General features: G+C 64.4%; 102 protein-coding genes and 1 riboswitch. Of the genes, 59 read left to right on the forward strand and 43 right to left on the reverse strand.

Annotation, left to right across the window (positions count from 1 at the left end; translation table 11 throughout):
• The 7 genes from dnaA to AB3147_RS00035 all read left to right on the forward strand — a co-directional run.
• A partial coding sequence (gene dnaA, locus AB3147_RS00005) for a chromosomal replication initiator protein DnaA (RefSeq protein WP_175136956.1) occupies positions 1-1,461 on the forward strand: 1,461 nt, incomplete at its 5' end.
• A 2-nt stretch (positions 1,462-1,463) separates the two neighbouring features.
• Positions 1,464-2,573 (forward strand): DNA polymerase III subunit beta, encoded by a 1,110-nt coding sequence (gene dnaN, locus AB3147_RS00010; RefSeq protein WP_175124835.1) that lies wholly within the window; start codon positions 1,464-1,466, stop codon positions 2,571-2,573.
• A gap of 96 nt (positions 2,574-2,669) precedes the next feature.
• Positions 2,670-5,117 (forward strand): DNA topoisomerase (ATP-hydrolyzing) subunit B, encoded by a 2,448-nt coding sequence (gene gyrB, locus AB3147_RS00015; protein ID WP_286896578.1) that lies wholly within the window; start codon positions 2,670-2,672, stop codon positions 5,115-5,117.
• A 541-nt stretch (positions 5,118-5,658) separates the two neighbouring features.
• Positions 5,659-6,585, forward strand: coding sequence for a DUF4007 family protein (locus tag AB3147_RS00020; protein ID WP_367351161.1), 927 nt, complete (start codon positions 5,659-5,661; stop codon positions 6,583-6,585).
• Positions 6,578-9,916 carry an ATP-binding protein gene (locus AB3147_RS00025; protein WP_367351162.1) on the forward strand — a complete coding sequence of 1,113 codons (3,339 nt, stop codon included), beginning with the start codon at positions 6,578-6,580 and terminating at the stop codon, positions 9,914-9,916. The genes AB3147_RS00020 and AB3147_RS00025 overlap by 8 nt, the downstream gene beginning before the upstream one ends.
• On the forward strand, positions 9,909-10,751 hold the full coding sequence (locus AB3147_RS00030) for a phosphoadenosine phosphosulfate reductase domain-containing protein (protein WP_367351163.1): 843 nt from the start codon (positions 9,909-9,911) through the stop codon (positions 10,749-10,751). Before AB3147_RS00025 ends, AB3147_RS00030 begins: the two co-directional genes overlap by 8 nt.
• Complete coding sequence (locus AB3147_RS00035) at positions 10,748-11,740, forward strand: hypothetical protein (protein ID WP_367351164.1); 993 nt, start codon at positions 10,748-10,750, stop codon at positions 11,738-11,740. Before AB3147_RS00030 ends, AB3147_RS00035 begins: the two co-directional genes overlap by 4 nt.
• Before the next feature lie 31 nt (positions 11,741-11,771).
• Here the strand turns inward: AB3147_RS00035 and AB3147_RS00040 are convergent, their stop codons facing one another.
• The 5 genes from AB3147_RS00040 to AB3147_RS00060 are packed head-to-tail and all read right to left on the reverse strand — an operon-like array spanning position 11,772 to position 21,654.
• Positions 11,772-12,170, reverse strand: a complete 399-nt coding sequence (locus AB3147_RS00040; RefSeq protein ID WP_367351165.1) for a nucleoside 2-deoxyribosyltransferase domain-containing protein — start codon at positions 12,168-12,170, stop codon at positions 11,772-11,774.
• Positions 12,142-12,849 carry a hypothetical protein gene (locus AB3147_RS00045; RefSeq protein ID WP_367351166.1) on the reverse strand — a complete coding sequence of 236 codons (708 nt, stop codon included), beginning with the start codon at positions 12,847-12,849 and terminating at the stop codon, positions 12,142-12,144. The genes AB3147_RS00040 and AB3147_RS00045 overlap by 29 nt, the downstream gene beginning before the upstream one ends.
• Positions 12,846-18,263 carry an FtsK/SpoIIIE domain-containing protein gene (locus tag AB3147_RS00050; RefSeq protein WP_367351167.1) on the reverse strand — a complete coding sequence of 1,806 codons (5,418 nt, stop codon included), beginning with the start codon at positions 18,261-18,263 and terminating at the stop codon, positions 12,846-12,848. Before AB3147_RS00050 ends, AB3147_RS00045 begins: the two co-directional genes overlap by 4 nt.
• Positions 18,257-19,816 carry a hypothetical protein gene (locus tag AB3147_RS00055; RefSeq protein ID WP_367351168.1) on the reverse strand — a complete coding sequence of 520 codons (1,560 nt, stop codon included), beginning with the start codon at positions 19,814-19,816 and terminating at the stop codon, positions 18,257-18,259. The genes AB3147_RS00050 and AB3147_RS00055 overlap by 7 nt, the downstream gene beginning before the upstream one ends.
• Entirely contained in the window at positions 19,813-21,654 is a 1,842-nt protein-coding gene (locus AB3147_RS00060) for a hypothetical protein (protein ID WP_367351169.1), read from the reverse strand. Before AB3147_RS00060 ends, AB3147_RS00055 begins: the two co-directional genes overlap by 4 nt.
• Positions 21,655-22,261: 607 nt before the next feature.
• Between AB3147_RS00060 and AB3147_RS00065 the strand changes: the two genes are divergently transcribed.
• Both AB3147_RS00065 and AB3147_RS00070 read left to right on the forward strand, forming a co-directional pair.
• Entirely contained in the window at positions 22,262-22,696 is a 435-nt protein-coding gene (locus tag AB3147_RS00065) for a helix-turn-helix domain-containing protein (RefSeq protein WP_367351170.1), read from the forward strand.
• Positions 22,697-22,930: 234 nt separating this feature from the next.
• Entirely contained in the window at positions 22,931-23,557 is a 627-nt protein-coding gene (locus AB3147_RS00070; protein ID WP_367351171.1) for a TnsA endonuclease N-terminal domain-containing protein, read from the forward strand.
• A gap of 5 nt (positions 23,558-23,562) precedes the next feature.
• Here AB3147_RS00070 and AB3147_RS00075 read toward each other — a convergent pair whose 3' ends face one another.
• On the reverse strand, positions 23,563-23,745 hold the full coding sequence (locus AB3147_RS00075) for a hypothetical protein (RefSeq protein WP_367351172.1): 183 nt from the start codon (positions 23,743-23,745) through the stop codon (positions 23,563-23,565).
• A gap of 207 nt (positions 23,746-23,952) precedes the next feature.
• On the opposite strand from AB3147_RS00075, the gene AB3147_RS00080 reads away from it, so the two are divergent.
• On the forward strand, positions 23,953-25,911 hold the full coding sequence (locus AB3147_RS00080; RefSeq protein ID WP_367351173.1) for a WG repeat-containing protein: 1,959 nt from the start codon (positions 23,953-23,955) through the stop codon (positions 25,909-25,911).
• A gap of 178 nt (positions 25,912-26,089) precedes the next feature.
• Here AB3147_RS00080 and AB3147_RS00085 read toward each other — a convergent pair whose 3' ends face one another.
• Positions 26,090-27,022 (reverse strand): LysR substrate-binding domain-containing protein, encoded by a 933-nt coding sequence (locus AB3147_RS00085; RefSeq protein WP_175136960.1) that lies wholly within the window; start codon positions 27,020-27,022, stop codon positions 26,090-26,092.
• Positions 27,023-27,193: 171 nt separating this feature from the next.
• On the opposite strand from AB3147_RS00085, the gene AB3147_RS00090 reads away from it, so the two are divergent.
• The 6 genes from AB3147_RS00090 to AB3147_RS00115 all read left to right on the forward strand — a co-directional run bounded on the left by AB3147_RS00090 (position 27,194) and on the right by AB3147_RS00115 (position 32,460).
• Positions 27,194-28,105: an amino acid ABC transporter substrate-binding protein gene (locus tag AB3147_RS00090; protein ID WP_175124844.1), complete on the forward strand. Its 912-nt coding sequence runs from the start codon at positions 27,194-27,196 to the stop codon at positions 28,103-28,105.
• A gap of 87 nt (positions 28,106-28,192) precedes the next feature.
• Entirely contained in the window at positions 28,193-28,957 is a 765-nt protein-coding gene (locus AB3147_RS00095) for an amino acid ABC transporter permease (RefSeq protein WP_367351174.1), read from the forward strand.
• A 1-nt stretch (position 28,958) separates the two neighbouring features.
• Entirely contained in the window at positions 28,959-29,648 is a 690-nt protein-coding gene (locus AB3147_RS00100) for an amino acid ABC transporter permease (protein ID WP_056565990.1), read from the forward strand.
• A 64-nt stretch (positions 29,649-29,712) separates the two neighbouring features.
• Positions 29,713-30,447, forward strand: a complete 735-nt coding sequence (locus AB3147_RS00105) for an amino acid ABC transporter ATP-binding protein (RefSeq protein ID WP_056565987.1) — start codon at positions 29,713-29,715, stop codon at positions 30,445-30,447.
• A 5-nt stretch (positions 30,448-30,452) separates the two neighbouring features.
• On the forward strand, positions 30,453-31,511 hold the full coding sequence (locus tag AB3147_RS00110; protein ID WP_279971438.1) for a threonine aldolase family protein: 1,059 nt from the start codon (positions 30,453-30,455) through the stop codon (positions 31,509-31,511).
• Between the two features lie 40 nt (positions 31,512-31,551).
• Positions 31,552-32,460, forward strand: a complete 909-nt coding sequence (locus AB3147_RS00115; RefSeq protein ID WP_367351175.1) for an EamA family transporter — start codon at positions 31,552-31,554, stop codon at positions 32,458-32,460.
• A 72-nt stretch (positions 32,461-32,532) separates the two neighbouring features.
• Here AB3147_RS00115 and AB3147_RS00120 read toward each other — a convergent pair whose 3' ends face one another.
• Positions 32,533-32,829: an acylphosphatase gene (locus tag AB3147_RS00120; protein WP_056565981.1), complete on the reverse strand. Its 297-nt coding sequence runs from the start codon at positions 32,827-32,829 to the stop codon at positions 32,533-32,535.
• A gap of 164 nt (positions 32,830-32,993) precedes the next feature.
• On the opposite strand from AB3147_RS00120, the gene AB3147_RS00125 reads away from it, so the two are divergent.
• Together AB3147_RS00125 and AB3147_RS00130 are read left to right on the forward strand one after the other, a co-directional pair.
• Positions 32,994-33,890: a phytanoyl-CoA dioxygenase family protein gene (locus tag AB3147_RS00125; protein WP_175124848.1), complete on the forward strand. Its 897-nt coding sequence runs from the start codon at positions 32,994-32,996 to the stop codon at positions 33,888-33,890.
• A gap of 208 nt (positions 33,891-34,098) precedes the next feature.
• Entirely contained in the window at positions 34,099-35,262 is a 1,164-nt protein-coding gene (locus AB3147_RS00130) for an alpha-hydroxy acid oxidase (RefSeq protein ID WP_056565975.1), read from the forward strand.
• Between the two features lie 78 nt (positions 35,263-35,340).
• On the opposite strand, the gene AB3147_RS00135 is transcribed toward AB3147_RS00130, so the two are convergent.
• Positions 35,341-36,183, reverse strand: coding sequence for an IclR family transcriptional regulator (locus tag AB3147_RS00135; protein ID WP_175136963.1), 843 nt, complete (start codon positions 36,181-36,183; stop codon positions 35,341-35,343).
• Between the two features lie 210 nt (positions 36,184-36,393).
• On the opposite strand from AB3147_RS00135, the gene AB3147_RS00140 reads away from it, so the two are divergent.
• The 8 genes from AB3147_RS00140 (at position 36,394) to AB3147_RS00175 (ending at position 44,304) form a co-directional block, all read left to right on the forward strand.
• Entirely contained in the window at positions 36,394-37,464 is a 1,071-nt protein-coding gene (locus tag AB3147_RS00140) for an ABC transporter ATP-binding protein (RefSeq protein WP_367351176.1), read from the forward strand.
• A gap of 1 nt (position 37,465) precedes the next feature.
• A complete protein-coding gene (locus tag AB3147_RS00145; RefSeq protein ID WP_175136964.1) occupies positions 37,466-38,356 on the forward strand; it encodes an ABC transporter permease in 891 nt (296 codons plus the stop codon).
• A gap of 19 nt (positions 38,357-38,375) precedes the next feature.
• On the forward strand, positions 38,376-39,170 hold the full coding sequence (locus tag AB3147_RS00150) for an ABC transporter permease (protein ID WP_062839314.1): 795 nt from the start codon (positions 38,376-38,378) through the stop codon (positions 39,168-39,170).
• Between the two features lie 37 nt (positions 39,171-39,207).
• Complete coding sequence (locus AB3147_RS00155) at positions 39,208-39,576, forward strand: (2Fe-2S)-binding protein (RefSeq protein ID WP_175124852.1); 369 nt, start codon at positions 39,208-39,210, stop codon at positions 39,574-39,576.
• Positions 39,573-40,958, forward strand: coding sequence for an FAD/NAD(P)-dependent oxidoreductase (locus tag AB3147_RS00160; RefSeq protein ID WP_367351177.1), 1,386 nt, complete (start codon positions 39,573-39,575; stop codon positions 40,956-40,958). Before AB3147_RS00155 ends, AB3147_RS00160 begins: the two co-directional genes overlap by 4 nt.
• On the forward strand, positions 40,955-42,127 hold the full coding sequence (locus tag AB3147_RS00165) for an NAD(P)/FAD-dependent oxidoreductase (RefSeq protein WP_367351178.1): 1,173 nt from the start codon (positions 40,955-40,957) through the stop codon (positions 42,125-42,127). The genes AB3147_RS00160 and AB3147_RS00165 overlap by 4 nt, the downstream gene beginning before the upstream one ends.
• A complete protein-coding gene (locus AB3147_RS00170; RefSeq protein ID WP_175136967.1) occupies positions 42,124-43,194 on the forward strand; it encodes an ABC transporter substrate-binding protein in 1,071 nt (356 codons plus the stop codon). Before AB3147_RS00165 ends, AB3147_RS00170 begins: the two co-directional genes overlap by 4 nt.
• Positions 43,195-43,368: 174 nt before the next feature.
• Positions 43,369-44,304, forward strand: a complete 936-nt coding sequence (locus AB3147_RS00175) for a 2-hydroxyacid dehydrogenase (protein WP_367351179.1) — start codon at positions 43,369-43,371, stop codon at positions 44,302-44,304.
• A gap of 501 nt (positions 44,305-44,805) precedes the next feature.
• Here AB3147_RS00175 and AB3147_RS00180 read toward each other — a convergent pair.
• The gene (locus AB3147_RS00180) at positions 44,806-45,702 is read right to left on the reverse strand and encodes a LysR family transcriptional regulator (protein WP_367351180.1); all 897 of its coding nucleotides are present in this window, start codon (positions 45,700-45,702) and stop codon (positions 44,806-44,808) included.
• A gap of 159 nt (positions 45,703-45,861) precedes the next feature.
• Here AB3147_RS00180 and AB3147_RS00185 point away from each other — a divergent pair, with 159 nt between their 5' ends.
• From AB3147_RS00185 to AB3147_RS00195, 3 genes are read left to right on the forward strand one after another with little or no spacing between them, the layout of a single operon-like run.
• The gene (locus AB3147_RS00185; protein ID WP_367351181.1) at positions 45,862-46,842 is read left to right on the forward strand and encodes a Bug family tripartite tricarboxylate transporter substrate binding protein; all 981 of its coding nucleotides are present in this window, start codon (positions 45,862-45,864) and stop codon (positions 46,840-46,842) included.
• Between the two features lie 23 nt (positions 46,843-46,865).
• Entirely contained in the window at positions 46,866-48,929 is a 2,064-nt protein-coding gene (locus AB3147_RS00190; protein WP_367351182.1) for a hydantoinase/oxoprolinase family protein, read from the forward strand.
• Positions 48,916-50,640 (forward strand): hydantoinase B/oxoprolinase family protein, encoded by a 1,725-nt coding sequence (locus tag AB3147_RS00195; RefSeq protein WP_239216347.1) that lies wholly within the window; start codon positions 48,916-48,918, stop codon positions 50,638-50,640. Before AB3147_RS00190 ends, AB3147_RS00195 begins: the two co-directional genes overlap by 14 nt.
• Positions 50,641-50,653: 13 nt before the next feature.
• Here AB3147_RS00195 and AB3147_RS00200 read toward each other — a convergent pair whose 3' ends face one another.
• The gene (locus AB3147_RS00200; protein WP_367351183.1) at positions 50,654-51,457 is read right to left on the reverse strand and encodes a GntR family transcriptional regulator; all 804 of its coding nucleotides are present in this window, start codon (positions 51,455-51,457) and stop codon (positions 50,654-50,656) included.
• Positions 51,458-51,642: 185 nt separating this feature from the next.
• Here AB3147_RS00200 and AB3147_RS00205 point away from each other — a divergent pair, with 185 nt between their 5' ends.
• The 9 genes from AB3147_RS00205 to AB3147_RS00245 are packed head-to-tail and all read left to right on the forward strand — an operon-like array spanning position 51,643 to position 59,901.
• Positions 51,643-52,674 (forward strand): ABC transporter substrate-binding protein, encoded by a 1,032-nt coding sequence (locus AB3147_RS00205; protein ID WP_056565933.1) that lies wholly within the window; start codon positions 51,643-51,645, stop codon positions 52,672-52,674.
• Between the two features lie 47 nt (positions 52,675-52,721).
• Positions 52,722-53,789, forward strand: coding sequence for an ABC transporter ATP-binding protein (locus tag AB3147_RS00210; protein ID WP_191578371.1), 1,068 nt, complete (start codon positions 52,722-52,724; stop codon positions 53,787-53,789).
• Positions 53,786-54,652, forward strand: a complete 867-nt coding sequence (locus AB3147_RS00215) for an ABC transporter permease (protein ID WP_367351184.1) — start codon at positions 53,786-53,788, stop codon at positions 54,650-54,652. Before AB3147_RS00210 ends, AB3147_RS00215 begins: the two co-directional genes overlap by 4 nt.
• Before the next feature lies 1 nt (position 54,653).
• Positions 54,654-55,454 carry an ABC transporter permease gene (locus tag AB3147_RS00220; protein ID WP_105236818.1) on the forward strand — a complete coding sequence of 267 codons (801 nt, stop codon included), beginning with the start codon at positions 54,654-54,656 and terminating at the stop codon, positions 55,452-55,454.
• On the forward strand, positions 55,454-56,611 hold the full coding sequence (locus tag AB3147_RS00225) for an NAD(P)/FAD-dependent oxidoreductase (protein WP_218342445.1): 1,158 nt from the start codon (positions 55,454-55,456) through the stop codon (positions 56,609-56,611). Before AB3147_RS00220 ends, AB3147_RS00225 begins: the two co-directional genes overlap by 1 nt.
• Positions 56,595-56,903: a (2Fe-2S)-binding protein gene (locus AB3147_RS00230; RefSeq protein ID WP_239216339.1), complete on the forward strand. Its 309-nt coding sequence runs from the start codon at positions 56,595-56,597 to the stop codon at positions 56,901-56,903. Before AB3147_RS00225 ends, AB3147_RS00230 begins: the two co-directional genes overlap by 17 nt.
• The gene (locus tag AB3147_RS00235; RefSeq protein ID WP_239216337.1) at positions 56,900-58,342 is read left to right on the forward strand and encodes an FAD/NAD(P)-dependent oxidoreductase; all 1,443 of its coding nucleotides are present in this window, start codon (positions 56,900-56,902) and stop codon (positions 58,340-58,342) included. The genes AB3147_RS00230 and AB3147_RS00235 overlap by 4 nt, the downstream gene beginning before the upstream one ends.
• 12 nt (positions 58,343-58,354) lie before the next feature.
• Complete coding sequence (locus tag AB3147_RS00240; RefSeq protein WP_367351185.1) at positions 58,355-59,518, forward strand: NAD(P)/FAD-dependent oxidoreductase; 1,164 nt, start codon at positions 58,355-58,357, stop codon at positions 59,516-59,518.
• A complete protein-coding gene (locus AB3147_RS00245) occupies positions 59,515-59,901 on the forward strand; it encodes a RidA family protein (protein WP_175136975.1) in 387 nt (128 codons plus the stop codon). Before AB3147_RS00240 ends, AB3147_RS00245 begins: the two co-directional genes overlap by 4 nt.
• Here the strand turns inward: AB3147_RS00245 and AB3147_RS00250 are convergent.
• The 5 genes from AB3147_RS00250 to AB3147_RS00270 all read right to left on the reverse strand — a co-directional run bounded on the left by AB3147_RS00250 (position 59,876) and on the right by AB3147_RS00270 (position 65,855).
• Positions 59,876-61,156, reverse strand: a complete 1,281-nt coding sequence (locus AB3147_RS00250; RefSeq protein ID WP_367351186.1) for an amidohydrolase family protein — start codon at positions 61,154-61,156, stop codon at positions 59,876-59,878. The genes AB3147_RS00245 and AB3147_RS00250 overlap by 26 nt on opposite strands.
• A gap of 61 nt (positions 61,157-61,217) precedes the next feature.
• Positions 61,218-62,168, reverse strand: coding sequence for an ABC transporter permease (locus tag AB3147_RS00255; protein WP_056565907.1), 951 nt, complete (start codon positions 62,166-62,168; stop codon positions 61,218-61,220).
• 10 nt (positions 62,169-62,178) lie between these two features.
• Entirely contained in the window at positions 62,179-63,252 is a 1,074-nt protein-coding gene (locus AB3147_RS00260) for an ABC transporter permease (RefSeq protein ID WP_063953565.1), read from the reverse strand.
• Between the two features lie 45 nt (positions 63,253-63,297).
• Complete coding sequence (locus AB3147_RS00265) at positions 63,298-64,827, reverse strand: ABC transporter ATP-binding protein (protein ID WP_175185493.1); 1,530 nt, start codon at positions 64,825-64,827, stop codon at positions 63,298-63,300.
• On the reverse strand, positions 64,824-65,855 hold the full coding sequence (locus AB3147_RS00270) for a BMP family protein (RefSeq protein WP_291383030.1): 1,032 nt from the start codon (positions 65,853-65,855) through the stop codon (positions 64,824-64,826). The genes AB3147_RS00265 and AB3147_RS00270 overlap by 4 nt, the downstream gene beginning before the upstream one ends.
• Positions 65,856-66,317: 462 nt before the next feature.
• On the opposite strand from AB3147_RS00270, the gene AB3147_RS00275 reads away from it, so the two are divergent.
• The 6 genes from AB3147_RS00275 (at position 66,318) to AB3147_RS00300 (ending at position 70,805) form a co-directional block, all read left to right on the forward strand.
• Positions 66,318-67,232 carry a DedA family protein/thiosulfate sulfurtransferase GlpE gene (locus AB3147_RS00275; protein ID WP_175136979.1) on the forward strand — a complete coding sequence of 305 codons (915 nt, stop codon included), beginning with the start codon at positions 66,318-66,320 and terminating at the stop codon, positions 67,230-67,232.
• A 174-nt stretch (positions 67,233-67,406) separates the two neighbouring features.
• Complete coding sequence (gene panE, locus AB3147_RS00280) at positions 67,407-68,333, forward strand: 2-dehydropantoate 2-reductase (protein WP_175185496.1); 927 nt, start codon at positions 67,407-67,409, stop codon at positions 68,331-68,333.
• A gap of 259 nt (positions 68,334-68,592) precedes the next feature.
• Complete coding sequence (locus AB3147_RS00285; RefSeq protein WP_175136981.1) at positions 68,593-69,204, forward strand: NAD(P)-dependent oxidoreductase; 612 nt, start codon at positions 68,593-68,595, stop codon at positions 69,202-69,204.
• Between the two features lie 63 nt (positions 69,205-69,267).
• Positions 69,268-69,726, forward strand: a complete 459-nt coding sequence (locus AB3147_RS00290) for a nuclear transport factor 2 family protein (protein WP_175125834.1) — start codon at positions 69,268-69,270, stop codon at positions 69,724-69,726.
• Positions 69,727-70,296 carry a flavin reductase family protein gene (locus tag AB3147_RS00295; RefSeq protein ID WP_239216327.1) on the forward strand — a complete coding sequence of 190 codons (570 nt, stop codon included), beginning with the start codon at positions 69,727-69,729 and terminating at the stop codon, positions 70,294-70,296.
• A 5-nt stretch (positions 70,297-70,301) separates the two neighbouring features.
• Entirely contained in the window at positions 70,302-70,805 is a 504-nt protein-coding gene (locus AB3147_RS00300) for a nucleoside 2-deoxyribosyltransferase (RefSeq protein WP_367351187.1), read from the forward strand.
• Positions 70,806-70,814: 9 nt separating this feature from the next.
• Here the strand turns inward: AB3147_RS00300 and AB3147_RS00305 are convergent, their stop codons facing one another.
• The 3 genes from AB3147_RS00305 to AB3147_RS00315 all read right to left on the reverse strand — a co-directional run bounded on the left by AB3147_RS00305 (position 70,815) and on the right by AB3147_RS00315 (position 73,504).
• The gene (locus AB3147_RS00305) at positions 70,815-71,564 is read right to left on the reverse strand and encodes a TetR/AcrR family transcriptional regulator (protein WP_367351188.1); all 750 of its coding nucleotides are present in this window, start codon (positions 71,562-71,564) and stop codon (positions 70,815-70,817) included.
• A gap of 255 nt (positions 71,565-71,819) precedes the next feature.
• Positions 71,820-72,539, reverse strand: a complete 720-nt coding sequence (gene ribB, locus AB3147_RS00310) for a 3,4-dihydroxy-2-butanone-4-phosphate synthase (RefSeq protein WP_056565879.1) — start codon at positions 72,537-72,539, stop codon at positions 71,820-71,822.
• Positions 72,540-72,652: 113 nt separating this feature from the next.
• Positions 72,653-72,803, reverse strand: a riboswitch (FMN riboswitch).
• A gap of 110 nt (positions 72,804-72,913) precedes the next feature.
• Positions 72,914-73,504 (reverse strand): SET domain-containing protein, encoded by a 591-nt coding sequence (locus AB3147_RS00315; protein WP_239216324.1) that lies wholly within the window; start codon positions 73,502-73,504, stop codon positions 72,914-72,916.
• Between the two features lie 107 nt (positions 73,505-73,611).
• Between AB3147_RS00315 and AB3147_RS00320 the strand changes: the two genes are divergently transcribed.
• Entirely contained in the window at positions 73,612-74,532 is a 921-nt protein-coding gene (locus AB3147_RS00320; protein ID WP_286938053.1) for a bestrophin family protein, read from the forward strand.
• A 75-nt stretch (positions 74,533-74,607) separates the two neighbouring features.
• On the opposite strand, the gene AB3147_RS00325 is transcribed toward AB3147_RS00320, so the two are convergent.
• The gene (locus tag AB3147_RS00325) at positions 74,608-75,090 is read right to left on the reverse strand and encodes an Lrp/AsnC family transcriptional regulator (RefSeq protein ID WP_218342436.1); all 483 of its coding nucleotides are present in this window, start codon (positions 75,088-75,090) and stop codon (positions 74,608-74,610) included.
• A 93-nt stretch (positions 75,091-75,183) separates the two neighbouring features.
• On the opposite strand from AB3147_RS00325, the gene ilvB reads away from it, so the two are divergent.
• A complete protein-coding gene (gene ilvB, locus AB3147_RS00330; protein WP_367351189.1) occupies positions 75,184-77,016 on the forward strand; it encodes a biosynthetic-type acetolactate synthase large subunit in 1,833 nt (610 codons plus the stop codon).
• A gap of 55 nt (positions 77,017-77,071) precedes the next feature.
• Here ilvB and AB3147_RS00335 read toward each other — a convergent pair whose 3' ends face one another.
• The 5 genes from AB3147_RS00335 to AB3147_RS00355 form a co-directional block, all read right to left on the reverse strand.
• Positions 77,072-77,851, reverse strand: coding sequence for an SDR family oxidoreductase (locus tag AB3147_RS00335; protein WP_367351190.1), 780 nt, complete (start codon positions 77,849-77,851; stop codon positions 77,072-77,074).
• A 14-nt stretch (positions 77,852-77,865) separates the two neighbouring features.
• Positions 77,866-78,720 carry an ABC transporter permease gene (locus tag AB3147_RS00340; protein ID WP_175125822.1) on the reverse strand — a complete coding sequence of 285 codons (855 nt, stop codon included), beginning with the start codon at positions 78,718-78,720 and terminating at the stop codon, positions 77,866-77,868.
• A gap of 13 nt (positions 78,721-78,733) precedes the next feature.
• Complete coding sequence (locus AB3147_RS00345) at positions 78,734-79,504, reverse strand: ABC transporter ATP-binding protein (RefSeq protein ID WP_056565862.1); 771 nt, start codon at positions 79,502-79,504, stop codon at positions 78,734-78,736.
• Positions 79,504-80,562, reverse strand: a complete 1,059-nt coding sequence (locus AB3147_RS00350; RefSeq protein WP_367351191.1) for an ABC transporter substrate-binding protein — start codon at positions 80,560-80,562, stop codon at positions 79,504-79,506. Before AB3147_RS00350 ends, AB3147_RS00345 begins: the two co-directional genes overlap by 1 nt.
• Before the next feature lie 118 nt (positions 80,563-80,680).
• The gene (locus tag AB3147_RS00355; protein WP_286938063.1) at positions 80,681-83,320 is read right to left on the reverse strand and encodes a DNA topoisomerase III; all 2,640 of its coding nucleotides are present in this window, start codon (positions 83,318-83,320) and stop codon (positions 80,681-80,683) included.
• A gap of 62 nt (positions 83,321-83,382) precedes the next feature.
• Here AB3147_RS00355 and AB3147_RS00360 point away from each other — a divergent pair, with 62 nt between their 5' ends.
• Positions 83,383-86,007, forward strand: a complete 2,625-nt coding sequence (locus AB3147_RS00360; RefSeq protein ID WP_367351192.1) for a GDYXXLXY domain-containing protein — start codon at positions 83,383-83,385, stop codon at positions 86,005-86,007.
• Positions 86,008-86,099: 92 nt separating this feature from the next.
• Here AB3147_RS00360 and gluQRS read toward each other — a convergent pair whose 3' ends face one another.
• The 4 genes from gluQRS to AB3147_RS00380 all read right to left on the reverse strand — a co-directional run bounded on the left by gluQRS (position 86,100) and on the right by AB3147_RS00380 (position 90,837).
• Positions 86,100-86,978, reverse strand: coding sequence for a tRNA glutamyl-Q(34) synthetase GluQRS (gene gluQRS / locus AB3147_RS00365; RefSeq protein ID WP_367351193.1), 879 nt, complete (start codon positions 86,976-86,978; stop codon positions 86,100-86,102).
• Between the two features lie 76 nt (positions 86,979-87,054).
• Complete coding sequence (locus AB3147_RS00370) at positions 87,055-87,513, reverse strand: DUF494 family protein (protein WP_056565848.1); 459 nt, start codon at positions 87,511-87,513, stop codon at positions 87,055-87,057.
• 238 nt (positions 87,514-87,751) lie between these two features.
• Positions 87,752-89,776, reverse strand: a complete 2,025-nt coding sequence (locus tag AB3147_RS00375) for a TRAP transporter permease (RefSeq protein WP_367351194.1) — start codon at positions 89,774-89,776, stop codon at positions 87,752-87,754.
• Between the two features lie 101 nt (positions 89,777-89,877).
• On the reverse strand, positions 89,878-90,837 hold the full coding sequence (locus AB3147_RS00380; protein ID WP_175185511.1) for a TAXI family TRAP transporter solute-binding subunit: 960 nt from the start codon (positions 90,835-90,837) through the stop codon (positions 89,878-89,880).
• Positions 90,838-91,102: 265 nt separating this feature from the next.
• On the opposite strand from AB3147_RS00380, the gene AB3147_RS00385 reads away from it, so the two are divergent.
• Positions 91,103-92,242, forward strand: a complete 1,140-nt coding sequence (locus AB3147_RS00385; protein ID WP_367351195.1) for a DSD1 family PLP-dependent enzyme — start codon at positions 91,103-91,105, stop codon at positions 92,240-92,242.
• A gap of 150 nt (positions 92,243-92,392) precedes the next feature.
• Here the strand turns inward: AB3147_RS00385 and AB3147_RS00390 are convergent, their stop codons facing one another.
• The 10 genes from AB3147_RS00390 to AB3147_RS00435 form a co-directional block, all read right to left on the reverse strand.
• On the reverse strand, positions 92,393-92,521 hold the full coding sequence (locus AB3147_RS00390) for an entericidin A/B family lipoprotein (RefSeq protein ID WP_056327784.1): 129 nt from the start codon (positions 92,519-92,521) through the stop codon (positions 92,393-92,395).
• Positions 92,522-92,578: 57 nt separating this feature from the next.
• Complete coding sequence (locus AB3147_RS00395) at positions 92,579-92,761, reverse strand: CsbD family protein (protein WP_076518134.1); 183 nt, start codon at positions 92,759-92,761, stop codon at positions 92,579-92,581.
• 145 nt (positions 92,762-92,906) lie between these two features.
• Positions 92,907-93,641, reverse strand: coding sequence for an amino acid ABC transporter ATP-binding protein (locus tag AB3147_RS00400; RefSeq protein ID WP_175136994.1), 735 nt, complete (start codon positions 93,639-93,641; stop codon positions 92,907-92,909).
• The gene (locus AB3147_RS00405) at positions 93,622-94,278 is read right to left on the reverse strand and encodes an amino acid ABC transporter permease (protein WP_175125810.1); all 657 of its coding nucleotides are present in this window, start codon (positions 94,276-94,278) and stop codon (positions 93,622-93,624) included. The genes AB3147_RS00400 and AB3147_RS00405 overlap by 20 nt, the downstream gene beginning before the upstream one ends.
• Positions 94,275-94,943, reverse strand: a complete 669-nt coding sequence (locus AB3147_RS00410) for an amino acid ABC transporter permease (RefSeq protein WP_343738496.1) — start codon at positions 94,941-94,943, stop codon at positions 94,275-94,277. Before AB3147_RS00410 ends, AB3147_RS00405 begins: the two co-directional genes overlap by 4 nt.
• A 17-nt stretch (positions 94,944-94,960) precedes the next feature.
• Positions 94,961-95,743 (reverse strand): transporter substrate-binding domain-containing protein, encoded by a 783-nt coding sequence (locus AB3147_RS00415; protein WP_175185516.1) that lies wholly within the window; start codon positions 95,741-95,743, stop codon positions 94,961-94,963.
• Positions 95,744-96,018: 275 nt separating this feature from the next.
• Positions 96,019-96,927: a LysR family transcriptional regulator gene (locus AB3147_RS00420; RefSeq protein WP_367351196.1), complete on the reverse strand. Its 909-nt coding sequence runs from the start codon at positions 96,925-96,927 to the stop codon at positions 96,019-96,021.
• Positions 96,928-97,126: 199 nt separating this feature from the next.
• Positions 97,127-97,390, reverse strand: a complete 264-nt coding sequence (locus AB3147_RS00425) for a hypothetical protein (RefSeq protein ID WP_105236849.1) — start codon at positions 97,388-97,390, stop codon at positions 97,127-97,129.
• Positions 97,391-97,412: 22 nt separating this feature from the next.
• On the reverse strand, positions 97,413-98,186 hold the full coding sequence (locus AB3147_RS00430) for an SDR family oxidoreductase (RefSeq protein WP_105236850.1): 774 nt from the start codon (positions 98,184-98,186) through the stop codon (positions 97,413-97,415).
• A 199-nt stretch (positions 98,187-98,385) separates the two neighbouring features.
• Positions 98,386-99,351 (reverse strand): Bug family tripartite tricarboxylate transporter substrate binding protein, encoded by a 966-nt coding sequence (locus AB3147_RS00435; RefSeq protein ID WP_367351197.1) that lies wholly within the window; start codon positions 99,349-99,351, stop codon positions 98,386-98,388.
• Positions 99,352-99,579: 228 nt separating this feature from the next.
• Between AB3147_RS00435 and AB3147_RS00440 the strand changes: the two genes are divergently transcribed.
• From AB3147_RS00440 to AB3147_RS00455, 4 genes are all read left to right on the forward strand, one after another.
• On the forward strand, positions 99,580-100,773 hold the full coding sequence (locus tag AB3147_RS00440; protein WP_367351198.1) for an acetylornithine transaminase: 1,194 nt from the start codon (positions 99,580-99,582) through the stop codon (positions 100,771-100,773).
• Positions 100,774-100,898: 125 nt separating this feature from the next.
• Positions 100,899-101,225 (forward strand): hypothetical protein, encoded by a 327-nt coding sequence (locus tag AB3147_RS00445; RefSeq protein WP_367351199.1) that lies wholly within the window; start codon positions 100,899-100,901, stop codon positions 101,223-101,225.
• A gap of 51 nt (positions 101,226-101,276) precedes the next feature.
• Complete coding sequence (locus tag AB3147_RS00450; protein ID WP_367351200.1) at positions 101,277-101,915, forward strand: class I SAM-dependent DNA methyltransferase; 639 nt, start codon at positions 101,277-101,279, stop codon at positions 101,913-101,915.
• Between the two features lie 218 nt (positions 101,916-102,133).
• Complete coding sequence (locus AB3147_RS00455; RefSeq protein ID WP_367351201.1) at positions 102,134-102,346, forward strand: hypothetical protein; 213 nt, start codon at positions 102,134-102,136, stop codon at positions 102,344-102,346.
• 63 nt (positions 102,347-102,409) lie between these two features.
• On the opposite strand, the gene AB3147_RS00460 is transcribed toward AB3147_RS00455, so the two are convergent.
• On the reverse strand, positions 102,410-103,315 hold the full coding sequence (locus AB3147_RS00460) for a hypothetical protein (protein ID WP_367351202.1): 906 nt from the start codon (positions 103,313-103,315) through the stop codon (positions 102,410-102,412).
• A gap of 294 nt (positions 103,316-103,609) precedes the next feature.
• Between AB3147_RS00460 and AB3147_RS00465 the strand changes: the two genes are divergently transcribed.
• The 3 genes from AB3147_RS00465 (at position 103,610) to AB3147_RS00475 (ending at position 107,930) form a co-directional block, all read left to right on the forward strand.
• Positions 103,610-105,817, forward strand: a complete 2,208-nt coding sequence (locus tag AB3147_RS00465; protein ID WP_367351203.1) for an AAA family ATPase — start codon at positions 103,610-103,612, stop codon at positions 105,815-105,817.
• 188 nt (positions 105,818-106,005) lie between these two features.
• Complete coding sequence (locus AB3147_RS00470; RefSeq protein WP_367351204.1) at positions 106,006-107,187, forward strand: MBL fold metallo-hydrolase; 1,182 nt, start codon at positions 106,006-106,008, stop codon at positions 107,185-107,187.
• A 410-nt stretch (positions 107,188-107,597) separates the two neighbouring features.
• Complete coding sequence (locus AB3147_RS00475; RefSeq protein ID WP_367351205.1) at positions 107,598-107,930, forward strand: hypothetical protein; 333 nt, start codon at positions 107,598-107,600, stop codon at positions 107,928-107,930.
• A 99-nt stretch (positions 107,931-108,029) separates the two neighbouring features.
• Here the strand turns inward: AB3147_RS00475 and AB3147_RS00480 are convergent, their stop codons facing one another.
• Positions 108,030-108,767 (reverse strand): anti-sigma factor family protein, encoded by a 738-nt coding sequence (locus AB3147_RS00480; RefSeq protein WP_367351206.1) that lies wholly within the window; start codon positions 108,765-108,767, stop codon positions 108,030-108,032.
• Positions 108,764-109,279: a sigma-70 family RNA polymerase sigma factor gene (locus tag AB3147_RS00485; protein ID WP_367353502.1), complete on the reverse strand. Its 516-nt coding sequence runs from the start codon at positions 109,277-109,279 to the stop codon at positions 108,764-108,766. Before AB3147_RS00485 ends, AB3147_RS00480 begins: the two co-directional genes overlap by 4 nt.
• A 388-nt stretch (positions 109,280-109,667) precedes the next feature.
• On the opposite strand from AB3147_RS00485, the gene AB3147_RS00490 reads away from it, so the two are divergent.
• Together AB3147_RS00490 and AB3147_RS00495 are read left to right on the forward strand one after the other, a co-directional pair.
• Positions 109,668-110,702, forward strand: coding sequence for a catalase family peroxidase (locus AB3147_RS00490; RefSeq protein WP_367353503.1), 1,035 nt, complete (start codon positions 109,668-109,670; stop codon positions 110,700-110,702).
• Entirely contained in the window at positions 110,699-111,268 is a 570-nt protein-coding gene (locus AB3147_RS00495; protein ID WP_367351207.1) for a cytochrome b, read from the forward strand. Before AB3147_RS00490 ends, AB3147_RS00495 begins: the two co-directional genes overlap by 4 nt.
• 71 nt (positions 111,269-111,339) lie before the next feature.
• On the opposite strand, the gene AB3147_RS00500 is transcribed toward AB3147_RS00495, so the two are convergent.
• On the reverse strand, positions 111,340-111,789 hold the full coding sequence (locus tag AB3147_RS00500) for a hypothetical protein (RefSeq protein ID WP_367351208.1): 450 nt from the start codon (positions 111,787-111,789) through the stop codon (positions 111,340-111,342).
• Positions 111,790-111,952: 163 nt separating this feature from the next.
• Between AB3147_RS00500 and AB3147_RS00505 the strand changes: the two genes are divergently transcribed.
• Both AB3147_RS00505 and AB3147_RS00510 read left to right on the forward strand, forming a co-directional pair.
• Positions 111,953-112,480, forward strand: coding sequence for a sigma-70 family RNA polymerase sigma factor (locus tag AB3147_RS00505; protein WP_367351209.1), 528 nt, complete (start codon positions 111,953-111,955; stop codon positions 112,478-112,480).
• Positions 112,470-113,522 (forward strand): FecR domain-containing protein, encoded by a 1,053-nt coding sequence (locus AB3147_RS00510; RefSeq protein WP_367351210.1) that lies wholly within the window; start codon positions 112,470-112,472, stop codon positions 113,520-113,522. The genes AB3147_RS00505 and AB3147_RS00510 overlap by 11 nt, the downstream gene beginning before the upstream one ends.
• Positions 113,523-113,585 lie beyond the last annotated feature (63 nt).

Genomic DNA, 113,585 nt, shown 5'->3' on the forward strand with positions numbered 1-113,585 from the left:
ATGAAAGAATTCTGGCAGACCTGCGTCAGTCGTCTTGAGCAGGAACTCCCCCCCCAACAAATCAGCGCGTGGATACGACCGCTGGTCCCGCTTGCGTACGACGAAACGCAGGCGGTGCTGCGCGTTGCCGCGCCCAACCGCTTCAAGCTGGATTGGGTGCGCAAAAACTTTTCCCACCAGATCGAAGCGTTGGCCGCGGAGTGGTTCAAGCGACCGGTGCAGGTGCTGTTCGAGCTGCCTTCGCAAGGGACCGCGCCGCGTATGCCGGTCGCGCCCGTGCGTGCGCAGCAGCCAGTCCAGCAACCGCACCCGTCCGCTGCGCCCCCTTCCGGCGCCGCGCCGCCCGTGACGGTCACCGTGACGACCGCCCCGCCCCCGCCCGCCACGACTGCCGCTGCGCAGGCCGTGAACGCGGACGCCGCCAACATCGTGTACGAGCGATCGCGCCTGAACACCGACCTCACGTTCGAGAACTTCGTGACCGGTAAGGCCAACCAGCTCGCGCGCGCGGCGGCGTTGCAGGTCGCGGAAAATCCCGGCACCTCGTACAACCCGTTGTTCCTGTATGGCGGCGTCGGCCTGGGCAAGACCCACCTGATCCACGCCATCGGCAACGCCATGGTTGCGGCGGGCACCGGGGTGCGCGTGCGCTATGTGCATGCCGACCAATACGTGTCCGACGTGGTCAAGGCGTACCAGCGCAAGGCGTTCGACGATTTCAAGCGTTACTACCATTCGCTCGATCTTCTGCTGATCGACGACATCCAGTTCTTCTCCGGCAAGAACCGCACGCAGGAAGAATTCTTCTACGCGTTCGAGGCGATGGTCGCGCAGCGCAAGCAGATCATCATCACCAGCGATACGTACCCCAAGGAACTGTCGGGCATCGACAGCCGCCTGATCTCGCGTTTTGACTCGGGCCTCACGGTGGCCATCGAGCCGCCGGAACTTGAAATGCGCGTGGCAATTTTGCTGCGCAAGGCCGAGTCCGAAGGCGTGCCCATGCCCGAGGAAGTGGCCTTCTTCATCGCCAAGCACCTGCGCAGCAACGTGCGCGAACTGGAAGGCGCGCTGCGCAAGGTCCTGGCCTACGCGCGCTTCCACGGCCGCGACGTGCTGACGGTGGATGTCTGCAAGGAAGCGCTCAAGGACCTGCTGTCGGTGTCCAACGGCCAGATCACCGTGGAAAACATCCAGAAGACGGTGGCGGACTTCTACAAGATCAAGGTCGCCGACATGTACTCGAAACGCCGGCCGGCCAATATCGCGTTGCCGCGCCAGGTTGCGATGTACCTGGCCAAGGAGCTGACCCAGAAAAGCCTGCCGGAAATCGGCGATTTATTCGGCGGCCGTGATCACACCACGGTGCTGCACGCCGTTCGCAAGATTTCCGATGCCCGCGCCAAGCAAGCGGAGCTCAACCATACCCTGCACGTGTTGGAACAAACTCTAAAAGGATGAACATGCAACTCGTACAAACCACACGCGATGCATTGCTGAAACCGCTGTCGACTGTGGCGGGCATCGTCGAAAGACGCCATACCCTGCCCATTCTTGCGAACATCCTGATGCGCAAGGAAGGCAACAAGGTTGCCTTCATTGCGACCGACCTGGAAGTGCAGATCACCACGCACGCCGACTTTGGTGTCGGCCAGGACAACGAGTCCACCACGGTGGCCGCGCGCAAGCTGCTGGACATCCTGAAAGCCCTGCCCGATACCGGCGATGTGCGCCTGGCCCTGGCCAGCAACAAGTTGTCGGTGCAATCCGCCAAGAGCCGCTTTGCGCTGCAGACGCTGGCCGCCAGCGAATTCCCCACCGTGGCTCAGCCCGAGCAGTGGGACGTGTCGCTGACCATGCCGCAGCGCACCTTGCGCCACCTGTTCAACATGGTGCATTTCGCCATGGCCCAGCAGGACATCCGCTACTACCTGAACGGCATGCTGCTGGTGTTTGAACCGGGCCGTGTGCGCGCGGTTGCCACCGACGGCCACCGCCTGGCGCACTGCTCGACCGAAGCCGACGGCATCGCCGAGCGCCACGAAGTCATCGTGCCGCGCAAGACCGTGCTGGAAATGCAGCGCCTGCTGGAAGACTCCGACGAGACCGTCTCCATCGACGTGGCGCCGGGCCAGATCCGTTTCCGTTTTGGCGACGTCGAGCTGGTCTCCAAGCTGGTCGAAGGCAAGTTCCCCGATTTCACGCGCGTGATTCCCACGAACTACTCGCGCCACTTCCTGGTCGGCCGCGAAGCGCTTCAGGGCAGTCTGCAGCGCGCCGCCATCCTGACCACGGACAAGTTCAAGGGCGTGCGCCTGCAATTGGCGCAGAACCAGATGAAGATCTCGTCCTCGAACGCCGAGCAGGAAGAGGCCCAGGAAGAAATCGACATCGACTACAGCCATGAAGCGCTGGACGTGGGCTTTAACGTGGGCTATCTGCTCGACGTGCTGTCCAACGTGAAGGTCGACAACATCCAGTGGTCGGTCATGCCCGATGCCAACGCGTCGGCGCTCATCACCCTGCCCGAAGACGACCAGTTCAAGTACGTCGTCATGCCCATGCGGATCTGATCCGCATTCCCCCCGTGGGTTTGTGCCGCTTGCGGACCGATGGTCCGCGGGCGGTCCGGCCGCCAGGCCGTTCTTTAAAGCGTTATCGATACAGACATGTCAGATCAGCAGAACACCACTCCCGAGACCAGCGGCTACGGCGCTGACTCGATCAAGATGCTCAAGGGGCTGGAGGCCGTGCGCAAGCGCCCCGGCATGTACATCGGCGACACGTCCGACGGCACCGGCCTTCACCACATGGTGTTTGAGGTCGTCGATAACGCCATCGACGAAGCCCTGGCCGGCTATTGCGACGACATCGTCGTCACGATCCACACCGACAATTCCATCTCGGTCACGGACAACGGCCGCGGCATCCCGACCGACATCCACAAGGACGACGAATTCCACCGCAGCGCGGCGGAAATCGTCATGACCGAACTGCACGCCGGCGGCAAGTTCGACCAGAACTCGTACAAGGTGTCCGGCGGCCTGCACGGCGTGGGCGTGTCTTGCGTGAACGCGCTGTCCGAATGGCTGCGTCTCACCATCCGCCGCAACGGCCAGGTGCACCAGATGGAATTCCGCCAGGGCGAGCGCGTTGCGCCCCTGGCCGTGACCGGCACGACCGACAAGCGCGGCACCGAAGTGCGCTTCCTGGCCGACCCGATCATCTTCAACAACATCGAATACCACTACGAGATCCTCTCCAAGCGCCTGCGTGAGCTCTCGTTCCTGAACAACGGCGTCAAGATCCGCCTGATCGACCAACGCCAGGGCAAGGAAGAGAACTTCGCGTTCTCGGGCGGCGTGAAGGGCTTTGTTGAATACATCAACCGCGCCAAGACCGTGCTGCATCCGAACGTGTTTTCGGTCACCACGGAATCGTCGGCCGGCGGCGTGCCGGTCGGCGTGGAAGTGGCGATGCAGTGGAACGACAGCTACAGCGAAAGCGTGCTGTGCTTCACCAACAACATCCCGCAGCGCGACGGCGGTTCGCACCTGACCGGCCTGCGCGCCGCGATGACGCGCATCATCAACAAGTACATCACCGACAACGAGCTGGCCAAGAAGGCCAAGGTCGAGACGTCCGGCGACGACATGCGCGAAGGCCTGGCCTGCGTGCTGTCGGTGAAGGTGCCCGAGCCCAAGTTCAGCAGCCAGACCAAGGACAAGCTGGTGTCCAGCGAAGTGCGTCCGGCCGTTGAAGAAGCCGTGGCGCGCACGCTGGAAACCTGGCTGCTCGAACACCCGAACGACGCCAAGGCCCTGTGCAACAAGATCGTCGAAGCCGCCCGTGCACGCGAAGCCGCACGCAAGGCACGCGAAATGACGCGCCGCAAGAGCGTGCTGGAAGGCGCAGGCCTGCCCGGCAAGCTGGCTGACTGCCAGGAAAAGGACCCCGCGCTGTGCGAGCTGTACATCGTCGAGGGTGACTCCGCAGGCGGCTCGGCCAAGCAAGGCCGCGACCGCAAGTTCCAGGCCATCCTGCCGCTGCGCGGCAAGGTGCTGAACGTCGAGAAGGCGCGCTTTGACCGCCTGATCGCCAGCGAACAGATCGCCACGCTGATCACCGCGCTGGGCACCAGCATCGGTCCCGATTTCAACGTGGACAAGCTGCGCTACCACCGCCTCATCATCATGACCGACGCGGACGTCGACGGCGCACACATCCGCACCCTGCTGCTCACGCTGCTGTACCGTCAGATGCCCGAGCTGGTGCAGCGCGGTTACGTGTACATTGCGCAGCCGCCGCTCTACAAGGTCAAGGTTGGCCGCGAAGAGCGCTATCTGAAGGATGACCAGGAAGAAGCGCAGTTCATGCTGACGCTCGCCCTGAAGGACGCCGAGATCATCTCGGGCGGCAACATCATCCGCGGCGAAGAACTGAACGACCTGGCCCGCCAATACGTGGCAGCCGACGGCGTCATCGCCCGCTTGTCGCGCGTGTTCGACGTGGGTGCGCTGTCGGCCATGGCCGAAGGCGTGGAAATCAACCTGGACACGGCCGAGTCCACCGCGGACTCCGCCAAGCGGCTGGCCGATGCCATGCGCGATCCCATCAACGGCAACGGCGTCGAGGTCGTTCCGCAATTCGACGAAGCCACCGAACGCCATCGCCTGTCCGTGCAGCGCATGCACCACGGCAACGTGCGCGTCAGCATCATCGATGCCGACTTCATCAATGGCTCGGATTACGCCATCCTGTCCAAGGCCGCCAAGAGCTTCCTGGGCAAGGTCGGTCCGCGCTCGCTGGCCGCTCGCGGCGAAGGCGACAAGCGCAAGGAGCAGCCGGTGTCCGACTTCCGCGAGGCCATGCAATGGCTGCGCAGCGAAGCCGACCGCAGCATCTCCAAGCAGCGCTACAAGGGTCTGGGTGAAATGAACCCCGAGCAGCTGTGGGAAACCACGATGGACCCGAAGGTGCGCCGCTTGCTGCGCGTGCAGATCGAGGACGCCATCGCGGCCGACGAAGTCTTCACCACGCTGATGGGCGACGACGTCGAACCGCGCCGCAACTTCATCGAAACGCACGCGCTGTCGGCGGGCAATATCGACGCCTGATCGCACGCCGGCTTGTGTCGAATGCCACCATTGTTGAAAACTTTGCCAAGTTGATGAAAAACCTTTGACAAAGTTGATGAAAAAAATAGCCCGGATTGCTCCGGGCTATTTTTTAATCGAAATGAAGTCTATGGCTGCTATGCAGCGACTCGCGACCTTCAATCCCCTCCACCCAGCGTCAGCTCCACACCTCATACCTGCCATTCCCCAAACTTGCAGCATCTGCATACAGGCCCGCGCCATGCTTCCAACTGCCATACACCCCTAAATTACGGGTGCTCAGCGTGTTAAAGCCCACGTATTTGCGCTCCACGCCACTGGGAAACCCTGTGACGCTCATGTCTCCGCTGAGCTGGCCGCAAGTCACCCTGCGGGAAATCCATACAGAGATCACAGCTTAAGTTACAAGCGGGGGGTCACTGCGCACGACAATCTCCCTCCGCAAAACACTGTTATTATTTACAGTATCAATCAACAAGATGAACTGGTGATCTTCACCAGTTGGAGCAGTTAGAGCCGATGGCACGCTAGAATCACCATTATGAAAACCACATCAAACGTCAGCGGAGGAACAGTCGCCCATTTTTCGGGGCACGAAACATTTCCTCTGCGCCAAATGTGGCTCAAGAAGGCCTTTGATCAAGCGATCGATGGTAATTTGATCCGCAAATCCGTCTTCACAGATGCAAATGCAATCGCTGAGTTCGGCGTCGGCAAAAACATGGTCGCATCAATCCGACATTGGGCCTTGGCATGCGGTCTTATGTATGAAGATGAAGCAAGTGGCGAATTCCGTGTCGGTGGTCTTGCCCGTGAAATTTTCGCCGATGGCGGCCTTGACCCCTATGCAGAGAGTCCTTCGACAGCGTGGCTTGCTCATTGGCAGCTTGCGGGCCATTGCTTTCGCTCTACCACGTGGTATTGGCTATTCAATCATGTGACTGCTCCATCATTCACTCGCCAAGAGCTTGAAGAGCCTCTAGCACGCTACGCCCGTGAGATCAACCCGAAACACAGGCTCTCTGCTTCGACAATCTCGCGCGACTTGGAGACTTGCCTTCGGAGCTATGCACCTCGTGCAACGGGAGGTTCACCCGAAGATTTTGCCGAACCTCTGCTTGGTGAGTTAGGTCTCTTGCAGGAGCCCCATAAAGGCCAATACACCTTCCGCCGTGGCCCAAAGACCTCATTACACGATGGTATCTTTGCCTATGCCCTCGTCGACTTCTGGGATCGCAAGGCTGAAGGTCAGAGCTCGCTGGCCTTCGAGACCGTTGCCTACGCAGAGGGCTCCCCAGGCCGGGTCTTCAAACTCGACGAAGAGTCGATCGCCCAACGACTCATCACTCTCTCCGACTTCACCGGGCGCAAGCTCGAATGGACCGACTCCGCGGGCCTTAGGCAAGTGCACCGCAAAGAGCTATCCAAGGAAGAAATCAAGAACATGATCAGGCGCGCCTATGACTGATAATAAGCCGCTGGCACTGTCCGACATCGTGCAAATCTCGCGCCAATACCAGCGCTCCATCCGCGTCGACGCGGATATCGGTCGAGCTGATGCCCTCTCTGGCTACATCTGCCATGCGACGGCCAACTCTGTGATCGATGGCATGTGTAAGCAGCTTGCTAGCACCAATCAACGCTGCTTTACCTGGACCGGCCCTTTTGGAGGCGGCAAGAGCTCGCTGGCTGTTGCCTTGGCAAGCGCGCTGCATTCTGACAAGAACCTGCGGATCAAGGCTCGCGAGACGTTGCGGCTGGACTCAAAACCCGTCTTCGACAAGGTCTTCCCCGTGCGCAAGGGATGGCTGCTTGTACCGGCTGTGGGCCGGCGTGGAAGTGTGGTCTCCGAACTCCATGCGTCGCTGCGCCGTGCGCAGGGCCGCAACATCGACGGCCGCAGCAAATCCACCTCCCAATCTTTGATTGCGGAGCTTCTTGAAGAAGCCAAGGGTCGGCCACAGGATGGCGTATTGGTCATCATCGACGAGATGGGTAAATTTCTGGAGGCCTCCGCCCTAAGCTCTGGCGACGATGTCTACTTTTTCCAAGAGTTGGCCGAGGCAGCCGCACGCTCCGACGGCCGCCTAGTAGTCGTGGGCGTACTGCATCAGTCCTTCGCGCAATATTCTGCTCGCCTGGGCATCGACACCCGCGACGATTGGGCCAAGGTTCAAGGCCGGTATCTTGACCTCCCTTTCGTGGCCGCGAGCGACGAAGTGGTCGAGCTCATCGGCCGCGCAATCCAACTTAAGGAGGGCCCCCCACCCTGGATGCCCAAGGCATCCAAGGAAATCGCCGAAGCGATCCGTTCGCGCCGTCCTGCCGTTGGGAAGGACTTCGCCAAGGCTTTGGAAGCTTGCTGGCCGCTGCACCCGAGCATGGCTGCTCTGCTGGGGCCGATATCCAAGCGGCAATTTGGACAGAACGAACGTAGCACTTTCGGCTTCCTGTCGTCTGTGGAACCATATGGCTTCCGCTCCTATCTGAACTCGACGCTCAAGAGTGAAGCAAGCTGGTATCGACCGAGCGACTACTGGGACTATCTGCGCTCGAACTTGGAGCCTGCGATCCTTGCCTCCCCCGATGGACATCGTTGGTCGCAGGCCGTTGAAGCGGTCGAGCGGGCCGAGGCCAAGACGGGCGACGACTTGCTCGTGGCGATGATCAAGAACATCGCTGTCATTGACCTCTTCCGCAACGGTTCAGGCCTGGCAGCTGATGCTGCGGTAATTGCCTCGCTCTTCTACCAGCGGCCCGCCGCGGAGCTCGATACGGCCCTCAAAAAGCTCTCGGATCTCAAAGTCGCTCTCTTCAAGAGCTACACCGGCGCTTGGTCGGTGTTCGAGGGCAGTGACTTTGACATCGACGCAGCCATTGCCCAAGCCTTGGCCGCTTCTCCTGGTATCGACTACGCCCGACTCGCACAGCTCATGGGCCTGCACCCCGTGGTGGCCAAGCGCCACTATCACGAGACGGGCTCCATGCGCTGGATGGAACTCTCGCTATGCAGCATTGAACAAGCCGAGAAAATTTCTGCTGACTACCGCCCCAAGAGGGGCGAATTCGGTATCTTCATCCTTGCACTGCCGAGCAAAGGCATGAAGCCTAGGGACGCGAGAAAACGCGCTCAGGCCTGCGCCAAGCTTCGTCCTTGGCCGGTGATGATTGGAATCCCTGAAAACCACGCCCGCATTGCCGAGCTCTCCGCGGAGCTAGTCGCATTGGAGCAAGTCAAGGATCGCCACGAGCTCTCTGGCGACGCCGTCGCCCGTCGTGAGGTCTACGCTCGATTGGCGGCAACCCGTGCCAATCTGGAGGATCAACTGCAAGCTGCAGTATCCCTGGCGAAGTGGCACGACGGATCCGATCAAGTCGTCGAGCCGGGCGCGAAGCTATCGCCGGTAGCCTCTGAGTTGGCCGAAGAGCTGTTTCGAGATTCGCCGCAGGTGTGGAGCGAGCTGGTCAACCGCGACAGCGTGTCAAGCAACAGCGTCAAGGCCCGCCGCGACCTGCTGCATGCAATGATCAACGCTGAAGGCCAGGAAGCTTTGGGGTTCGAGGGCTACCCGGCTGAGCGCGGCCTCTACGAAACGTTGCTCAAACGCACAGAGTTGCATCGCCAAGATGCCTCCGGAGCCTGGCGCTGCATGCCTCCGGACGATCGATTCGCCACTGGCTTCAAGGCGATGTGGGACGAGACACGCGCCCTCTTCTTGGACTCCGGCGCCCGTGTGGGTGCGCACGAAATCTACGCATTGTGGAGCGCTGCACCCTTCGGCATGAAGCAGGGGATCCAGCCGGTGGTCCTCACGGCTTTCATCCTCGCCCACAAGGCCAACATCGCCGTCTACAAGGACGGGATGTTCTTGCCACGGCTCACTGACTTCGAGATCGACGAGTGCCTGCAAGACCCCGACCGCTTCTCGCTGCGCTGGGTAGCCATCGATGAGGACAAGAACCGGATCCTCGAAGGCATCTCGAAGCTTCTGGCCGAGATCGGCGAGAATGCCGGCGCGGCCGACCCGCTCGAAGCCGCCCGCGGCCTGGTGGCGATGGTCTTCAACCTGCCCGATTGGGCCCGTCGGACATCGCGGCTGGGGCAGACCGCCAAGGAAATGCGCGACATGCTCTTGAAGGCCAGCGATCCGCACAAGGTCTTGTTCGTCGACCTGGCGTCCCTTCTGGGCGCGGAAGACGGCAAGGCCTACGTGAAGGCGCTGCGCGCACCGCTGCAAGAGCTCGCCGGAGCCTACGGCAAGATGCTCTCGGAAGTCGAAGGCAAGATGCTCTCCGCCCTCGACGCTAGCCGCGACGACCTCGAAGCGCTGCGCGAGCGGGCGAAGTCGGTCTCCGGCATCTCCGGCGATTTCCAAATGGATGGGTTCGCCACGCGCCTGACTAACTACGACGGATCGCGCGCCTCCCTCGAAGGCATCCTAGCCCTAGCGGCCGAGCGGCCTCCTCGCGACTGGGTGGACCGCCATATCGACGCGGCCGTGTTGGAACTGGCCAAGTTCGCCCGGCGCTTCCGCGAGTCAGAGGCTTTCGCGGCCGTGAAGGGCCGCAAGGCGCACAGCGAAGCGATCTCGGTCATCATAGGCGCAGGCTCGGACACAAAAACGCTCTCGCGCTCGTTCGCGATTCCAGACAAGCATCGCAAGACTGTGGAGGCCAAGGCCGACGAGCTCACCTCGATGCTCGAAGGGCAAGGCTTGGGGACCGACGTATTGCTGGCTATCCTCGCCAAGGCCGGGATGAAGCTGGCGTCTATCGACAAGGAGGCGGCCAATGGCTGAGCGGCATGTTCTGGGAATCTCCGGCGGAAAGGACAGCGCAGCGCTCGCAGTCTACATGGCCGCCAACCACCCCGAGCTCGACATCGAATACTTCTACACTGACACCGGCGAAGAGCTCCCAGAGGTCTACGAGTTCCTGGCCAAGCTCGAAGGCAAGCTGCACAAGCCGATCCTGCGGCTTAACCCCAATCGCGACTTCAAGTTCTGGCTGCGCCAATACAACCACTTTCTTCCCAACCCAAATTCGCGCTGGTGCACTCGGAAGTTGAAGCTCGCCCCGTTCGAGGAGTGGGTCAAACCAATGCTCGCGGCCGGCGATAAGGTCACGTCCTATGTGGCCATCCGCGCCGATGAGGACTACCGCGAGGGCTATGCAGCGAAGGCCGAGAACCTCTTTGTGAAGCTGCCGTTCCGCGAGGCCGGCATCGACAAGGCGGGCGTCATCGACATCTTGGAGAACTCCGGCGTCGGCTACCCTAAGTATTACGAATGGCGCTCGCGCAGCGGCTGCACCTTCTGCTTCTTCCAGCAAAAGATCGAGTGGGTGCGGCTGCGCGAGAAGCACCCTGACGCATACGAAGCCGCCAAGGCTTTAGAGAAGGACGCCTTAGAGCACGGCTCGCCCTTCACTTGGTCCAAAGGCGAATCGCTTGTTGATATGGAACAGCCCGAGCGCGTGGCGGAGATCGAGGCGGAATACAAGATCCGCCGCGACCGCATGCGCAAAGCCATCCCCATCAATCCGCTGCGACCTGTGAAGGCCTGCCCGGATGACATTGACGACATCTACGGGGTCGACGAGGGCAACGGCTCTTGCGCCGTCTGCCATAAATGACAGGCTGGCGGCGGCATAGGAATCAGAGCGCCGACGACCCGCCGCTCGGCACGCCGCAGCCTTGCCCGATTTGCGCGGCGGCCCGTGGGCTTTCCGAACATTTGACCGAAGTCGCCTTCGCTGCCCAATACCTTGGGAACACGTCGCCCTATGAAAGCGAACACGGGACGACGAAGATCAGGACAGAAACGATCGGGGACTGGCTCAGGCTTGCCGCCCAGCTAAAAACCGTCGAGATTGATCCCTGGAAGTTTGAGCCGACCGCAGGAGATGCCTTCTACTGCGAACCCGTGGCAGACAGCATCCGCGACTATGGCCAACACTACACGACCCATGCCACGGCGCTGACGCGCTTCGTGTTCGTATGCAATGGCTTGGAGGAGGCCTACCGCTTCCTCGACCATCTCTACGGGCCGATGGCGGTTCGGAAAGGCATAGCAAAAAGGGATCTGAAGCGGACCAGCAGCATGCGAGCCGTTGCGCTTCTTGATGATCTATTCGAAAGAGAGGGGTCGGCAGCGGTCCCGCGTGACTTCGAGCACCATTGCGGCAACTTCATCCAGCTCTTCAGGCTATACGAGACCGAACACGACGCAGCGGTAGGAGGCATCGCAGCCGGCGCCGAAAAGTTGCCGACCTTTGCCCTTCAATTGGTGCGCAACCTCCGAAACCATGTTGCGCATGGCACTTTTCCTCTTGGACCGCCAGCCGACTACGGAGGCAATGAAGACAGCAAAGAGCTTGTATTAATGCTCCGACACGCGTGTCGAGTTGCATCTCTATACATGCAAATCATGCTCAGGTGGTTCAGCCCCGGGTTTGAGTCCTATGACTACAAAGCCATGCAAGGTACAAATGGCAAAGAGTTTGATCGCTTCATCAAAAGATGCAGCCTTGCATACGTTTTAGACCTGCATTTGAAGGGCGACTTTGCCCTCCATGAGGGCTTATCCGACTACGAAGACTATGACGACGAGGGCGCCGACTAACGGTCAGCCGCTCCTTTTTCGAAAAGCTTGGTCAGTCGATCAACGACAAATGATCGAGGGCTTCACCAAGCGTCGGGAAGACGCGCTCGGAGCATTGGCGGACCATCTCGAAGTAGCGCCTGACCGAGGGATCCCGGACTTGGTCGACCATGAAAATCCGCTTGCCCAAGGCCTTCGCGAATCCGACTTCCAACGCCAACGAATAGCCGCCAGGATTCGAGGCCTCCATGTTGGCCAAGACGATGTCGGATTCGCGAACGGCCTCCAGGTCCCATCGTGTGTATTCGGCGGGATCTTGGATGTTGTGCGCGCTGGGATCCAGCAAGACAAATGAGCCAGACAAGCGAGCGATAACCTCAGCCTGCCAATTCGATCGAAAGCCGCCGGCCAGATAAATCTTCTTAAGGGGTTGCGGGGGGTTTGCCAGCATTGGCATCCTTCTTGAATTTCAATTCGGCGACGGCGATCGAAAATGGCGTCGCCATCGCTCGGTTGTAAAAAATCTCACCGTGTTTGAACAAGGCTAACGTCAGGCCGAGCAGCAAGAGCGTCTGCGCTGGCCACGGTGCTGCGTGGTCGTAGGCGAACAGCAGCTCTGGAGAAAACAACGAACAGACTGCGAAGTCGATGGCGATGATCGCCAGCGCGGTTCCCACACCGATGCAGAGCAGCGAGATGAACATGAACCTGCGCCCCGTCGACGCTGCCTCCGCGGAAATGGAGAGGGCCACGCTGCGCAGGTCGTTGTAGCCCCAGTCCTTCGCGCCTGACCCAGTCTGCTGAGCCTTGACCAGCTCGGCGAACCATTCGTAGGACTGCCGCTTCTTCGCGCTGGCCTCATCGAAGGGCTTGGCAAAGCCGATTTTAGCGAGCAGCCTCTTGAAGATCTGCTCGTGAAGGGCAAGCAACGCATGTCCAATGGCGAACAGGATGCCAGCGAACGTCAGAGCCGCCGCACTCGAATCGCCGAGCTTGAAGACCGCTTGTAACTGTGCAGGGCCCAAGTGCATAAGCGCCAAGCCGACCGCTAGGACGGCGCCGGGCACCCAGGCGCCAATCAAGTCGTTGAAGAACTTGGCGATCGTGTCAGTCGCATCGTCGATCTTCATTCAGCGCCTCCTTTGCCCCCGTTGTCCGCTGCGATGGCCGCCACCGCGGCTTCAATCTCTTGGTCCGACAGAAACGGGGCTTGCGCAAAGACCAAGCCTTGCTCGCCGTTGAGTTTGGCGGCCAGGTGTCCTCGGCCCAGCAGTAGCTCGGCTCCCGGACGATCCAGCGCGATCTTCGATGTCGCCTCGCTCGACACCTTCAAGATCAGACGGTTGCCAAGGTTCTCACGAAGCTGCATAGGCATCACATCCTTGTCGGGCCGCTGCGCAGCAAAGATCAAGTGGATGCCGGCCGCGCGCGCCTTCACGCCCAGACGCTGCACCGCTGCCCCCACTGCCGACTTGTAGGCGTCGTCGAGCATCCAATCCGCGAATTCGTCGTGGACCAGGAAAACCATCGGCAGCCGCTCTTCTGGCGCGACCTTGGCGTTATAGGTCGGAAGATCGCGCGCGCGGGCCTTGGCGAACGCCCTATAGCGGTTCTCCATCTCCTCGACCAAGGCCTCCAACACTTCGCCTGCCTTCTCCTTAGTGGTGACGATCTCCTCGCGCATGTGTGGCAAGTCCGCCAATGGAGCGTAGTCCACGCCCATCTTCGGATCGATCAAGATGAGCTGAGCCAAGTCCTTGGAGTTGGTCGCTGCGATGTCCAGGATCAAAGCCTGTATCAACACCGACTTGCCGCTGCCGGTCGAGCCGGCCACCAGCGAATGCGGCTCATGCGACGACAGCCCGCCGAACTCCGAGCCGAGATTCAGATACAGCAGCGCACCGTTGATCTCTTGGAGGCCCAAGAGGAAGGACGTGTTGATGCCGGCGACGTTGCGGTTGAGCTCGCGACGAGACCATAGCTCCCAAAGCGACACGGCCTGCCGCTTGGTGCCCGCGATCGTCACCACGATTTCTCCCGGCTTGGGCTGAACCGTCACCAGGTTGATCGCATGCGTCGTCAGAAGCTGCATGCGTTTGTTCTCGATGTCTTCGACGCGCAGCTTGTCGGAGCCGGCCAGGCGGACCAGGCAGCCATTGGGCGTCAGTCGCGTGCCGAGTATGGTGGCCTGCAGCCCATAGCTATTCAGCGCGGCTTTGAGCTTCTTGCTTAAGTCCTGAGCCCACTCCTCCCGCTCGGCATCGGACTGCGCTCCGCCCGCGAACTTGGCGGCGACCAGTTCCGCGAGGCCAGCGCCAGTGTTCGCGCCCACGAATGCCGGCGCGATTGGGGCCGGCACCAGAGTTTCGGCTGGTTGGACCGAGGTGGGGGTGGGCGCTGGTGCCGCAGGCTCTTGCGTCGGGGCGCTGACGGCCATGGGCGACTCCGCGTCCTCCGGCATTGCCAGCGACGCCTCGCCTGCGCCATCTGAGAGTTGACCCATCGCAGAAAGCCAGGCGACCCGTTTCGCGGGCTTCTTGAAGCTATGGCCCGACCAAGGCTCGAGCGGGCCAAGGCCGGCTCGGGCGGCCAGGCTACCGGCGTTCTTCGCATAGGCCTCGACTAGCTTTCGTAGGTCTTCCCGGTCGAAGACCTCTTGCCAGGCCTTCACGCCACTCTCATCGAGCAAAAGCTCTTGCTCGGAGGCCGAGCCAGAACCTGCATCCGAAGTGTGGATGTAGACCTGCGAGTAGCCGCGAAGCGAGATCTCCACGTCTCCCTCGCGAAGCTTCGAGCGGGCGCGTTCCATCTGGCCGGTCATGCCTGGCGGAATCTCGGCATCGATGAGCATGTCGGCCAGGCGGGCCAGCCAAACGTCTCGGTCAAGCCGACCCGGGTCGCCGAAGAGGGCTTCCCGGAACTTGTCCAGCGTTTGCAGCAGTTGATCCTTGGAGCTGCGGCGCGCCGCGGCCAGTCCATCGGCTCCGACGTATTTCGACTCGACGATCGAGATGACCACGCGGATCCCATCTTCCTTCTCCTCGACATTGATCGCGAGGATGTCGGCAATGCGGCTTTCGGGCTGCGAGAGCCAGCTTGCGTAGTCGTCGAGCAGGAAATAGGCGGTCAACGTCTGGCCGCCGCCCGCCTGCGCCTTGAACTCTTCGGCTAACAGATGGCGACTGAGGACCAGGCCGATCATTTCTCCCGCGGACACGCCGCGCTTGGCCGCGCGAAGCACGATGTCTCCGGAGACGGAAAGCGCATCGCTCTTGGCTTTCTCCGCAGTTTCGCCAAGCTCTTCGGCCGTGAGCCCGAGCTTCAACTCGTCGAGACGGCGACGCACGAGAACTCCCAGCAGCCGCAGCTCGGAAGTCGAGCTCACGATCATGTTGCGGCCGTTGGTCGAGCCACGGCGGTAGCGGACGACAGTGATCTTGTTGTGCTGGAGCTGACGCTTGTCGAGCAGCTCGTCATAAGTAGCGACCCATTCGGCTAGCTCGTGTGCGTCCTTGATCAGAGCCGCCAGGTCCTGGCTTTGCAGCGAGATGCGCCGGGCCGGCAAGAAACGCTTCTCTTGCTCGATGTCCTTCGACATGCAGACTGAGGCCACTGAGGTGACATAGGCCCACCCCGAAGCCGTCTGCCACGGGCAAGTCAGGAACATCGTCGATTTGAGCTCGTCCTCGCCAGAGACGCTGCGATAGGACCAACGCGATGGCGCGTGATCGAGGCTGGGGCGATCGTTGGTCCAAGCAACCTCCAACCACTCCTCTCGGGCCGAGCGAGCGACCACGTCATGCAGGAAAGCTACGTCAAAGGCTTTGAAGCCCTGCGCGCTTTCGCTAGGAGTGGACGAGATGGGACTCACCGCGATGCGCAGCTTTGAGATGAAGTTGTCGCTGGTCTCGTTGACCACGGGAAGGTCGGGATCGTCCCCGGCCTTGTTGACCAGCTCGCCGTAGACGCTGCGGAGCTTCGCCTGGTCGGCGTGGCGCACCGAAACGCTGCACTGGAACTTGCCGTACTCTTGGATCGAAGAGAGCTCACGCACTGTCGCCAGCGGCAGCTCGGCCGCGTCGGCGTTATAGAGCACCACGCTGAGGTTCGAGGCCTCATGAGGCTGCAAGCTGACGTAGCGCTCCAGCAGCTCGCGCGCCTGCTTGGCAGCGGCGGCCGGGTCCACATCCGACATTGCATCTTCTTCGCCGCGAATGGGCGACTCGAAGAGGCTGTATCCGTTGACCGTGCTGCTTTCGCTGACCAGCTTGGGCGAGCTGTAGGCATTCAGCACCGCGATCTCCGGATAGAACGGATGGGCGATCTCGTCGGCGAGCTCGCGCATGAAGATCTCGCGATCCCCATAAAGGATGCTATTGCTGGAGAGCAAATGGGTGGCGAAAGCGGCCACGCGGCGCGACTTCACCGCCAGCGCCTTCATGCGCTCGGGGTGCCACGGCGGAATGATCAACGACGGGTTTTCGCCTGCCACGCGGGCCGTTCCCACTGAGAGGACCTCAGAGACCAGTTTCGAGCGGCAGATGTCGCCGCGGGCTTGCGTCATCAGCGTGTTGAGCAGCGCGCCGAACGACTCGGCTTGGCGCGCGACGGCCTCTCCATGCAATCCGAAGCCGATGAAGTCCTCCATCGCCTTGATGTAGTCCGTCTCGAAGAGATCCCAAGCGGCCCGCACCTCGTCGCGCTGGGACTTGTTCAGGCGTCCATCATCCACGAGCTGCTTGATTCGCTTCTTGATCTCTCGCGCCAGGCTGCCAAACTTGTTCGTCGCAGGCACCAGCGAGCCAGCGTCGGTGGAATACGTGGCCTCCAGTGAGTTGGTGTCGAGAAGCGATACGTTTTGAACGCCGCCCTTTTTGCTCACAAGCCGGCGATGGACTTCCGTGCAGCCGACCGCGCCCTTCTCCAACAGGCGGCGCATGTCCGCGACCATCGACAGTCCGATCGCCCCAGGCTTGTAGCTCCAGACAAGTTGTGTCTTGTTGATTCTGGTCTCGGCGCCGCCAACGACCTTGATCAGCTCCACATCGAACTTGATCTGCAGCGCCGCACGTCCGAGCCCGGTGAAAGGCTTGAACTTCTTGTTGCGGCTCTCGGCGATCTCACGCTCTTTGGCGATGAACTTGTCGAAGTCGAACAACGGATCAGGGAGATCGGCGGTGGTCATTTTCGTGACCCTCCAGTCCACCTTCGATCCCATCAGCCCCCGCAGACCGCGATACATGGCCGAGAAATAGCTTCCGGCGTCTTGGTTGAAACGCTCACGCCACTCGGTCCGACCCTTGTTGACGGTGAATCGCAAAATCCGCTCGCCGTTGGCGTCGTCCAAACCTGCATGAAGGTTGTTGACTACCCGCGCAAAGCCGTCGAAAAAGTCCACGCACTCGATCGGCTTGCCGAACAGAGCCTTTTCCCAGCGCGCCATCAGCTTGGAGTCACGCTCGAGGAACCGGCGATGAGAAGCGAAGAATTCTTCGTCCTCCGGCGTGAATTCGCCGCGACGCTCCCGCGTCCTCAAATCTTCGAGATGCTTGCGCCCGTCCTGCGACAGCGAATCTTCTTCTTCGCAATCGTGCTCAAAGAATCGAAGCGTCGTCTCAGCCAAGCCCTGGAGCTTTTCCTTCGGCTTGTCGAAGGCGAGATAGACCCCGTCGACCTCCCACTCGAATTGAGCCAGCGCCGCGGCGGTGGTTTGGTCTCCCGCCGAGGCCGCAGCGAAGGCCAGCAAGGCCTTGCGCGCGCCTTCATCGATCTCGTTGACGTTCGCGTCGATCCGCTCTTGGATTTCATCCGGATCCAGGGGCTGCCCATTCTGACGCAGCTTCTTGAGCAGAGGAGCGCGCTGGTCGAAGAGCTTCGCGAACGCCTTCTGCCAGGGGCCTCGCGCTGTGGCGAACGTCCTGGCGTTGGTGAAATAGCCGCTGTCCTTGGGCAGTCCGACCCTGGGCAGCGAATAGCCCACGGCGTCCCGAATCGGCAAGCCGCCGGTGGAGATGGCTTCGACGATCTCGGAACAAAACTCGCCGAGCTGCACCAGAGAGAGCTCAGTGGCATTGAGCAACCCGCCAATTGCGGCTTGGAAGGCCGCGCGATCGTCGGCCACCGGAGAGAGGCCGCCGGTAAAGAGGGCGGCGTCCACCCAGGGCTGCGGCTCGGCGCGCATCTCCTTGGCGCCGATCGGCGTAACGTGCGCGAGCGTGTCGGCGAGGTTGTGCTCGCTGCCGCTTGCAGTGAGGATCGCCTCCTTCTCCGTGACGGCGTTGTTGCGCACGTAGCCGGCGTTCTCGGCGATCAAGATCTCTGGCGGCAGACCCTGCCCGACCACCAGTGTCTCGGGGATCATCAGATCCATCCGGGCGAACAGATCGGTCTTGGCCATGACCGCGCGCGCCACGGCGGCGACCTGGCTGGACGAGAGCCTGTCGAGGCGGAACAACGCGACGGTGTCATCCGCTTCGGAAGGTTTTGCGAGGCGCTTGGCGAGGATGTCCGCGCCGACGCGTCCAATGATGCGATCTGTCAGCATTCAGCCTCCACCTCAGACGCGAACGGGTTTTCAACAAAGGAACAGGAGTCGGAAAGCCTTCGAACTAGCCCCAAGCCAACAAGGCGGGCTTCGAGGTTGTCGCGGTTCTCCGTGAGCTCCGATTCGTCGATGGACTTGGTGTCCATTAAACGGGCGCCTTCGACTTCGCCGATCACCAGCCCATACCGGGTCTTGGCCGCGGCCAGGAACTCATCGAATTGCATGCGCTCGCCCACGAGAGCGATGACGATGGATTTGAGCAGCCGATCGTTGGGCGCGTAGCGGTAGCGACGCGACAGCCTGCGAGAACTGAGCCCGATCGCTCGCGACCATGAAGCATGGATCTTGCCGACGTGCTGGGAATGGCGCGGCAGCGCATCCTTGACAAGCATGTCGATCAAATCGTCTGGCTTGCGGCTCGCGAGACCCTCTTCATCTTTGTCATCGGCTGGTGGCCATTGGAAGGCCTCGCGCAACAGCTTCACCCGCTCAGCATCAGGGAATTCAGCCGAGCCCGCATCGATCCAGGCCTTCTCTCGTCGGATGGACTCAATGTGGGCGCGGATCGCCTTCTCGGGACAACCCTGGTTCTGCAAGTAGCTGTCGCTCGACAGCGCCCGCACCTTTCGGCCATCTTTGGAGACGATCTCGCAGACGAACTCGACGGGCTCGTCATCCCCCGCGACGCGCTTGGCTCGTTCAAGGAAGTAGAGGAGCATATGCAGGCCCGTGATCGCAATCAGATGCTCCAAGGCGTCGTAGACAGGCATGTCCCTCGACAAAATCGCGAGCCAGTCTTCGCAGATCAGATCGAAGCGCTGATTGGAAGCTTCGGGCAGATAGCCAGACGTGCGTGGGTCTTCGGGAAGCTGCGGATCTCCTTGCAGCGCGCGAGTCAGCCGATTCATCGGCGCCAAGCGATCAAAGAGGCGCTTGGCCAGGATGTCGCCGAGCTCGGCGCCCTTCTTGGCGCGCGTCAGCATCAAATAGAGCAGCTCACCGGAGCGCGCGAAAAAGCGCCGGTCATTGCTCATACCGCCCTTCGCGTCGATCTTCAGATCCTCGAAGAGCGCATCCGGGCCGAAGGGGAACACGAACTTCGAGCTCCAGCGCTTGTTGCTGCGGTCCTCGAATGAGGATGAGCGCAGCAGCTCGATCGCCTTCGCGAAGTCGTCGAAGCTGGCGAAGGACTGGCGGAGGTAGGCCACATCCTCTTTCGAGTCGCTGTTGCCCGTCGTGCCCTGGTCGAACTTGTCGAACCATTGCCGCCACTTCTCCTCGTCGGGGAGCCGGCTGTCCGCGATCGACTCGACGTAGGGGTTGTTGAAGAGCAGCCCTCGCAAACGCATCTGCCGCTGCGGCTTGAATCGCACCGCGCCGTCGAGCCCCTCATGGGGGCGCAGAGGCTTGTCCAGATTCGATCCCAGGACGCCCAAGAATTCGAGCACGGTCAGATGGGGCAACTGCTCGTCGTAGAGGCGGTGCCCCCAGATGTTTTCGTCGACGCAAAACTCGACGCCCTTGATGTAGGGCCGCTTGAAGATTTCACTCATGCTGGGGCCCTCACCGTCACGGGGCGAACCAAGCCGCGCCCGCCGGGTTCGATGTCGATGAAGTCAAGGGTCATGGCCGAGTCCTGGACTCCCACCTCGTCGTCATCCGCGACGCCATTGAGGCGGACGTTCTCAGCCTTGCGCAGGAGCTTGGCCTTGAAGGCCAACAAATCCTCCAAGCACTCGTTGGAGAAGCTGGCGGGAAGAGCTCCCTCCGCGACGCGCGCTAGGAACTCATGGCGAATCGGCGTGAGATCGAACTCCACGCGATTGGCGACGCCCGCGGCAAGCTGAATCTCCAGATAGGGGCGACCCGTCAATTCACGGAGTTTGATCGCCATGCCGAGGCCTTGCTGGCGCCGGGCGGTGGTCTCGTGGTCGCAAAGCACGCTCACCCGGCTTTGAGTGAAGCCGCCGGAGCTGGCGATGAAGATGCGATCGGCGTTCTCGAGCAGAAGGCCCGTCAGTACGCGGTTGAGACCCTTGGCGATCCGCGCTCGGACCGCCTCGCTGACTTGCGTCTTCTTCTCCTTCAACGTTTCGATGATACCGAGGTAATCGCCCGCGAAGCGGTAGACCGTCATCGACCAGCGAGCGTAGCCAGGCTCGTCGCTGGGCAGCGTGAAGTAAAGCCTGCGGCGTTGGTCTTGCAGCATCTCCATGAACTCCGCCGCCCCGCCATCAACCCGGGCCCCCTCGTGGCCGTCAAGGTAGTTGTGTTGGACTTTGAGGTAGTTCGCTGTGGCCCCGTAGATTGGGTCGCTGGCCACCAGACGAGCAAAATCAGACTGCAGCCGAGCGTCATCCTTGCCGTAGACCAGCAAGCCATCGGCCGCGTTCGAGGTTTCCTCTCCAACCCCGAAGGACGCCATGGCCTTGAAGACAGGGCCATCGAACACCCGGCGCTTGGGAATGTTCGCGCCGAAAGCGTTGGCGTAGATGCTGGCCTTGCCGATGTGGCCCGCCTCTTGGATCTGAGCCACGTCGGCGCAGGTCATGAGATTTTCCTTCGCCTCCTTAGCATCGGAGTATCCGAGGACCATGTTCGCGCAGAGCGCGAGCAGATCCCGCACCGGAAGATGCAGGCCATTCAGGCGCGCGATCTCCACCAAGTCACCGAGGCGACCGGCGAGTTGCTCGCCATCGGCTTCGCCGAGCAGTCGGCGGCGGTTCTCATCGATCGGGCAGACCTTGTCGCCGGCCTTCAAGGAGCAGCGGGAGCACTTGCTCCACTGAGGATGCCCCGCCACGGCCTTGGCCACCTCTTCGATGGTCTTTCGGGTGGTCGTGCGGCTGAGGTCGAACACCGCCAGGCGATCAGGCGCCGGACCGGCTTGCACGAAGCACTCTTGCAAAGGCGTGCGCAGCGGATGCCTGCCGCCTTGGCGTTTACCAAGGATGCGCAGGCGATCCAAGACCTGGCCATGGTTCGCGGCCAGGATGACGACCTCGGAGTCATCGCCGCCGAGAACGGACTTTTCGAGACGCTGCATGGACAAGTCGCTCGACTCGCCCTCGAATTCGGAGAGGTCCTTGACGAACACTGCCAGGCGACCATCTGCCAGAGGAAGTTCCTTGACGTTGCCCTTGGCCGCCCAAGCCTTGGCATCTCCGCCAAGTCGAGTCCACAAGGACCGGCAATGGTAGGTCTTGCCGTCTCCTGCGGTGCCGGCGATCAGCATCGAGCCCGGAACCTTTGACTCGATGTGCGCGACCATTGCTTCGAGCATGGGTGTGGCGAGCTTGATCGGCTCGACCTTGGCCCGGCTGACCGCGGCTGCCACATACTCGTCAAACAGGGTCAGATTTTGTGGCGTCGGTCCGTAGCTACGCAGCAAGCGTACCCACGCACTTGCGGGAGGAGCTCCCAGCGTCTCCAAGTTTTGCGGGCTTATATTGATAGACAAGCGACTTTTCCCTTGTATGCAATCCTTCTTCGTATCGAAGAGAATTCACGCGATCGCCTCACCAAATTTGGGGGGCAAAGTACTGATTGATTACGAAATACTTCTCTGTGTCAGAGTGTAAAGGAACCCCTGCATATATCACTAGCACTTGTGCTTGCACATGCATGCATGGGTGCGACAGCATCCAAGCCTATGCAGCAATTTGATGTCAGCCTGAACCTATCTACTAAGAAGACCCGTAAGCGTGAGTTCTTAGAGCGAGTGCAGCAGGTGATTCACCGTTCACCGGCTGAAATGTTCAACGAGTGTGTTGCATCGATCGGTTGAATCCACAGCCTAAAGCCGTCTTTCTTGGCTTAATCTGGAGACTCGTAACGAGGTAGAGATAAGGCGCCGGAATCATCCAAAAATAACTGAATAGCGACCTTCATTGAGGCCACTAAAAATCAATGTGATGTATTTATATCATATTGATGTTTATAGACTTTTATGGTTTCTTCAATTACTCTTTGAACATATACACCACCTATTAAGTCACGTGAGCCCCTTCGCCAATCTTCTCCACTCTCTGCGTATGAAGTACGGCATACGGCAGGTGGATTTGGCTGCGCTGATCGGATACGACCAGACATACATTTCAGCAATGGAGAGCAGACTCAAAGGGCTACCCGCTGAAGAATTCGTCAACCGGCTTGCAGAAGCACTGCCACTTACACAGCAGCAGCAACAAGAGTTGCTGTTAGCTGCCGATGCATCGCAACGCAAGCTCATCGTTGATCTAGACACACACGAAGAGGCTTATTGGCTTCTGAAAGCTCTTCGCGACAACTTTCGAACGCTGTCCTCTCGGCAAATTCGCATGATTCGCGATGTTCTTGAGCTACCTGGTGAAGGCACTACAGGTGTTACCTCCATCGAGGCTGAACCTGTGCGCCGCCTAAGACGCCGCTCCAGATTGGAGGCCTCTATGTAGAGCCGCAAAAGAAAAGCGGGACAGCCTTTCGGACAGTCCCGCTGGTGGAGCATCAGAAGATACCCCGACTTGCACCCGCAGTATCTCCATAGCTTTCGCCAGCGTCAAGGCTTTCCCCCACTCCTACCTCTTTGATTTCACTGGTTTATGACCGCGTGAGGGCATAGCTTTGCCTGCATTCGGGCATGAAACCGTTGTCCGCTTTGCTCCACGGCAAGGCGGATGGTAGAGCCTATGCCTGAAAACTTTTGGAGAGGAAACTGGCACGGAAGCCAATCCTCATCTTCTCCGAATCATCGTGCCCGCGAGATCGTGCGCCCAACGGGCGGCATCCTGCGCGGCTTCGTGCCCAGCAGAAAAAATGGCCGCTTGGTACACCATGAAGGGCTGCTGGAGCGTGACGCCATCGCGCTGTTTGAAGCCCATCACCGCATCGCTCAGTACCGCGAACAGCTGTTGACGCTGCAGTACCCGGATGGCCCGCGTTTACGGCGCTACACGCCGGACTTTGAGGTGGTGCTTGATACCGGCGAAGCCGTGCTGGTCGAAGTCAAGCCTGTGCGCAGCCTCCAAGCTGCAGAGGTCGGACATAAGCTGGCCTGCAATGCCGCACATATGGCTCGCACAGCACGGGCCTTCTTGGTGCTCGACAACACGGTGATCCGGCAGGAGCCTCGCCTTTCCAACCTGCAACAGATCCTGCAACACGCCGATCACTTGATGCCGACCGCTGCTGCCGTGACAGTGGCACTACGCCAATGGGGCAAGCACTTCCCTATGCCGTATCAGCAAGCACAGCAGGCTCTGGCAACGCTGCATTTGCGCCCCGCCAATCTGATGCTCATGGGCTACCTGGGGTAATTTTTCTAGAAGCGGACTTCGCGAAAGGATGCGGTGCTGTCCGTTGGGAGGGCGTCACGGCCAAGCGCGTGAAGCGATTGATCGGTGTTGCGGTGCTGGTTGTGGGCAGCATCATGCTTACAATGCATCGCTTTTAACGCCAAAGAAATTTCATCTTCTTTGGCTCTAGCGCTGATTTTTTTCAACATCTTTGTCACAAGCAACCGTGAGGGCTGCCACCGATGATGAAAAAGTCCTTACGAAACAAGCATGTGCGTTCTCAGCTTCTCTGACAACTCACAGCTTGGGTCACCAAAGGCCAGCACCGCAAGGGCTGGCCTTTGGCTTTATGGCGCGACGCGCTGGGTGCCGCAAAGGGGCGTCGTGGGGCGCGTCCGCAAACGAAGGAAGTGAAGATGGGAAATCGAGCCTGGCTGACTCTGTGTTCGGACGAGGATGAAGGCGCGCCGCCCGTGGAGATCGCCAGCGCGAACGGCAATCTGCCGACGTTGTGGCAGGTGCTGTTGGCGACAGGTGAGTCCCGTGCGGCGCCCGATGACCAGGACCTCCTTGGCGGTGTCGACGGTGACGAAGCGGGCATCGCCGCCGATGCGCATGCCGCCCGCGCACGTCTGGGCGAATTGGCGGCGTTCATGCGGTCGCATGCGGCGCGTGATGATGCGCCGCACGTGCTGCAATTCGATGCCGCCGTGCAGTACCTGGACGAGCTGATCGATGAACACGACGGCGAAGGCGAGTTGTGGATAAGCGCAAATCTGAATGAACTGTCGTGGCTGCATACGGGCGGCGCGCAGGCCTACGTGCACCAGACGCGTACCCTGTGCCACGAACGCTGGCATGCATTGCAGCAAGGCATGCAATTGGGCGACGTGACCGCCATCTGCCAGCTGCTGGACGTGCAGGATGCCGGCGACGCCTCCGGCTGGGCTTGGTGCTTTGGTTTTGGCGGGCTGTCGCATCCTTACTTTCACGAACAGGAGCCGGCCCGCACAGTCAGCTTCGAGGATTACGTTGCCGAGGGTGGCGACGACGACGACGCCTGGCTAGGCGGTGGGTTGTACCGCTACCGTGTGGACAAGTTGTGGGGGCTGCGGGCGGTCGATCCGGAGGCCGAGTCCGACGACGACAACGACGGCGACAACGACGGCGATTGCTGGCTGCCGGTGATGGCGCCGCAGTGGGATGCGATCTGGCGCAGCGGCGCGTCCGATGAGGGCGTGCTGTGGATAAGCCGCGAGGGTCGCACGGGGCTGCTGCAGGTTACGGAGAACGTCGCGCGGGTGCTGGTGCCGCCGCGCTTTGACGCGGTGTGGGATTTTGAAGAAGACGTGGCAAGCGTCCAGATTGGCGACAAGGTGGGGCTGATCGCCGCGGACGGCCGTGAGATCCTGCCGCCGTCGCTGGACGAGGCCTGGAACTGCGCGCAGGGCCTGGTGGTGGCGCGCGTCGGAGATCAGCTGGGCTTTGTGGACAAGTCGGGTGGCTGGGCGATCACGCCGCGCTTCGAGGACGCGGGGTCGTTCTGCCCCGGAGGCTTGGCGCCCGCGTTCGAGGCGCAGGCGTGGGGTCTGGTCGGCCGGCGTGGCGATTGGGTAGCGGCGCCCGAGTGGGACGATGTTTATTGGGACGAGGACCTGCATGCGTTCATCACCGAGCGTGATGGGATGCAGGGGCTGATCGAAGCGTCGGGGCGCCCGGTGCTGGATGCGAGCTTTGCCGCGCTGGCGCCGCTGGATACGGCGGCGGATGCCGCCGAGCTGTGGACAAGCGGCTTGATGCGGATCAGCGTGCTGACGCAAGATGCGCGGCGCGGCGTGGTGGATGGCGAAGGGGCCGTGCGGGTGCCGATCGTTTACAGCGATCTCGGCGAGGTGAGCTGGCTGCCGTCGGAACGGCCTGGCATCCCGGAGCCCGCGCCTGAAGGCCAGGCGGGGCGCTATGCGCGGATCCTGGCGAATGTGGGTCGCGATGACGACGGCGACGAGACGTGGGCCGAGGGCGTCTATGACATGGCCGAGGGGCGTGAAGTGCTTGCTTGCCAGCATGTGCTGACGTTCGGGTTGGCGTGGAACGGCGCGTATGGGTGGCTGGTGTTGCAGGCGGGTGAGGCGCCTTGCCCTCACAACGTGGACGGGCTTTACGTGGGCGTGGCGCGCGCCGGGGGCGACTGGTTGCATGAACCTGTCTACGCCTGGATCGGATCGCCGGAATCCCTGCAGACGGCGGCGGGCGTCTACAACGGGCCGCCGGCGATTGCGGGGCAATGGAATCAGGATGAGCCGGTGCGGGCTATGCGCGGCGATACGGGTGTGCTGGTGATGCTGCACCGTGACGGGCGGGAGACGCCGGCCTAGGCAATTGCGGCAACGGTGTCTGACACCTGATCGTGCGAGCATTGCTCCCAAGACCTCCAGTCTTGCGCAACGGTGTCTGACACCCTGGGGAGATGGTCGCCAGTTTGAGGCGGTGTCTCACAGGGTGTCAGACACCGTCTCCAGACTCCGTCTCCACACGTATCGCCGCAGCGATCGGCTACCGCGGCGGCCGCGCCTTCAGATCCCCCATCTCTTCCTGCATCAGCTGATGCGCATAGCGCGAGAACACCGTGACCAGGCGCGTGCGCGTGTGATACGGCGGGTACAGCAGCGCGACGGTGACCGGCACCGCCGGGCTGAACGGCCGGACCTCCACGCCGTTCGCTTCGTACTCCTCGCGCGCGGCCAGGGGGTTGATCAGCGCCACGCCCAGCCCCGCGCCCACCAGCGCGCACACCGACGACCCCAATCCCGCTTCGGCCACCGTATGTCGCTCGACCTTGGCGGACTTGAACACGGCGTCGATCTTCTCGCGCAGCGGGGTGCCGCTGGGAAATGCGATGAAGGGCTCGCCCGCAAAATCGGCGGGCTTGAGCTTCTTCAGTTTGGTCAGGCGATGTCCGCGCGGCAGCACCGCCACGCAGCTCATCGTGAGCACCGGCTCGACCTGGATGCCGGGCGCCTCGCCGGACAGCATCGCCAGCCCCGTGTCGCAGAACCCCGAACTGATCCAGTTGTGGACCGCGCTGGCGTTGCCCGAGTGGATGGACACCATGACGTCCGGGTACTCGGTCTTGAAGGCCGCGACGATGCGGGCCAGGAGCCCGCCCGCCAGGCGTGGCATGGCCGCCACACTCAGTCGGCTGGCGCTGAACGAGCGGATGCTGGCCGCCGCCGACTCCAGGCCGGCGAGGCCGATGAAGGTCTTTTCGACCTCCTGAAAAAAGCGCGACCCGTCCTGGGTCGGGCTCAGCCGGCTGCCATTGCGGTCGAACAATGGAAACTGGGTGATGGCTTCCAATTGCGCAATTAAGCGGCTAACGTGCGGCTGCGAGGTATGCACGCGGCGCGCCGCAGCGGTCATGGATCCGGTCATCATGACGGCGCGGAACGCCTCAATGTGCCGCAAGCCCATGCGAGTAATGGCCATGTCAAATCCGTATAGAGGAATACCTGATTGGAACTGGATAAAACCATACTGCTAGTTGATACTTTTTGCCAGCCGCGGGGCTCATCGCGGGACGCGGCGGTCGCCAGCCAGACTGGAGCCGCCGATCGTGAACATAAACACGCGCCGCACGTACGGCGCCAAGGGAATCAGATGAAAGCACTTGCCGCGATCTCCGTCGCCGCCGCCCTGCTGGGCACCACCGCGACGGCCCATGCCGAAGGTCCCAGCCGCCTGGACAAGATCCGGGAAACCGGCGTCATCACGATCGGCCACCCCGAGACCTCGGTGCCGTTTGCCTATCTGGACGGCAATCAGAAGCCGATCGGCTACACGGTCGAGATCTGCCAGGAAGTCGCCAAGTACGTGCAGGAAGCGCTGAAGCTGCCCAAGCTGGAAGTCCGCTACAACCCGACGACGTCGGCCACGCGCATTCCGCTGCTGGCCAACGGCACGATCGACCTGGAGTGCGGCAACACCACCAATAACGAGGCCCGCCACAAGCTGGTGTCCTTCGCGCCCACGACCTTCGTGGCGCAGGTGGTGCTGGTGGCGCGCAAGGACGGCGGCGTGGACCCCAATGACCTGTCCTCGTTCCGCGGCAAGACCATCGCGGCGCAGGCCGGCGGCCAGACGTTCAAGCTGATCTCGCAACTGAATGCGCAGGGCAACCTGGGCATCTCGATGGCGCCCACCAAGGACACCGCCGAGACCATCCTGATGGTGGAATCGGGCCGCGCCGCGGGTTCGGCCAACGACGACGGCATCGCCTACGGCGCCGTGGCCTCGTCCAAGAATCCGGACGCCTTCGTGATCGGCAAGAAGGGCCTGGAAATGGCGCCCTACGGCATCATGCAGCCCAAGGACGATCCCAAGTTCAAGAAGGTGGTTGATGACGCGGTGCTGGATCTGATGAAGACCGGCAAGGTTGCGGCGCTGTACGACAAGTATTTCAACTCGCCGATCCCGCCCAAGCAGATCAACCTGAAGTACCCCATGAGCGACGCCCTGAAGCGCGCCCTGGCCAACCCCACCGACTCGGGCGATCCCAAGGCCTACGAGTAAGCCGCATGCCGCGGGGCGCAACGCGTCCCCGCGGCGCATGAAGCAAGGACGCCGGCCGGGGCCGGCGTTGCAATCAAGGGCGAGGGCATGAATTACAACTGGAGTTGGAGCGTCTTCCTGGAGATGTCGCCGGACGGCGTGCACACCTTCCTGGAAACGATCCTGATCGGCGTGGGCTGGACGCTCGCGCTGGCATTGACGGCCTGGGTTTTCTCGTTGCTGCTGGGATCCTGGCTGGGCGTGATGCGCACGGTGCAGTCGCGCCTGATGAACGCCATCGGCGCGACCTATGTAGAGCTGTTCCGCAACATCCCGCTGCTGGTGCAGATGTTCCTGTGGTATTTCGTGCTGCCCGAATTGCTGCCGCATGCCTGGGGCTTGGCGATGAAGCAGATGCCGCAGCCGTGGGGGCAGTTTTTGCCCGCGGTGCTGTGCCTGGGCTTTTACGGATCGGCGCGTGTGGCCGAGCAATTGCGCGCCGGCATCCAGTCGCTGCCGCGCGGGCAGTTTCAGGCGGGGACCGCGCTGGGACTGACCGAGGCGCAAGTCTATCGCTACATCATCCTGCCCGAGGCCTATCGCATCGTGCTGCCGCCGCTGACCTCGGAGTTCATGGGCACGATCAAGTATTCGTCGGTGGCGCTGACCATTGGCCTTCTGGAATTGACGGGCCAGGCGCGCTCGATGGCGGAATTCAGCTTTCACATCTTCGAGGCGTTTTCGGCCGCGACGGTGATCTACCTGATTCTGAACGGCATCGTCGTGCTGGGGATGCGCACGCTCGAGCGCCGAGTCGCGGTGCCCGGCCTGATCGGCACGGCCGCGAAGTCGCCTGCGGGATTGGGGCGCTGACATGGGCAAATTCGATTTCGATGTGATCTGGGGCTCGCTGCCGTACCTGTTCCAGACCGGCATGACCTTCACGCTGACGCTGACCGTGCTGGCGGCGGTGATGGGCCTGGCGTTGGGCACGATCCTGGCGATGATGCGGTTGTCGCGCTACAAGATCCTGTCGGTGCCGGCAGGCATCTACGTGAACGTCATGCGTTCGATCCCGCTGCTGCTGGTGATCTTCTGGTTCTACTTTCTGATGCCGTACATCGCCGCGTGGGTGGTGGGATCGCCCACGCCGCTGCGCGTGGGGGCGTTCAACTCGGCGGTGATCACGTTCACGCTGTTCGAGGCCGCGTACTTCTGCGAAATCATGCGCGCCGGCATCCAGTCCATCGCGCGCGGCCAGGTATCGGCCAGCATGGCGCTGGGCCTGAATCACTGGCAAGGCATGCGGTACGTCGTGCTGCCGCAGGCGCTGCGCAACATGGTGCCGGCGCTGCTGACGCGCGTCATCATCCTGTTCCAGGACACGTCGCTGGTGTACGTGCTGTCGCTCACCGACTTCCTGGGCGCCGCGTCCAAGATCGGCCAGCGCGACGGCCGGCTGGTCGAACTCTATCTCTTCGTGGCGGTGGTGTATTTCGTGATTTGCTTCACGGCATCGCGTCTGGTCAAGCAGCTTGAAAAGCGTACGCGGGTGCTGCGCTGAGCCGCTTGCCGCAGCAATCACGTTATCCACAGGTTCAACGATGCAATCCTCTTCCAATCCCCCGATGATCGAGATCCGGCAGGTCAGCAAATGGTACGGCGACTTCCAGGTGCTGGACGACTGCTCCACCACCGTGCGCCGCGGCGAAGTCGTGGTGGTGTGCGGCCCGTCCGGCTCGGGCAAGTCCACGCTGATCAAGACCGTCAATGCGCTCGAGCCCTTTCAGAAAGGCGAGATCGTGGTCAACGGCGTGTCCGTGGGCGATCCGCGCACCAACCTGCCCAAGCTGCGCGCAGTCGCCGGCATGGTGTTCCAGCACTTCGAGCTGTTCCCGCACCTGTCCGTGACCGAGAACCTGTGCCTGGGGCAGATCAAGGTGCTCAAGCGCGGCAAGGACGAAGCGCGGCAGCGCGCGCTTGCGCTGCTTGAGCGCGTGGGCCTGTCGGCGCACAAGGACAAGCATCCCGGCGAACTGTCGGGCGGCCAGCAGCAGCGCGTGGCGATTGCCCGGGCGCTGTCGATGGACCCCGTCGTGATGCTGTTCGATGAGCCCACGTCGGCGCTGGACCCCGAGATGGTCAACGAGGTGCTGGACGTGATGACCGACCTGGCGGGCGAAGGCATGACCATGATGGTGGTGACCCACGAGATGGGATTTGCGCGCCGCGTCGCCGACCGTGTGATCTTCATGGACGGCGGCAAGATTGTCGAGGACTGCCAGAAGGAGCAGTTCTTCGGCAATGTCGAGGAGCGTGCCCCGCGCACGCGCCAGTTTCTTTCCAAAATTTTGCAGCACTGAAAGCCATGACCCAGCGGACCCCCGCCGAACCTCCCCCACTCCGCGTCGACCTGCGCAGCGATACGGTCACGCACCCGACCGCGGCCATGTACGAGCGCATGCGCACCGCGCCGATCGGCGATGACGGCCTGGACGGCGACCCCACCGTGCGCGAGCTGGAAGCGACTGTCGCGGCCAGCCTGGGCAAGGAGGCGGGCCTCTTCGTGCCGAGCTGCACGATGGCCAACCTGCTGGCCGTGCTGGCGCAAACGCAGCGCAGCGAGCAGGTGGCGCTGGAAGCGACTGCCCACATGTACACGTCGGAACGGGGCGCGGCCACGTTCACGGGCCTGTTCTACCAAGGCTTGCCGGGCGCCGAAGGCGCGATGGACCTGAACCGGCTCGAAGACGCGCTGATGGCAGGCGGGCACCGCCTCAAGACTGCACTGGTGGCGATGGAGACGTCGCACAACAACGCGGGCGGCGCGGTGCTGCCGCTGGACCACATGCAGGCCGTGCATGGCATGGCGCGCGCAGCCGGCGTGCCGGTGCACCTGGATGGTGCGCGGCTGTTCAACGCGGCGGTGGCGCTGGGCGTGCCGGCCATGGACATCACGCAATACACGGATACGGTGTCGCTGTGCCTGTCCAAGGGCTTGAGCGCGCCGGTGGGCGCAGTGCTGGCGGGCAGCCAGGCCGTGATCGCCAAGTCGCGCACGCTGCGCCGCATGCTGGGCGGCACGCAGCGCCAATCCGGCATCATGGCCGCCGCGGGCCTGGAAGGCGTGCAGCACATGAGCGCGCGGCTGGGCGAGGACCACGTGCGGGCGCGCCGGTTGAGCGACGGCATCAACACGCTGGCGCCCACGCTGACCGCGACCGTGCCGCAAACCAACATCGTGCAGGTCGAGACCGCCGACACCGGCATGACCAATGCAGAGTGGGTCGCGGCCCTGCAGGCGCAAGGCGTGCTGACGCGTCCGTGGGGCCGTACGCGGCTGCGCTGCGTCACGCATCGGCACATCAGCGACGACGATATCGACATGGCCGTCAAGGCGTTCTCCGCGGTGCTGAACGCGCGCTGATTCAGCCGATTTTGGGGCGGGCGATGCGATAATGCCCGCCATGTCCACCCCCACTCATCTTTCCCGGAAAGACTATTTCTGCGCCCTAGCGGTGGTGGTCATCTGGGGCCTGAATTTCGTCGTCATGAAGGTCGGCATGCGGGGCTTGTCTCCGATGATGCTCGGCGCGTTGCGATTCGCGCTGGCGGCCTTCCCGCTCATCCTCTTCGTGCGCATGCCGCGGCTGCCGTGGCACTGGGTCGCGGCCTACGGGCTGGTCCAGGGGCTGGGCCAGTTCGGCCTGCTGTTCACGGCGCTCAAGTTCGGCATGCCGGCCGGCATGGCATCGCTTGTCATCCAGACCCAGGCCTTCTTTACGCTGCTGCTCGCCGCGCCGGTGCTGCATGAGCGCGCGCGGCGGCATCACTGGATCGGACTGGGCGTCGCCGCGATGGGCCTTGCGGTCATCGCGGGGGCGCGTGGCGACGGGCCGGGGCAGATGACGATGCTGGGCTTTGTCCTGACGCTGGGGGCGGCATTCATGTGGGCGGTGTCCAACATGATCGTGCGGCTGGCCAGCCGCAAGGCGCCCGGCTACGACCCCTTCGCGTTCATTGCCTGGAGCAGCGCCGCCCCGGTGCTGCCTTTCCTGGCGCTGGCCGTGCTGATCGACGGCTGGGAACCGGTCGTGGGCATGATCACCGGCATGGGCTGGGGCGAGGCATTGTCGGTGCTGTATCTGGCGGTGCTGGCGACCCTGGTTGCCTACACGCTCTGGACGCAGTTGCTGTCGCGCCATCCCGCGGCCAAGGTCGCGCCGTTCTCGTTGCTGGTGCCGGTGGTGGGGCTGTGGGCGGCGTCGATGGCGTTCGGCGAGCGGCTGCAGCTGCTGCAATGGGTGGGCGCCGGGTGCGTGCTGGCCGGGCTGGTCATCAACCAGGTCGGCGCGCGCTGGTTGCGCACGCGCTGACGCCAGTCAGCCTTTACGCTACCGGGCCCTCATCCGCCCGGCCTACAGCGTGCCGGCGAGGGCCCACTGCCCTCAAAGTTGCTCGAAGCGGATGTAACGCTTATCGGTGTACTCCCGGCGCGTGATGATTTCCTGCACCGACGCGCCCGGCGGTCCGCGGCGCAGCCATTCCAGCATGTGATCGACCTGGTCGGGCGTGCCCTGCACCAGCGCTTCGACCGTGCCGTCCAGCATGTTCTGCACCCAGCCCTTCGCGCCAAGCATGTGAGCGCGCCGCACCGTGGCGTGCCGGTAGCCCACGCCTTGCACCGTGCCGCTGACGGTGACGTGGACGGTTTCGATCTGGGTATCGGCCTTAGGGTCTTGCATGGGTTTTTCCTTCGGATGATGCGCCGCCACGCGCGACTGGCGTAGGCGGAACCGGCTACAGCGGATGGTCTATAGGCCCGGCAGGCTTCGAAGCGATACGTTAGAGCCCATGTCAAAACGTGCCAGCTTAGAAATACCCATTACCAGAGCTTGGAGAAGCCATTATGGAAGAGACCAGTTTGTTGTCGGAAGCCGAGACAGCGCGCTACAGGGATCAGGGTTACCTGGCCTTGAAGGACATGTGCCCTCAGGACGAGGTCGGCTACATCCGCAGGACGCTGCTGGACTTGTTCTCGAATAAGACGGGTTACAACGAGGGCGCGCAATACGACTTTGTCAGCCGCGACGACCCGAGCAAGCCCGCGAAGTTTCCGAGTCTGCACGATCCGCGACATTATGCCCCGGGCCTGCTGAAGACGGTGTACCACGAACGCACGCTGGAACTGGCGCGGCAGCTGCTGGGCCCGCAGGCCGCGCTGTATGGCGAGCACGCGTTGCTCAAGCCCGGCCCGCACGGTCCGGAAACGCCGTGGCACCAGGACGAAGCTTTCCGGTCGCCGGACTTTGTCTACAACGAACTGAGCATCTGGCTGGCGCTGCAGCCGGCCACCGTCGAGAACGGCTGCATGCAGTTCCTGCCGGGGTCGAACAAGTGGGACGTGCTGGAGCACCGTTCCCCGGGCGGCGACAAGACGCTGCATCCGCTGGAATGCTGCGGTGATTTCCCGCGCGAACAGGCGGTGGCCGAGCCCCTTGATCCGGGCGGCATCACCGTCCACGATGCGCGCACGCTGCACTTCACGGGACCGAACACGTCGCAGACGCCGCGCCTGGCGTACATCCTGATCTACAACACGCCGCCGGTGTACAAGCCGGGCCGCCGGGAATTCCCGTGGCTGGAAGGCCGGTGGACCGACAGCCAGACCCGCAAGAAGCAATGGCACAAGCGCGGCGGGCTGGCGGTGGACGTGATGCGCCGGCTGCCGGGCGCGCGGCTGACCAGCCCGCGCTGGGTGGCGTGGGCAACGATACGCGCGGTCAGCAAGGTGTGGCCGCGCTAGGGCTGGGCGTGCAGGGGCCATAGAGCCTTTGCGCAGGGGGGCGAACGGGGCCGGCAAGCGACGCTTGCCGGCCTCGGCGCGTATACTGGGCGGCGCCGCGCGGGTCATCAAGCCTGGCGCGGCGGCAAGGCTGCCCCACGGCTGGCGGCCCGAAAGCACAAGAAAATGAGTCGCAGCTGGCGCACCCCTATCACTCCACAGACACTCCATGACCGCTAACCTTTCTACGATCACCTGCATCGAAGATTTGCGCGTTGTCGCGCAGAAGCGCGTGCCGCGCATGTTCTACGACTACGCCGATTCCGGCGCCTGGACCGAAGGCACCTATCGCGCGAATGAAAGCGACTTTCATCGGATCAAGCTGCGCCAGCGCGTGGCGGTCAACATGGAAGGCCGGTCGCTGCGCACCACCATGGTGGGCCAGGACGTGGTCATGCCGCTGGCGATTTCGCCCACGGGCCTGACCGGCATGCAGCATGCCGACGGCGAGATCCTGGCCGCCAAGGCCGCCGCCGATTTCGGCGTGCCGTTCACGCTGTCCACGATGAGCATCTGCTCGCTGGAAGACGTGGCGCAGGCCACCGGCAAGCCCTTCTGGTTCCAGCTCTACGTCATGCGTGACCGCGAGTTCGTGGGCAACCTGATCGACCGCGCCAAGGCCGCCGGCTGCTCGGCGCTGGTGCTGACGCTGGACCTGCAGATCCTGGGCCAGCGCCACAAGGACATCAAGAACGGCCTGTCGACGCCGCCCAAGCCCACGCTGCGCAACCTCATCAACCTGGCGACCAAGCCGCGCTGGTGCATGGGCATGCTCGGCACCAAGCGCCGCACTTTCGGCAACATCGTCGGCCACGCCAAGGGCGTGAGCGACCTGTCGTCGCTGTCGTCGTGGACGGCCGAGCAGTTCGATCCCCGCCTGAGCTGGGACGACGTGGAATGGATCAAGCAGCGCTGGGGCGGCAAGCTCATCATCAAGGGCATTCTGGATGTCGAGGACGCGCAGCTCGCCGCCAACAGCGGCGCCGACGCGCTCATCGTCAGCAACCACGGCGGCCGCCAGCTTGACGGCGCCATGTCGTCCATCGCGGCCCTGCCGGGAATTGCCGATGCCGTGGGTTCGAAGATCGAGGTGTGGATGGATGGCGGCATCCGCTCCGGCCAGGACATCCTGAAGGCCGTGGCGCTGGGCGCGCGCGGCACGATGATCGGCCGCGCCTTCCTGTACGGGCTGGGCGCGTATGGCCAGGCCGGCGTCACCCGCGTGCTGGAGATCCTGTACAAGGAAATGGACACGACGATGGCGCTGTGCGGCCGCCGCACGATCGAGCCGGGCGACCGCAGCATCCTGCTGCCGGGCACGTATCCGACCTGATTGCTGATGCTTGTTGAAAAGCCCGGACCCATACGTGTCCGGGTTTTTTATGCGCGGACGCCGCGCGCCGTGCGTGGGCTATGCGCCGTTGCCCGTGCCCAAGAACTGGCTGGGCCTGCGCAGCGCGGGGTCGAAAGGATTGATCTGCGCGCCCACCGCGTCGGCCTCGCGGCGCAGCATTTCCACGATCAGCGGCAGGCGTTCATCGCTGATGCGTTCGATGGGCGCCGCCACGCTCAGCGCCGCCACCGTGACGCCGTTGGGATCGTAGACCGGCACCGCCAGCCCCGCGATGTTGGGGAACACGCCCTGCCCCTGGCTGCGCGCGTAGCGCAGTTCCAGGCATTCCTTGATGCGCACGCGCATCGAGATCTCGTCCACGAAGCCCAGGTGATGCAGGCGCGGAATGTTGAAGCGCATGACCTCTTCGCGCTCGGCTTCCGGCAGGCTGGCCAGCAGCACCAGGCCGCCCTGACCCATGCCCAGTGGCACGCGGCCGCCGATGTCGCCGGTGTGCGAGCGCACCGGAAAGGCGCCGTCCACGCGGTCGACGCAGACCGCATCAAAGCCGCTGCGCACCAGCAGAAAAATGGTGTCATTGAGCATGCCTGACAGGCGCAGCATGGCGGGCCGGTAGAGGGTGCGCAGGCTGGATTGATGGTTGCCCGCCGCGGCCGCCAGCGAAAAGAAGGCGACGCTGAGCTGATACCCCTTGCTTTGGGCCGGCTGCTCCACCACGCCTTCCTGCATCAGGCCTTGCAGCACCCGGTGCACCGTGGCTTGCGCCTGGCCCGTGCGGGCGGCGATATCGGTCAGGCGCAGCTTGTCTCCCTTGGCGTCGGCCAGCACGCGCAGCACGGCAAAGGCCCGCTGCAACACGCCCTGGCCTGCGGAATCGTCCGGCGTTTCTGATTTCTTCATTCTTGGGTTCCGATAATCAAAATAGTCTGCCGTGCTTTTATCAAGAAATTCAGTCTACCGGAAATAACGAATAAAAAATTCGATTCTTCGGAAAACCCTAATTGACCCTCCGTTTTGGCGGCTCCTAGACTGCGCCATCACTTAGGCAGCCTGGGCGGCACTTTTTCCACCCGGCGGCGCAGGGCCCGGACGGGCCACGGGGTTTGGAACATGGCATTTCTGCGGCTGGACAACGTCTCCAAGAACTACGGCGATCTGCGTGTCGTCTCGGACTTCTGCCTGTCGGTCGACAAGGGCGAGTTCGTCTCGCTGCTCGGTCCTTCCGGCTGCGGCAAGACCACCACACTGCAGATGATTGCCGGCTTTGCCGACGTGACCTGCGGCACCATCACGCTGGACGCCCGCGACATCACGCACGCCAAGCCCAACACGCGCGGCCTGGGCATCGTGTTCCAGAGCTATGCGCTGTTTCCGCACCTGACCGTGGCTGACAACGTCGCGTTCGGCCTGAAGATGCGCAAGGTCGAACGCGCCGAACGGCAGGAGCGTGTGCGCGAGGCGTTGGCCCTGGTCAAGCTGGACAAGCATGCCGACCGCTTCCCGCGCGAACTGTCGGGCGGCCAGCGGCAACGCGTGGCGCTGGCCCGTGCGCTGGTGATCCGGCCGCCGGTGCTGCTGCTGGACGAACCGCTGTCCAACCTGGACGCCAAGCTGCGCGAGGACATGCAGTTCGAGCTGCGCAGCATCCAGCGCAAGATCGGCACCACCACCGTCATGGTCACGCACGATCAGGCCGAGGCCCTGTCCATCAGCGATCGCGTCGTCGTCATGCAGGACGGCCGGGCCACGCAGGTGGACGCGCCCTACCGCATGTATGAACACCCGCAGACCGAGTTCATCTCGCGCTTTGTCGGCAAGACCAATCTGCTGCCCGGCCGCGTGACGCGCTGCGGCGCGCAGGCTGAAGTGCAGACCGGCGCGCTGAGCCTTGTGGTCGACGGCGAAGGCCTGCGCCACGGCGACAGCGTGCAGCTGTCGCTGCGCCCGGAAAAGCTGGTGCCCGTGCCGTCTGGCCAGGGCAAGCTCGCCTGTGTCGTGAACACGCGCTACTTCCTGGGCAGCCAGTGGATGTACGACCTGGATTCGCCGGTGGGGGCGCTGACCATCCTGACGCCCAACGACGGCCGCCGCCCGCATGACGACGGCGAACAGATCGGGCTGGACTGGGCGGACGGCGTGCTGCGCGTGTTGCGCGCACCGGCTGCCGCGGCGGCGGACTGATATGGCGACGCTGACGCAACGCGGCGCCGCCGCCAACCCGCCCAAGCCACGCAACGACGGGATGCTGGCCATCCTGGGATCGATCCCGCTGGCCCTCGTGTTTCTGACGCTGGTGCTCACGCCGCTGGCGCTGACCTTTGCCCTTTCGTTCCGGCCGTTCGACTACGCCACCGGCATCCAGCCCGGCCACACGTTCGAACACTACCTGGCCGTGGTGACGGACGGCTATTTCATCGAAATCTTCTGGCGCACCTTCTGGATCGCCGGCGTCACCACGCTGATCTGCGTGCTGATCGGCGCACCGGAGGCCTACATCCTGTCGCGCATGCGCAAGCCCTGGCGCTCGATCTTCCTGCTGGTGGTGCTGTCGCCGCTGCTGATCTCGCTGGTGGTGCGCGCGTTCGGCTGGAGCATGCTGCTGGGCCCAAGCGGGCCGCTAGGCAAGGCGGCCGCGGCACTGGGGCTGGGATCGCTGCTGTACACGCCCACCGCCGTCATCATCGGCCTCGTTCACGTCATGCTGCCCTTCATGGTGATTCCGGTCTGGACGTCGCTGCAGAAGCTGGACCCCACGGTCGAGCACGCCGCGCTGTCGCTGAACGCCTCGCGCTTTCAGACGCTCACGCGCATCGTGCTGCCGCAGGCCATGCCGGGCATCCTGTCCGGCAGTCTTATCGTGTTCGGCCTGTCGGCCAGCTCGTTTGCCATTCCCGCGCTGCTGGGCGGACGGCGGCTGAAGATGGTGGCCACCGTCGTGTACGACGAGTTCCTGACCGAGCTGAACTGGCCGCTGGGCGCGGCGATTGCCATCGTGCTGCTGATCGTGAACGTGATCGTCATGATGGCGTACAACCGCGTCGTCGAACGCTCTTACCGCCGCAGCCTGGGCTGACCCGCGCAAGGAATCGAACATGCAGAAGAACGGTCCTTTCGCGCTGGCGTTCAACTTTCTGGTGGTGGCGTTCGTGCTGGCGCCGCTGGTCATCGTGTGCCTGGTGGCGTTCACGCCCGATTCGACGCTGACCGTGCCGACGACCAGCTTCTCGCTGCGCTGGTTCTACGCGGTCTTCGACCATCCCAACTTCATGCAGGCGTTCAAGAACAGCCTGTGGCTGGCGTTCCTGTCGGCCAGCATCGCCGTGTGCCTGGCGGTGCCGGCCGCCATCGCCATCACGCGCTACCGCTTTCCGGGGCGCGACGTGCTCAACGGCCTGTTCCTGTCGCCGCTGATGATTCCGCATCTGGTGCTGGGTGTGGCGCTCTTGCGCTTCTTTGCGCTGATGGGCATGGCCGGCAGCTTTCCGTGGCTGGTGGCCAGCCACGTCGTCGTCATCACGCCCTATGTGATGCGCCTGGTGATCGGCGCGCTGGTGGGTTTTGACCGGTCCATCGAACACGCGGCGCTGTCGCTCGGCGCCAGCCGTGCGACGGTGTTCTTCACGGTCACCTTGCCGCTCATCATTCCCGGCGTGTCCGGCGGCTGGCTGCTGGCGTTCATCAACAGCTTCGACGAACTGACGATGTCGGTGTTCATCACCGCGCCCTCGACCATCACGCTGCCGGTGCGCATGTACATGTACGCCACGGAATCCATCGACCCGATGATGGCCGCCGTGTCTGCGTTGGTGATCGCGCTGACGGCCGTGACGATGCTGCTGCTGGACCGCGTGTATGGCCTGGACCGCGTCCTGGTGGGCCAGAAATGAATTCCCTGCCGACAGCCGCAAAGGAGCCGCGCGCGCCATGGCAATCCTGAAACGCCTGGCCGAAACCGGCCGGCCCGCGTTGACCTTCACCTTCGACGGACAGACGTGCACGGCACTGGCCGGCGACACTGTCTTGACCGCCGTGCTGACGCAGGCCGAACGCCTGCGCACCTCGGAATTCGGCGGTGGTCCGCGCGCCGGCTTCTGCATGATGGGCGCGTGCCAGGACTGCTGGGTGCAGCTTGAAAACGGCGAGCGTGTGCGCGCCTGTTCCACGTACATCGAGCCCGGCATGCGGCTTCAGAGCGCCGCGCTGGCGCCCGCTGCCGCGCCCGGCACGCTGGCCGCCGCCTCTGCCCCAGGGACGCTGACGGCCGCTGCCTGGCCCGAGGATGACGCGTCATGAGCATCGTCATGCCCGTGATCGTGGGCGCCGGCCCTGCCGGTATCCGCGCGGCCCAGACGCTGGCCGCGCAAGGTTTGCGGCCCGTGATCCTGGACGAAGGGCTGCGCCCCGGCGGCCAGATCTACCGCCAGCCGCCGCCCGGTTTCTCGCGTCCCAAATCCGCGCTGTATGGCTTTGAACATCGCAAGGCTGACGCCGTACACCGCACCATGCAGGAATTGCAGGGCAACGTCGAATACCGTCCCGGGTGCCTGGTCTGGAACGCCGAGGGCAAGACGCTGGACGTGCTGCGCGACGGCGTCAGCACGGCGGTGCCCTACACGCATCTGATTCTTGCGACCGGGGCGACCGACCGCGTGCTGCCGTTTCCCGGCTGGCTGACGCCCGGTGTCTACACGCTGGGCGGATCGCAGGTCGCGTTGAAGCACCAGGGCTGCGCCATCGGATCGCGCGTGGCGTTCCTTGGCACGGGCCCATTGCTGTATCTGGTGGCATACCAATACGCCAAGGCCGGCGCACAGGTTGCCGCCGTGCTGGACACGTCGCGATTTGCGGACCGCGTCGCGGCGCTACCCGGCATGTTGCGCGCGCCCGCGCTGCTGGCCAAGGGCCTCTATTACATGGCGTGGCTGCGCGCGCATGGCGTGCCGCTGCGCAGTGGCGTACGCCCCGTCGCCGTGCAGGGCGGCGATCGGGTCACGGGCCTGTCGTACACCCGGAACGGACGGACGCATACGCTGGACTGCGACGCTGTCGGCTTCGGCCTGTCGCTGCGTTCCGAAACCCAGCTCGCCAGCCTGGTCGGCTGCGACTTCGAATTCAACGAACGCGACCGCAACTGGATCCCACGGCGCGACGCCGCCGGACGCAGCAGCGTGGCGGGCGTTTACGTCGCGGGCGACGGCGCGGGCATTGCCGGGGCCGATGCAGCGGAACTCGCCGGCGAACGCGCCGCGCTGGCGCTGCTTGAAGACACAGGACATCCGCACGACGCACGCCGCGCGCGGATACTGGAATCGCAACTCGCGGCAAATAGCCGCGTGCGCGACGCGCTGGAACGCGCGTTTCCGTTTCCCGAGGACTGGGCCGCCAGCATCGCCGACGACACCGTCGTCTGCCGCTGCGAGGAAGTCACCGCCGGCACCATCCGCCAGGCCGCGCGCGACAACGGCGTGCAAGAGATGAATCGCCTGAAGGCGCTGACCCGCGTCGGCATGGGACGCTGCCAGGGCCGCATGTGCGGCGTGGCTGGCGCAGAGGTCCTGGCGCATGCCGTCGGCTGCGCGCCGCAGGCGGTCGGACGGCTACGCAACCAGCCGCCGGTCAAGCCCATTCCGGTCAGCGTCGTCTGCCTGGAACGTCCCGCGAAAAAGGCCGCATGATGGAACGCATCGACACCGAAGTTGCGATCATCGGCGGTGGCATCGTCGGCGGCAGCGCCGCGCTCTTCCTGCGCCGGCTAGGCGTGCCCGTCGTGCTGCTGGAAGCCGCGCTGTGCGGCGCCAAGGCCAGCGGCGTCAACTACGGCGGCGTGCGCCGGCAGGGACGCGGCATCGAACAGCTGCCGCTCGCGCGGCGCGCGCACGAACTGTGGGGCCAACTGCCCGCGCTGATCGGCATCGACGGCGAATACGTGCGTTCCGGCCACCTCAAGCTGGCCACCTCCGACGTCGATCTGGCGCTGCTCGAAGCCTACCGCGACAACACACGCGGCTTCGGCATGGACCTTGAAATCCTGGACCGCCGCGTGCTCGCCCAACGCTTCGGCTGGCTGGGCGAAAGCGTGATCGGCGGCTCGTTCTGCCCGCAGGACGGCCACGCCAACCCTCGGCTCGTGTCCCCCGCCTTCGGACGTGCCGCCGCCGCGCTGGGCGCCGACGTGCGCGAAGGCGTACGCGTCACCTCCGCCACGCACGACGGCACGCGCTTCATTGTGCGCGCCGGCGACACGCTTGAAGTGCGATCGCGCTACCTCTTGAACTGCGCGGGCGCGTGGGCCGGCCGCTTTGCCGAAGGCTTCGGCGAGCCGGTTCCCGAAACGTCCATCCACCCCTTGATGATGGTGACCGAGCCCCTGCCGCTGTTCATGAACGTCAGCCTCGGCATGCAGGGCGGCGGCATCTACGCACGGCAGGTCGCGCGCGGCAACTGCGTCATTGGCGGAGGTCGCGGCGTCTCCGCCGAACCCGACTACGCACGCCCCGGCCGCGCCAACCTCGGCGCGCTCATGGCAAACGCCGTCAAGCTCCTTCCCGTGCTGCGCGGCGCCCAGGTCATCCGCTTCTGGACCGGCGTCGAAGGCAACATGCCCGACCACAATCCGGTGCTCGGCCCCAGCGCCACCGTGCCCGGCCTCTTTCACGCCTTCGGCCTGTCCGGCGCGGGCTTTCAGATCGGCCCCGCCGTCGGCGAAATCCTGGCCGACCTGGTCGTGCACGGCCGCTCCTCCATCCCTATCGATGCCTTCCGCATTGAACGGTACGCGCCCGCCGCTCACGGCGCCGCGGCCCGGCCTGATCGTCTTCGTGAGCAAACGCTGGAGTCACCATGATGCACAAGAAACAGGGCGCGCAGCGCCTGACCAAGGGGAAACGGTTGCTGGGCGCGGCGATGCTGGCATTGCTGTCCGCCGGCGCCATCGCGCAGCAGAAAACGTTGTACGTCGGCATGAACGGCGGCGACATGGAACGCGCCTTCACCCAGCACGTCTTCCCCGATTTTGAGAAGGCCAACAACGTCAAGATCGTCGTCGTGCCCGGCACCTCGACCGACGTCCTCGCCAAGGCCCAGGCCTACAAAGACAAGCCCCAGATGCACGTCATGTTCCTGGACGACGGCATCATGGCCCGCGCCATTTCCATGGGCCTGTGCGAACAGCTCAACGACGACCCCGTCCTCAAAGAGCTGTATCCCACCGCCCTGATGAAAGACCGCATGGCCGCCGGCATCGACATCGGCATGACCGGCCTCGGCTACAACACCCGCCTCTTCCAGAAAAACGGCTGGACCCCGCCCACCTCGTGGCTCGACCTGGCCGACCCCAAGTACAAAGGCAAGGTCGTCTTCCAGTCCGCCTCCGGCAGCACCTTCGGCCTGCACGGCTTCCTGATGTTCAATCGCATCGAAGGCGGCAACGACCAGAACTACGAGCCCGGCTTCAAGAAGTGGCCCTCCACCATCGGCCCCAACGTCCTCGAGTACATCCCCAACTCCGCCAAGCTCGCCGAGATGATCCAGTCCGACGAGGCCGCCATCTTCCCCCTCACCCCCACCGCCATCGCCCGCTTGAAGAAGCGCGACATCCCGGTGGAATACGCCCAACCCAAGGAAGGCTCCGTCATCCTCATGGTCGGCGAATGCGTCATCGCCAAGAACAGCGAACCCGAACTCGCGCAAAAGCTCGCGCTGTACCTCTTGTCCGCCAAGGCCCAGGCCAAGGCCCTGGAAATGGGCGGCCACTTCCCGTCCAACAAAAACGTCCAGGCCCCCGCCGACAACGCCGAGTCCCTCAAGCGCTTCCAAGGCTACATGGCCAACGCTAAGATCCTGGACTGGGACCAGATCAACGCGGCCCGGCCCGCCTTCAACGCCCGCTGGAACCGCACGGTCGAACGTTGACGACAACGCGCGGCGCGCCCTGTGGACAACCCGCAGGCGCGCCGCGCCGGGCAAGACGCCGGAAGTATCGGGATGAAACCCGGGGGCTGAAGCCCGGGCCTAAACCCCGCGCTTGAAACACGCACCTGAAACATGCGCCTGGCCGACACGCCCTCATCACCAGCAAGGACAACGATGCGCCTCATCATCAATTCCGGCGGCCCCCAGGCAATAGAAGAGTGGCGCACACAATTCCGCACCTTCGCGCCAGACCTGGACGTCGTCGGCTGGCATGAAGACCCCGATCCCGCCACCATCGACTACGCCCTCGTCTGGGCTCCCGACGCCGGCCGCCTCGCCACCTTCCCCAACCTCAAACTCATCATCAGCGCCGGCGCAGGCGTTGACCACATCCTCGCCGACCCCGCCCTGCCGCGCCACCTGCCCATCGCCCGCATGGTCACCACGCGCACGCAGACCGAGATGGCCGAGTACGTGCTCACCAGCGCCCTGATGATCACGCGCAACGTCAAACGCATCACCGACAACCAATCCCGCCGACACTGGGAAATCTTCGACTCCCTGCGCGTCGCCGCCGACGTGCGCGTCGGCATCATGGGTCTGGGCCACCTGGGCGTCGCTTCAGCCCAACTCCTGTCCCGCGCAGGCTTTCCCGTCAGCGGCTGGTCCCGCGGCGCGACCATACTGCCCGGCCTGCCGTCCTACGCAGGGCAGCAACAGTTCACACAATTCCTGGCAAACACTGACCTCCTGGTCTGCCTGCTCCCCGCCACCGACGCCACTCGTGGCATCCTCAACCGCGACACGCTGTCGCAACTACCCAAAGGCGCCAGCCTCATCAACGCCGGCCGCGGCACCCACATGGTCACGCAGGACATTCTGGATGCGCTGGACAGCGGGCATCTGGACCAGGCAATCCTGGACGTCTTCGAACAGGAACCCCTGCCAGAAGACTCCCCACTGTGGACTCACCCAAGAATCACGATCACTCCCCACTGCGCAGCGATCCCCGACCGCAAGGAGCGCGCCCGTCACACCGCCTTGTTGATCGCGGCAAATGAGCGGGGCGAAGCGCTTCCCAACATCTACGACCCTCAGCGCGGCTACTGACATTCAACCGCTGTGGCGCGCGCGACGCCCAAGATCGCCAACGCGCGGCGCGTTCACACGCATCGTCAGAAAAAGCGGCAAGACGTCTCGCCCCCCAGCGAAGCGCGCAGCGCCAAACGCATGACGCAAGACACTGCGTAAGCTCCACCAGGCCGCCCGCGCGGCCGCCGTGGAGCGGGCCCCGCAAGATCTTCCTCTCACACACCGCTGCCTGCCAGAACGCCAAGCACACACCCCGTCCCAGCACTGCGCGCACCCGAACCACTAGAGCACGGTGCGGCGGCGGCCTTGGGGCGCGGGGCGTGTAGATGCGCCCGAGGGAATCGGAAGGCAGTCGCCGAAGGCGACAACGACGATGACGAAGGGGAAGTCCGGAGCGAAGGCTCCGGACCGCAATCGTAGCCCCGCGCCCCAAGGCCGCCGCCGCGCCGTGCGCCTTAAGGACCCAACCAAGCAGCCCCAACCAAGCAGCCCCAACCAAGCAGCCCCCCAAAGAACCCCCTACCCCACCACCCCCGCCAAATACTGCCTCAACCAAGCATGCGCAGGATCATCCTGATACCTCTCATGCCAATACAACGACACAGCAATCGGCGGCAACGTCAACGGCACCTTCTGCGACACAATCCGCGCACTCCCCGCCATCGCCTTCGCAACGCTCACCGGCATCGTCGCAATCAAATCCGACGCCTCAACGATGAACGGACAAACCAGATAACTGGACAACGTAGCCACAATCTTGCGGCTCCGATTCTGCCCCATCAAAATGCGATCAATCGCCGTACTGAAATACCGCGTATGCGCCGCCAGATCCAGATGCCCATAACTCAGATAAGCATCCAGATTCCACCGCTTGCGTAAACAGGGGTGCCCCTCGCGCACGATGCAAACCGCCGGCTCCTGATATAGAAACCGCGTCCGAAGATCCGGCGCAGGATCAGGGAAATACCCCGCGATCAGCTCCACATGATTCGTATCCAGCATGCTCAGCCCATGCTGCGGCCGCGCAGGCACGATCTGCAACTGGAAGTGCGGCGCATCCACCGCCAGCCGTGGAATCAGCTTCGGCAGCAACGTGTACTGCACATAGTCCGTCGCATACAGCGACAACGTGCGCGACGAATGCGCCGGATCGAACGCCTCCCGCGTGCGCGTCGCCCGATGCCAGCCCTCCAGCAGCGGCTTGAAATTCTGGTGCAGCTCCAGCGCCCGCAACGTCGGCTGCCACGCCCCGCCCTCGCGCACCAGCAGCGGATCGCCGAACAACTGACGAAGCCGGTTCATCGCCGCGCTCATCGCCGGCTGGCTGATGTTCATCGCCTCCGCCGCGCGCGACACATTGCGGCACGCCATCAGCGCATCGAAATGCACAAGCAGATTCAGGTCCGGGTTCTTCATCGCCGCGCGTCCATAAATGGCATCTATACAAATATAAACCTGTAGGACTGCTGTCATTTCCACGCCAGGCCTAGCATGACCTCGTTGTTGCAGCGAACCAAGGTCGGACACGCATGATCCGGCCATCACGAAGTTCTATCAACAAGGGGAAACCAAGCCATGAAAACAGGGCTACTGCGCAGTTGCTGTCGCATTGCCGCCGGTATCGCGCTCTTTGCGGCCGCCGGGTCCGCCAGCGCCGCCTGGCCGGACAAGGTCATCCGCATCGTCGTGCCGTTCGCGGCCGGCGGATCCACCGATCTGGTCGCGCGCAAGATCGCCGAAGGCCTCGGCCAGCGCCTGAACGCCAACGTCATTGTTGAAAACCGCCCCGGCGCCGGCGGCACCGTCGGCACCGAATTCGTCGCGCGCCAACCCGCCGACGGCTACACCATCCTCATGGGATCGGTCAGCACGCACGGCAGCGCGCCCTGCGTCTATTCCAAGCTGCCCTACGACGCCATCAAAGACTTCACCCCCCTGACGGTCGTCGCCACCATCCCCAACGTCATGTCGGTCAATCAGTCGGTGCCCGCCGCCAACCTGCAGGAGTTCGTCGCCCTCCTGAAGAAAGAGCCCGAAAAGTATTCCTTCGCCTCCAACGGCCAAGGCACCTCCAACCACCTGGCCGCCGAACTCTTCAAGTCCACCGCCGGCGTATCGATGGTGCACGTGCCCTACCGCGGCTCCGGTCCTGCGCTCATCGATCTGGTCGGCGGGCAGGTCAACATGATGATGGACGTCGTCATGACCTCATACCCCTACATCAAGGACGGCAAGATCAAGGCCCTGGCCGTCACATCGCCGCAGCGCTCGCCCATGTTGCCCGACGTGCCCACCGTCGCCGAATCCGGCTACCCCGGCTACGAGGCCATGGTGTGGTTCGGCATGCTGGCGCCCGCCAACATGCCCGAACCGCTGCGCACCAAGCTCACCGACGGCCTTGTGCAGACCCTGCACGCGCCCGCAATGAAGACCTATCTCGAGCAACAGGGCGCGCAGGTGTCGGACGTCGCAGGACCGGCGTTCGGCGCAATGATCAAGGACGAAATCAACAAGTGGTGCCAGGTCGTGAAGAAGGCCGGCATTCGTCTGGACTGACCTTCTTTACTGGAACAATCGATATGTATCGCATAGGGATAGACGTCGGAGGCACGTTTACCGATTTCACGATGATCGACGAGGACGCCGGCGTGGTGCACTTTCACAAAGTGCCTTCCACGCCGCACGATCCCTCCGAGGCCATCGCCACGGGCATCGGCCAGATGCTCGCGGATCACGGGGTCGCGCCATCACAGGTCTCGCACGTCGGCCACGGCACCACGGTGGCCACCAACCTCATCATCGAGCGCAAGGGCGCGCGCGTCGGGCTCATCACCACGCGCGGCTTTCGCGATGTGCTGGAGATCGGCCGCCAGACGCGTCCGCACCTGTACGACTACAGCGTCGGCAAACCGCCCGTGGCGGTGCCGCGTGAGTTCCGCGCCGAAGTCGACGAGCGCGTGAACGCCGCGGGCGACGTGCTGACGGCGCTGGATGAAGCGCAGGTGCGCGATGCCGCGCGCCGTTTTACCAAGGCCGGCATCGAGGCCGTCACGATCTGCTTCCTGCACGCCTACCGCAACCCCGCGCATGAGCGCCGCGCGGCGCAGATTGTCGCGGAGGAGATGCCCGACGCCTACATCAGCCAGTCGTCTGACGTGCTGCCCGAGTTCCGCGAATACGAGCGCCTGTCCACCACCGTGCTCAACGCCGCGGTCGGGCCCAAGATGGCGCGCTATCTGGAACGCTTCCTGAACCGCGTGCGGGAACTGGACATCGGCCATGAGCCGCACACCATCCATTCCAACGGCGGCCTGATGTCGATCGCCACCGTGCGCCAATATCCGGTCCGCACCTGCCTGTCGGGTCCGGCGGCGGGCGTCGTCGGCGCAGCCGCCGTGGGACGCGCCATCGGCAGCCTGAACCTGGTGACGTTCGACGTGGGCGGCACCAGCACGGACGTCTCGCTGGTATGCGAGGGCCGTCCGCTCTTCACGTCGCACCGCCACGTCGCCGGGTATCCGGTCAAGACACCCATGGTCGACATCCACGTCATCGGCGCGGGTGGCGGCAGCATCGCCTGGCTGGACGACGCTGGCGCGCTGAAGGTCGGGCCGCATAGCGCGGGCGCGGTACCCGGTCCCGTGGGCTACGGCCGCGGCGGCCAGGAGCCGACCATCACGGACGCAGAAATCGCGCTGCAACGGCTCAATCCCGTGGCCTTGCTCAACGGCCGCATGCCGGTGTACGCAGATGCCGCGCGCGAGGTCATCCGCAGCCGCGTCGCCGAACCGCTGGGGCTGGACATGGAGGCGGCAGCCGAAGGCATCCTGCGCATTGCGGCGGCCAACATGAGCCGTGCGATCCGTGCGGTGTCCACCGAACGCGGCTACGACCTCTCGCGCTTCGCGTTGTATGCGTACGGCGGCGCCGGTCCGCTGCATGCGGTGGAAGTGGCCGAGGAATGCGGCATCCCCGTCGTCATCGTGCCGCAGGAGCCGGGCACGATGTGCGCGCGCGGCATCCTGCTCACCGATATCTCTTTCGACTTCGTGCAAAGCGAGATCTCGCTGGCCGATGCGGACAGCTGGCCCGCGATCTCCACGATCTTCGACGGTCTGCGCACGCAGGCCCAGGACTGGCTGGCATCCGAACGCGTCGATCCGTCGCTGCGCCTGTGCCACAGCGCCATCGACGCGCGTTACGAGGGCCAGAACTTTGAAGTGCAGGTCAGCCTGGACGACACCGGCACGGGCGGCTACGCGGAATTCGCGCGCCGCTTCGCCGAGGCGCATGAGCGGGAATACGGCTACACCGTCGACGACCGCAAGGTGCAGATCATCAACTGCCGCATGCAGGCCGTGGGACAGGTGGTGAAGGCGCCGCTTGCGCCAAGACACGTGGGCGGCACGTTGCAGGACGCGGCGCGGGGCCAGCGCAAGGCGTACTTCGGCCCGGCGCATGGCTGGCGTGAAACGCCCGTCTATGACCGTGACCGCGTGCCGACCGGCGCGCGCTTCACGGGACCCGCGCTGCTCGAGGAAATGAGCTCGACCACGGTGGTGGGCGTGGGCCACAAGGCCAGCGTCGATGAGTACGGCAACCTGATCATCCGCCTGCAAGGAGGCTCGCATGACCAAGCCTGATTCCGTTCAATCCCGCGCCGCGGACGCCACGCCCACGCTGGCGGATCCCATCGGCATGGAGGTCTTCTGCAACCGCCTCCTGTCCATCACCGAGGACATGAACAACACGCTGGTGCGCGCATCGTTCTCGACCAACATCAAAGAGCGTAAGGACTGCTCGGTGGCGCTGTTCGACGCTGCCGGACGGCTGGTAGCGCAGGGCACGCAGATTCCGCTGCACCTGGGCTCGCTGGACGGCGCCATGCGCGCCATTCTGCGCACGTTCCCGGCTGACCAGATCCGCGACGGCGATGTGTATATCTGCAATGACCCGTACCTGGCGGACGGCAGCCACCTGCCCGACATCAACATCATCACGCCGGTGTTCTGGGACGGCGTGCTGCGCTTCTTCGCTGCCAACATCGCGCACCATTCCGACGTGGGCGGTGCGGTGCCCGGTTCGATCGCCGGGGGCCTGAAATCGATCTTCGAGGAAGGCATCCGCATCCCCGCCTGCCGCATCGCCCGCGCGGGCGAAACCGACGAAGACCTGCTGCGCCTCATCTGCGCCAATACGCGAGACCCGGAAGAGCGCGTGCTCGACCTGCGCGTGCAGATGGCCACCAACCGCCGAGGCGCGGCCGCCGTGCAGGGCTTGATCCGCCAGATGGGACTGGAGGCGGTGCTGCGGTCGGTGGACGACGTGATCGCCTACACGCGCAAACGCCTCTTGAACCGCATCGCGGAATTGCGCGCCGGCAGCTATACGTTCCGCAGCGATCTGGACGACGACGGCATGGGCGGTGACCCGGTCCCCATCCAGGTGACGCTGACCGTCAGCGCGGACAACCTGCACTTCGACTTCGAAGGGTCGGGCAAACAGGCGCGCGGCGCCATGAACCTGCCCTTCAACGCGTTGCGCGCCTGCGTGTACTACGCGGTCAAAGCGCTGCTGGATCCGGACCTGGCGCCCAACGCAGGGTTGTTCGATCCCATCACGTTGTCGGCGCCGGTGGGCACCATCACCAATCCCGAACACCCGGCCGCGGTGGGTGCGCGGTCCATCACCGCGCAGAAGGTGGCCGGCGCCATCTTCGGCGCGTTCCGCGGCCTGCTGCCGCCCGAAAAGACCATGGCGTCCAGTAACGACTGCTGCCCCGCCATCGTGTTCTCGGGCCGCTGGCGCGAACGCGCGGGCCATTTCGTGTATCTGGAAACGCTGGGCGGCGGCGCGGGCGCGCGCTTCGATGCGGACGGCATGGACGCGGTGCACGTGCACATGACCAACACGTCGAATCTACCCGTGGAAGCCTTGGAGAACGAGTATCCGCTGCTGATGGACGAGTACGCGATGATCCAGGACTCGGGCGGTGCGGGCCGCACGCGCGGCGGCATGGCCATCGCCAAGCAGATCCGCGCCGTGGGACCGGGCATCGTGTTCTCGGCCCGCTCGGACAGCCACACCGTGGGCGTGGCGGCGGGCGTGGACGGCGGACGCGACGGACGACGCGCGCGGCTGATCCGCAATTTCGGCACGCCGCAACAAGAGGAGCTGTTCTCCAAGACCGCGAACATTGCGCTCGAAGCCGGTGAGAGCGTGCGCATCGAAACGCCTGGCGGCGGTGGCTATGGCGCGCCTTCGGCGCGGCCGCGGGCGCGCGTGGCGCAGGATCTGGCGGACGGCAAGATCAGCGCCGACGCGGCGCGCGCGGACTATGGCTTGTCCGCGTGAGCCGCGCTGCGCATCAACTGACGTTGAGCGTCATCGAGTACTTCATCTTGTCGTGCGGAAACGTGGTGATGGTGGCAAGCAGCAGCACGCCGCCATCGCCGTAGTAGCGGCGCGTGATGACGAAGCCCGGCGTGCCGGTGTCGACCTGGAGCTGCTTTGCGATCGCCGCGCCGATGGGCGTGGCGGAGAACTCCTGGTTGACCTCGGTGATGCGATCGCCAAAGTGATCCTCGATCAGGCGCAACAGCGAGATCCGCGACTTCACGTCCACCCGCACGTCGGAATGCACCGGGTCCGCGTAAATGAGCGTGCAGGCGGCGGCGACGTCGGGATCGTCCAGAGTCTTGATGGAGTTGATGTGCAGCCACTGCTGGCCGGCCTCGCAGCCCAGCGTTTCAGCCAGGCGTTTGGTGAGCTTGACGGTGCGCACGTCCTGCACCAGCAGCGCCGCATTGCGGGCGTACTGCAGCAGGTCGGGGAACTGCGAGATGCGCTGCGTGAAGCGCGTGGTGGCGCGCGCCGTTTCCACGCGCGTGCCCACGCCCGGACGGCGCGACACCACGCCGGCAACGGTCAGCATGCGGATGGCTTCGCGGATCGTGTGACGGCTGGCGCCGAACTGTTCGCACAGCTCGTGTTCCGTCGGCAGCAGCGTCATCACGGGGTAGCGCCCCGAGCTGATGTCCTGCGACAGCGATTGATAAATGCTCTTGTAGCGCGGTCCGCCCGCCACGTCGGCCGGGAGCGCCGCGCCAGGCCGGCCGCGCGCTTCCCGCTCCCCGCCGGAACTGGCAGCGCGCTCGGAAGATCGGGTCATGAGGGAAGCCTCCTTGATTGGTTTTATAGGGTTTGTCCGGACAATAACCGATTGACAAGGCAGTCTTGCCGGATCCATTATTTGTCCGGACATTCATGTACGGACAAATTGTACGGCGGACATGAAGTCGCCGGGCAACAAATCAGTCGGTTCTTGCAGTTCTCTTCCAAAATTCGGGGGTTCTCATGAGCAAGGTACTTGCAGTGCTCGCGGCCGCGGCGGTAGCAGCCGGGCTGGGCGCAAACGCACAGGCGCAGCAGAAACTGGTGGTCGCCGGCTACGGCGGCTCGTTCGAAGACATCATGCGCAAGGACATCTTTCCGCCCTTCGCCAAACAGCACGGTGTCGAGCTGGATTACGTTGCCGGCAACTCCACCAACACCGTTGCGCGCCTGCAGGCGCAAAAGAGCAACCAGCAGATCGACGTCGCCATCATCGACGACGGTCCCATGTACCAGGCCATTGCGCTGGGCTTTTGCGAACCCATCAAGAACCTGCCCGCCGACGACATCTACACCACGGCGCGCTACAAGGACGATAAGGCGGTTGCCATCGGCATCGTGGCCACCGGCATCATGTACAACAAGAAGGTCTTCGACGAGAAGAAATGGGCGCCGCCCACGTCGTGGAAGGACCTGAAGGATCCCAAGTACAAGAAGCAACTCGTCATCCCGCCGCTCAACAACACCTACGGCCTGCACACGCTGGTGGAGTATGCGCGCGAAGGCGGCGGCGGCGAAAAGAAGATCGACCCAGGTTTCACCACGTTCAAGAACGAAGTCGGTCCCAACGTGCTGGTCTATGAGCCCTCGCCCGGCAAGATGACCGAACTCTTCTCCAGCGGCCAGGCCACCATCGCGGTCTGGGGCAGCGGCCGCGTCAAGGCGTTTGCCGACACCGGCTTCCCCGTCGGCTTCGTCTACCCGCAGGAAGGCGCTTACGCACTGCTCTCGTCCGTGTGTCCGATCGCCAAGTCCAACGCCAATCCGAAGGCGCAGGCGTTCGTGGAATACCTGGTGTCGCCTGAGGTTCAGGAGAAGCTCGCCTCGGCTTACGGCTACGGCCCGGTCAACAAGAAAGCCAAGGTGGCTGACGATCCTCGCGTGCCCCTGCCCATCGGCAAGCGCGCCGCCGACCTCATCGTGATCGACTGGGACACCGTCAACCAGAACCGGGACGACTGGAACAAGCGCTGGACGCGGGAAATCGAGCGCTGACTGCGTGTGCTTAAGGGCGGCGCTGGCGCCGCCCACCGGGAGCTTTCATGACCTATCTCGTGCTGGACCGCCTGAGCAAACGCTACGGCGACACCACTGCCGTTGAAAACCTGAGCCTGTCCGTGAAGCAAGGCGAGTTCATCTCGTTGCTGGGGCCTTCCGGCTGCGGCAAGACCACCACGCTGCAGATGATCGCGGGCTTTGTCGAGCCGTCCGGCGGCAGCATCGTGCTGAACGGCAAGGACGTCAGCAAGGTGCCTGCCAACAAGCGCGGGCTGGGCATGGTGTTCCAGAACTACGCGCTCTTTCCGCACATGACCGCGGCCGAGAACGTGTCGTTCGGCCTGGAGATGCAACGGGTCAAGAAGGACGAGCGGCTGGCTCGCGTGGCGGATGCCCTCAAGCTCGTGGGCCTGTCGCATCTGGCCGACCGGCATCCGGCGCAGATGTCGGGCGGTCAGCAGCAGCGCGTCGCGCTGGCGCGCGCGCTGGTCATCCGTCCCAGCGTGCTGCTGCTGGACGAACCGCTCTCCAACCTGGACGCCAAGCTGCGCGAAGAAATGCAGCTTGAACTGCGCAGCATCCAGCGCACCGTCGGCACGACCACCATCCTCGTTACGCACGACCAGTCCGAGGCGCTGGCGCTGTCCGATCGCATCGTCGTGATGAACCAGGGCCGCGTCGAACAGGTGGCCGAACCGTTCGCCGCGTACGAAGGCCCCGCCAGCCATTTCGTCGGCGGCTTTCTGGGCAAGGCCAACGTCTTCACCCCGCAGGCCGAGCAGTACGAAGGCGAGATGCGCGCCCGCATCGGCGAGGCGCATATCGGTCTGGAAGGCGCGCCCGTGCCGCAAGGCGCCGTGATCGTGCGCCCCGAAAAGATCCTGTTTTCCGAACCCGCGGCCTGTGCATTGCCCGGCCGCATGAAGACGCGCGTGTTCCAGGGCAATCACTGGCTGTGCCAGGTGGAAACGTCGGTCGGCGAAGTCATGGTGATCCGTCAGAACGACGGGGTGCCGGTGCCGGCCGAAGGCGAGCCCGTGCATCTGCGCTGGCGCGCGCAGGACATGTGCACCGTCGATCCGGCCGCTGCGCCGCAAGGTAAAGCGTCATGACCGCGCGCACCAATCCGTGGGTGCTCAGCGCGCCGGCGCTGGTGGTGTACGCCACGTTCCTCGTGGTGCCGATGGCGCTGGTGTTCCTGATCAGCTTCTTCGACTTCCAGTTTTATGGCGGTATGCAGGCCACCTTTACCTGGAAGAACTACATCGAGATCTTCTCGGACGGCTACTACTACGAGATCTACGCGCGCACGTTCGGCGTCGCCGCCGCCGTGACGGTCGCGTGTCTGTTGCTGGGCACGGCCGAAGCCTACGTGCTGTCGCGCATGGCCAATCCGTGGAAGGGCCTGTTCTTGATGGTGGTGCTAGGGCCGCTGCTGATCTCGGTGGTGGTCCGCACGCTGGGCTGGGCGCTGCTGTTCGGCTCGACGGGTCTGATCAACAAGGCGTTGATGGGCATCGGGCTGATCTCAACGCCCATCGACCTCATGTACAGCAATCTGGGCGTGGGCATTGCGCTGACGCACGTGCTGGTGCCGTTCATGGTGATCGCGGTGTGGGCATCGCTGCAGCGGATCAATCCGGCCACCGAGGCCGCCGCGCTGTCGCTGGGCGCCAGCCAATTCACCGTGATCCGGCGCGTGATCGTGCCGCAGGTGATGCCCGGCATTCTGTCCGGCGCGATCATGGTGTTCGCGATGGCAGCCAGCTCCTTTGCCACGCCGGCCATCATCGGCGGACGCCGCCTGAAGAACGTGGCCACCGCTGCGTACGACGAATTCTTGAACACGCTGAATTGGCCGCTGGGCGCGGCGCTGGCCGTGGTGCTGCTGGTGGCGACCGTGGTGGTGCTGCTGTCCGCCAACCGCATCATCGAGCGCCGCTATGGCGCAGTGTTCAACCAGGCCGGAGGCTGACATGCAATTTCGCAACGGCCCCATCGGCCTCGTCTTCCACACGCTGTTCATCCTTTTCATCCTGGCGCCCATCGTCATGGTGTGCGCGGTGGCGTTTACGTCCGAAGGCTTCATCTCGCTGCCGTCCGGCGGGCTGTCGCTGCGCTGGTTCCGCGCCATCCTGGACAACCCGCGCTTTGTCGATGCATTCTGGTTCAGCCTGGGCCTGGGCACGCTGTCGGCCACGCTTGCCATTGCACTGGCCGTGCCCAGCGCGCTGGCCATCGCGCGCAACCGCTTCCCGGGCCGAGAGGCGCTGGTGGCGTTCTTTCTGTCGCCCCTGATGATTCCGCATGTGGTGCTGGGCCTGGCGTTCCTGAAGTTCTTCACCACCGTGGATCTGGCCGGCACGTATTTCGGCCTGGTGGTGGCGCACGTGATCCTGGTCATGCCGTACGCGCTGCGGCTGGTGCTGGCGTCGGCGGCGGGCATCGACCCGGCGCTGGAGCGGGCGGCGCAATCGCTGGGCGCGTCCAACTGGACGGCCTTCCGCCGCGTGGTGCTGCCGCTGCTGTTGCCGGGCGTGGTGAGCGGCTGGGTGATCGCGTTCATCACCAGCTTCGATGAGCTGACGATGTCGATCTTCATCGCCTCGCCGTCCACCACCACGCTGCCGGTCCGGATCTTCCTGCATATCGAAGACACCATCGACCCGCTGGTGACAGCCGTGTCGGCGGTGCTGATCTACGTAACCATCATTGCCATATTCATCCTGGACCGCGCCGTCGGTCTGGAGAAGCTGTTTGTAGGAAAGGGACGCTGATGACGGACGAGAAAGAACTGGCGCCGCGCGCGCCCGTGCACCGCGGCATCTACGATGCGGTGGTGATCGGGGGCGGGTTGGTCGGGTCGGCCGTGGCCTACGGGCTGCGGCGCGAACTGGACCACGTGGCCGTGCTGGACGAGGGTGACGTGGCCTACCGGGCCTCGCGCGGGAACTTCGGGCTGGTGTGGGTGCAGAGCAAGGGGATGGGGCTGCCGCGCTATGGCGTGTGGACCATGACCTCGGCCAAGGGTTGGCCGCAACTTGCTGCCCTGCTGCAGGAAGAGACCGGGGTCGACGTGCATCTGGAGCAGCGCGGCGGCCTGCATGCGCTCTTGAGCGACGAAGAGGTCGAGGCGCGCACGCGCTTCATGACCACGCTGCTCGCGCAGCCGGGCATGGCGCAGTACGACTGGAAGATGCTGGACCGCGCCGAAGTCGCGGATCTGGTGCCGGGCATCGGCCCGGAAGTGCGCGGCGCGACGTGGACGCCGGTGGACGGCATTGCGAATCCGCTGAAGCTCCTGCGCGCGTTGCACATGAGTTTTGCACAGCGGGTTGTGGATTACCTGCCGCAGCGGCCGGCGCAGAGTATCCGGCTGCGTGACGGCGTGTTCGATATCGCGACCCCCAGCGGCACGGTGCGCGCGCACAAGGTGGTGCTGGCCTCGGGGCTGTCCAACAAGCAGCTGGGCGAACAGGTGGGACTGGACGTGCCGGTGCGTCCGCAGCGCGGCCAGATCGTCGTGCTGGAGCGCACACGCCGCATGCTGGAAACCCCCTTGTCCACGCTGCGCCAGACCGATGAAGGCACCTGGCTGATCGGCGATTCGCAGGAAGAGGCCGGCTATGTGGACAACCTGGTGGGCCTGCCGATCCTCGGCACGCTGGCCGACCGCGCGGTGCGCACGTTGCCCGCGCTGCGCGATGTGCGCGTGGTGCGCAGCTGGGCGGCGCTGCGCGTCATGTCCAAGGACGGCTTTCCGATCTATCAGCAATCCGAAACGTGTCCGGGGGCGTTCGTCGCCACCTGTCACAGCGGCGTGACGCTTGCCGCCGCACACGCGCTCAATCTGGCGCCCATGATCGCCGCCGGCAGCCTGGCCGACGACATGGCGCCCTTCTCGACCCGGAGGTTTCATGTTCAAGCGGCTTGACGAGGCGCAGCGGCAGGCGCAGGGCGCGCCGGTGCGGGTAACGGTGAATGGGGCCGAGATGCTGTGCCGTCAGGGCGACAGCGTCGCTGCCGCCTTGTTTGCGGGTGGCGTGCAGGCCTGTCGCGATACGGCGGTCAACGAGGTGCCGCGCGGGCCGTACTGCATGATGGGCGTCTGCTACGACTGCCTGGTCACCATCGATGGGCAAGCGAACCAGCAGGGCTGCATGACGCCCGTGCGGGATGGAATGAAGATCGAGCGCCAGTTGGGTGCGCGCAAGGTGCAGGCATGATCGACACGACGCAATGCGATTTGCTGGTGGTGGGCGCAGGCCCGGCAGGTCTCGCCGCCGCAACGCTGGCCGCGAACCTGGGCGTGAACACCGTGCTGCTGGACGAGCAGCCCGCGCCGGGCGGCCAGATCTACCGCGCCATCACCACCACGCCGGTCACCGATCGCGGCATCCTGGGCGAAGACTACTGGCACGGCGCCACGCTGGTGCCGCCGTTTCAGCAGTCCGGCGCGCGCTACGTGCCGGGCGCGACGGTGTGGGCCGTGGCCCAGCGCACCGCGCCCGAATCAGCGGAAGGCTTCGAGGTGGCGTATTCGGTCGCGGGCGAAGCGCGCATCGTGCACGCGCGCCGCCTGCTGCTGGCCACCGGCGCGCAGGAGCGGCCGTTTCCGATTCCGGGCTGGACGCTGCCGGGCGTCATCACGGCGGGCGCCGCGCAGATCCTCTTGAAGTCTTCTGGGGTGGTGCCGTCCGATCGCACTGTGCTGGCCGGTTGCGGACCGCTGCTGTACCTGGTGGCCTGGCAATACCTGAATGCAGGCGTGAAGGTGGACGCGCTGCTGGAAACCACGCCGCCCGGCCGCCTGGGCCAGGCGCTGCCCAAAGTCTGGGGATTTCTGCGCTCGCCGTACCTGGGCAAGGGGCTGAAGCTGCTGCGCGCGGTCAAGGCCGCCGTGCCCATCGTCAAGGGCGTGACCGCGCTGGAAGCGCTGGGCGACGGCAAGCTGCAAAGCGTGCGCTACACGGCCGGCGGCGTCACCAAGACGCTGCCCGCCGATCAGCTGATGCTGCATCAGGGCGTGGTGCCCAACGTGAACCTGTCGCGCGCCGTGGGCGTGGCGCATCGCTGGAACGACGCGCTGGACTGTTGGGAGCCGGAGGTCGACGAGTGGGGCACAACGGCGGTGGACGGCATCGGCATGGCTGGCGACGGCGCGGGCATCGCGGGCGCGGTGGCGGCCGAGCACCGTGGCCGGCTGGCCGCGTTGCAGGCCGCGCATCTGCTGGGCCGCATCGACGCGCGCAAGCGCGACAGCGAGGCCGCCGTGCCGCGCGAGGCGCTGGCGCGGGCCGTGCGGGGCCGCGAGTTCTTCGACACGCTCTACAAGGCCCCTGAAGCGTTCCGGCGCCCCACCGGCGACACCATCGTGTGCCGCTGCGAGGAAGTCACCGCCGCGCAGGTGCGAGAGACCGTCAAGCTGGGATGCAGCGGTCCGAACCAGATGAAGGCCTTCCTGCGCTGTGGCATGGGACCCTGCCAGGGCCGCTTCTGCGGCCTGACGGTGGCCGAGATCATCGCCGAGGAACGCGGCGTGCCGACCGAGGAAGTGGGCTACTACCGGCTGCGTTTCCCGACCAAGCCGCTCACGCTGGGCGAACTGGCTTCATTGCCCCAGACCGACGATTCGCGTCAGGCCGTCGTCCGCCTGAAGAAATGACGGGTGGACGCCATGACCGTTCAAACGCGGGCGGCTGAAGTCATCATCATCGGCGGCGGGCTGCACGGCAGCTCGGCCGCGTTGCATCTGGCGCGCGCCGGCGTGCGCGCGCTGGTCATCGAGAAGAACTACGTGGGGCGGCACGCCTCCGGCGTCAACGCGGGCGGTGTGCGCACGCTGTCGCGCCATCTGGCCGAGGTGCCGCTGGCGCTGGCTTCGCGCGAGCTCTGGTATCGCATCGGCGAGCTGGTGGACGACGACTGCGGCTTTGAGCAGCACGGGCAGGTGCGTGTGGCCGAGAACGAGGCGGATGCCGAGACGCTACGGGCTCGGCTCAAGACCATGACGGACCATGGCTACACGCACGAGCAGTGGATAAGCCGCGAAGACCTGCTGGACCTGATTCCTGCGATTGCGCCGACGGTGCAAGGCGGCCTGATCGCGCGCGAGGACGCGGCGGCCGATCCCTACCGCACCACCCTCGCCTTTCGCATGAAGGCCGCGAGTCTGGGCGCGCAGTTCCTCGAAGGCGTGCGCGTGCACAGCGTGGCGCGGCACGACGGGCAGTGGCGCGTGGAGACGGACGCCGGCGTGTACACCGCGCCGCAGGTGCTGAACTGCGCGGGCGCGTGGGCCGACCGCATCGCCGCGCAATGGGGCGAGCCGGTGCCGCTGTTGCCCATCAGTCCCATGATGCTCGTCACGCTGCGCATGGACCACTTCCTGGATCCCGTGGTGCTGGGCACCGGCCGCGCGCTGTCGTTCAAGCAGCGCACCAACGGCACGGTGCTGATCGGCGGCGGCCGTCGCGCGTGGGTGGACCGCGATGCCGAATGGACCGAGCTGGATTTCCGCTCGCTGGCCGAAGGCGCGCGCACGGTGGTCGACCTGTTTCCGCACATGCGCGATGCGATCGTGAACCGGGGCTGGGCGGGAATCGAAGCGGCCATGCCCGACGAGATTCCCGTGATCGGCCGCAGCAGCCGGCACGAGACGGCCTTTCACGCGTTCGGGTTTTCAGCGCACGGCTTTGAGCTCGGGCCCATCGTCGGCCGCATCATGGCCGACCTGATCACGACCGGCGCGACGGACCTGCCGATCGCCCCATTCCGGATCGAACGTTTCTCGGATGCCGGCCTGGCATCCGGTTCATCCACCAAGGAGCAACACCAATGAACGATATCGTGCGCAAGGAAACGAACGAGCGCCTGTCCCGCATCGTGATTCACGGCGACACCGTGTATGTGGCGGGCGTGACCTCGAATGCGGAAGGCGGCATCGCCGCGCAGACCCGCGACGTGCTGGCCAAGATCGACGGCTATCTGAAGCAGGCGGGCACGGACAAGTCGCGCCTGTTGACGGTGCAGATCTGGCTCAAGGACATCGAGCGCGACTTTGCCGGCATGAATGCGGTGTGGGCGGAATGGGCGCTGCCGAAGGCAATGCCCACCCGCGCCACGTGCGAGGCCAAGCTGGCCTCGCCTGATCTGCTGGTGGAGATCATCGTGACGGCCGCCGCGCGGCCGGCGTACGTCAGCGGGCCGACGTCTGAAAGCTGACTTCGCCGGGGCGGCCCGGCAGGTTCAACGTGGCGGTGGCGGGCGGCGTGGTCGCCACCACCTTGCCGGCGCGTAGCACCATCAGGCGCGTGGCGCGCAGGCGCAAGGCCTCGACGGCGTCGCGCGCCTGCAGCAGCACCAGGTCGGCGCGCTTGCCGACTTCCAGGCCCGTCTCGTCCAGGCCAAGAATCCTGGCAGGCGTGGTGGTGATCGCTTCGAAACAGGCGCGCATGGCGTCCTGTCCCGTCATCTGGCCGACGTGCAGGCCCATGTGCGCAACTTCCAGCATGTCGCCGGAACCCAGGCTGTACCACGGGTCCATCACGCAGTCGTGGCCGAAGGCGACCGGCACGCCCGCCGCCATCAGTTCCGGCACGCGCGTCATGCCGCGGCGCTTGGGGTACGTGTCGTGGCGGCCCTGCAGCGTGATGTTGATCAGCGGATTCGCAATCGCGGAGACGCCTGCCTCGCGAATCAGCGGGATCAGCTTGGACACGTAGTAGTTGTCCATCGAGTGCATGGACGTCAGGTGCGAACCCGTCACGCGGCCGTGCAGGCCCAGGCGCTGCGTGTGGTATGCCAGCGTCTCGATGTGGCGTGACAGCGGATCATCGCTTTCGTCGCAGTGCATGTCCACGCGCAGGCCGCGCTCGGCCGCCAGTTCACACAGGATGCGCACGGATTCGGCGCCGTCCTGCATGGTGCGTTCGAAGTGCGGAATGCCGCCCACCACGTCCACGCCCATGTCCAGCGCGCGTTTCAGGTTGTCCAGCGCGCCGGGCGCGCGCAGCACGCCGTCCTGCGGGAAGGCAACGAGCTGCAGGTCCAGGTAGGGTTTGACCTTCTCGCGCACGTGCAGCAGCGCTTCGGTCGCCAGCAGGCGCGGATCACAGACGTCCACGTGCGAGCGGATCGCCAGCAGCCCGCGCGCCACGGCCCAGTCGCAATAGGCCAGTGCGCGTTCCACCAGCGCTTCCTGCGTCAGCAGCGGTTTGAGTTCGCCCCACAGCGCGATGCCCTCGAGCAGCGTGCCCGACTGGTTCACGCGCGGCAGTCCGAAGGACAGCGTGGAATCCATGTGGAAATGCGCGTCGACAAAGGGCGAGGTCACCAGCTGGCCAGCGGCGTCCACGGTCTGCGCGGCCTCGGCCTTCAACGCCGGTTCCAGCGCGGTGATGCGGCCGTCGGCCACGCCGATGTCGATGTTCGTGCGGCCGTCGGGCAGCGTGCAGTTCTTGATGATCAGATCGAGCATGCGAATTCCTTGCGAAAACATTCAGTTGCTGCATTCCTGTCGCGCAGCGCCTCGGGGGCGATCACCGTTCGCCCTTGCGGTAGGGCTTCATCAAGGCCTGCGGGTAGGCGGCGCGGCGCGCCATGAACACCAGGGCCAGGATGGACAGGATATAAGGCAGCATCAGGTACACCTGATACGGCAGTTCGGGCAGGCCCGGCAGCGCCGCGCCGCCCTGCTGCAGGCGCAACTGCAGCGCATCGAAGAAGGCGAAGATCAGCGCGCCCAGCAGCGCCTTGCCCGGCCGCCACGACGCAAACACCACCAGCGCCACGCAGACCCAGCCGCGGCCGTTGACCATGTTGAAGAAGAACGCATTGAACGCGGCCAGCGTCAGGAAGCTGCCGGCCACGCCCATCAGCGCCGATCCGGCCACGATAGCGCCGATACGCAGGCGCGTCACGGACAGACCCTGGCCTTCGGCGGCGGCGGGGTTCTCGCCCACCATGCGCACGGCCAGTCCCACGGGGGTGCGGTTCAGCACCCATGCAAGAATCGGCACCGCGGCCAACGCGATCAGCGTCATCGGCGTCTGCCCGGCCAGCACGGGGCCGATCAGCGGAATGCCGTCCAGGAACTTCATTTCGGCAAACGGCGTGATGGTCGGCGGCGTGGACACGCTGGGGAACGTGACGCGGTAAGCGAAGTAACTCACGCTGGTCGCAAGCAGCGTCACGCCCAGGCCCGACACGTGCTGCGACAGGCCCAGCGGAACTGTCAGCACCGCGTGCAGCAGGCCGAACACGGCGCCGGCCAGCGCGGCCGCCAGCACGCCCACGTACAGCGGCGCGCCCAGGTAGACGACCAGCCAGCCCGTGAAGGCGCCGGCCACCATGATGCCTTCGATGCCCAGGTTCAGCACCCCGGCGCGCTCGCACAGCAGCACGCCCAGCGTGCCCAGTATCAGCGGCGTGGCCAGGCGCAGCACGGCCACCCAGAAGGCCGAGGAACTCATCAGATCCATCCATTCCATGGCGTGCTCCTCAAGCCTTGTTGCGGCGCAGGCGGTACTGCGCGAATAGCGTCGCGACCAGCATGGCGAGCAACGAGGTGGCGACGATGACGTCGGCGATGTAGTTGGGCACGGCGATGGCGCGGCTCATGCTGTCGGCGCCCACCAGCATGCCGGCCACGAAGATGCTGGCCAGGATCACGCCCAGCGGATGCAGGCCAGCCAGCATGGCGACGACGACACCCGTGTAGCCGTAGCCCGGCGACATATCCAGCGTGACGTAGCTGGTGCGGCCCGCCACTTCAATGGCGCCGGCCAGACCCGCCAGCGCGCCGGACAGCATGGCGGTGCCGAGCATCACGCGGTTCACCGGCAGGCCCAGAAAGCGCGAGGCGTGGGCGTTGGCGCCCACCGCGCGCATCTGGAAACCGAAGACGGTGTAGCGGTTCAGCAGCCACAGCCCCAGCGCCAGGCCCGCGGCCCACAAGAGGCCCGTGTGGGCGCGTGTGCGTTCGATGAGCTTGCCCAGTTCCAGGTCGCCGTTCAGCGCCACCGACTGCGGCCAGCCCATCGCCATCGGGTCCTTCATCGGGCCGTCCAGCATCATCGACACGAACAGCAGCACGATGAAGTTGCCGAGCAGCGTGGTCACGACCTCGTCGACACCAAGGCGGGTTTTCATGATGGCCGGAATCAGCAGCAGCAAGGCGCCGGCCAGCGCGGCCGCCAGCATCATGCCGCCGAACAGCACCGGCACCGGTAGGTCAAAGCCCGTGCCGTCATGCAGGCCGCCCACGGCCACCGCCGCCAGCGCGCCTAGATAGAGCTGCCCTTCGGCGCCGATGTTGTAGAAGCGCGCGCGGAACGCCACGGCACAGGCCAGGCCGGTCAGCATCAGCGGCGTGGCGCGCGTCAGGGTTTCGGACAGCGCGAAGCGTGTGCCGAATGCGCCTTCGAACAGCAGGGCGTAGGTGCGGCCGACGGGGGCGCCGGCCCAGGCCACCAGCAGCGTGCAGACCGCCAGCGTGAAGAGGATGGCCGCAATCGGCGCAAGCGCCAGCGCAAGGCGGCTGGGCTCGGGGCGGCGTTCCAGGATCAGTTTCATGTGATGCTCAATAGTGAAGAAAGCCAGGCGTGACGGTGCAGACCGTCATGCCCGGGTTCCCGTCATGGCCAGGCCGACGGTGGCGGGCGTCCACTCGGCGACCGGCTTGATCGCGACCAGCTTGCCGCCGCACAGCACGGCGATGCGGTCGGCCAGCGCGAAGATCTCTTCCAGGTCTTCGGACACCAGCAGCACGCCAGCGCCGCGCGCGCGGGCGGCCAGCAGCTGCTCGCGCACGTAGGCCACGGCGCCGATGTCCAGGCCCCACGTCGGCTGGTCGGCCACGATGAAGCGCGGCTCGCGCGCCAGCGTGCGGCCCAGGATCAGCTTCTGCATGTTGCCGCCCGACAGGCTGCGCGTGCGCACGTCCAGCGAGGCGGCGCGCACGTCGAACTGCTTGGCCAGCGAGGCCGCGTAGGCCTTGCCGGCGCGGGCGCGGATCAGGCCGTGACGCGCAAAGCGCTTGTCCTTCAGGTCTTCGACGATGGCGTTTTCCCACAAGGGGCTGTCGCCGATCATGCCTTCGCCGTGGCGGTCTTCCGGAATGCGGCCCACGCGCGCGGCCGTCCAGCCGGCGGGTGTCGTGGGCGCGGCGGCGTGTTCCGGACCCAGCCGGATCGTGCCGTCCGAGGGCTGGCGCAGGCCGGTCAGCACCGACACCAGCGCCTGCTGGCCGTTGCCGGCCACACCGGCGATGGCCACGATTTCATGCGTGTGGACCACGAGGTCCAGGCTGTCCAGGCGCGGCGCGCCGTCGCGGCTGTCGCGCACGGTGACCTGCGACAAGGTGACCACGGGCGCAGCCTGCTCGGCGGCAGTCGCGGCCTCGGCGCGCGGCATGACCACCTTGCGGCCCACCATCAGTTCGGCCAGCTCCGCGGGGTTGGTGCCCGCGGTGTCGCGTTCCGCCACCAGCTTGCCTTGCCGCAGCACCGCCACGCGGCGCGACACGGCCATCACTTCGTCCAGCTTGTGCGAAATGAAGATGACCGCCAGGCCTTCGTCGACAAAGCCGCGCAGCGTCGCGAACAGGTCCTGCACTTCCTGCGGCGTGAGGACCGCGGTGGGTTCGTCCAGGATCAGCACGCGGGCGCCGCGGTACAGCGCCTTCAGGATCTCGACGCGCTGCTTTTCACCGACTGACAGCGTGCCCACGCGCGCATCCGGGTCCACGCCCAGGCCGAAGCGCTGGCCGAGTTCCACGAGGCGCTTGCGGGCCTGGCCGCGGCCCGAGGCCAGCTTCCAGAGCGATTCGGTGCCCACCATGATGTTGTCCAGCACGGTGAGGTTGTCGGCCAGCGTGAAGTGCTGATGCACCATGCCGACGCCCGCCGCCAGCGCGGCATCGGGCCGGCCGGCGGGCAAGGGTTTGCCGAAGACTTCGATACTGCCGGCGTCGGCCACATAGTGGCCGAACAGGATCGACACCAGGGTCGATTTGCCGGCGCCGTTCTCGCCCAGCAAGGCCAACACTTCGCCCTGGCGGAGCGTCAGCGAGACATCGTCGTTGGCCGTGAGGCTGCCGAAGCGTTTGGTGATCCCCGTCAGTTGCAGGGCGAGAGGCGCTTGGTTCATCGTGCCGAGGACTTGGGTTCTTTGTCGTTGACCTTCACGGTGAAGCTGCCGTCCAGGATGGCTTTTTCCTTGGCCTGGACCTTGGCGATCAGGTCGGCGGGGACCTTCTGCTCGAAGGTGCCCAGCGGCGCGAGCGACGAGCCCTTGTGCTTCATCAGCGAATACTGGCCGAAGTCATCGGCCTTGAACGCGCCGGCCTTCACCTGCTTGAGGGCTTCTTCGATGGTCGGGATCATGCTCCACAGCGCCGAGGCCACCACCGTCTCGGGGTACTGCGGCTGCGTGTCGATCACGTTGCCGATGGCCAGCTTGCCGCGTTCCTTGGCCGCGTCCGACACGCCAAAGCGCTCGGCGTACAGCACGTCCGCGCCCTTGTCGATCATCGCGAAGGCGGCTTCCTTGGCCTTCGGGGGATCGAACCACGAGCCGATGAAGGTCACCGTGAATTCGGCCTTCGGGTTCACTTCCTTGACGCCTTCCATGAACGCGTTCATCAGGCGGTTCACTTCGGGGATGGGGTAGCCGCCCACCAGGCCGATCTTGCCGGTCTTGCTCATGCCGCCGGCGATCATGCCGGTCAGGTAGGCCGGTTCCTGGATGTAGTTGTCGAACACCGAGAAGTTGGGCTGCTGCGGCTTGCCCGACGAACCCATCAGGAAGGCGGTCTGCGGATAGTCCTTGGCGACCTTGCGGGCCGCGGCTTCAACCGCGAAGGCTTCGCCCACGATCAGCTTGTTGCCCTGCTCGGCGTACTGGCGCAGCACGCGCTCGTAGTCGGCGTTGGTGACGTTTTCCGAGAACGTGTAGTCGATTTCGCCGCGGTCGCGCGCGGCGGACAGCGCGATGTGGATGCGCGACACCCATTGCTGTTCGACCGGCACCGTGTAGACGGCGGCGACCTTGATCTTGGCGGGCGCCTGCGCCAGGGCCGCGCCCGAGAACAGCAGCGCGCCGGCGGCCGCTGCGGCCAGCTTGAGCAGGCCGCGGCGGGCGATGCCGCCGGCGGACGAAAGGGAAAGGGATTTCATGCAGGTGACTCCTACGCGGGGAAGGACAGGAAATGGAGGGATGGGGGGATGCCGCCCGCCGCACGGAGGCCGCTGCCGCCGGCAGTCGTGCCGGGCAGATCGTGCGTGAACGGGGGCGTGGGATCGGTCATCGGATGGGAGCGCCAGGCGGCGCACCCGGCCAAATGGTCGAGTTCTCAGCCTGTCCTGGCGAAGCAATATGTATGCCACGGGGCGTTCCCGCGACGAGGCGGGGAAACCTGATGGCCGGGCAGGATTATAGGCACCCTCGCGGGGAAGCGTGGCACCAGTTTGGTGCGTGGTGTCCCGATGGATGGACACCGGCGGGTCGTGCGACGCACTGCAATGGAACGCAGTGTTGCCGCGCGGACGGCAGGGTCTATGCCCCAAGCGCGAGGCCGCGCGCCTAAAATTGCGCGCATGAGCCGCGCCCGCGCCGCGCGCGGCAAGCTGGAAACCCCAATGCAAGATATTCAATTGCTGCTCGAACAGTATGGCGGGTGGCTCGTGTTCGCCAACGTCCTCATCGAGCAAGCCGGTCTGCCGGTGCCCGCCTACCCCATGATGATCGCCGCCGGCGCGCTGGCCGGCGCTGCCGGCTGGCTCGTGCCGCTGCTGGCCGCAACGGCCGCGTGTCTCATCGCCGACAGCCTGTGGTACTGGGCGGGAAGGCGCTACGGGTCGCGTCTGCTGGGCGTGGTCTGCAAGCTGTCGTTGTCGCAGGACTCGTGCATCCGGCAGACGCAGCGGCTGTACCTGCGCATCGGCGTGCGCGCGCTGCTGGTGTGCAAGTTCCTGCCGGGCGCGGGCGCGCTGTCCACCGTCATGGCCGGGCTGACCAACACGCCTTACCGCCGCTTCTTCCTCTATGACCTGGCTGGCGCGCTGATCTGGGTGGGCTCGGCGCTGCTGCTCGGTGGCCTCTTCCACAGCGTCATCAACGACGTGCTGGACATCCTGGGCACCTACGGCCCGATGGGGCTGGCGGTGTTGGCGGCCGTGCTGGCGCTCTACATCGTGGCGCGCTTTCTGCGGCGCAAGATCCTGCTGCGCAGCCTGCGCGTCATTCCACGGCTATCGGTCGACGAATTGATGCAATGGCGCCAGGACGGCCGCGAGGCGCTGGTCTTCGACGTGCGGCCCGAGGCGCAGCGCGATGCCGCGCGCATTCCGGGCGCAGTGGCCGTGGACCTGAAGCAGCCATTGCCCGCGCTGGATCCCGGCGCGATCGATTCCGACATCGTGGTCTATTGCGCGTGCCCGAATGAAGTGTCCGCCGCGCTGCTCGCCTCGCGGCTGCGCGCGGCCGGCTACCGCAAGATCTGGGCATTGCGCGGCGGCTACGAGGCCTGGGCGGAACGCGAACAGCAGGCGTGAGGCGTCCAGGACAGCAAGCTTGGTGCGTCTTGGGCAGGTCCGACGCGTGGAGCCGCAAGCCTGAAGCGTCCAGCGCATGATCCATCGGCCGCCGCGCGTGCGCGGCTGCGTGGCCCGGGCGCATAATGCCCGCATTGGCCCGCGCCTGACGCGGGCAGCCAACAGGAGACAGGCATGCGGTTGTTGTTCTTGGGCGCCGGCGGCACCGGCGGATACTTTGGCGGACGCGCGGCGCAGGCCGGCGCGGACGTGACGTTCCTGGTGCGCGAGCCGCGCGCCGCGCGCATCCGCGAACACGGTTTGCGCATCCAGAGCCCGTTGGGCGACGCCACGCTGCACCCCAAACTGGTTACGCAGCAGACGCTGCAGGAAAGCTATGACGTCGTCGTGCTGTCCTGCAAGGCCTACGACCTGGACAGCGCCATCGAGGCCATCCGCCCCGCCGTGGGACCGGACACCGCCGTGCTGCCCATCATGAACGGCGTGCTTCAGTACGACGTGCTGGACCGCGAATTCGAACCGCATCGCGTGCTGGGCGGCCTGTGCCAGATCAACGCCACGCTCGGCCCCGAAGGCGAAGTCGTCCACCTGGGCAAGCACGCCAACCTGGTGTTCGGCGAACGCGCCGGTCCCGCCCGCAGCGAGCGCTGCGTGGCGCTGGAGCAGGCGCTGGCGGGCGGCGAATACGTCAGCCGCCTCAGCGAAAACATCTATCAGGACATCTGGGAAAAGTACGTCATGCTGACGACGCTGGCCGCAGCCACCTGCCTGATGCGCGGCTCGGTCGGCGAGATCGCGTCCACCGACGACGGCGTCGACATCCTGCTCGGTCTGCTGCAGGAATCGCAGGCGGTGGCCGCCGCCTCCGGCCACACCGTGCGGCCCGAGGCGGACGCCACCGTGCGCAAGCTGCTGTCGGACCGCACGCAGCCCATGACGGCCTCCATGTTCCGCGACCTGCGCCAGGGCCTGCCCGTCGAGGCCGACCACATCGTCGGCGACATGGTCCGCCGTGCCCGCACGCTGGGCGTGGACGCGACTTACCTGCGCGTGGCTTATTCGCATCTGCAGGTCTATCAGGCGCAACGCGCCGCCCGCTGATCGCGGGGGCGGCCCCTGTTCAAGCGGGGTCGCCGGGCGCACACTGATCGGGCGTGCCGCTGCTGCGTGCACGCCCGGTCAAACCCCAGCCGCCCGCCGCCATCCAGCGCATTGGTGCATGGATTGCAAAGAACTCTTCCTGTTTGACGGGTTTTTCGTTCGGATTTGACCGAATAGTATGGCTTTGCCTTGAGCCGGAGCCTGTTCCGCCGCAATCGTGCGGCGCCTGTTCCCGGCCCATCCTTCCAGGAGCAAGACCATGAAAATCGCATTGATCGGCATTACCGGGCGCGTGGGTTCGCGCGTGGCAGACGAATTGCTCAAGCGCGGCCATCAAGTGACGGGCATCGCCCGTACCCAAGGCGAAGTGAACGAGCAGCCGGGCCTGACCGTCCGCCAGGGCGACGCCACCGATCCCGAAGGCCTGACCCCCATCCTGGCCGGCCACGACGCCGTCATCAGCGCCACGCGCTTCGTGTCCGCCGACGCCAAGCCGCTGCTGGCCGCCGTCAAGAACGCCGGCGTGCCGCGTCTGCTGGTGGTGGGCGGCGCCGGCAGCCTGCTGGTCGCACCCGGCAAGATGCTGATCGACACCCCCGAATTCCCCGATGCCTACAAGCCCGAGGCCCGCGCGGGCGTCGTGTTCCTGGATACGCTGCGCCAGGAAAAGGTGCTGAACTGGACCTTCCTGTCGCCCTCGGCCCTGTTCGAACCCGGCGAGCGCACCGGCACGTTCCGCGTGGGCGACGACCATCTGCTGGCCGACGACGACGGCAAGAGCTGGATTTCGATGGAAGACTACGCGATCGCCCTGGCCGACGAGATCGAGACGCCCCAGCATTCGCGCCGCCGTTATACCGTCGGATACTGATCCTCGGACGCGTTTGTTTGTAAACTGGCAGGCCGCCAATCGGCGTCATCTGAGTAGTCCTGTATGCGTAAGAAGTGGAAATCCTTGGCCGCCTGCCTGCTGGTCGCCGCCAGTTGCGTGGCAACTGCGCCGGCGCTTGCCGCCGCGCCGCAATCGAACAAGGAAATCGCCGTCGCGTTCTTCCGCATGATGTTCCAGGACCGCGACGTCGACGAGGCGGTCCGCCTGTATGTCGGCCCGAACTACACGCAGCACAATCCGTACATGCAGGACGGCGTCGGGCCGATGGTCGATTTTTTCCCGCGCTATTTTGAGCAGCATCCGCAGGCCATCGTCGAGATCAAGCGCGTCATCGCCGAGGGCGATCTCGTCATGATCCACAACCTGTGGCGCGATTCGCCGGAAGACCGCGGCCAGGCCGTGGTCGACATCTTCCGCGTCCAGGACGGCAAGATTGTCGAACACTGGGACGTCAGCCAGGAAATCCCCGAGAATCCCGCCAACAAGAACGGCATGTTCTAGGTGTCCATGATCGAACCCGTTGACCTGCCCCGCGCCTATCTCCTTCTGAACCACGGCCCGACCGTGCTGGTCACCAGCGCGCACGGCGATGCCCGCAACGTGATGGCCGCGGCGTGGGCCATGCCGCTGGACTTCAGTCCGCCCAAGATGCTGGTCGTGGTCGACAAGAACACCTGGACGCGCGAACTCATCGAAGCGTCGGGCGAGTTCGCGCTGTGCATTCCGTCGCGGGCGCAAGCGCGCGCCACGATGGTCGTGGGCTCGCAGTCCGGGCGCGACGACGACAAGTTCCATGCCAGCGGCCTGACGACGTTTCCCGCCAGCAAGATCGGCGCACCGCTCATCGAGGGTTGCCTGGGCTGGCTGGAATGCAAGGTCATTTCCGAACCGCACAACCAGCAGGCCTACGATCTCTTCATCGGCGAGGTCGTGGCCGCGTGGGCGGCGCCGGACGTGTTTTCCGGCAACCGCTGGCACTTTCCGGACGACGAGCGCCGGTCGGTGCACTACCTGGCCGGCGGTTCCTTCTTCGCCACCGGCGAAGCCTTCAACGTCGCCGATCCGGAGTAAGGGCCATGCGCAGTGTGTACCTGGCGGGTTTCGATGTCTTTCTGCCCGATGCCGTGGCACACGGCGAACGGCTCAAGACCCTGTGCGCCACCTACGGTTTCGAGGGCCTGTTCCCGCTGGACAACGCCGCGCCGCCAGCGCTGTCGGGGCAGGCGCTTGCAGAATGGATCTACCGCGCGAACGTCGCGCTGATCCGCCGTGCCGACATGGTGATGGCAAACCTGAATCCGTTTCGCGGCGCCGAGCCCGATTCGGGCACGGCCTTTGAAGTGGGCTACGCGATCGCCTGCGGCAAGCCCGTGTGGGGCTACACCAACCAGGCCGGCACGCTGATCGATCAGGTGGCGGTGGGGGCGGCGGCGGACGACGGTGCCTCGCGCATGGTCGACGCGCAAGGCCATACCGTCGAGGACTTCGGGCTGAATCTGAACCTGATGTTGGCGTGCAGCGCGCGCATCGTGACGGGCGGCCCGGCGGACTGCCTGGCCAGAATGGCGCGCGGCGCCTGAGTCCGGCGCCTAGGCGCGCGCCGGCTTCGCCTTTTTGGCGGCGCTGGCTGTCTTGATGGCTTTGGCCGGCTTGCCTGCGCTGACCGTCCTGGCCGCCTTCGGGGCAGCTTTGACAGCCTTGCTCATCTTGCCCGGCGCGGCGTTTCCAGACGCGCCCAGGTATCCCATGACCGCATCGACCACCGCGCCTTCCAACTGCTTGGGCGTGAAGCCCGCGGGCGGCTCGAGCGCGGCCGCGTGCACCAGCGACTCCATGATCCGCAACACCACGTAGGTAGCCAGATCCCGGTCTTGCTGCGCGACTTCTGCGCGGTGCAACTCCAGCAGGTGCCGCATGCGGCGGTGGATGTCCTGGTCCGCGCGGCTGTGCTCGTGCGGCTGGTCGAACAGCGGGAACTCCCTTTCCAGTACGCGGTGCAGCGCGGGCTCCAGCAGATGCGCGTGCAGCATGGCCTGCACGATCGCGCCCACGCGCTCGCGCAGCGTGGCCGCCGGGTTGCCGTTCAGCACGTCGTCGATCACGTCCAGCATCTGGTTGTCGTGCCGGTCATGCAGCGCGGCGATCAGCGCGTTCTTGTTGGGAAAGTATTGATAGAGCGAACCCACGCTCACGCCCGCCGTTTCCGCGATCAGATTCGTATTGGTGCCGGCATACCCGTGTGAGGCCAGAACCTGAGCCGTGGCCTGAAGAATGGTGTCGACGGTTTGCTGCGATCTGAGTTGGCGCGGTGATTTCCGGGGCTGGGGAATGGCGGTCATGAGTGAGGCAAAGGGCGAGAATCAAACGTGAGCAATGGCTCATTGAACTGGCGGCACGCGATGACAGGCCGGCCAATCGTGGTCGGGCGCCGCGGCCGCCAGGCGGCCATGGACCTGCATCGCTTCGCGCGAATTATGCCATCCGCTCGTGCCCGCGATCGGGGCGCGCGCACTCGTTCAAATGCTCGTTCAACAACTTACCCTGTCGACGCCGCCCGCGGCCAGCGCAGCCGCGGGTGCGTTCGACGAGTGCGTTCAGACCGTCGCCGCCATCTCCAGCACTTCGTCGTCGATCGCTTCGGCTTGGCCGTCCTTGAGCTTTTGCAGATGGTCGGCCAGTTCAGCGATCGTCAGCGCCACCAGCCCGTGCTCGGCGGCGTAGCGATCCAGCGCCGCGCCGCGCATCATCGTGCCGTCGGCATTCATCAGTTCGCACAGCACGCCCGCCGGGCGCATGCCGGCCAGCACGGCCAGGTCCACCGAACCTTCAGTGTGGCCGCGGCGCGTCAGCACGCCGCCCGGTTGCGCGCGCAGCGGGAACACGTGGCCGGGGCTGACGATGTCGTCTGGCTGCGCCGACGGCGAGATGGCGGCGCGGATGGTGGTGACGCGGTCGACGGCGGACACGCCGGTGCTCACGCCTTCGCGCGCCTCGATCGACACGGTGAAGGCCGTGGCAAAGCGGCTCTGGTTGCGCTGAACCATCGGTGGCAATTCCAGGCGATCCAGCGTGTCGCCGGGCAGGCACAGGCAGACGATGCCGCTGCCGTCGCGGATGAGCTGCGCCATGACGGGCACTGTCAGCTTGTCGGCCGCGACGATCAGGTCCGCTTCGTTCTCGCGGTCAAAGTCGTCCATGAGGATGACGGGACGGCCCAGGCGCAGGTGATGCAGCGCGCGCGACAGGCGCACGGCAAAGGGCTGCGAAGCCAGGCTGGGAATGGGGGACTGCTGGGTGAAGGCAACGTTGGACATTGAAACGCTCTCGCAAAAGGATGGGGCGAAAAACGTTTCAGGGCTAATCGACAGCCGAACGCAATACGGCCAGGCAAGGCGCAAACGCGCCCGGCGCAGCCGAGTATGTGCCGGCACATCTTCTCTCATCCGGACTATGACCGTCGGCCCTGGCATCTCACCAGATCTGCTGACCCCGGCCAAAGCTTGGCCGGGCGCTCGCGGGCTCGCCACATTGCATGGCATACCGCCGGTGGGGAATTGCACCCCGCCCTGAAGACGTACTGCATGTCGTGTTAACGACCGGTCGATTGTACGCCTGTCCGCAGCGCGGGGCTGAATAGGCTTATTGCGGTTGGGGTCTTGGGAAATGGGGCGACGGGCCCCTTTTTCCGTCAGGCGGCCTTGGCGGCCTCGGATGCTTCAGTTTTCGCGGTCTTGGCGGCGTTGGCTTTCCTGGCCTTGCCGGCATCGGTCTTGGTGGCCTTGTCCGCGTCGGCCTTCTTCGCCTTTTTCTTGGGGAGCGCCAGCATCGTGCCGCGGCAAGGCGGCGTGCCGCAGAGGCACTTGTAGCCTTCCTTCAGCGCCTTCGTGATGCGGCCGTCCAGGACCAGACCGTAGTCGTAAGACAGTTCCGTGCCGCGCGGAATGTCCTGCAGCGCCACGATGTAGACGCGCTTGCCGTGCTTGCCTTCCTGCGCCTCGCAGTTGGGCTGGCAGGAATGGTTGATCCAGCGCGCATCGTTGCCTTCGTCGCCACCGTCGATCACGCGGCCGGAGCTGAGCGCGAAGAAGAACGTGTGGAAGGGATCGTCCGGATTCGTGGGATGGCGGCGGTCGGCTTCCTTGGCGCTGATGCGCGCGCCGCCGTACTCGATGATGCGCGTGCCTGCAGGGATCTTGCGGGCGGCGAAGACGCCGTTGCCGTGCAGCTTGGAGCGGCGGACGGCATACCAGGGCTTGATCGGAGTGTCTTCGGTGGTCATTGAGGCTCGAGGGTGGCGGTGAGACGAAACAGAATTATATCGGCGGCTTTTTTGCGCGATGACAGGCGTATAGTTGGCGCCGCCTTGTCCCTTGCTTGATATTCATCATGATCGTCCGTCCGCGGCCCTCCGCGCTGGCTTTGTTCTTTGTACTGCGCGGTTCCATCATTCCGCGCATCCTCAGCAGGATCATCGTCATCACGGTGCTCTCCTGCGTGGTGGTGTGGATGTACCACCGCCAGTTCTTCTCGCCCGCGCACCTGACCGCGGTGCCCTTCTCGCTCTTCGGTCTGGCCCTGTCCGTCTTCATGGGCTTTCGCAACAACGTCTGCTATGACCGCTGGTGGGAAGCCCGCAAGCAGTGGGGAGACCTCGTCGTGCAGGCGCGCAGCCTGGCGCGCGAAAGCGCCGTGCTGCTGGCGGCCAGCACCGCCAATCCGGTGCAGGAACGGCTGGTGCGGCGCTGCATCGGTTTCGGGTATGGGCTGGCGGCGCGGCTGCGCGGACAGGACATGGTCGAGGCCGTGCGTCCGTGGGTGCAGCAGGACGAGCTGGATTCCCTGGCCGGCTGCCGCAACGTGCCCGATGCGCTGCTCATGTCCATCAACCGGGATCTCGCGGCCTGCCTGCGGCGCGGGGAACTGACCGACATCCTGTATCAGGGGCTGACCCAGCGCGTCGCGCAGTGCGCCGCGATTCAGGCGGCCTGCGAACGCATCAAGTTCACGCCTTGTCCGTTCGCCTATTCACTGTTGCTGCACCGCACCGCATGGCTGTTCTGCCTGCTGCTGCCTTTCGGTCTGGTGGGCACGCTGGAGTTCCTGACGCCGCTTGCGGTGACCATCGTCGCCTACACGTTCTTCGGCCTGGACGCGTTGGGCGACGAGCTGGAAGATCCCTTCGGCGCGGACGAAAACGACCTGCCGCTGTCGGCGCTGGCCCGTGTGATCGAGATCGATCTGCTTGAAGGGCTGGGCGTGCGGCCGCTGCCGGAGCCGGCGGTGCCCGTGGATTACGTGCTGCGCTGAGGACGTTGGAATGCCGGCCGTGGCGATGGGGCCGCCCATCGCGACTGGCGCCGCCCCAACGTCACTGGCGCTGCCCTACGCCGCCGGCCCCGGCCCCGGGCCCGTCAGCGGCAGCTTGGTTTCCTTCAACCGGCGCAGCACGAAGCAGGACTTGCTGTGCCGGATCCCGGGGATGCGGTAGAGCTGTTCGCGCAGCAGGCGCTCGTAGTCGCGGGTGTCGCGCACGGCGATGCGGATGTAATAGTCATAGTCGCCCGACACCAGAAACGCCTCCAGCACCTCCGGTATCTGGGCCAGCGCGCGCCCGAATTCATACAGCGTCTCTTCGCTGTGGCTTTCCAGCGTCACGTGGACGATGACCGTATCCATGAAGCCCAGGCTGGCCGGATCGATGTCCACCGTGTAGCCGCGGATGACCCCGGCGCTTTCCATGCGCTTGATGCGATTCCAGCACGGCGTGGACGACAAACCGACCGCCGCGCCGATGTCGTTCAGGCTGGCGCGCGCGTTGTCCTGCAGCACCTTCAAAATGGCCAAGTCGAACTTGTCGAGGTTCATTTTCTTTGATTCCTCCAAATCAAAGATGAATTTACTCCGTTCGTCCGTTATCCGTGGAAAAGAAGATAAAAATTCTTCGAATCTACCAATAAGATGGATAGCATGAACGATCGCCTGCACCCCACCGCCGCCGCCGCACTTGCCGCCAGCGAAACCGCCACCGAATCTGCCCCTGAAAACGGGGCGAAAATTCTGCTCGACACGCTGATTGCGCACGGTGTCGATACGGTCTTCGGGTATCCGGGCGGGGCGGTCCTGCCCCTGTACGACGCCCTGTACGCCGAGCCGCGGCTGCGCCACGTGCTGGTGCGCCACGAGCAGGCCGCCGTCCATGCTGCCGAGGGCTACGCCCGCACTACCGGCCGCACGGGCGTGGTGTTCGTGACCTCCGGCCCCGGCATGGCGAACACGACTTCGGGCCTGTTGGATGCCATGTGCGATTCGATCCCGGTGCTGTGCATCAGTGGCCAGGTGGCCACGGCGGCCATCGGCACCGACGCCTTCCAGGAATGCGACGCCATCGGCATCTCGCGTTCCGTCACCAAGTGGAACACCCAGATCCGCGCGGTGGACGACGTGGCCAGCGTGACGGCCCGTGCGTTTGAACTGACGCGCCAGGGCCGCCCCGGCCCGGTGCTGGTGGATTTTCCCAAGGACGTGCAGCTTGCCGTGCCGCGCGACAGCGATGGCCTTGACGCGCCGTCGCAGCACAAGCTGGCCGCGCTGCGCGCGCGCCGCCAGTCCGGCAAGCTGGCGGCCAAGCTGCCGCAGTCGGCCGTGCGCCGCGCCGCCGCGCTGATCGCGCAGGCCAAGCGGCCCATCTTCTACGGCGGCGGCGGCCTGGTGAACGCCGGCCCCGAGGCCTGCGAGGCGTTCACCGACCTGGTGCGCCACACCGGCGCGCCCTGCACGCTGACGCTGATGGGCCTGGGCGCCTTCCCCGCGTCCGACCCGCAGTTCGTGGGCATGCTGGGCATGCACGGCACGGTCGAGGCCAATCTGGCCATGCACAATTCGGATCTCGTCGTCTGCATCGGCGCGCGCTTCGACGACCGCATCACCGGCAAGCTGTCGGAGTTCTGCCCGCACGCTCGCAAGATCCATATCGACATCGACCCCGCCTCGATCAACAAGGTCGTGCGCGTGGACGTGGCGCTGGTCGGCGACTGCCTGCCGCTGGTGCGCGCGTTGCGCGCCGAGCTGGGCGACACGCCGCTCGAGCCCGCGCGTCTGGCGCCCTGGTTCAAGCGCATCGACGCCTGGCGCGCGCAGGACTGCCTGGGTTTCACGCCCGCGCCCGACGCCATCCTGCCCCAGCACCTGATGTCGCGCCTGAACGCCGCGCTGGCCGACCGCGATGCCATCGTCTCCACGGACGTGGGCCAGCATCAGATGTGGGCGGCGCAATACCTGCGCTTTGACCGGCCGAACCGTTGGTTGACGTCCGGCGGCGCCGGCACCATGGGTTACGGCGTGCCCGCCGCCATCGGCGCGCAGGTCGCGCACCCGGACAAGACGGTGGTCTGCGTCAGCGGCGATGCGTCGGTGCTGATGAACATCCAGGAACTGTCCACCGCCATGCAGCACGAGACGCCCGTCAAGGTCGTGTTGTGCAACAACGGCTACATGGGCATGGTGCGCCAATGGCAGGAACTGATCCACGGCGGCCGCTACAGCCACAGCTACAACGCGTCATTGCCGGATTTCGTGGCGTTGGCCCGGGCGTTCGGCTGGGGGGCGGCGCGGGTGGATGATCCTGCCAAGCTGGATGCGGCGCTGGCCGAGTGCCTGGCGCATGACGGTCCGTACTTCCTGGACGTGGCGGTCACGGCGCAGGAAAACTGCTTCCCGATGATGCCGGCGGGGCATGGTCACCAGAAGATGATGCTGGCCGAAGGCGTCTGGTATCAGGACGAGACGACCTGAGACGTTGCCGGAGTGGGTGTCAGACGCCTTGCAGCCGCCGACACCCGCACCGACTTTAAAACTGGATCGACAGCCCGCCGTCCACCACCAGCACGTGGCCGTTCACATACGACGCCGCAGGCGAAGCCAGGAACACCGCCGCGCCCGCGATTTCCTCGGGCTCTCCCCACCGCCCCGTCGGATTGCGTGCAGCCACGCGCGGCCCGAATTGCGGGTCCGCCACCATCTCCGCATTGGTTTCCGTGGCAAACGTCCCCGGCGCGATGGCGTTGCTGGTGATGTAGTGCGGGCCGAACTCCGCCGCCAGCGCACGCACCATGCCGGTCAACCCTTGCTTGGCCGCGGGATACACCGCGTCGCCCGCGCGCGCCAGCTCGCCTACCACTGACGTAATCGCGATCAGCCGCCCGCCGCCCTGGCGCATCATGCGCTCGGCCGCGAACTTGGCCAGCAGCATGCCGGCCACCAGATCGGTGTCGATCAGCTCGCGGATTTCGGCTGGGCTGGTGTCGCGCAGCGTCTTGCGATTGCGCGCGCCCACGTTGTTCACCAGGATGTCCAGGCGCTCGTGCTCGCTGTCGATGCGTTCGAACGCCTCTGCCATCGCCGCGTCGTTGCTCACGTCAAACGGCAGCGGATGCGCGTCCAAGCCGGCGCCGGTCAGTTCGGCCACCGCCGCGTTGACCGCTTCAACATTGCGTCCATTGATCAGCACGCGCGCACCACAGCCGGCCAGCGCCCGCGCGATGCAAAAGCCCAGCCCACGTGCTGAGCCGGTCACCAGCGCCACCTGTCCCGTCAGGTCGAAATTGCGCAGATACGGAAGTGTCTTCATCAATCGGGCCTCGCTCATTCCCGGAATTCCGGCGCCCAGTGCAAGAGCCGCCGTTCAATCCACGTCACACAATAAACCAGCGCGATGCCGACGATGGACAGCAGCGTCACCGCCGCGAACATGTCGGTGGCGTTCAGCGTCGCCAGCGCGGTAATCATCAGATAGCCCATGCCCGTGGTCGAGCCCACGAATTCCGCCAGCACCACGCCGATCAGCGCGAAGCTGATGGCGTTGGGCAGCGCGGCAAACGTCCAGGCCGCCGCCGTCGGAATGCGCACGCGCCACAGGATCTGGCGCGGCGAACCGCCCAGCGTGCGGCAGAAATCGACAAGCTCCCGTTCCACGCTGCGTCCACCCTTGTAGGTGTTGAAGAACACCAGAAAGAACACGACGAACCACGACGTGACCACCTTGGATGCCAGCCCCAGCCCGAAGAACATGGTGATGAGCGGCACGAACGCGATCCGCGGCATGGAGTTGAACGCCACGATGAACGGGTTGAACACGTCGGCCAGAAAGCGGCTGCGGCTGAGCGTCATGCCCACCACGAAGCCGCTGCCCACGCCCACCACCAATCCGACAAGCGTGGCCTGCAGCGTCAGCCACAAATGCGGCCAGACCGAGCGCGGCCCGGGCTGCAGCCATTCCCACAACCGCACGGCCACGCGCGAGGGCTGGCTGATGAAAAAGGGGTCGAACAGCGTGTTCTGCGCAAACCACGGAATGCGTGTCAGCGTCTCCCACGAGCCCAGGATGACGGCAAGGATCAGGATCTGCCACAGGGTGATGCGCACGCGGCGCGCGACGGCGGCGCGGCGGTCCAGGCGTAGCTGGTCCTGCAGGGTGTCAGCGGTATCAATCGAGGTCATGACGCGTATCGGTTCAGGCGGCGGCGCGGAACTGCTGGCCCAGCACGCTCCAGAGGCTTTGCACGTGGGAGACGAACTGCGGCGTTTCGCGCAGGGTGAAGACGTCGCGCGGATGCGGGATCTGGATGCGCTCGTCCAGCAGCACGCGGCTGGGCGGGCCGGACAGCACCACCACGCGATCGGACAGCAGGATGGCTTCGTCCAGATCGTGCGTGACCATCACGATGGTCTGGCCCAACTTGCGCCAGATCTCCATCAATTCGCGATGCAGGTGCGTCTTGGTGTGCGTATCCAGCGCGCCGAAGGGCTCGTCCAGCAGCAGGATGCGGGGCTCGACGGCCAGGCTCATCAAGAGCGCCACGCGCCGCCGCATGCCGCCCGACAACTGATGCGGAAAGGCGTCGGCAAAGGCGCTCAGGTGGCCGAGTTCCAGCAGCTCGGCGACACGCTTGGCGATGCGGTCGGCCGGCACGCCCTGAAACTTCAACCCCAGTGCCACGTTCTTCCTGACGCTGAACCACGGCAGCAGCGTGTCCTTCTGGAAGATGTAGCCCAGCGCCGGCGGCACCTGCCCGTCCACCACGCGCCCGTCCACCTTGATGGTGCCGGTGGTGGGGCGTAGAAAGCCCGCCATCATGTTCAGCAGCGTGCTCTTGCCGCAGCCGGACGGCCCGACAATGGACACGAATTCGCCTTCGTTGATCGTCAGGCTGACCTCGCCGACGGCGTGCGTCGTGCCCTGGCGCGACTGGTACGCCTTGCCTACCTTGTCCAGCGTAATCATCAAAGGCCCCGGGCTTTTCGCACGAAGCTCATGTTCACGCATTTGGCGTAGGGCACGGTCTTGATTTCTTCGTTCGAGAACTGGCGGCCGTCGCCCATGATGGCCGTCATACGGTTGTACGCGTCCTCGGTGATGATGTTGTCCTTCAGGAACACCGTCTCCTTGTAGACGCCCAGCGTCTTCTCGATGGCGGGGCGTGGGAAGGCGCTCAGGTAATCGTCGTAGATCACGTCCGTAATCGCGGCCGCGCTGTTCGCCGTGATGAAATCCTGCGCCTTGACCATGGCGGTCACAAAGGCCTGCACGACCTCGGGCCGCTTCTGGATGGTGTCCTGCAGCGTCAACGCCGCGATGCCGGGCACGTCGCCGCCCATGAACTCGTTCCACGACGCTTCCGTGGTGGCGTCGAAAATAGGCACGCCCCAACCTTCCTGGCGCGCCTGTTCCATCATCGACATGGTGGCCATGCTGGCGGCGACCGATCCGGTCTTGAGCGCGCCCAGCATGGTCGCCAGATCGCCCAGCGGGCGGATATCGACCTTGTCGGCCACGCCGGCCTTCTGCATCAGGTACAGCGCCATCAGCCACGTGCTGGACTGCGGCTGCGTCGCGCCGACGCGCTTGCCCGCCAAGTCCTTTAGCGACTTGATCTTGCCGCTTTCAAAGTCTTCGCGGCGCACGATCACGTTGGCGTAGGTCAGCTTGCGGTCAAACCCGAACACCAGCGTGGCGGGCTTGCCCGCGATGGTCAGCGCGGGCGCGGCGGTGGCCGCCGTGGCGCCGAACACGATCTGGCCGGCGGCCAGCAGCTGGTTGGTGCGCGGGCCGCTCTGCGAATTCAGGTACTCGACCTCCAGGCCGCCTTCTCCGAAAAAGCCCTTTTTCAGCGCCACGTAGCCGGCCGCGAAAAAGGGGTCGATGCTGCCCTGGCCATACACGACCTTGCCCAGCTTGGGCTGCGCGAAAACGACGCGCCCGTTGAGCAGGCTGACGCCGGCGAAGGCGGACGCGGCAGCCAGCACGCGGCGGCGGGTGGTGAAGTCGGAGCTACGGGTCATGTCGTCCTCGAAGTGTCTGGGTTGCAGCTGTTTGGCGTCAACAATACCCCAGCGATTGCTGCCCAACAATGGAAAACGCCCGGTTTCCCGGGCGTTCGGTCGTGCGACGCGGCGCAGATTACGCCGCGGTCTTCTTGGGTGCGGCCTTTTTCACGGCCTTCTTGGCGGCGGTCTTGGTTGCCGTTTTGGTTGCGGTTTTGGTCGCTGCCTTCTTGGCGGGCGCCTTCTTCGCAGCCGTCTTGGCCGCCGTCTTGGTGGCGGTCTTCGTCGCCGTCTTGGCCGGTGCACGCGCGCGGCCCGGCTTCTCGGGGCGCGGCTCGAACTCGAAGCCGACCTTGCCGTCCGGCTGGCGCACCAGGAACGCCTTGAACTTGCGGTTCGTGCGGCTGGAGACAAAGCCGTCCAGCAGATCGGTGCGGCCGTTGGTCAGCAGCTTTTCCATCTGCTCGCGCGAGATCTCCTGCTGCAGGATGACCTTGCCCGACCGGAAATCGCACGACTTCTCGGGGCCGACGGACTTTTCGCAGACGTAGCTCATGCCGTGCTCGAACACGCGCGACTGGCATTTCGGGCACGGCCCCACCGGCGTGTGGCCGGAGAAGTCCACCGCTTCGTTGTCGTCTTCGTCGTTCTGGCCGAAGTCGAATTCCAGCTTGTACTCATCGCTGATGCGCAGGATGGCGGCAAACGGCCGGCCCATCTTGCTGATGAAGCCTTGCAGCGGACCGATTTCGCGCTTGGCCAGCAGTTCCTCGACTTCCGGCAGTTCGAACGTGCGGCCGCCCGGGTGCTTGCCGATGGAAAAATCGCAGGCCGTGCAGGCGTAGCGGCGGTAGTTTTCCTTGACCACCGCGCCGCATTTGGGGCACGGCGTGGTCAGCGTGGCGTAGTCGCCCGGCACCGTGTCGCGCTCGTATTCCTTGGCGCGCTTGACGATGACCTGCGTCATCTGCGCGATCTCGCGCATGAAGGCCTCGCGGCCCAGACCGCCCTGCTCGATCTGCTTGAGCTTGTGCTCCCATTCGCCGGTGAGTTCGGGCGAGGTCAGTTCGGCCACGTCCAGGCCCGACAGCAGCGTCATGAGCTGGCGCGCCTTGGCGGTGGGCACCAGGTCGCGGCCTTCACGGCGCAGGTAGCTTTCGTTGAGCAGGCCTTCGATGATGGCCGCGCGCGTGGCCGGGGTGCCCAGGCCGCGCTCGGACATGGCCTCGCGCAGTTCCTCGTCGTCCACCAGCTTGCCCGCGCCTTCCATGGCCGACAGCAGCGTGCCTTCGTTAAAGCGCGCGGGCGGCTTGGTCGACAGGCCGACGGCTTCGATTTCTTCCGTGCGCACGGTCTCGCCGTCCGCCACGGGCACCAGATTGGCGTCCTCGCCCTGGGCTTCCTTGCCGTAGACGGTCAGCCAGCCCGGATTGACCAGCACCTTGCCGTCCGTGCGGAAGCGATGCCCCTGCACTTCGGTCAGGCGCGTCGTGACGCGGTACTCCGCGGCGGGGAAGAACACCGCCAGGAAGCGCTTGAGCACCAGGTCGTAGAGCTTGGCTTCGGCTTCGCTCAGATCGTGCGGGATCTGCAGCGTGGGGATGATGGCAAAGTGATCCGACACCTTCTTGTTGTCGAAGATGCGGCGGTTCGGCTTGACCCACTGCTGGCTGACGACGGTGTCGGCATGGCGCGCCAGGCCGCCCACGGCGTTGGAACCGCCCTTGGCCAGCGCGCGCATGGTTTCCTGCACCGTGCTGATGTAGTCCTCGGGCAGGTAGCGCGAATCGGTACGCGGATAGGTCAGCGCCTTGTGGCGTTCGTACAGCGTCTGCGCCAGCGCCAGCGTGGTCTTGGCCGAGAAGCCGAAGCGGCCGTTGGCCTCGCGCTGCAGCGACGTCAGGTCGTACAGGGCCGGCGACATCTGGCTGGACGGCTTGGATTCTTCGGTCACGCTGCCCGGCTTCTCGCGGCAGGCGGCGACCACGCTTTGCGCGGCGGCGGCCGACCACAGGCGCGATTCGCGCTTTTCGGGATCTTTTTCGTCTTTCTTGAACTGCGGGTCGATCCAGCGGCCTTCGTACAGGCCCGCGGCTGCCACGAAGGTGGCGCGCACTTCCCAGTAGTCGCGCGGCACGAAGCGGCGGATGCGCTCTTCGCGTTCGGCCACGATGGCCAGCGTGGGCGTCTGCACCCGTCCGACCGGCGTCTTGAAGAAACCGCCATCCTTGCTGTTGAAGGCGGTCATGGCGCGCGTGCCGTTGATGCCAACCAGCCAGTCGGCTTCGGCCCGCGAGCGCGCCGCGGCTTCCAGCGGCTTCATCTGCGTATCGTCGCGCAGGTTGGCGAAGGCCTCGCGAATGGCGGCCTGGGTCATCGACTGCAGCCACAGGCGCTGAATCGGCTTCTTCACGCCCGCGTATTGAACGATGTAGCGGAAGATCAGTTCGCCTTCACGTCCCGCGTCACAGGCGTTGATGATGGCGTCCACGTCCTTGCGCTTGGCCAGGCGGACAAGCAGCTTAAGGCGTTCGGCGGACTTCTTGTCGGTCGGGCCCAATTCGAAGGCAGGCGGAATCACGGGCAGGTGCGTGAAGCTCCACTTTCCCTTGACCGGATCGTTGGGCGCGACCAAGCTGAGCAAATGGCCGATGCTGGAAGCGAGAACGTAACGTTCGCTTTCAAAATAGTCGCCCTCGCGCGCAAAGCCTCCCAAGGCGCGTGATATATCAAGGGCCACCGAGGGCTTCTCGGCAATAATCAGCGTTTTATTCATGTGTATCCAGTGGCGGTAGTCCCGCCGTATCAGCGCGGATAATAAGATCGGAGATTCGCCAGATGCAAGTCGGCACTGAAAGCAAAGCGGGATCCGAACTGCACGCTTGGCGTCAATTTTTGTCGCGAAGCACCTTGTGGCTAGGGGTTTTGCTGCTGGGCAGCGCTGCCGTTTGCTGGGTTGCCGCCAACTGGCAGGACATGACAAAAATGCAGCGCTTTGCCGGCGTGCAGGGTCTTCTGGCCGTGTGCGCGCTGGCCGCGGCGTGGTCCGGATTGCGCTTGCGCGCCCGGCCCGGCGTGCGGCGCAGCATCCCCGGCGCGCTGCTTGCACTGGCCGGCATTCTGCTCGGCGCGCTGCTCGCGCTGCTGGGCCAAACATATCAGACGGGTGCCGATACCTGGGAACTGTTCGCGTGGTGGGCAGTGCTGCTGCTGCCGTGGGCGCTTGCCGCGGGCAGTCAGGCGGTGTGGCTGCTGTGGGCGTTGGTGCTCAATCTTGCGGCCGCGCTGTGGCTGGGTGAACGCGTCTTCACCTGGATGATGATATTTGGCGGTCCGGGTCTGCCCAGTCTGCTCATGGCCGTCCTGAACCTGCTGATGCTCTTTGGCTGGGAAATGGCCGCGCGCCGCTGGCGCGCCAGCACCGTCTTCGGACCACGCATTCTTGCCGCCATCGCGATCAGCGTGCTGGTCCTGGCCCTGATGTTCGGCGACTCCATCGTCGGCGGGCTGGGCACCTACAACGGCATTGCGTGGGTCGTCGTCACGCTGGGCCTGGGTCTTTACTATCAGCGCGGTCGGCGCGATCTCGTCATCCTGGCCATGCTGGCGGCCGGCGTCATCTGCGTGTCGCTGCGCGTGGTGGGCGAATGGCTGTGGCGGCTGGAGCCCGGCGTGTGGGCGGCGCTGCCGCTGGCCGCCTTGCTCATGGCCGAGGCCGTCGTCGCCGCCCGCTGGTTGCGAGGCCTCAGCAACGAAGCGCCGGTCCCCGTGCCCGCCGCGGACGCCGAACCCGCCGGCGCGTCGGCCGGCAACGCTGTGGACCCCGCCGACTCCGGCGCGCCCGTCGCCCAGCTGGCCCCCGCCGCCGTGCCGCGCGCCGAGCCGCCCTGGTACGTGCAGTGTCTGCTGGGCCTGTCCGCCTGGTTGGCCACCCTGCTTCTGCTGCTGTTCGTGGCGTTTTCCAATCTGATCACCACCGAAGGCGGCGCGCTGGTCGCCGGGCTGGTGCTGTGCGCCGCGGGTGTGGCGGTGCTGCGCAGCGACGCCGGTCCGTTCTGGCGGCAATGCGGCACGGCCATGGCTTTCACGGGGCAGATCCTCATCATCTTCGGGCTGTCCAGCTCGACCTCGTTCGCCAGCGCCAGCTTCTTCGTGCTGCTGATGGCGGCCGCGGTGTATGCGCTGGGTCCCGACGTGATCCTGCGATTCCTGAGCGGTCTCCTGATCGCCCTGGCCAGCGCTGCCCTGATCTGGCGCGGCCTGTCGCCCGACCTTATGCAGGAAGACCTGATGGACGCGTGGATCCGCTTCGACGCGACCCGGGCCACCTTCCTGTGGCTGCCCATCGGCGTGATCGGCGCGTGGGCCACGGCCGTCATTCTGACCGTCAGCCACCGCGTGGGCGCGCGGCGCGGCCATGCGCTGCAGCCGCTGGCGTGGGCCTTCCTGCTGTCCGTGCAGGGCATGGTCTGGCTGGCGAGCGGCATTTCGGTTATTGAATTGCCCGCCATCTGGCAGTTGGCGCCGCGGACCGCCATCCTGATCGTGGCGGGCGCGCTGCTGCCCATGGCTGCGGCGCTGGCCGTCCTGTGGCCGCGCCGCCGCCTGCTGACCGGCGGCGTCACCTGGGGCGTGCCGATCGGTCTGCTGCTGCTCGCGCTGTTCTGGCTGCCCAGTCCGGGCGTCGGATTCGCCCTGACGTGGCTGCTGCTGGGGTTCGGTCTGAACCAGTCGCGCGTCATGATCTTCGGCGCCGCCAGCCTGCTGGCTTATCTCGGTGTCTATTACTACCAGTTGGAACTGCCGCTGCTGCAAAAAGCACTGTGGCTCAGCGGCGCGGCGGTCCTGCTGTTCGTCCTGCGTGCCGCGGTGTGGCTGGTGCCGCGCCTGATGCGCACGCAGGCGCCCGTGCAGGCACGCCCGATGCCGCCGGTGTCCCCAGCCTTGCGCTGGCGCACCGCGGCCATTCTGGGCGGTCTGGCGCTGGTGCTGGCGGCGGCCAACTTTGGCATCTGGGACCGCGAAAAGCTGCTGGCGTCGGGCAAGGTGGTCATTCTTGAGCTTGCCCCGGTCGATCCGCGTTCGCTCATGCAGGGCGACTACATGGCCCTGAATTTCGCGGCCGGGCGCGAAGTGACGCGCTTGCGGCTGGGCGGCGACCGCACCGACGTGGACGGCGTCATGGGGTACGAGCCCGACGGCTACGTGATGCTGACACCGGACGCGCGCGGCGTGGCGCAGCCCGTGCGCATCCAGCCTGATGTTCACCCGCACGCCGAAACCGAAGTGCCGCTGCGCTATCGCGTGCGCGGCAATGGCGTGCGCATCGTGACCAACGCGTGGTTCTTCCCGGAAGGCGAAGCGGCGCGGTATGAAGTCGCGCGTTTTGGCGAGCTGCGCGTGGCCGACGACGGCGAAGCGTTGTTGGTGCGGATGCTGGGGGCGGATCTGCAGCCGTTGTGAACGGAGGCAGCGTTAAGTATGCCGGGCGTTTCCGGTAGACGCCGGTTTGACCCGGATTCGCGCGGATGCAATCAGTCGCGCAGAGCCGCCGGTCAGCCCGGAAACCGCTCGGCCCAGCGCACCGTCGCGTCTTGCAGGAATGACGCGACATCCGCAGCGGGCAGCGGCGTAAATCCCAATGCCGCCCACGCGGCCTGCAAGGCTGGCAGCGGCGAGCGCGTGTCGATCGCCGGTGCGCCATTCTGCTTCGACAGTTTCAAACCGCTGGCGGGATCCAGAATCAACGGCACGTGCAGGTAGCGGAGTGGCGGCAAGCCCAACAAGCGCCCCAGCACGCGCTGGCGCGCCGTGGAGCTGAGCAGATCGGCGCCGCGCACCACGTCAGTCACACCCTGCGCGGCATCGTCCACCACCACGGCTAATTGATACGCCCACAGCCCGTCGGCCCGCCGCAGCGCAAAATCCCCGACTGCCTGCGCCACGTCTTGCTCCTGCGCGCCGAGCCAGCGATCCTCGAAGCGCTCCAGCCCTTCAGGCACGCGCAACCGCCAAGCGCGGGCCTCGCGTCCCGCCGGCAGTCCGTGACGGCAGGTGCCGGGATACGGTCTTTCGCCATCGGCGCCCGGCGCGGTCTGGCCGCGCAGCGCCGAATCGGCAATTTCGCGCCGCGTGCAGCCGCAGCCATAGATCAGACCCCGCGCGGCAAGTGCATCAAACGCCGCCTGGTAGGCGGCGTTGCGTTGAGACTGCCAGACGATCTCGCCGTCCCAGACAAGCCCCAGCGCCTGCAACTGCCCCATGATGACGTCCGCTGCGCCCGCCACCGTGCGGGGCGTGTCCACGTCTTCAATGCGCAGCAGCCAGCGCCCACGTTGCGCGCGCGCGTCCAGCCAGCTTGCCAGCGCGGTCGCCAGCGAGCCCGCATGCAGCGGTCCGCTGGGGCTGGGTGCGAAGCGGCCAACGTAATTCAAGGGGACGTAGACAAGACTTCAGCCCGCACAAGTGCGCGGGCTGAGGGGTTGGAAAGTGCGGCGCGGGGACGCGTGCTCAATGCAGCAGGCGCCCGCCTTCTTCGTCGAGCAGCTCTTCGAGGACCAGATTGTCGATCTCGGCTTCCTGGCTCCAGAGAACCATAAGGGCAATGATCTTGATCTTGGAGAGCGGCACGGGCGTTTCCGGCGAGGCCAGGCCCCGGTCGATGACGATCTCGCGCAGGGGCGCGGGCAGCACGCCGGCCGATTCCAGGAAGGCGATGAAGCCGATGGACTCGGTGCCGAGCTGTTGGTATTCGTTATCGGTGTAGATCCGGGTGCCGGACGTGGGCGCCTGGGCCAGGTCAACGCACCGTTCGGTGGTCTCGGCAAGGCCATACAGCCAACCGAGCGCGTCGTCGATGTCCTCGTGCTCGAAACCGGCAGCGGCAAGCCGCTTGGCGAGCACATCGGCAGCAGGACAGGCCTGAGGCGTGTAGTAATTCTCGAACAGATAGACCAGGATATCGAACATATGGCGCAGTTTGTGCCTGTTTGCACAGTCGGCCCGCATATCGGCAGACCAGCAAACATGAATTTTACTTTACGCCGATTTATTTTGCCGGGCAACCGGGGAAAAGGCGGATGTTGTACTACGTCACCTTGCGCGCAAGGACGCCTATTTTGCACCCAAATGCTGACAAAATGGCTGATTCAGCAAAAAGGGGCGGTCCCGCGTGGGTCCGCCCCTTTTTTGTTTGCCGCGTCCTGCGTTACGCCACCTTGGGCGCATTCTCCAGTTTCAGGCCCGCCAGCTGGCGGATGAAAACGGGGATGCAGATCACCAACCCGATGATGCCGCTGGTCAGGCCCGGAATGATGGTCAGCAGCGCGCCAATGGTGCACAGCCACCGCTCCCAGCTCTTCATGCCAACCAGCAGGAAACGCGACAAGGCCGCCGACAGCAACACCAGGCCGACCATGCAGCCCAACAGGGTCACGAAGAACTCGTACCAGGTGAATCCCTGCACCGAAATCAGCAGCGACGGCGAGAACACGAAGACAAACGGCACGATCAGCTTGGTGATGCCCAGCCGGAACGCCGTGTTCCCGGTCTTGAAAGGATCGCTGCCCGCCATGCCCGCCGCCGCGTATGCGGCCAGCGCCACCGGGGGCGTGATGTCCGCCAGGATGCCGAAATAGAACACGAAGAAGTGCGCCGCAATGGGCTGCACGCCCAACTGCACGAGTGTGGGCGCCGCGACGGCCACCATGATGAGGTAGTTGGCGGTCGTGGGCACGCCGCAGCCCATCAGGATGCAGACGATGCCGGTCATCACCAGCGCCGCGATCAACGTCAGCGACTGCATGTCCGTCAACGCCTCGGGCAGGAAGAACGCCGCGCCCGACGCCAGCGCCTGCGACGCCGCGATCACGATGTACGAGATCTTGAAGCCCACACCCGTCAACGTCACCACGCCGATCACGATGCCCACCGTGCCGGCAGCCGCGCCGACCGCTAGCGCGTACTTCGCGCCGGTTTCGAAGGCTTCATACAGGTCGCGCAACCGCAGCCGCGTGTACGGATTGAGGATGCCCACCACGATGCAGCCCGTGATGCCCGCAAAGGCCGCCAGATACGGCGTGCGGCCGCTGGCCAGCATGCCGATCAGCATTGCCAGCGGAATCAGCGTGGGCCAGCGCATCTTGAACGACTGCTTGAGCTTGGGCATTTCCTCGGCGGTCAGCCCGCGCAGGCCTTCGCGCTTGGCTTCGAAGTGCACCTGCATGAACATGCCGAAGAAGTACAGGAACGCCGGAAAAATGCCCGCGATCGCGATCTGCTGGTACGGAATGCCCAGGAACTCGATCATCAGAAACGCGGCCGCGCCCATGATGGGTGGCGTGATCTGCCCGCCCGTGCTGCTGGCGGCTTCCACGCCCGCGGCGAAGTGCCGCGGATAGCCCACGCGAATCATCGCCGGAATGGTCAGCGACCCCACCGTCACGGCGTTCGCCACCGACGACCCCGAAATCATGCCGAACATCGCCGAGCCAAACACCGACACTTTGGCCGGCCCGCCCGCATAGCGCCCCGCCACGGTCGAGGCCACATCCAGGAACAACTGGCCCAGCCCGATGCGGGTGGCCAGCACGCCGAACAGCACGAAGTGGAACACGTAGGTCGCCACCACGCCCACCGCCACACCGTACACGCCCTGGCTGGTCAGGTACATATGGTTGACGACCTGCGACCACGTATTGCCCGCGTGCTTGAGCAGACCGGGGAAGTACGGCCCGAACATCGCGTAAGCCATGAACACGATCGCGATGATCGGCAGCGGCCAGCCCATCGCGCGCCGCGTGGCTTCCAAAAGGCCGATCAGCAGAATCGAGCCCATCAGCACGTCCTGCGGCAGCGGATTGCCCACGCGGAACGCCAGGTCCTCGAAAATGTACGGGATGTACAGCACCGACAGCGCCAGCGCGATCGCGATGATCCAGTCGTAAAGCGGAATGCCGCCCGGCGCATACCAGGTCGACTTGGGTTCGCGCTGGTAATGCGACTTGGAAAAGCCGAAGACCAGGAAGATCAGGCTCAGCACGAAGGCCAGGTGCACGCCGCGGTGCGTCGCTTCGCGCAGCAGGCCGAAGCCGGCGGTGTAGTAGTGAAAGATCGAGAGGCTGACCAGCAGGCCCGAGACGATCCACGTGGCAGTCTTGTCCAGCGGCCGGAAGCGGATTTCCGAATCGTACTTTTCCGCCAGCTTCTGGGTTTTCTCGTGATCGATTTCCATCGCGGTGATTCTCAAGATGATTCAACAAGCAGGGCCGCACAACGGCGGCCCTGCTCAGATTTGGCGCCAACAATAGGCGCCGCAGACGCGTCGGGGTCGAGTTACTTGATCAAACCGATTTCTTTGTAGAACTTCTCGGCACCGGGATGGAACGGAATGCCCGCGCCCTTGGTCGCGTTCTCGCGCGTGATCAGCTTGCCCTTGGCGTGGCCGGCGTCCAGCGTCTTGCGCGTGGCGTCGCTGTACAGCGCCTTGGTCACTTCATACACGGTCTGCTCGGGGATCTTGGCCGACGTCACCATCTGCGCGTTCACCGAGATGGTCTTGACCTCGGGGATGTTCTGGTACGTGTTGGCGGTGATGACATCCGGCGTGAAGAACTCCTGCTTGGCGCGCAGTGCATCAATTTCCGGACCCACCAGCGACACCAGTTCGATGTTGCCCGTGGAGGCCAGTTCGGCGATGGCGCCGGCCGGCGCGCCGCCCACGAAGAAGAACGCGTCCAGGCCGCCGTCCTTGAGCTTGTCGCCCGCCTGATTGGGTTTCAGGTATTCGGCCTTCACGTCCTTGTCGGTCATGCCGTACGCGCCCAGGATCAGGCGCACGTCGACCAGCGTGCCGGAGCCCGGCTCGTCCATCGACACGCGCTTGCCCTTCAGGTCGGCCACGCCCTTGATGCCGGAACCCTTGCGCGTCACCAGATGGATGCTTTCCGGATACAGCGTCGAAATCAGGCGCAGGTCCTGCGCCTTGGGCTTGCCTTCGAACGTGCCCGTGCCGCTATAGGCCCAGAACGCCACGTCCGACTGCGTGAAGCCGGCTTCAAACGAGCCGCCCATGATGCCGTTGATGTTGGCGACCGACCCATTGGAGGCGACCGCCGTGGCGATCAGCTTGCCCGGTTGCGACACGGCGTTGCCGATGATGCCGCCGATCGGGTAGTACGTGCCCGCCGTGCCGCCCGTGCCGATGCGGAAAAACTGCTGGGCCTGAGCCGAACTGGTGGCGCCGACAGCGGCGACCGCGACGGTCAGGGCGGTGATCCAGTGCTTGAGTTTCATGCGAGCTTCTCCGGTACTTGTTGACAGGTCTGTCGGGTGACGTGGGTCGTCTTGTCATCGCCGGCGCGACAGCGTTGCCGCGCCGGAAATGGGCCTCCCCTTGGGGGCCGTTTTCATGATGAAATTCTGTCATGCCGCCCACTGGTAGCCAATGGTTACGGGGCTATCGTTTACCTGGGGGTGAATCGCCCGTTTGGTTATGGGTGGTCCCGCTTTGGTTATGCGCGTGTTACCTCTCAAGCAGTCAGACTACGGAGTCAACAGGATGTCCCAGGAAGTCATACGCGGCATTGCGCTGCCCCCGCCCGCGCAGCCGGGCGATCCCTTGGCCCGCGTCGATACGCCCAGCCTCGTGCTGGACCTGACGCCCTTCGAGGCCAACCTGCGCGCGATGCAGGCCTGGGCCGACCGCCACGACGTCGCGCTGCGGCCGCACGCCAAGGCGCACAAGTGTCCGCAGATCGCCCTGCGTCAGCTTGAACTGGGCGCGCGCGGCATCTGTTGCCAGAAGGTCAGCGAAGCCCTGCCCTTCGTGGCCGTCGGCGTGCAGGACATCCACATCAGCAACGAAGTCGTCGGCCCCGCCAAGCTGGCGCTGCTGGGGCAGCTTGCGCGCGTGGCCAAGGTCAGCGTGTGCGTTGACAACGCGCACAACCTGGCGCAGGTGTCGCAAGCCATGGTGCAGGCGGACGCGCAGATCGACGTGCTGGTGGAAGTGGATGTCGGCCAGGGCCGCTGCGGGGTGTCGGACGACGCCCTCGTGCTGGCGCTGGCGCAGCAGGCGCGCGACCTGCCGGGCGTGAACTTCGCCGGTTTGCAGGCCTATCACGGGTCGGTTCAGCATTACCGCACGCGCGAGGAGCGCGCCGAGGTCTGCCGCCAGGCGGCGCGCATTGCAGCGTCCTACGCGCAACTGCTGCGCGAGAGCGGCATCGCCTGCGACACCATCACCGGCGGCGGCACCGGCAGCGCCGAATTTGATGCGGCCAGCGGCGTCTACACCGAATTGCAGGCCGGCTCCTACGCCTTCATGGACGGCGACTACGGCGCCAACGAGTGGGACGGCCCCCTGGCGTTTGAAAACAGCCTGTTCGTGCTGGCCACGGTCATGAGCAAGCCGGCGCCTGACCGGGTGATCCTGGACGCGGGGCTCAAATCCACCACGGCCGAATGCGGCCCGCCCGCCATCTTCGGCGAACCGGGTCTGAAGTACACCGCCATCAATGATGAGCACGGCGTCGTGCGCGTGGAGCCGGGGGCGCAGGCGCCCGACCTGGGCGCGGTGCTGCGCCTGGTGCCGTCACACGTGGACCCCACGTTCAACCTGCATGATGGGCTGGTGGTGGTGCGGGACGGCGTGGTCGAGGACATCTGGGAAATCTCGGCGCGCGGCTTCTCGCGCTAATAGGTCCTTCTGAGGGGGCGGTTAGCTAGCGCGGTGCACGGTCACGATCGACCGTTCACCCCTCAAGTCCTCCCGTCCCGCGATTCGCAGGAACGAAAAAAGGCCGGCGCGCCGTCAACGCGCCGACCTTTGGATACAGCCCGCAAGCGCCTACTTGGCCTGCTGCTGGATCTTTTCCCCGCCCCTTTCAATGTCTTTGCCGGCACCTTCCATCGTGTTGCAACCGGCGGTCACGGCGGTAATCGCGAGCATCAGTGCAAGCCAAATACGGTGGGTCATTTTCTTCTCCTTCGGGCGTTCATTGGACGTTGCGGTCATGCCGATCGGCAGCCGCAATTACTTGTCCAGCAAGTCCCGTGCCTGATCCTTCGCTTCGCCCACATTGCGCTGCACTTTACCCTCGGCTTTCTCCACTTTTCCTTCGGCTTCGGTGCGGGTGCTGCCCGTCACCTTGCCAGCTGTTTCCTTGATCGCGCCCTTCACTTCCTTGGCGGCGCCCTTGATGCGGTCCTTGTCCATGTCATCGATCCTCAGGTTTCAGGTGGGGTGAAACCGCGCCGGGGAAACCCGGAGTCCGGCGGCGGACAAGTCCAATATAGGAACCGCGCCGCACCCGCGATAGAGGCATGCGCACCAGGACAGGTGGTGCATTTTTACCTTCGGCTCACGCCAGGTTCGTCATCCCCAGGAACTGCCGCAACTCCGCCGTGGCCGGCGCGGTGAACAGTTGTTCGGGCGGGCCGATCTCGTGCACCCGGCCCTGGTGCATGAACACCACGCGATCGCAGACCTCGCGCGCAAAGCGCATCTCATGCGTCACCATTAACAGCGTCATGCCGTCGGCCGCCAGTTCGCGGACCACCGCCAGCACTTCGTTGACCAGCTCCGGATCCAGCGCCGACGTAATCTCGTCGCACAACAGCGCCAGCGGCTGCATCGCCAGCGCGCGGGCAATCGCCACGCGTTGCTGCTGCCCGCCCGACAATTCGTCCGGCCACGCGTCGAACTTGTGCGCCAGTCCCACGCGGGTCAGCATCGCGCGCGCCATGTCCTCGGCCTCGCGCTCGGGCACGCGCTTGGCCACCATGGGCGACAGCATCACGTTGCGTCCCACCGTCAGGTGCGGAAACAGGTTGAACTGCTGAAAGATCATCCCGACTTTCAGCCGCAGCGCACGCAGCCGCAGCTCATCGTCGCCCAACTGCGCATCGGCCACCATGATCGCGCCGCCGTCGATCTGCTCCAGCCCGTTGATGCATCGCAGTAGCGTGCTCTTGCCCGAGCCGCTCTTGCCGATGATGGCAATCACCTCGCCGGGCTCGACGCGCAGCGTCACGCCTTTCAGCACTTCGTTGTCGCCAAACCGCTTGCGGACGTCTTCAAGGGCGATGAGGGGCATGCAACTTCCTTTCCAGCCGGAGGCTGAGGCGCGACAGGGGCCAGCACAGCGCGAAATAGATCAGCGCCGCGCAGGCATAGACGGTGAAGGGACTGAAGGTGGCGTTGGTGATCACCGTGGCCGCCTTCGACAGTTCCGTGAAGCCGATGATGGAGGTCAGCGCCGTGCTCTTGACGATCTGCACGGCAAAGCCGACGGTCGGCGCTACCGCAATGCGCAGCGCCTGCGGCAGCACCACATAACGCATCTGCTGCACGTAGCCCAGCGCCAGGCTGGCCGACGCTTCCCACTGTCCCTTCGGTATGGCCTCCACGCAGCCACGCCAGATCTCGGCCAGAAACGCGCCCGCCCACAACGTCAGCGCCGCGCCCGCGGCCAGCCACGGCGGCACCTCCACGCCGATCAGCGACAGGCCGAAGAACGCCAGGAACAACTGCATCAGCAGCGGCGTGCCCTGAAAAAGTTCGATGTACGCCCAACTGATGCGCCGCATCGCGGCCACGCGCGACGTGCGCATCATGAGCGCCAGCACGCCCATCAACGCCCCGCCCGCAAAGGCCGCCAGCGATAGAATGATCGTCCAGCGCGCCGCCAGCAGCAGATTGCGCACGATGTCCCAGGTGGAAAATTCGATCATCGTGCCGCCTTGCGGAACAACCGCCGCCCGGTCATGCGCAGAATCTGCCGCAGCAGCACCGCCAGCGCCAGATAAATGCCGGTCGTCACCAGATACACCTCGAACGCCCGGAAGTTGCGCGACTGAATGAAGTTCGCCGCAAAGGTCAGGTCCTCGGCCGCGATCTGCGAGCACACCGCCGACCCCAGCATCACGATCACGATCTGCGACGACAGCGCCGGCCAGATCCGCATCAGCGCGGGCATCAGCACAATGTGCCGGAACACCTGCAGCCGCGACAGCGCAAGGCTCGCGCCCGCTTCATACTGCCCGCGCGGCGTGGCGTCGATGCCGGCGCGGATGATCTCGGTGCTGTATGCGCCCAGGTTCAGCGCCATCGCCAGGCAAGCCGCCTGCATCTCGCCAAGCTGGATGCCCAGCGACGGGAGGCCAAAGAACACGAAAAAGAGCTGGATCAGAAACGGCGTGTTCCGGATCAGCTCGACATACGCGGTGACCGGCGCGCGCAGCCAAGTCGGCCCCTGCGTGCGCACCCACGCGCACGCAATTCCGATCGCCACGCCCGCCACCGCGCCGAACGCAATCAGTTCGATCGTCACGCCGATGCCTTTGAGCAGCACCGGCGTGTACTCGAACACCGAGGCGAAGTCGTACTGGTAAGCCATGACGGCCGCCGCTCAGGCTACAGATCCTTGGGCAATGCGGCGCCCAGCCATTTCTGCGAGATCGCCGACAACGAGCCGTCCTGTTTGGCCGCCGCCAGAATATCGTTCACGCGGGCGCGCAGCTTCGGTTCGTCCTTGTTCAGGCCGATATAGCACGGCGAGTTCTTGATCAGGAATTTCGTTTCAGGCTTCTTGGGCGGATTGCGCGCCAGGATGGCCGCGGCCACCACGTTGCCCGTCGCGATCATCGGCACCTGGCCCGACAGGAAGGCGGTGATCGTTCCGTTGTTGTCCTCATACCGCTTGACCGTGGCGGACTCGGGCGCAATCTTGGTCAGCTCGATGTCTTCCACCGCGCCGCGCGTCACGCCGATGGTCTTGCCGGCCAGATCCGCGGCGGACGAGACCTTCAGGTCCGCCGGGCCGAACACGCCGTTGAAGAACGGCGCGTAGGCGTCCGAGAAGTCGATAGCCTTCTCGCGCTCGGCATTCTTGCCCATGCTGGAGATCACCAGATCCACCTTCTTCGTCTGAAGGTAAGGCACGCGGTTCGCGCTGGTGACCGGCACCAGTTCCAGCTTCACGCCCAGTTGCTTGGCGATGAGCTGCGCGGTGTCGATGTCATAGCCCAGCGGCTTCATGTCCGAGCCCACCGACCCAAACGGCGGAAAATCCTGCGGCACGGCGATCTTGATGACGCCCGCCTTGACGATATCGTCCAGCGCGTCGGCGTGGGACACAGGAGCGGCCAGCAGGGTGGCGGCAGCGCAAAGGGACAGCAACAGGGATCTGCGTTTCATGAGGAACTCTCCAGGGCCCGCACTGCCCGGGTGGGTCAATGCGTTGCACACCAATTCGGTATACAAACGCATTCAATGCAAGTTCCATGCCATGTCTTACGTACGGGGAGCGACGTGGGGATGGTGCATCGCGCGCCCCGCCTTGGTGCGGCCGATGCGCCGCGGGCGCGCATGCCGGCACTGCTTTGGACGGTGCGGATTGCGAGGGCAGCGGTTGAATCAGACGTCCGAATGCGGGCGTCGAGATGTAGGTGTCGAAATGCTGGCGTCGAGGGTCAGGTGTCGATATAAGGCGCCATCACACCCGCAAACCACTCATGAAAAACAGCCAGCCGCCGCGACCGCTGGCGGCGGTGGGGATACAGCAGCGACACCGGCATGGACGCCGCGCGTGCGGTGGGCATGACTTCCACCAGCTCGCCCGCATCCAGCAGATGCTGCACGTCGAACCGAGGAATCTGGATCAGACCCAGCCCGGCCAGGCAGCAGGCGATATAACTCTCGGCGTTGTTCACCACCACCCGGCTGCGGACCGAGTCCTGGCGCACGCTGCCATCGGCTGACGGCGACTCCCAGGGCAGCTCCCGTCCTGTTGTGGGCGACGCATATCCCACGGCCCAATGCCCGCTCGCCAGGTCTTCCGGCCTCGCGGGTTCGCCGTGTTCGCCCAAGTAGGCCGGGCTGGCGCAATTGATGAGCGAAATGCTGCCCAGCGGCCGCACCACCAGGCTGCTGTCATGCAGCGCGCCGATGCGCACCGCGCAATCCACCCCTTCCTGCACCAGATCGATGGCGCGGTCGGTTGAACTGAGAACAACCTGCAGGCGCGGGTGTCGGCGAAGCAAGCCGGGCAATTGAGGCGCGATCAACCGCCGCGCCACGCGGCTCGGCACGTCGATGCTGAGCTTGCCGGACACCTGGCGATCGCTCGCCTGGAACAGTTGGTCGATGTCTTCGACCTCGGCCAGCAGCGGCAGCACGCGCTCCAGCAGTTGCTCGCCGTCCGCCGTCAGCCGCACCTGCCGCGTCGTGCGATGCAGCAGCCGCACGCCAAGCTGGGTTTCCAGTTGCTGGATGGCGGCGGACACGGACGCCCGGGGCGCGTCCAGCGCATGGGCCGCCTTGATGAAACTGCCCATCTCGGCAACCTGCGCAAACACGCGGTACTGGTCGAATCGGTCCATGAGCGGCCTGTGGCGATGCGGGGGGACGGTGCAACGGGAAGCGCGCGCCGTCCCGATGCCGGGGGCGCGCGCAATGCATGAAAAGCATAGCCGCAATTTGGGGGCTGATCGGGAGCCGATCCGACAGTCTGATGGAGACTCAACCCGAGAACCTGATTGCCCGTCCGATGGTGGCCTGCCCGGCAGCGCCCAGGCCGTGTCAGCCGCTGCGCCAGATCGCCACGGCAGCCAGCGCCGCCGGCACCAGAAACACGATCGCCAGAATCGGCAACTCCTCGCGCACGGTGTACCCGGCATGGGTCACGCCCACCCACATATTCACCAGTGCCACCACCAGCCAGACGGGAATGAACGCCTTGGCTGCCACCGCCAGCGCCGCCGCATCGCCGCCCCACAGCTTGCCGAAGAGCAGAAACACGCCCAACAGCACCGCGCCGCCTCCGATCACCATCGCCATATGCATGCTGCTCTCCCTGGTCTGCCGCCTATTTGGTCGTGTAGCCGCCGTTGATAAGGATGGTCTGCCCCGTGATCCACCAGCCGTCGCTAACCAGATGGCGGATGAACGGCACCACGTCCTCGATATCCGTCAGCCCCGTCTTGCTGAACGGCGACAGCGCCGCCGCGGTCTTGTGATACGCCACGGCATCATCGCCCTCGGCCGGATAGAAGAACGGCGTATCCATCGGCCCCGGCCCCACCGCCGTCACCGAAATCCCCCGCGCGCCAAACTCCTTGGCCGCCGCGCGCGTGTAATGCTCCACCGGCGCCTTCGTGCCAGCGTAGGCCGCATAGAACGGCGTGAAGGCGCCCAGCAACGACGTCACCAGCGTGCACACCTTGCCGTTGTCATTCACGTGCCGGCCCGCCTCGCGCAGAAAGAAAAACGCCGTCTTGGAATTTACCGCCGTCATCTCGTCGTACTCGGCTTCGCTGATCTCCGTGAAGGGCTTCTTGAGCACCTTGCCCACCGTATTGATCGCGATATCCGGCCGGCCCACCGCTGCCACCGCATCGGCAAACAGCTTCTCCACCGCCGCCGCCGTCGTCAGGTCACCCTGCAACGCCACCGCCTTGGCGCCCGCCGCCTGCACCGCTGCCACGGTCGCCTCGGCCTCGGCCTTCGACGCCGCGCTGTTGTAATGGATCGCCACCGCGCGGGCGCCCTGCTCAGCCAGATCGCGCGCAATCAGCCCGCCCAGATTCTTCGCCCCGCCCGCAATGATCGCGACTTTGCCCTTGATCGAATGGTCCGCCATGGAAAATCTCCTTCAGGTGTCGATGGAGCTACGAGCTTAGGCAAGCGCCCGCGCCCGATAAACCACCTGAAGCTGGATGGATCATCCAGAAAAACCACCCAATCGCGGCGCGCGGTCTGGGCGGTGTCCAGTAACCGGCAACAAAAAAGCCGCCCCTGATTCAGGGACGGCTTGTAGCGTCGTCAATCCAGGAACGCGCTCAATCCACCTGCGCGCCCGACTGCTTCACCGCCTTGCCCCACTTCTCAACCTCGGCCGCCATAAACGTCCCAGTCGCCTCCGGCGTCAACGGCATCGGCTCCGCGCCACGATCCCGGAAGAACTTCTGCATCTCCGGCGTATTCAACACCTGCCCGATCTGCTTGCTAAGCGCCCCGGTAATCTCCGCAGGCGTCCCCTTAGGCGCCAACACCGCCGCCCAGCCGATCGCCTCAAACCCCGGATACCCCGATTCCGCCACCGTCGGCACATTCGGCAACTGCGGCAACCGCTTCGCCGTCGTCACCGCCAGCGCCACCGCCTTCTTGCTCTGCACGTGCGGCAAACCCGCCGTCACCGAGTCCACCATCAGCGGCACCTGATGCCCCAGAAAGTCCGCCTGCGCCGGACCACTGCCCTTGTACGGAATATGGCGAATATCAATATCCGCCGCCGCCTTGAACATCTCGGCCGACAAATGCTGCGTGCCGCCAATCCCCGCGCTGGCATACGCCAGCTCACCCGGATTCGCACGCGCCTGCGTCACCAACTGCTGCAGCGACGTAATCCCCGACGCCGGCGTCGCCAGGAACATCAGCGGCACCGAGAACACCCCCGACACCGGCGCAAAATCCTTCGTCAGGCTGTAATTGATGGTCTTGTACAGCGTCTGGTTCACCGCTGCCGCGCTACCCGCGATCACCAGCGTGTAACCGTCCGGCGCCGCGCGCGTGGCCTGCTCCATCCCGATATTGCTGCCCGCGCCCGCGCGGTTCTCCACCACGATCGGCTGCTTGACTGCCGCGCCCAGCTTCTCGGCCAGCGCGCGCGCAAAGATGTCGGTCGCCTGCCCCGGCGGGAACGGCACGATCAGGCGGATGGGACGGTCGGGAAATTCCGCGTGGGCGGGCGTCATGGCGGCGGCCAAGGCCAGACCGGCGGCAAGACTGGAAAGAATACGTTTCATGATTGGTCAGTAAAAAGCGACGGCGGACTGCGCGCGAGGGGCGCATCGCCTGCATAAAATAGAGCGCCCGCGCTGGCAGCCCTTGTGAGGCCGGCCCGGGGCAGATCGGAGGGGTAGCGTCACGATAGCATCCCCCCGTCGGTGCTACATTTGCCTTTTCGCGCTTCCCCCCGGGGAATCCCCCGAAATTTCCCTCATCCCCTGTCCTTACATCCCGCAGGAACCGCCATGGAATTCAGCCAGTTCAACGTCGACACCCTCATGGAGATCACCTCCCGCCCGGACCTCGTGTTCGTCAGCGGCAAGGGATCCTGGCTGGAGGATCACGCGGGCAAGCGATACCTGGACTTCGTGCAGGGCTGGGCGGTGAACACCCTGGGCCACTCCGCGCCCGAAATGCAGCGCGCGCTGGTCGAACAGTCGCAAAAGCTGATGAACCCGTCGCCGGCGTTCTACAACATCCCCTCGATCGAGCTGGCCCAGCGCCTGACCGGCGCGTCCGACTTTGACCGCGTCTTCTTCGCCAACAGCGGCGGCGAAGCCAACGAAGGCGCCATCAAGCTCGCGCGCAAGTGGGGCCAGGTCAAGAAGAACGGCGCCTTCAAGATCATCACCATGAACCACGGCTTCCACGGCCGCACGCTGGCAACGATGTCCGCGTCGGGCAAGCCGGGCTGGGACAAGATGTTCGCCCCGCAGGTCGAAGGTTTCCCCAAGGCCGAACTGAACGACCTGGAATCCGTGCGCAAGCTGATCGACGACAAGACCGTCGCCATCATGCTGGAACCCGTCCAGGGCGAAGGCGGCGTGCTGCCCGCCACCAAGGAATTCATGCAAGGCCTGCGCAAGCTGGCCGATGAAAACCAACTGCTGCTGATCGTCGACGAAGTGCAGACCGGCATGGGCCGCACCGGCAAGATGTTCGCCTACCAGCACTTTGACGTCGTCCCCGACATCATGACGCTGGCCAAGGGCATCGGCGGCGGCGTGCCGCTGGCCGCCCTGCTGGCCCGTCAGGAAGTCAGCGTGTTCCAGCATGGCGACCAAGGCGGCACCTACAACGGCAACCCCCTGACCACCGCCGTCGGCGTCGCCGTCTTCGATGCGCTGGTCGCACCGGGCTTCATGGACGCGGTCAATGCGCGTGCCAAGCAACTGTCCGAAGGCCTGCTGGCCATCTCGGCCAAGTACGGCATGAAGGGCGAACGCGGCATGGGTCTGCTGCGCGCGCTGGTCATGGATCGCGATGATGGTCCGGCGATTGTCGAAGCTGCGCGTAATCAGGCGCCGGAAGGTCTGCTGCTGAACGCGCCGCGTCCGAATTTGCTGCGCTTCATGCCCGCGCTGAACGTGACGGCTGAGGAAGTGGATTCGATGCTGAAGCAACTGGATGCGCTGATTGCGCAGGTGCGTAAGGCTTGATGAGGGTTAGAAGGGTGTGAATGCAGGGGCCGCGATTATGCGGCCCTTGTTTTTTTTTGGGGTTGATTGGATTGCGGTTGGGATTGGCTATACGGCCGCGGGTTGGGACACGTTAAGGAAATCGAATGGACGCGAAGGAATTTGTCGGCAACTGGAATGCGCTGCGAGGCGAGCTGTTGGAGACGTTCATGGCGGCGGATGGCGGAAGCGCCGTCGCGGCCAAGGTGCGGGGACTGGGGTTGTCGGCGGCGCAGCTTGAGGGTGTGCGTGGCGTTTTGGATCTGGCGTTGCGGGACACGATGTATTCGCTGCTGCTGGGGTTGGATGGGGCGGCGAGTATTGGGGATAGCCAGGAGCAGTTCACCATCGCGGGTGAGGATGGGGTGGTGATTGAGGATATTGAGGCGGAGGCTTGGGAGTGCTTCCATGGGGATTCGGGCGTTTGCGGTTGATTCGCTTGCCGAGGGTCTGGGTATTCCGGTGGCCGTCACGGGAGTTTGAAGATGTCCAAGTCACCTGCTGATGACGTGGTGTCGATCTATCGGGAGCATGCCGACGCGTTTGTGCGGCTGCGTGGGACTGGGCTGATCGAGCGCGCGTGGCTGGATGCGTTCCTAGCGCTGCTGCCGGGGGCGAGTCCGCGGGTGCTGGATATTGGGTGTGGGTTTGGGGTGCCGATTGCTCAGTATCTGATTGAGCGTGGCTGCCTGATTACGGGTGTGGATACGTCGGTGCCGTTATTGAATCGGGCGAAGGCGGCGTTTCCTGAGCATCAGTGGATTGCTGCGGATATGCGGCAGATGGCGGTCGCGGGGCCGTTTGATGGGTTGATCGCTTGGCATAGCTTTTTTCATTTATCGCCAGAGGATCAGCGGGGAATGTTTGGGGAGTTCGGGCGGTTGGCTGCGCCGGGGGCGGTGCTGATGTTTACGAGTGGGACGGGGCTGGGTGAGGCGATTGGGGAGTTTGAAGGGCGGCCGCTGTATCACGGAAGTTTGGAGGGGGCGGAGTATCGGGAGTTGTTGGGGGTGAATGGGTTTGAGGTGGTGCGGAATGTGGTGGAGGATGCCGGGTGTGGGGGGGCGACGGTGTGGGTGGCGAAACGGATTGAGGATAAGGAAATGGTTCGCCCGGAGCGCTGAGCGAGGTCCGAATTACATCGGTGCGTGCATCGGAAGCGAACGAATTGAGCTGGAGAGCCAGCCGTTCCGTCGTCTGATATTGGCGGCTAAAGAGTTCTCCGACGGAGAGTGGCTGGCCATAATTAGGGGTACGGCTGGCGGGTGCGACGAATCGTTTCCCGGATAGAGGAAAGAAGGCGCTCAGACGGCTATCGGCTCATGAAAAGGAAGAGCGGAAGATGAAGAAGCGGAATTTGTATGCCGAGATCGCGGAGGGCTTTGATGCGCTCTCTCATCTGCGAAACAGTAAAACCACCTCGGTTAATGTTCCCGCCCCGGGCGACAGTCTAGCGAAACTACAGTCTTGCGCCTGGGATCCCGAAGATATCGTGGGCGATTCTGATGCGTTTGCAGACGAAGATATCATTGGCCGTCCTGTTCTGGGATGTTAATTCTCGTTAGCGCTGATCGACTCGGGTCTGCTTTCTGCCAGATTTGAGCTGTCAGTATCTAAGTCAAATTGGGATCGTGGCCCCCTCCGGAAGGCGGATTGCTCGTGAGTTCTTGCGTGACAGTGCCACGCGTGAGTCATCCCAATCAAGAATGAGCGGAATGGCGTCACTGAAAGTTCCTCCTTCTTCTTTGACAGCCGTCAGTCCAATCACCCGACTGTCCTCCGAGCCGTTTTCTTCCTGAACGGCGGCGTAGTCTTTCATCGCAAGTTCTATGGCGTCTCTTGAATCAATGCAGGGTTGGCGGATGAGCTTTCGCAGGGCCAATTGGACACGACAGACTGAGGCCATGTAAGCGCGAAACATGGCCAACACGTCGATTTGGTCTTCTAGTCGGTCCAGAACCCGCATCTTGAAGTCACCACGGTTTTCCAAGATGAGTTTCTTCTGGCAGTAAATCATGGATGCTTCTGACCACGAGGAGCTTTCCGCGCGGCCCTTAATCCCGTGAACAGCTACGGCACGATGTTGAACGTGGTTCCGCAGTTCGCAAACGAACTGGTATCCAAGCGTTTTGTCATAGGCGTCTGAAAGGAGTTTCTTGGCCGCGCCGGCAAAGGGTTCCGGCAACTCAAGGTGCTTGAAATCGCGGACCACATGATCGGCAAATAGGCGCGCGGTGGTCAGAAAATTGATGGTATGGCGGTTGGCCGCTGAGATGACTTCCGCCCACTTCTCATAGCGAAATTCGCGCTCCAATGTTCCTCGCGTCGAAACTTCCGCGCAGAACATTTCAAATGCTGTGAAGTTGCCGAGCAACAGCTCATAACGTTCCTCGAAGGCGCCGGCATCCACAAGGGTTTTTCGCGCGTTGACCAGCAGTTCATATCGCGCCTTGCTGATCTCAACGATCGTCTGAGGCCCGATGTGCGCCCCGCGTAAGCAATAGCCCACCTTTTCTCTCCTCATTCGTTAACCATCAGTCTGCCACTCGCTATCGGGTCCATCGAAAGGAGCTTTCCCACTCAAAGAACTGCTGCATGGTGTCGGAAGTCGCCCGTCACCAGCCATGGGTCCCGGGTAAGAGCGTTCCTTAGAATTTGTCATAGGGCCAGTATTTAAGTTTTCAAATTCTCTATGTTTTCTATCAGAGATTGTCGCTTCATATCTGAATTCCAATTGTCTTCTCGAAAATAGCATTACATTACGAAAGCCAGCTACGATAGTTCAGCACTATTTCTTCAAATAAGGAATTAGCGTTCCATGATCGAATCATTGAGCATTTCGAAAACTGCTACCTACGGCATTGCACCACAGGTTCTCGACCGTCTCGCTCGATTTAATTTCATTTTTGGCACTAATGGTGCTGGCAAAACTACTATCACAAGAGTTATCGCCAGTCCGGAGGATCATCCGGATTGCGCTATTGCGTGGAAGAAAGGAACTCGCTTAGAGGCGATGGTCTACAACCGCGACTTCGTCGATCGCAATTTCAATGCGGCCCCTCGACTCAAGGGAATCTTTACTTTAGGTGAGCAGGATATCGCCACCCTCGATGCAATTGCGGCGAAGAAGACTGAGTTCGATGGCATTGTCCGCAACATTGAGCAATTGACCAACACGCTGCAAGGGCAAGATCAGAAGTCGGGAAAGAAAGGTGAACTCGCCGAGTTGGAGAGCCATATCAAAAATAAGTGCTGGGAGCAAAAACAGAGGCATGACGCGGTTTTCGGGGACGCATTTACCGGCGCACGCAACAGCTCGGAGCGGTTCAAGGAGCGCGTCTTGGCAGAGTTGATTTCGAATCAAGCCGAGTTGAAATCGTTGGACTACCTCAAGGACAAGGCCAAGACGGTGTTTGGGGCAACACCCGTCATCGAGACGGCCATTCCAGAACTAGGCTCCGCCGATATCGTCAACCATGAGTCGAATCCAGTACTCGCAAAGAAGGTGATCGGCAAGGAGGATGTGGACATTGCCGAGTTGATCCAACGGCTGGGCAACAGCGATTGGGTCAAACAGGGTCAGGCGTTCTACGAGCGGAGCAAGCCTACTTGCCCGTTCTGCCAACAAAAAGTGCAGGAAAGTTTCGAGGCTAGCCTGTCTAGCTATTTTGACGAGTCTTTCGCGAAACACACTAAGGCCATCGCCGAGCTGCAAAGCGCGTACGCCCGCGACGCCGACACCCTGCGTGTGAAGTTGAAAGCGGTTGTGGACGGCGGCTCTCGGTTCATGGACATGGGGGCGTTTGAGGCCGAGCGCTCCGCCATCGAGGCGCGCTTAGAAACCAACGCACTTTTGCTGGTGAACAAGGCCAAAGAGCCGAGCCTGCCCGTCCACATCGAGCCGATGTTCGAGCTGCTGGCCACCGCTTCCAAGCTAATCGCGAACGCCAACGCGGCCGTTAGAGCCCACAACGAGATCGCAAAGAACATAAGCAAAGAGCGAGCGGACTTGACTAAGCAGGTCTGGAAGCACATTTTGGAGGTCGAGCTCAAAACCGAGTTGGCTGCTTATACGAGCAAGCGCAACGGCCTCAACGCGGCCATAGTCAAGCTGGAGAGCCAAATTCAAGAAGCTGCGGCTTTGAGGGCGGCGAAGGGGAAGGAGATCAAGGAGTTGGAAAAGGCGGCGACGAGCATCGAGCCGACCATCGAGGGCATCAACGGCTTGCTGAAATCTTTCGGGTTTCGGAATTTCACCATCGCTAAGGCCGACGACGGCCCGTTCTACAAGCTGGTGAGGGCCGATGGGAGCGACGCCAAGGACTCGCTGAGCGAGGGCGAGCGCTCGTTCGTCACCTTCCTCTACTTCTTCCATCTACTCAAAGGGAGCGAGAGCGAGAGCGGCATGACTGCCGACCGCGTGGTGGTGTTCGACGATCCAGTATCGAGTATGGACAGCGACGTCTTGTTTATCGTCAGTAGCCTAATTAAGTCGCTTTTCGAGCCAGTGCGGAAGAATACGGGCGGAATCAAGCAGATTTTCGTGCTAACGCACAATGTCTATTTCCACAAAGAGGTGACCTACACCTCTGACAGAGGCGATGACACCAAGGCCGGAGAGCGCAGCTACTGGGCGGTGCGGAAGGAACCTAGCGGCACCACAGTCGAGCGCCACGCATCAAATCCAATAAAGACCTCATACGATTTGCTTTGGGAGGAGTTGCGCCGTCCGCAGAAGTCACCGTTGACCGTGCAAAACACCATGCGGCGTATCTTGGAGAACTACTTCAAGATTCTGGGGAGAATGGACTTCGACAAGATTTGCGACCAGTTCGATGGGCTGCAAAAAGCCAAATGCCGGTCCCTATTCGCTTGGGTCAACGACGGCTCGCACTTCTCGCACGACGATACTTTTTACACCTTCGACCAAGCCTCCATTGATACCTACATGGAAATTTTCAAGCAGATCTTTGAGAAAAGTGGGCAGTTGGCCCACTATGACATGATGATGCACGGATCGAGCTAATCGGCAGGCCTAGGCTGCCTTTCAACTTAGACCAGAAGAAAGCGCAACCATTTCTATGGTTGCGCTAAGAGTCCCACAGTCGGACCATCGTCTACTCGATTACATTGCCGATACATATTGCAGCGCTCGACGCAGCGTCGGAGCGGCTATATGTCGATCCGGTCGTTAGTCAACAGATGCATATAAAAATGAAACGAATAACAGCTTTGCCGATTAAAGGTGAATCTTATCTTTTGCAGTACATGGGAAAGCTCATTCTTGTCGATGGTGGTTACACTGGCTCCTCCCTTGCCTTGGCTCTGAAGAAGCAGCTAGGCAAGCCGAACATCCACTTAGACGTGGTCGTATGTACACATAATGATAAAGACCATGCTGGCGGGCTGACGGACCTGCTCGATCGACCAGGTATAACGGCATCAGAGTTCTGGCTGCCCGGCTCATGGAAAGAAACCGTCAAGGAACTCGTCGAGGAAACCGAACTTTTCTACCAAGAACTGGTGAAAGAGTTCAAAGATGGTGAACACATCGGAACCCTGTTCGCCGAGGAAAACGAGACAATCGACAGCGAACTTGCCAAGTTGATCTCCAATGCGCCCTTCGCCGACGAAGGTGATCCGGGTGAAGCGCGACGCACGCTTGAGTTGCGGCCTGCGAAGCTAGACACGAAGACCAAGGCCGCCTCCAAGGCGAAGCAGTCAATTAGAAAGATGGGCAAAAGTCGTGGGATCACGCGGCGCGCAATGGATCTAATCGAAACTGCCGAGAGAATCAGGGAAATTGCGTTGTCGGTGAACGGCAAAAACGTGCGTGTACGGTGGTTCGATTACCTTGCCTATTCTAAAGACCGTATAGCGACGGGCGGCGAAGTCTTTCTGACTCCTATCAATGCCAAGGAGTTACGAGAGCCGCCGGCACTGCGGGGGATTTTATTCCGCCGCTTCATCGCACTCTCCCGCGCCAATCGGGAAAGCCTCGCCTTCCTTTCTTCAGGTGATGACGCGCACGTCGACGTCATGTTCTGTGGCGATTCGCCCCTAGGAGACGGTCCGCGTTACGCAAACTCATTTCTGTCTGGCAAGCGGACATGCAAGCCTCTGATTGCGACCGCGCCACATCACGGCGCTGATTCAAATGCTATGGCATATGGACATATCGCTGAATTTGGCGATGTGTGCTTCTGGATTCGTGCCGGAGGCAAGGCCCATCATCCTCAGTCCGCGTATCGAACGATCCCTAGCGGTATTAGGACCTGCACGCATTGTCCGCACAAACACCTTCCGCTTCAGGCCGTGTGCATTACGGACAAATGCGAAAAATTTACTGACCCCGAGGCGTGGCTGACCGTGAGATCGCACGACTGCCTCTGTTAGGGCGCCATGAACGCGGCAGTATCGGACTCACGGTGTGGGCCGCGAACCCAAGCAATGCCGAAGCAAAGCATTGGGATTCTAGGGCATGCTTTCGCTCGGGACGCGCACATAGGTTGATTTCCGCCCCATTGCCCAGTCGCCGATTTATCTCTCCCTTTCCGGCTAGAGTCGCTCCGCGCCGTATACTCCCCCGACTACCGCCACGAACGGTAGCCCGGTGTGGAAGCCGGTAAATTCGTCGGTGTTGACCTCCCAGTCAGCACGCCTTCGCACGCTCAATGGGCGGGCCTTGGCAGGGGTGCGCTAGTCGCACGCCGGTTCCGACGATCCGGTCTTCCAACCTTGTCCTGTGCCCGCCCGCCCCATTTGGAAGTGGGGCAGCGGGATTTCCATATCGTCGGAGGAAATCCATGCAGTCCCATCCCCTCACTGAAAGCCCCTGGTCCGTAGACACTAATCCCGAACTCGGCGTGGTGCCTTTATCCCACCTCTACAACATCGACCGCGCTCGCTGCGCCATCGCTTCCATCGCGCGTCTTGTCGGCAACAGCGCCTCCGAGCCCGACGCCACCGGCGCGCAGCCGCTGGACGCGTGGACCGTGGCCGCGTTGTTGGGCGGCGTGGAAGGATTGTGTGAGCACATGGGCGTCATGACGGAGGTCATGCTGGAAACGGCACGCGCATGCGCACAAGACGTCGATCGCGCCGACCCGACGCATGACGCGCCCACATCAATCCAGTAAGCGCAGAACGGCTCGGGCCTGCCGCGATGTGCGACAGGCCCGAGCCGTTCGATTTAGACCAGTATGTAGACGACACAAAGGCCTGAAATTACTCAGACGTCATGACTCACCCATTTGCGCTGTCTGACCGCCCGCATCCCCCGCCGTCACCAACGCATAGTTGTACCCCCGCCCCGACCAATACCGCGCCACCAGCTCGCCATCCCTCCGGCTCCCTTGCGCCAGAAACTGCCCCCCCGGCCCAGGCGGCCGAATATAAAACGTAGCGCGCTGCCCCGCGTTCTCATAGATAACAAGCGCCGCCGGCCCCTGATCGGTAGCCAACAATCGCGCAGCAACAGGCCTAAACCCGCTATCGCTCAAATTAGGCAACCGCTCGGCATGCGCAAAATACGCATCCAACCACCCCTGCAAATCCCCAGCATCGGCCCGCACGTCCGGCTGCGGCGCATCCGCGGACGCAAACAACCGATAAGCCTGCATCGCATCCTGCATCGGCAACACCCGATTCGCCAAGGCCGTATCGCGGGCACTCCATCCCGTGACGCCGCCAATCGCCACCGCCACAACCAGACTAGCCGCCATCGCCATCCGCCGCCGTGTACGAACTCTTAGCCCCGCACGTACCGCAGCAGGATCCAACGCAGGGTTACCCGGCAAACTATCCCCGCCAGCCCCTTCCCGCAGCCGTTGCGCATCCCGACGCCAAGCCTCCAGCTCCTGCGCCTCATCCGGATGCGCCCGCAAATACGCCTGCAGCTCCTGCAATTGCGACGGATCCAACTGTCCGTCCACATACGCATTACGCGTCAGATCATCGATAGAGCGTTCTTTCATTTCAATATCCTCAGACGAGCCTCGCCGGTCTGCCCCTCATGCAATTCACGCAAGGCACTCCGCGCGCGGGACAGGCGCGACATGACGGTGCCTAGCGGTACGTCTAAAACATCGGCGACGGCCTTGTAGCTCATGCCTTCCACGCTGACGAGCCACAGCAGCGTGCGCTGCGCCTCGGGCAGGCGTTCGAAGACATCCAGGGAAGATCGCGCGATGACCTCGCGCTCGGCCGACGGCGCGGCGGCGTCGGAGCCGGCAAACCATGACAGCAGCCGCGCATAGCGGCGCGAGCGGCGTTGGGAGTCCAGGAACTGGCGGTACAGGATGGTGAAGAGCCACGCGCGCACGTCGCCTTGCGGACGGCGGCCGCGCCAGCGGGTGAGCGCTCTTTCCAGGGTGGATTGCACCAGGTCGTCGGCCGCGACCGCATCGCGCGTGAGGCGCAGCGCAAAACGCCGCAGGCGCGGCAGTAGTTGGCGCAGCACGGCGTCGGAGAGTTCTTCCGCTGGCATCTCGTCGTCGGTGGATGCCGGCGCGTCGGGCGGCACGCGGACCGGTTGAATCATGGCGGGTTCCTGGGACAGGCCTGCGCAACCAGCTTACAGGTCAATGCAGTAAGACGCCGCTCCGGCGGGTTTATTCCATCGCGGAATAACTTTTTTCGCACGGCGTCCTACAGGGGTATTCATCGCCCCATGGGCAAGGAGCCTTATGCAACAAGGATCTGATTGTAGCGGCCCGCCGCCGGGTCAAACGCCACCGGGAAGCCAGCCGCCGGGCCGCCTGCCGCCGAATCGCCAGCCGTCGGGTGAGCGGCACCAAGACGGCCAGCCCCCGGAAGGCCGGAGCCAGACGCCCCGGCCACTCACCGCCCCGCAAGCCCTTCTTCGCCTCGCCGCAATCGGCGCCATCGTGCTCGCCTCCGGCGCCGCGTTCGCCTACGTCGGCGGCTGGCTCGACCCTCAGCGCCTGACCCCAGACCGCGTGGTGAACGCGCTGGAAGCCAACAGCGGTGTCCACGAGGGCTTTCGCCGCAACCACGCCAAAGGCGTCTGTGTGATCGGCCGCTTCGAAAGCAGCGGCGCCGCCCATGACTTATCCACTGCCTCGGTGTTCGCGCCGGGCAGCACGCCCGTGGTGGGACGGCTGGCGCTGCCCGGCGGAAACCCTTATGCGTCGGACTCCAGCGTCCCGATTCGCAGCTTTGCCTTGATGTTCACGTCGGCCAATGGCGAACAGTGGCGAACCGGCATGAACAGCATGCCGGTGTTTCCGCTGTCGACGCCGCAAGCGTTCTACGATCAGCAACTTGTCGGACGGCCCGATCCCAAGACGGGCAAGCCCGATCCGCAGCGCATGCAGGCGTTTTTCGCGGCGCATCCTGAAACGGCGGCATTCCGCGCGTGGGCCAAGACCGCCAAGCCTTCGGCCAGCTACGCCACCGAAGACTATTACGGGCTGAACGCGTTCTACCTAATCGATGGGAACGGAAAGCGCCAGCCGGTGCGTTGGCAGTTGGCGCCGTTGGACGCGGCGGCGGCGCCTGTGGCGCAGCCGGGACACGATGCCGACTATTTGCAAGGCGACCTGCAACAACGCCTGACGCAAGGGCCGTTGCGCTGGCGTCTGCTGTTCACGTTGGGCCAGCCCGGCGATTCCACCAACGATGCAACCCGCCAGTGGCCGGCGGACCGGCCGACTGTCGACGCCGGCACCGTGGTGATAACCAGCAGCGCCTCGCAAAGCGATGGTCCCTGTCGCGATGTGAACTACGACCCGACGGTGTTGCCGCAAGGCATTGCGGTTTCCGACGATCCGCTGCTGGCGGCGCGTTCCGCGGCCTACGCGGCCTCTTATGAACGCCGCACGGGCGAAGGGCCGCCTCAAGCCGCCGCTGCGTCATCCCATTCGACTCAACCGGAGCGCGCCCAATGATCTCATCGCAAAATCAAACCCGCCGGCCGCCCGTCACGTTCAGCCTGTTCGCACGCGTGCTGCATTGGTCGATGGCGGCCGGCATACTCGCGATGCTGTTCATCGGCGTGGGTATGGTGGCGTCGGTGTCAGAGCGGCATCAGTGGCTGGTGCAGATCCATAAGCCGTTGGGCTTGGCGCTGCTGGCGCTGGTGTGCATCCGTCTGGTCAGGCGTGTGTTCAAGGGCGCGCCTGCGTTGCCGGCGGATCTACCGGCCTGGCAACGTCATGCGGCGCTGGCCTCGCACGTTCTGCTGTACGCGCTGATGTTCGCGATGCCGCTGATAGGCTGGGCGATGCTGTCGGCGGGCGGCTATCCGGTCGTAGCGGCCGGTTGGCAGTTGCCGCCGATTGCGCCTGCGGATGCGGCGTTATTCAGTTCGCTACGGGGCGCGCATCGGTATCTGGCCTTCCTGCTGTTCGCGACGGTGCTGCTGCATCTGGCCGCGGCGTTGTTTCATGGCTGGGTGCGGCGGGATGGCGTGCTGGAATCGATGACGCGGGGGCGTCCGGTGTCATCGCGCTAACGTGAGGAATGGGCCATGTGAGGCATCCTCCATGGCCCATGCGATCGAAGCGCAAAGGGGGTGACACGAATTCAATTCGGCTTCCACGTCACGCCATCCTTCGTCCGATACTTCGGCGTTCCCGTGCAACACCCGCCAGCCCCAAGCGCCTGCCGCCCGATGAACGCCGTCACGCCGCCCTTCTCTTCCGTCAGCGATTGACTCAAGCATGACGTCGGCAAGGGATAGAAATCGCCTTCCAGCACCAGCGTCCAGCTCACGTTCTCGCCTTCGGCTGGGTCTACCCGATACACCTTGCAGTTGTGCGCAAGCAGATGGATAGGCTTTCCCGCGAGCACACCCTTGAACTGATGCTCAGCCGGCGCTTCACGCGTAGCGATGGTTTCAGCGGTGAGCTTCGACCCGACCGGCGGTGGCGGCAGTTGGGGTTCGCATGCGGCAAGCAGGCTGGTCGCGCATAGCGTCATGGCGACGCGGCGGGCGGAATGCTTCAGCGATGGTGTCGTTTTCTTGGTGGCCATACTCGCTCCTTGGGCGACATCTTAGGCCTCAAATACCCGATTCACGCCAGACCGACGGCCGCAAAGCCTAGAACCCGTCCCGAAGGCGCCCGCATCATTCAATCCGACCTGTTTCGCCTTCACCCCTATAATGGGAACCATTCCCATTAGCAAAGCCCGTCCGATGTCCGCCAACTCCAGCGCCAGTCCCGACGCCGGTATCTCGACGATTTACCGTGACCACCATTCCTGGCTGCATGGCTGGCTGCGCCTGAAGCTCGGCGACGCGCATCGCGCGGCGGATCTGGCGCAGGACACGTTTGTTCGCCTGCTCTCGGCCAATTCCTCCGCCCAGACCGAAACCGCCCTGCGCGAACCGCGCGCTTACTTGCGCACCATCGCCAACCGACTGCTGGTGGACCATTGGCGCCGCCAGGAAATCGAGCGCAATTATCTGGCGGTGTTGCAGACCTATCCCCAACAACATTGGCCGTCCGAAGAATCGCGCCTGCTGATCCTGGAATCGCTGGAACAGATCGCGCAGATGCTGGGCCGGTTGAAGCCCGAGGTGCGCGAGGTGTTCCTGCTGGCGCAGATGGAGGGCCATACCTGCCCGCAGATCGCGCGGCAGGTGGGCAAGTCGGTGGCGACGGTGGAGCGCTATCTGGCGCAGGCGCTGCAACACTGCTACCGCCTGGTCTATGAGTGCTGATCGCGTGGCAACGGCCAAGCCTGGCGCGGGTGCGGAAGCCACTACAAACGGCGCGGGCGATGCGGCGGTGCTGGACGCCGCCATCCGTTGGCGCATCAAGCTGCAATACAACACGGCGGACGCGTCGGCGTGGCGGGCGTTCGATGTGTGGCTGGGCGCTAGCCCCGCGCATGCGCTCGTCTGGGAGCGGTTGCAGGCGCTTAGTGCGCGTTTGCAGCGGCCCGCGATGGACATGCCGCCGGAAGCCGCGGCGCGGATTCTTCGGCAGACGGGAACGGCGCAGGCGCTGCGCTCGCGGCGCAAGGCGTTGATGTCGCTGGGCGTGCTGGCCGCCGGTGGTTGGATGGCGTGGCAGGCGCGCGATGCGCAGCTGGTTCAGCATGCGCTGGCGGATGTGGCCACGTCGCGCGGCGAGCGGCGGCGGGTCGTGTTGCCGGACGGCGGCACGCTGGTGCTGAACACGGATACGGCGGTCAACATCCATTATGGCGATCAAGCGCGCAGGATCACGTTGCTGGCCGGCGAGGTCTATCTGATCTCCGGCAGCGACCCGCTGTCGCGTCCGCTGTTTGTAGAGACGCGCGATGGTCAGGCGCGGGCGTTGGGGACGCGCTATCGGGTACGTCAGTGGGACGAGGCCAGTGAAGTGTCGGTGGACGAAGGCATGGTCGCCATGCTGCCGCGCGATGGCGGCGACGAGGCCGGAAAGACACTGCAGGCAGGCGAATCCGCGCGGATGACGCGTCAGAAAGTATTCAGTGCGGGGCCAATCGATACCCGCGTGATGGATGGCAGCGCCTGGGTCGAAGGCGCGCTGTCGGTGCGAGACATGCCGCTCGCCGCATTCCTGCAGGAACTGTCGCGTTATCACGGCGCGATCGAATGCGACCCCGCCGTGGCGCGGCTTAGCGTATCCGGCGTGTTTCAGCTGGACGACACGCACAAGGTGCTGGCGCTGCTGCGTCAGATCCTGCCGATCGAACCGCAATCCGGCCGCCTGTGGTGGGGCGGGCGCGTCACGCGGGTGCGGGCGCGCGCGTGATGGACAACGCCCGGTAAAAATTATTTGAGGGGATCGGCGAATTCGTTCGTCATACCGCTTGAA

The sequence above is a fragment of the Achromobacter animicus genome (assembly GCF_040775605.1).
Lineage (GTDB): Bacteria > Pseudomonadota > Gammaproteobacteria > Burkholderiales > Burkholderiaceae_B > Achromobacter > Achromobacter animicus.

Bases quoted from the DNA above. Each gene is read 5' to 3' on its own strand.
- AB3147_RS00360 (WP_367351192.1), top strand. From the start codon at position 83,383: ATGCAAGTCGGCACTGAAAGCAAAGCGGGATCCGAACTGCACGCTTGG.
- AB3147_RS00445 (WP_367351199.1), top strand. From the start codon at position 100,899: ATGGACGCGAAGGAATTTGTCGGCAACTGGAATGCGCTGCGAGGCGAG.
- AB3147_RS00285 (WP_175136981.1), top strand. From the start codon at position 68,593: ATGAAAATCGCATTGATCGGCATTACCGGGCGCGTGGGTTCGCGCGTG.
- AB3147_RS00210 (WP_191578371.1), top strand. From the start codon at position 52,722: ATGACCTATCTCGTGCTGGACCGCCTGAGCAAACGCTACGGCGACACC.
- AB3147_RS00115 (WP_367351175.1), top strand. From the start codon at position 31,552: ATGTCCACCCCCACTCATCTTTCCCGGAAAGACTATTTCTGCGCCCTA.
- AB3147_RS00050 (WP_367351167.1), bottom strand. From the start codon at position 18,263: ATGCTGACAGATCGCATCATTGGACGCGTCGGCGCGGACATCCTCGCC.
- AB3147_RS00080 (WP_367351173.1), top strand. From the start codon at position 23,953: ATGGGAAATCGAGCCTGGCTGACTCTGTGTTCGGACGAGGATGAAGGC.
- AB3147_RS00475 (WP_367351205.1), top strand. From the start codon at position 107,598: ATGCAGTCCCATCCCCTCACTGAAAGCCCCTGGTCCGTAGACACTAAT.
- panE (WP_175185496.1), top strand. From the start codon at position 67,407: ATGCGGTTGTTGTTCTTGGGCGCCGGCGGCACCGGCGGATACTTTGGC.
- AB3147_RS00235 (WP_239216337.1), top strand. From the start codon at position 56,900: ATGATCGACACGACGCAATGCGATTTGCTGGTGGTGGGCGCAGGCCCG.
- AB3147_RS00120 (WP_056565981.1), bottom strand. From the start codon at position 32,829: ATGCAAGACCCTAAGGCCGATACCCAGATCGAAACCGTCCACGTCACC.
- AB3147_RS00150 (WP_062839314.1), top strand. From the start codon at position 38,376: ATGCAGAAGAACGGTCCTTTCGCGCTGGCGTTCAACTTTCTGGTGGTG.
- AB3147_RS00180 (WP_367351180.1), bottom strand. From the start codon at position 45,702: ATGAAGAACCCGGACCTGAATCTGCTTGTGCATTTCGATGCGCTGATG.
- AB3147_RS00265 (WP_175185493.1), bottom strand. From the start codon at position 64,827: ATGAACCAAGCGCCTCTCGCCCTGCAACTGACGGGGATCACCAAACGC.
- AB3147_RS00290 (WP_175125834.1), top strand. From the start codon at position 69,268: ATGCGTAAGAAGTGGAAATCCTTGGCCGCCTGCCTGCTGGTCGCCGCC.
- AB3147_RS00320 (WP_286938053.1), top strand. From the start codon at position 73,612: ATGATCGTCCGTCCGCGGCCCTCCGCGCTGGCTTTGTTCTTTGTACTG.
- AB3147_RS00275 (WP_175136979.1), top strand. From the start codon at position 66,318: ATGCAAGATATTCAATTGCTGCTCGAACAGTATGGCGGGTGGCTCGTG.
- AB3147_RS00245 (WP_175136975.1), top strand. From the start codon at position 59,515: ATGAACGATATCGTGCGCAAGGAAACGAACGAGCGCCTGTCCCGCATC.
- AB3147_RS00085 (WP_175136960.1), bottom strand. From the start codon at position 27,022: ATGGCCATTACTCGCATGGGCTTGCGGCACATTGAGGCGTTCCGCGCC.
- AB3147_RS00055 (WP_367351168.1), bottom strand. From the start codon at position 19,816: ATGAGTGAAATCTTCAAGCGGCCCTACATCAAGGGCGTCGAGTTTTGC.
- AB3147_RS00420 (WP_367351196.1), bottom strand. From the start codon at position 96,927: ATGGACCGATTCGACCAGTACCGCGTGTTTGCGCAGGTTGCCGAGATG.
- AB3147_RS00480 (WP_367351206.1), bottom strand. From the start codon at position 108,767: ATGAAAGAACGCTCTATCGATGATCTGACGCGTAATGCGTATGTGGAC.
- dnaN (WP_175124835.1), top strand. From the start codon at position 1,464: ATGCAACTCGTACAAACCACACGCGATGCATTGCTGAAACCGCTGTCG.
- AB3147_RS00130 (WP_056565975.1), top strand. From the start codon at position 34,099: ATGACCGCTAACCTTTCTACGATCACCTGCATCGAAGATTTGCGCGTT.
- AB3147_RS00430 (WP_105236850.1), bottom strand. From the start codon at position 98,186: ATGGCGGACCATTCGATCAAGGGCAAAGTCGCGATCATTGCGGGCGGG.
- AB3147_RS00040 (WP_367351165.1), bottom strand. From the start codon at position 12,170: ATGCTGGCAAACCCCCCGCAACCCCTTAAGAAGATTTATCTGGCCGGC.
- AB3147_RS00510 (WP_367351210.1), top strand. From the start codon at position 112,470: ATGAGTGCTGATCGCGTGGCAACGGCCAAGCCTGGCGCGGGTGCGGAA.
- AB3147_RS00175 (WP_367351179.1), top strand. From the start codon at position 43,369: ATGCGCCTCATCATCAATTCCGGCGGCCCCCAGGCAATAGAAGAGTGG.
- AB3147_RS00340 (WP_175125822.1), bottom strand. From the start codon at position 78,720: ATGACCTCGATTGATACCGCTGACACCCTGCAGGACCAGCTACGCCTG.
- AB3147_RS00145 (WP_175136964.1), top strand. From the start codon at position 37,466: ATGGCGACGCTGACGCAACGCGGCGCCGCCGCCAACCCGCCCAAGCCA.
- AB3147_RS00425 (WP_105236849.1), bottom strand. From the start codon at position 97,390: ATGCATATGGCGATGGTGATCGGAGGCGGCGCGGTGCTGTTGGGCGTG.
- AB3147_RS00345 (WP_056565862.1), bottom strand. From the start codon at position 79,504: ATGATTACGCTGGACAAGGTAGGCAAGGCGTACCAGTCGCGCCAGGGC.
- AB3147_RS00500 (WP_367351208.1), bottom strand. From the start codon at position 111,789: ATGGCCACCAAGAAAACGACACCATCGCTGAAGCATTCCGCCCGCCGC.
- AB3147_RS00070 (WP_367351171.1), top strand. From the start codon at position 22,931: ATGCCTGAAAACTTTTGGAGAGGAAACTGGCACGGAAGCCAATCCTCA.
- AB3147_RS00400 (WP_175136994.1), bottom strand. From the start codon at position 93,641: ATGCCCCTCATCGCCCTTGAAGACGTCCGCAAGCGGTTTGGCGACAAC.
- AB3147_RS00155 (WP_175124852.1), top strand. From the start codon at position 39,208: ATGGCAATCCTGAAACGCCTGGCCGAAACCGGCCGGCCCGCGTTGACC.
- AB3147_RS00075 (WP_367351172.1), bottom strand. From the start codon at position 23,745: ATGTTGAAAAAAATCAGCGCTAGAGCCAAAGAAGATGAAATTTCTTTG.
- AB3147_RS00335 (WP_367351190.1), bottom strand. From the start codon at position 77,851: ATGAAGACACTTCCGTATCTGCGCAATTTCGACCTGACGGGACAGGTG.
- AB3147_RS00450 (WP_367351200.1), top strand. From the start codon at position 101,277: ATGTCCAAGTCACCTGCTGATGACGTGGTGTCGATCTATCGGGAGCAT.
- AB3147_RS00440 (WP_367351198.1), top strand. From the start codon at position 99,580: ATGGAATTCAGCCAGTTCAACGTCGACACCCTCATGGAGATCACCTCC.
- AB3147_RS00025 (WP_367351162.1), top strand. From the start codon at position 6,578: ATGACTGATAATAAGCCGCTGGCACTGTCCGACATCGTGCAAATCTCG.
- AB3147_RS00105 (WP_056565987.1), top strand. From the start codon at position 29,713: ATGATCGAGATCCGGCAGGTCAGCAAATGGTACGGCGACTTCCAGGTG.
- AB3147_RS00355 (WP_286938063.1), bottom strand. From the start codon at position 83,320: ATGAATAAAACGCTGATTATTGCCGAGAAGCCCTCGGTGGCCCTTGAT.
- AB3147_RS00125 (WP_175124848.1), top strand. From the start codon at position 32,994: ATGGAAGAGACCAGTTTGTTGTCGGAAGCCGAGACAGCGCGCTACAGG.
- ribB (WP_056565879.1), bottom strand. From the start codon at position 72,539: ATGTCCAACGTTGCCTTCACCCAGCAGTCCCCCATTCCCAGCCTGGCT.
- AB3147_RS00390 (WP_056327784.1), bottom strand. From the start codon at position 92,521: ATGACCCACCGTATTTGGCTTGCACTGATGCTCGCGATTACCGCCGTG.
- AB3147_RS00135 (WP_175136963.1), bottom strand. From the start codon at position 36,183: ATGAAGAAATCAGAAACGCCGGACGATTCCGCAGGCCAGGGCGTGTTG.
- AB3147_RS00215 (WP_367351184.1), top strand. From the start codon at position 53,786: ATGACCGCGCGCACCAATCCGTGGGTGCTCAGCGCGCCGGCGCTGGTG.
- AB3147_RS00260 (WP_063953565.1), bottom strand. From the start codon at position 63,252: ATGAAACTGATCCTGGAACGCCGCCCCGAGCCCAGCCGCCTTGCGCTG.
- AB3147_RS00165 (WP_367351178.1), top strand. From the start codon at position 40,955: ATGATGGAACGCATCGACACCGAAGTTGCGATCATCGGCGGTGGCATC.
- AB3147_RS00225 (WP_218342445.1), top strand. From the start codon at position 55,454: ATGACGGACGAGAAAGAACTGGCGCCGCGCGCGCCCGTGCACCGCGGC.
- AB3147_RS00350 (WP_367351191.1), bottom strand. From the start codon at position 80,562: ATGACCCGTAGCTCCGACTTCACCACCCGCCGCCGCGTGCTGGCTGCC.
- AB3147_RS00460 (WP_367351202.1), bottom strand. From the start codon at position 103,315: ATGAGGAGAGAAAAGGTGGGCTATTGCTTACGCGGGGCGCACATCGGG.
- AB3147_RS00090 (WP_175124844.1), top strand. From the start codon at position 27,194: ATGAAAGCACTTGCCGCGATCTCCGTCGCCGCCGCCCTGCTGGGCACC.
- ilvB (WP_367351189.1), top strand. From the start codon at position 75,184: ATGGATAGCATGAACGATCGCCTGCACCCCACCGCCGCCGCCGCACTT.
- AB3147_RS00385 (WP_367351195.1), top strand. From the start codon at position 91,103: ATGTCCCAGGAAGTCATACGCGGCATTGCGCTGCCCCCGCCCGCGCAG.
- AB3147_RS00270 (WP_291383030.1), bottom strand. From the start codon at position 65,855: ATGAAATCCCTTTCCCTTTCGTCCGCCGGCGGCATCGCCCGCCGCGGC.
- AB3147_RS00230 (WP_239216339.1), top strand. From the start codon at position 56,595: ATGTTCAAGCGGCTTGACGAGGCGCAGCGGCAGGCGCAGGGCGCGCCG.
- AB3147_RS00435 (WP_367351197.1), bottom strand. From the start codon at position 99,351: ATGAAACGTATTCTTTCCAGTCTTGCCGCCGGTCTGGCCTTGGCCGCC.
- AB3147_RS00300 (WP_367351187.1), top strand. From the start codon at position 70,302: ATGCGCAGTGTGTACCTGGCGGGTTTCGATGTCTTTCTGCCCGATGCC.
- AB3147_RS00370 (WP_056565848.1), bottom strand. From the start codon at position 87,513: ATGTTCGATATCCTGGTCTATCTGTTCGAGAATTACTACACGCCTCAG.
- AB3147_RS00020 (WP_367351161.1), top strand. From the start codon at position 5,659: ATGAAAACCACATCAAACGTCAGCGGAGGAACAGTCGCCCATTTTTCG.
- AB3147_RS00160 (WP_367351177.1), top strand. From the start codon at position 39,573: ATGAGCATCGTCATGCCCGTGATCGTGGGCGCCGGCCCTGCCGGTATC.
- AB3147_RS00305 (WP_367351188.1), bottom strand. From the start codon at position 71,564: ATGACCGCCATTCCCCAGCCCCGGAAATCACCGCGCCAACTCAGATCG.
- AB3147_RS00255 (WP_056565907.1), bottom strand. From the start codon at position 62,168: ATGGAATGGATGGATCTGATGAGTTCCTCGGCCTTCTGGGTGGCCGTG.
- AB3147_RS00185 (WP_367351181.1), top strand. From the start codon at position 45,862: ATGAAAACAGGGCTACTGCGCAGTTGCTGTCGCATTGCCGCCGGTATC.
- AB3147_RS00380 (WP_175185511.1), bottom strand. From the start codon at position 90,837: ATGAAACTCAAGCACTGGATCACCGCCCTGACCGTCGCGGTCGCCGCT.
- AB3147_RS00205 (WP_056565933.1), top strand. From the start codon at position 51,643: ATGAGCAAGGTACTTGCAGTGCTCGCGGCCGCGGCGGTAGCAGCCGGG.
- AB3147_RS00465 (WP_367351203.1), top strand. From the start codon at position 103,610: ATGATCGAATCATTGAGCATTTCGAAAACTGCTACCTACGGCATTGCA.
- AB3147_RS00095 (WP_367351174.1), top strand. From the start codon at position 28,193: ATGAATTACAACTGGAGTTGGAGCGTCTTCCTGGAGATGTCGCCGGAC.
- AB3147_RS00405 (WP_175125810.1), bottom strand. From the start codon at position 94,278: ATGATCGAATTTTCCACCTGGGACATCGTGCGCAATCTGCTGCTGGCG.
- AB3147_RS00195 (WP_239216347.1), top strand. From the start codon at position 48,916: ATGACCAAGCCTGATTCCGTTCAATCCCGCGCCGCGGACGCCACGCCC.
- gyrB (WP_286896578.1), top strand. From the start codon at position 2,670: ATGTCAGATCAGCAGAACACCACTCCCGAGACCAGCGGCTACGGCGCT.
- AB3147_RS00495 (WP_367351207.1), top strand. From the start codon at position 110,699: ATGATCTCATCGCAAAATCAAACCCGCCGGCCGCCCGTCACGTTCAGC.
- AB3147_RS00190 (WP_367351182.1), top strand. From the start codon at position 46,866: ATGTATCGCATAGGGATAGACGTCGGAGGCACGTTTACCGATTTCACG.
- AB3147_RS00140 (WP_367351176.1), top strand. From the start codon at position 36,394: ATGGCATTTCTGCGGCTGGACAACGTCTCCAAGAACTACGGCGATCTG.
- AB3147_RS00100 (WP_056565990.1), top strand. From the start codon at position 28,959: ATGGGCAAATTCGATTTCGATGTGATCTGGGGCTCGCTGCCGTACCTG.
- AB3147_RS00200 (WP_367351183.1), bottom strand. From the start codon at position 51,457: ATGACCCGATCTTCCGAGCGCGCTGCCAGTTCCGGCGGGGAGCGGGAA.
- AB3147_RS00240 (WP_367351185.1), top strand. From the start codon at position 58,355: ATGACCGTTCAAACGCGGGCGGCTGAAGTCATCATCATCGGCGGCGGG.
- AB3147_RS00325 (WP_218342436.1), bottom strand. From the start codon at position 75,090: ATGAACCTCGACAAGTTCGACTTGGCCATTTTGAAGGTGCTGCAGGAC.
- AB3147_RS00485 (WP_367353502.1), bottom strand. From the start codon at position 109,279: ATGCCAGCGGAAGAACTCTCCGACGCCGTGCTGCGCCAACTACTGCCG.
- AB3147_RS00250 (WP_367351186.1), bottom strand. From the start codon at position 61,156: ATGCTCGATCTGATCATCAAGAACTGCACGCTGCCCGACGGCCGCACG.
- AB3147_RS00315 (WP_239216324.1), bottom strand. From the start codon at position 73,504: ATGACCACCGAAGACACTCCGATCAAGCCCTGGTATGCCGTCCGCCGC.
- AB3147_RS00030 (WP_367351163.1), top strand. From the start codon at position 9,909: ATGGCTGAGCGGCATGTTCTGGGAATCTCCGGCGGAAAGGACAGCGCA.
- AB3147_RS00110 (WP_279971438.1), top strand. From the start codon at position 30,453: ATGACCCAGCGGACCCCCGCCGAACCTCCCCCACTCCGCGTCGACCTG.
- AB3147_RS00035 (WP_367351164.1), top strand. From the start codon at position 10,748: ATGACAGGCTGGCGGCGGCATAGGAATCAGAGCGCCGACGACCCGCCG.
- AB3147_RS00045 (WP_367351166.1), bottom strand. From the start codon at position 12,849: ATGAAGATCGACGATGCGACTGACACGATCGCCAAGTTCTTCAACGAC.
- AB3147_RS00395 (WP_076518134.1), bottom strand. From the start codon at position 92,761: ATGGACAAGGACCGCATCAAGGGCGCCGCCAAGGAAGTGAAGGGCGCG.
- AB3147_RS00455 (WP_367351201.1), top strand. From the start codon at position 102,134: ATGAAGAAGCGGAATTTGTATGCCGAGATCGCGGAGGGCTTTGATGCG.
- AB3147_RS00505 (WP_367351209.1), top strand. From the start codon at position 111,953: ATGTCCGCCAACTCCAGCGCCAGTCCCGACGCCGGTATCTCGACGATT.
- AB3147_RS00220 (WP_105236818.1), top strand. From the start codon at position 54,654: ATGCAATTTCGCAACGGCCCCATCGGCCTCGTCTTCCACACGCTGTTC.
- AB3147_RS00410 (WP_343738496.1), bottom strand. From the start codon at position 94,943: ATGGCTTACCAGTACGACTTCGCCTCGGTGTTCGAGTACACGCCGGTG.
- AB3147_RS00415 (WP_175185516.1), bottom strand. From the start codon at position 95,743: ATGAAACGCAGATCCCTGTTGCTGTCCCTTTGCGCTGCCGCCACCCTG.
- AB3147_RS00375 (WP_367351194.1), bottom strand. From the start codon at position 89,776: ATGGAAATCGATCACGAGAAAACCCAGAAGCTGGCGGAAAAGTACGAT.
- AB3147_RS00170 (WP_175136967.1), top strand. From the start codon at position 42,124: ATGATGCACAAGAAACAGGGCGCGCAGCGCCTGACCAAGGGGAAACGG.
- AB3147_RS00470 (WP_367351204.1), top strand. From the start codon at position 106,006: ATGAAACGAATAACAGCTTTGCCGATTAAAGGTGAATCTTATCTTTTG.